Annotated in this window: 97 protein-coding genes and 1 riboswitch; of the genes, 54 read left to right on the forward strand and 43 right to left on the reverse strand. The window is 59.9% G+C overall.

From position 1 onward, the window contains the following. Window positions 1-395: 395 nt before the first annotated feature. On the reverse strand, window positions 396-800 hold the full coding sequence (locus tag HNR46_RS14185) for a hypothetical protein (RefSeq protein WP_184019930.1): 405 nt from the start codon (window positions 798-800) through the stop codon (window positions 396-398). Window positions 801-972: 172 nt separating this feature from the next. Between HNR46_RS14185 and HNR46_RS14190 the strand changes: the two genes are divergently transcribed. Continuing rightward, complete coding sequence (locus tag HNR46_RS14190; protein ID WP_184020103.1) at window positions 973-1,944, forward strand: IS30 family transposase; 972 nt, start codon at window positions 973-975, stop codon at window positions 1,942-1,944. Window positions 1,945-1,946: 2 nt separating this feature from the next. On the opposite strand, the gene HNR46_RS14195 is transcribed toward HNR46_RS14190, so the two are convergent. The 6 genes from HNR46_RS14195 to HNR46_RS20965 form a co-directional block, all read right to left on the reverse strand. After that, window positions 1,947-2,414 (reverse strand): hypothetical protein, encoded by a 468-nt coding sequence (locus HNR46_RS14195; RefSeq protein ID WP_184019932.1) that lies wholly within the window; start codon window positions 2,412-2,414, stop codon window positions 1,947-1,949. A 148-nt stretch (window positions 2,415-2,562) separates the two neighbouring features. After that, a complete protein-coding gene (locus HNR46_RS14200; RefSeq protein WP_221285178.1) occupies window positions 2,563-3,561 on the reverse strand; it encodes a reverse transcriptase domain-containing protein in 999 nt (332 codons plus the stop codon). Between the two features lie 704 nt (window positions 3,562-4,265). Further along, complete coding sequence (locus HNR46_RS14205; RefSeq protein ID WP_184019936.1) at window positions 4,266-5,240, reverse strand: hypothetical protein; 975 nt, start codon at window positions 5,238-5,240, stop codon at window positions 4,266-4,268. 132 nt (window positions 5,241-5,372) lie between these two features. Then, window positions 5,373-6,893 (reverse strand): PhoH family protein, encoded by a 1,521-nt coding sequence (locus tag HNR46_RS14210; RefSeq protein ID WP_184019937.1) that lies wholly within the window; start codon window positions 6,891-6,893, stop codon window positions 5,373-5,375. Window positions 6,894-7,180: 287 nt separating this feature from the next. Then, window positions 7,181-8,257 carry an AMP-binding protein gene (locus HNR46_RS14215; protein ID WP_184019939.1) on the reverse strand — a complete coding sequence of 359 codons (1,077 nt, stop codon included), beginning with the start codon at window positions 8,255-8,257 and terminating at the stop codon, window positions 7,181-7,183. Continuing rightward, the gene (locus HNR46_RS20965; protein WP_184019941.1) at window positions 8,239-9,198 is read right to left on the reverse strand and encodes an enolase C-terminal domain-like protein; all 960 of its coding nucleotides are present in this window, start codon (window positions 9,196-9,198) and stop codon (window positions 8,239-8,241) included. Before HNR46_RS20965 ends, HNR46_RS14215 begins: the two co-directional genes overlap by 19 nt. Window positions 9,199-9,432: 234 nt before the next feature. On the opposite strand from HNR46_RS20965, the gene HNR46_RS14225 reads away from it, so the two are divergent. Further along, complete coding sequence (locus tag HNR46_RS14225; protein WP_184019942.1) at window positions 9,433-10,389, forward strand: LamG domain-containing protein; 957 nt, start codon at window positions 9,433-9,435, stop codon at window positions 10,387-10,389. Window positions 10,390-10,466: 77 nt separating this feature from the next. On the opposite strand, the gene menA is transcribed toward HNR46_RS14225, so the two are convergent. The 7 genes from menA to HNR46_RS14260 are packed head-to-tail and all read right to left on the reverse strand — an operon-like array spanning window position 10,467 to window position 18,287. Beyond that, window positions 10,467-11,345, reverse strand: a complete 879-nt coding sequence (gene menA / locus HNR46_RS14230) for a 1,4-dihydroxy-2-naphthoate octaprenyltransferase (RefSeq protein ID WP_184019944.1) — start codon at window positions 11,343-11,345, stop codon at window positions 10,467-10,469. 13 nt (window positions 11,346-11,358) lie between these two features. Then, window positions 11,359-12,174 carry a 1,4-dihydroxy-2-naphthoyl-CoA synthase gene (menB, locus tag HNR46_RS14235; RefSeq protein ID WP_184019946.1) on the reverse strand — a complete coding sequence of 272 codons (816 nt, stop codon included), beginning with the start codon at window positions 12,172-12,174 and terminating at the stop codon, window positions 11,359-11,361. 17 nt (window positions 12,175-12,191) lie between these two features. Next, window positions 12,192-12,914, reverse strand: coding sequence for an alpha/beta fold hydrolase (locus HNR46_RS14240; protein WP_184019948.1), 723 nt, complete (start codon window positions 12,912-12,914; stop codon window positions 12,192-12,194). A 56-nt stretch (window positions 12,915-12,970) separates the two neighbouring features. After that, entirely contained in the window at window positions 12,971-15,460 is a 2,490-nt protein-coding gene (locus tag HNR46_RS14245; protein ID WP_184019950.1) for a hybrid sensor histidine kinase/response regulator, read from the reverse strand. Then, the gene (locus HNR46_RS14250) at window positions 15,457-16,530 is read right to left on the reverse strand and encodes a hypothetical protein (RefSeq protein WP_184019952.1); all 1,074 of its coding nucleotides are present in this window, start codon (window positions 16,528-16,530) and stop codon (window positions 15,457-15,459) included. The genes HNR46_RS14245 and HNR46_RS14250 overlap by 4 nt, the downstream gene beginning before the upstream one ends. Next, window positions 16,527-16,889 (reverse strand): Hpt domain-containing protein, encoded by a 363-nt coding sequence (locus HNR46_RS14255; protein ID WP_184019954.1) that lies wholly within the window; start codon window positions 16,887-16,889, stop codon window positions 16,527-16,529. The genes HNR46_RS14250 and HNR46_RS14255 overlap by 4 nt, the downstream gene beginning before the upstream one ends. A 12-nt stretch (window positions 16,890-16,901) precedes the next feature. After that, complete coding sequence (locus HNR46_RS14260) at window positions 16,902-18,287, reverse strand: sigma-54-dependent transcriptional regulator (RefSeq protein ID WP_184019956.1); 1,386 nt, start codon at window positions 18,285-18,287, stop codon at window positions 16,902-16,904. 702 nt (window positions 18,288-18,989) lie between these two features. Between HNR46_RS14260 and HNR46_RS14265 the strand changes: the two genes are divergently transcribed. The 6 genes from HNR46_RS14265 to HNR46_RS14290 all read left to right on the forward strand — a co-directional run bounded on the left by HNR46_RS14265 (window position 18,990) and on the right by HNR46_RS14290 (window position 25,278). After that, window positions 18,990-19,622 carry a PEP-CTERM sorting domain-containing protein gene (locus tag HNR46_RS14265; protein ID WP_184019958.1) on the forward strand — a complete coding sequence of 211 codons (633 nt, stop codon included), beginning with the start codon at window positions 18,990-18,992 and terminating at the stop codon, window positions 19,620-19,622. A gap of 25 nt (window positions 19,623-19,647) precedes the next feature. Further along, complete coding sequence (locus HNR46_RS14270; RefSeq protein ID WP_184019960.1) at window positions 19,648-20,577, forward strand: DUF6607 family protein; 930 nt, start codon at window positions 19,648-19,650, stop codon at window positions 20,575-20,577. Next, on the forward strand, window positions 20,574-22,868 hold the full coding sequence (locus HNR46_RS14275) for a TonB-dependent hemoglobin/transferrin/lactoferrin family receptor (protein ID WP_184019962.1): 2,295 nt from the start codon (window positions 20,574-20,576) through the stop codon (window positions 22,866-22,868). Before HNR46_RS14270 ends, HNR46_RS14275 begins: the two co-directional genes overlap by 4 nt. Window positions 22,869-22,870: 2 nt before the next feature. Further along, the gene (locus tag HNR46_RS14280) at window positions 22,871-23,659 is read left to right on the forward strand and encodes a DNRLRE domain-containing protein (protein ID WP_184019964.1); all 789 of its coding nucleotides are present in this window, start codon (window positions 22,871-22,873) and stop codon (window positions 23,657-23,659) included. Between the two features lie 153 nt (window positions 23,660-23,812). Beyond that, the gene (locus HNR46_RS14285; RefSeq protein ID WP_184019966.1) at window positions 23,813-24,739 is read left to right on the forward strand and encodes a sirohydrochlorin chelatase; all 927 of its coding nucleotides are present in this window, start codon (window positions 23,813-23,815) and stop codon (window positions 24,737-24,739) included. After that, the gene (locus tag HNR46_RS14290; protein WP_184019968.1) at window positions 24,736-25,278 is read left to right on the forward strand and encodes a PepSY-associated TM helix domain-containing protein; all 543 of its coding nucleotides are present in this window, start codon (window positions 24,736-24,738) and stop codon (window positions 25,276-25,278) included. Before HNR46_RS14285 ends, HNR46_RS14290 begins: the two co-directional genes overlap by 4 nt. A 14-nt stretch (window positions 25,279-25,292) precedes the next feature. Here the strand turns inward: HNR46_RS14290 and HNR46_RS14295 are convergent, their stop codons facing one another. From HNR46_RS14295 to HNR46_RS14330, 8 genes are all read right to left on the reverse strand, one after another. Continuing rightward, window positions 25,293-28,982 carry a hypothetical protein gene (locus tag HNR46_RS14295; RefSeq protein ID WP_184019970.1) on the reverse strand — a complete coding sequence of 1,230 codons (3,690 nt, stop codon included), beginning with the start codon at window positions 28,980-28,982 and terminating at the stop codon, window positions 25,293-25,295. A gap of 102 nt (window positions 28,983-29,084) precedes the next feature. After that, window positions 29,085-29,786 (reverse strand): YfgM family protein, encoded by a 702-nt coding sequence (locus tag HNR46_RS14300; protein ID WP_184019972.1) that lies wholly within the window; start codon window positions 29,784-29,786, stop codon window positions 29,085-29,087. A 12-nt stretch (window positions 29,787-29,798) separates the two neighbouring features. Next, a complete protein-coding gene (locus HNR46_RS14305) occupies window positions 29,799-30,818 on the reverse strand; it encodes a vWA domain-containing protein (RefSeq protein ID WP_221285179.1) in 1,020 nt (339 codons plus the stop codon). Between the two features lie 22 nt (window positions 30,819-30,840). Continuing rightward, window positions 30,841-31,755 carry a vWA domain-containing protein gene (locus tag HNR46_RS14310; protein WP_184019974.1) on the reverse strand — a complete coding sequence of 305 codons (915 nt, stop codon included), beginning with the start codon at window positions 31,753-31,755 and terminating at the stop codon, window positions 30,841-30,843. Further along, the gene (locus HNR46_RS14315; protein WP_184019976.1) at window positions 31,752-32,513 is read right to left on the reverse strand and encodes a hypothetical protein; all 762 of its coding nucleotides are present in this window, start codon (window positions 32,511-32,513) and stop codon (window positions 31,752-31,754) included. The genes HNR46_RS14310 and HNR46_RS14315 overlap by 4 nt, the downstream gene beginning before the upstream one ends. Beyond that, on the reverse strand, window positions 32,510-33,376 hold the full coding sequence (locus HNR46_RS14320; RefSeq protein ID WP_221285180.1) for a DUF58 domain-containing protein: 867 nt from the start codon (window positions 33,374-33,376) through the stop codon (window positions 32,510-32,512). The genes HNR46_RS14315 and HNR46_RS14320 overlap by 4 nt, the downstream gene beginning before the upstream one ends. A 6-nt stretch (window positions 33,377-33,382) precedes the next feature. Then, window positions 33,383-34,369 (reverse strand): AAA family ATPase, encoded by a 987-nt coding sequence (locus HNR46_RS14325; protein WP_221285181.1) that lies wholly within the window; start codon window positions 34,367-34,369, stop codon window positions 33,383-33,385. A gap of 134 nt (window positions 34,370-34,503) precedes the next feature. Next, on the reverse strand, window positions 34,504-35,361 hold the full coding sequence (locus HNR46_RS14330) for a helix-turn-helix domain-containing protein (RefSeq protein WP_184019980.1): 858 nt from the start codon (window positions 35,359-35,361) through the stop codon (window positions 34,504-34,506). 82 nt (window positions 35,362-35,443) lie between these two features. On the opposite strand from HNR46_RS14330, the gene HNR46_RS14335 reads away from it, so the two are divergent. The 5 genes from HNR46_RS14335 (at window position 35,444) to HNR46_RS14355 (ending at window position 38,698) form a co-directional block, all read left to right on the forward strand. Next, window positions 35,444-35,824 (forward strand): hypothetical protein, encoded by a 381-nt coding sequence (locus HNR46_RS14335; protein ID WP_184019982.1) that lies wholly within the window; start codon window positions 35,444-35,446, stop codon window positions 35,822-35,824. A 114-nt stretch (window positions 35,825-35,938) separates the two neighbouring features. Beyond that, complete coding sequence (locus HNR46_RS14340; protein ID WP_184019985.1) at window positions 35,939-36,763, forward strand: PEP-CTERM sorting domain-containing protein; 825 nt, start codon at window positions 35,939-35,941, stop codon at window positions 36,761-36,763. 80 nt (window positions 36,764-36,843) lie between these two features. Further along, window positions 36,844-37,038, forward strand: coding sequence for a hypothetical protein (locus HNR46_RS14345; protein WP_184019987.1), 195 nt, complete (start codon window positions 36,844-36,846; stop codon window positions 37,036-37,038). Between the two features lie 158 nt (window positions 37,039-37,196). Next, the gene (locus HNR46_RS14350; RefSeq protein WP_184019989.1) at window positions 37,197-37,880 is read left to right on the forward strand and encodes a hypothetical protein; all 684 of its coding nucleotides are present in this window, start codon (window positions 37,197-37,199) and stop codon (window positions 37,878-37,880) included. Further along, the gene (locus HNR46_RS14355; protein ID WP_184019991.1) at window positions 37,877-38,698 is read left to right on the forward strand and encodes a hypothetical protein; all 822 of its coding nucleotides are present in this window, start codon (window positions 37,877-37,879) and stop codon (window positions 38,696-38,698) included. The genes HNR46_RS14350 and HNR46_RS14355 overlap by 4 nt, the downstream gene beginning before the upstream one ends. Before the next feature lie 10 nt (window positions 38,699-38,708). Here the strand turns inward: HNR46_RS14355 and HNR46_RS14360 are convergent, their stop codons facing one another. Beyond that, on the reverse strand, window positions 38,709-39,935 hold the full coding sequence (locus HNR46_RS14360; RefSeq protein WP_184019993.1) for a hypothetical protein: 1,227 nt from the start codon (window positions 39,933-39,935) through the stop codon (window positions 38,709-38,711). Between the two features lie 176 nt (window positions 39,936-40,111). Beyond that, a riboswitch (cobalamin riboswitch) is annotated at window positions 40,112-40,234 on the forward strand. 148 nt (window positions 40,235-40,382) lie between these two features. On the opposite strand from HNR46_RS14360, the gene HNR46_RS14365 reads away from it, so the two are divergent. The 3 genes from HNR46_RS14365 to HNR46_RS14375 are packed head-to-tail and all read left to right on the forward strand — an operon-like array spanning window position 40,383 to window position 44,053. Further along, window positions 40,383-41,153, forward strand: a complete 771-nt coding sequence (locus HNR46_RS14365) for a DUF4465 domain-containing protein (RefSeq protein ID WP_184019995.1) — start codon at window positions 40,383-40,385, stop codon at window positions 41,151-41,153. A 21-nt stretch (window positions 41,154-41,174) separates the two neighbouring features. Next, window positions 41,175-43,145, forward strand: a complete 1,971-nt coding sequence (locus HNR46_RS14370) for a TonB-dependent receptor domain-containing protein (RefSeq protein ID WP_184019997.1) — start codon at window positions 41,175-41,177, stop codon at window positions 43,143-43,145. After that, a complete protein-coding gene (locus HNR46_RS14375) occupies window positions 43,142-44,053 on the forward strand; it encodes a PEP-CTERM sorting domain-containing protein (protein WP_184019999.1) in 912 nt (303 codons plus the stop codon). Before HNR46_RS14370 ends, HNR46_RS14375 begins: the two co-directional genes overlap by 4 nt. On the opposite strand, the gene metE is transcribed toward HNR46_RS14375, so the two are convergent. Next, window positions 44,043-46,331, reverse strand: a complete 2,289-nt coding sequence (gene metE / locus HNR46_RS14380) for a 5-methyltetrahydropteroyltriglutamate--homocysteine S-methyltransferase (protein WP_184020000.1) — start codon at window positions 46,329-46,331, stop codon at window positions 44,043-44,045. The genes HNR46_RS14375 and metE overlap by 11 nt on opposite strands. A 102-nt stretch (window positions 46,332-46,433) precedes the next feature. Here metE and HNR46_RS20975 point away from each other — a divergent pair, with 102 nt between their 5' ends. From HNR46_RS20975 to HNR46_RS14405, 5 genes are all read left to right on the forward strand, one after another. Beyond that, window positions 46,434-47,348 carry a LysR family transcriptional regulator gene (locus HNR46_RS20975; protein ID WP_425491699.1) on the forward strand — a complete coding sequence of 305 codons (915 nt, stop codon included), beginning with the start codon at window positions 46,434-46,436 and terminating at the stop codon, window positions 47,346-47,348. A 169-nt stretch (window positions 47,349-47,517) separates the two neighbouring features. Then, window positions 47,518-48,168 (forward strand): PepSY-associated TM helix domain-containing protein, encoded by a 651-nt coding sequence (locus HNR46_RS14390; RefSeq protein WP_184020004.1) that lies wholly within the window; start codon window positions 47,518-47,520, stop codon window positions 48,166-48,168. Window positions 48,169-48,175: 7 nt separating this feature from the next. Continuing rightward, on the forward strand, window positions 48,176-48,673 hold the full coding sequence (locus HNR46_RS14395) for a DUF2271 domain-containing protein (RefSeq protein ID WP_184020006.1): 498 nt from the start codon (window positions 48,176-48,178) through the stop codon (window positions 48,671-48,673). Between the two features lie 8 nt (window positions 48,674-48,681). Next, window positions 48,682-49,476: a DUF4198 domain-containing protein gene (locus HNR46_RS14400; RefSeq protein ID WP_184020008.1), complete on the forward strand. Its 795-nt coding sequence runs from the start codon at window positions 48,682-48,684 to the stop codon at window positions 49,474-49,476. After that, window positions 49,473-50,489 (forward strand): FAD:protein FMN transferase, encoded by a 1,017-nt coding sequence (locus HNR46_RS14405; RefSeq protein WP_184020010.1) that lies wholly within the window; start codon window positions 49,473-49,475, stop codon window positions 50,487-50,489. Before HNR46_RS14400 ends, HNR46_RS14405 begins: the two co-directional genes overlap by 4 nt. A gap of 155 nt (window positions 50,490-50,644) precedes the next feature. Here HNR46_RS14405 and HNR46_RS14410 read toward each other — a convergent pair whose 3' ends face one another. Next, window positions 50,645-53,488: a discoidin domain-containing protein gene (locus HNR46_RS14410; protein ID WP_221285182.1), complete on the reverse strand. Its 2,844-nt coding sequence runs from the start codon at window positions 53,486-53,488 to the stop codon at window positions 50,645-50,647. Window positions 53,489-53,737: 249 nt separating this feature from the next. On the opposite strand from HNR46_RS14410, the gene trmB reads away from it, so the two are divergent. Beyond that, window positions 53,738-54,349, forward strand: a complete 612-nt coding sequence (gene trmB / locus HNR46_RS14415; protein ID WP_184020014.1) for a tRNA (guanosine(46)-N7)-methyltransferase TrmB — start codon at window positions 53,738-53,740, stop codon at window positions 54,347-54,349. 1 nt (window position 54,350) lies between these two features. Here trmB and HNR46_RS14420 read toward each other — a convergent pair whose 3' ends face one another. Genes HNR46_RS14420 through HNR46_RS14430 form a run of 3 tightly spaced genes read right to left on the reverse strand, consistent with a single transcriptional unit; the run spans window position 54,351 to window position 57,707 of the window. Next, window positions 54,351-56,576 (reverse strand): ComEC/Rec2 family competence protein, encoded by a 2,226-nt coding sequence (locus tag HNR46_RS14420; RefSeq protein WP_184020016.1) that lies wholly within the window; start codon window positions 56,574-56,576, stop codon window positions 54,351-54,353. 20 nt (window positions 56,577-56,596) lie between these two features. Next, entirely contained in the window at window positions 56,597-57,289 is a 693-nt protein-coding gene (locus HNR46_RS14425) for a tetratricopeptide repeat protein (RefSeq protein WP_184020018.1), read from the reverse strand. A gap of 55 nt (window positions 57,290-57,344) precedes the next feature. Then, entirely contained in the window at window positions 57,345-57,707 is a 363-nt protein-coding gene (locus HNR46_RS14430) for a type II toxin-antitoxin system RelE/ParE family toxin (protein WP_184020024.1), read from the reverse strand. A 338-nt stretch (window positions 57,708-58,045) separates the two neighbouring features. On the opposite strand from HNR46_RS14430, the gene HNR46_RS14435 reads away from it, so the two are divergent. The 15 genes from HNR46_RS14435 to HNR46_RS14505 all read left to right on the forward strand — a co-directional run bounded on the left by HNR46_RS14435 (window position 58,046) and on the right by HNR46_RS14505 (window position 71,057). Then, window positions 58,046-58,792, forward strand: coding sequence for a hypothetical protein (locus tag HNR46_RS14435; RefSeq protein WP_221285183.1), 747 nt, complete (start codon window positions 58,046-58,048; stop codon window positions 58,790-58,792). A gap of 125 nt (window positions 58,793-58,917) precedes the next feature. Further along, window positions 58,918-60,174, forward strand: a complete 1,257-nt coding sequence (gene urtA, locus HNR46_RS14440; RefSeq protein WP_184020028.1) for an urea ABC transporter substrate-binding protein — start codon at window positions 58,918-58,920, stop codon at window positions 60,172-60,174. Between the two features lie 147 nt (window positions 60,175-60,321). Beyond that, entirely contained in the window at window positions 60,322-61,971 is a 1,650-nt protein-coding gene (gene urtB, locus HNR46_RS14445; RefSeq protein WP_184020030.1) for an urea ABC transporter permease subunit UrtB, read from the forward strand. Window positions 61,972-61,997: 26 nt separating this feature from the next. After that, the gene (gene urtC / locus HNR46_RS14450; protein ID WP_184020032.1) at window positions 61,998-63,113 is read left to right on the forward strand and encodes an urea ABC transporter permease subunit UrtC; all 1,116 of its coding nucleotides are present in this window, start codon (window positions 61,998-62,000) and stop codon (window positions 63,111-63,113) included. Between the two features lie 11 nt (window positions 63,114-63,124). After that, the gene (gene urtD, locus HNR46_RS14455; RefSeq protein ID WP_184020034.1) at window positions 63,125-63,919 is read left to right on the forward strand and encodes an urea ABC transporter ATP-binding protein UrtD; all 795 of its coding nucleotides are present in this window, start codon (window positions 63,125-63,127) and stop codon (window positions 63,917-63,919) included. 7 nt (window positions 63,920-63,926) lie between these two features. Continuing rightward, window positions 63,927-64,646 carry an urea ABC transporter ATP-binding subunit UrtE gene (urtE, locus tag HNR46_RS14460; RefSeq protein ID WP_221285184.1) on the forward strand — a complete coding sequence of 240 codons (720 nt, stop codon included), beginning with the start codon at window positions 63,927-63,929 and terminating at the stop codon, window positions 64,644-64,646. A gap of 51 nt (window positions 64,647-64,697) precedes the next feature. Continuing rightward, window positions 64,698-65,000 carry an urease subunit gamma gene (locus tag HNR46_RS14465; protein WP_184020036.1) on the forward strand — a complete coding sequence of 101 codons (303 nt, stop codon included), beginning with the start codon at window positions 64,698-64,700 and terminating at the stop codon, window positions 64,998-65,000. Then, window positions 64,997-65,308: an urease subunit beta gene (locus HNR46_RS14470; RefSeq protein WP_184020038.1), complete on the forward strand. Its 312-nt coding sequence runs from the start codon at window positions 64,997-64,999 to the stop codon at window positions 65,306-65,308. Before HNR46_RS14465 ends, HNR46_RS14470 begins: the two co-directional genes overlap by 4 nt. A gap of 53 nt (window positions 65,309-65,361) precedes the next feature. Next, a complete protein-coding gene (gene ureC, locus HNR46_RS14475; RefSeq protein WP_184020040.1) occupies window positions 65,362-67,125 on the forward strand; it encodes an urease subunit alpha in 1,764 nt (587 codons plus the stop codon). 33 nt (window positions 67,126-67,158) lie between these two features. Beyond that, entirely contained in the window at window positions 67,159-67,599 is a 441-nt protein-coding gene (locus tag HNR46_RS14480) for an urease accessory protein UreE (RefSeq protein ID WP_184020041.1), read from the forward strand. A 30-nt stretch (window positions 67,600-67,629) separates the two neighbouring features. Further along, window positions 67,630-68,322: an urease accessory protein UreF gene (locus HNR46_RS14485; RefSeq protein ID WP_184020042.1), complete on the forward strand. Its 693-nt coding sequence runs from the start codon at window positions 67,630-67,632 to the stop codon at window positions 68,320-68,322. A gap of 56 nt (window positions 68,323-68,378) precedes the next feature. After that, window positions 68,379-68,990, forward strand: coding sequence for an urease accessory protein UreG (gene ureG / locus HNR46_RS14490; RefSeq protein WP_184020043.1), 612 nt, complete (start codon window positions 68,379-68,381; stop codon window positions 68,988-68,990). Between the two features lie 66 nt (window positions 68,991-69,056). Beyond that, window positions 69,057-69,884, forward strand: a complete 828-nt coding sequence (locus HNR46_RS14495; protein ID WP_184020044.1) for an urease accessory protein UreD — start codon at window positions 69,057-69,059, stop codon at window positions 69,882-69,884. Between the two features lie 39 nt (window positions 69,885-69,923). Beyond that, window positions 69,924-70,136 carry a hypothetical protein gene (locus HNR46_RS14500; protein WP_184020045.1) on the forward strand — a complete coding sequence of 71 codons (213 nt, stop codon included), beginning with the start codon at window positions 69,924-69,926 and terminating at the stop codon, window positions 70,134-70,136. Between the two features lie 84 nt (window positions 70,137-70,220). Then, window positions 70,221-71,057, forward strand: coding sequence for an SDR family oxidoreductase (locus HNR46_RS14505; protein WP_184020046.1), 837 nt, complete (start codon window positions 70,221-70,223; stop codon window positions 71,055-71,057). A 35-nt stretch (window positions 71,058-71,092) separates the two neighbouring features. On the opposite strand, the gene HNR46_RS14510 is transcribed toward HNR46_RS14505, so the two are convergent. Together HNR46_RS14510 and HNR46_RS14515 are read right to left on the reverse strand one after the other, a co-directional pair. Then, window positions 71,093-71,797 (reverse strand): glycosyltransferase family 32 protein, encoded by a 705-nt coding sequence (locus tag HNR46_RS14510; RefSeq protein WP_184020047.1) that lies wholly within the window; start codon window positions 71,795-71,797, stop codon window positions 71,093-71,095. Between the two features lie 83 nt (window positions 71,798-71,880). Further along, on the reverse strand, window positions 71,881-72,402 hold the full coding sequence (locus HNR46_RS14515; protein WP_343076048.1) for a phospholipase D-like domain-containing protein: 522 nt from the start codon (window positions 72,400-72,402) through the stop codon (window positions 71,881-71,883). 267 nt (window positions 72,403-72,669) lie between these two features. Here HNR46_RS14515 and leuA point away from each other — a divergent pair, with 267 nt between their 5' ends. Both leuA and HNR46_RS14525 read left to right on the forward strand, forming a co-directional pair. Continuing rightward, window positions 72,670-74,352, forward strand: coding sequence for a 2-isopropylmalate synthase (leuA, locus tag HNR46_RS14520; protein WP_184020051.1), 1,683 nt, complete (start codon window positions 72,670-72,672; stop codon window positions 74,350-74,352). A 212-nt stretch (window positions 74,353-74,564) separates the two neighbouring features. Beyond that, window positions 74,565-76,412: a monovalent cation:proton antiporter-2 (CPA2) family protein gene (locus HNR46_RS14525; RefSeq protein WP_184020053.1), complete on the forward strand. Its 1,848-nt coding sequence runs from the start codon at window positions 74,565-74,567 to the stop codon at window positions 76,410-76,412. Between the two features lie 38 nt (window positions 76,413-76,450). On the opposite strand, the gene HNR46_RS14530 is transcribed toward HNR46_RS14525, so the two are convergent. From HNR46_RS14530 to HNR46_RS14545, 4 genes are read right to left on the reverse strand one after another with little or no spacing between them, the layout of a single operon-like run. Further along, a complete protein-coding gene (locus HNR46_RS14530; RefSeq protein WP_343076049.1) occupies window positions 76,451-77,167 on the reverse strand; it encodes a uracil-DNA glycosylase family protein in 717 nt (238 codons plus the stop codon). A gap of 44 nt (window positions 77,168-77,211) precedes the next feature. After that, window positions 77,212-77,880, reverse strand: coding sequence for a thermonuclease family protein (locus HNR46_RS14535; protein WP_184020055.1), 669 nt, complete (start codon window positions 77,878-77,880; stop codon window positions 77,212-77,214). Between the two features lie 3 nt (window positions 77,881-77,883). After that, window positions 77,884-78,546, reverse strand: a complete 663-nt coding sequence (locus HNR46_RS14540) for a murein hydrolase activator EnvC family protein (protein ID WP_184020056.1) — start codon at window positions 78,544-78,546, stop codon at window positions 77,884-77,886. A gap of 43 nt (window positions 78,547-78,589) precedes the next feature. Then, a complete protein-coding gene (locus tag HNR46_RS14545) occupies window positions 78,590-79,477 on the reverse strand; it encodes an undecaprenyl-diphosphate phosphatase (protein WP_184020058.1) in 888 nt (295 codons plus the stop codon). Between the two features lie 84 nt (window positions 79,478-79,561). Between HNR46_RS14545 and HNR46_RS14550 the strand changes: the two genes are divergently transcribed. Further along, window positions 79,562-80,137, forward strand: a complete 576-nt coding sequence (locus tag HNR46_RS14550) for a DUF2062 domain-containing protein (RefSeq protein WP_221285185.1) — start codon at window positions 79,562-79,564, stop codon at window positions 80,135-80,137. Here the strand turns inward: HNR46_RS14550 and HNR46_RS14555 are convergent. The 5 genes from HNR46_RS14555 to HNR46_RS14575 all read right to left on the reverse strand — a co-directional run bounded on the left by HNR46_RS14555 (window position 80,100) and on the right by HNR46_RS14575 (window position 85,656). After that, window positions 80,100-80,876, reverse strand: coding sequence for a TPM domain-containing protein (locus HNR46_RS14555; RefSeq protein ID WP_184020062.1), 777 nt, complete (start codon window positions 80,874-80,876; stop codon window positions 80,100-80,102). The genes HNR46_RS14550 and HNR46_RS14555 overlap by 38 nt on opposite strands. Before the next feature lie 43 nt (window positions 80,877-80,919). After that, window positions 80,920-81,567 carry a signal peptidase II gene (locus HNR46_RS14560; protein WP_184020064.1) on the reverse strand — a complete coding sequence of 216 codons (648 nt, stop codon included), beginning with the start codon at window positions 81,565-81,567 and terminating at the stop codon, window positions 80,920-80,922. A gap of 31 nt (window positions 81,568-81,598) precedes the next feature. Beyond that, window positions 81,599-84,325: an isoleucine--tRNA ligase gene (gene ileS / locus HNR46_RS14565; RefSeq protein ID WP_184020066.1), complete on the reverse strand. Its 2,727-nt coding sequence runs from the start codon at window positions 84,323-84,325 to the stop codon at window positions 81,599-81,601. A gap of 117 nt (window positions 84,326-84,442) precedes the next feature. Beyond that, window positions 84,443-85,198 carry an SDR family NAD(P)-dependent oxidoreductase gene (locus tag HNR46_RS14570; RefSeq protein ID WP_184020068.1) on the reverse strand — a complete coding sequence of 252 codons (756 nt, stop codon included), beginning with the start codon at window positions 85,196-85,198 and terminating at the stop codon, window positions 84,443-84,445. Between the two features lie 38 nt (window positions 85,199-85,236). Continuing rightward, entirely contained in the window at window positions 85,237-85,656 is a 420-nt protein-coding gene (locus HNR46_RS14575; RefSeq protein WP_184020070.1) for an Rrf2 family transcriptional regulator, read from the reverse strand. 249 nt (window positions 85,657-85,905) lie between these two features. Between HNR46_RS14575 and HNR46_RS14580 the strand changes: the two genes are divergently transcribed. The 6 genes from HNR46_RS14580 to HNR46_RS14605 all read left to right on the forward strand — a co-directional run bounded on the left by HNR46_RS14580 (window position 85,906) and on the right by HNR46_RS14605 (window position 93,270). Beyond that, window positions 85,906-86,775, forward strand: coding sequence for a c-type cytochrome (locus HNR46_RS14580; protein ID WP_184020072.1), 870 nt, complete (start codon window positions 85,906-85,908; stop codon window positions 86,773-86,775). Further along, window positions 86,772-88,262, forward strand: a complete 1,491-nt coding sequence (locus HNR46_RS14585) for a DUF7133 domain-containing protein (protein ID WP_184020074.1) — start codon at window positions 86,772-86,774, stop codon at window positions 88,260-88,262. The genes HNR46_RS14580 and HNR46_RS14585 overlap by 4 nt, the downstream gene beginning before the upstream one ends. An 84-nt stretch (window positions 88,263-88,346) precedes the next feature. Continuing rightward, window positions 88,347-89,084: an alpha/beta hydrolase gene (locus HNR46_RS14590; protein ID WP_221285186.1), complete on the forward strand. Its 738-nt coding sequence runs from the start codon at window positions 88,347-88,349 to the stop codon at window positions 89,082-89,084. 178 nt (window positions 89,085-89,262) lie between these two features. Then, window positions 89,263-90,357, forward strand: coding sequence for an alanine racemase (gene alr / locus HNR46_RS14595; RefSeq protein ID WP_184020076.1), 1,095 nt, complete (start codon window positions 89,263-89,265; stop codon window positions 90,355-90,357). 7 nt (window positions 90,358-90,364) lie between these two features. Further along, window positions 90,365-91,132, forward strand: coding sequence for a formate dehydrogenase accessory sulfurtransferase FdhD (fdhD, locus tag HNR46_RS14600; protein WP_184020078.1), 768 nt, complete (start codon window positions 90,365-90,367; stop codon window positions 91,130-91,132). A 68-nt stretch (window positions 91,133-91,200) separates the two neighbouring features. Then, complete coding sequence (locus tag HNR46_RS14605) at window positions 91,201-93,270, forward strand: prolyl oligopeptidase family serine peptidase (protein WP_184020080.1); 2,070 nt, start codon at window positions 91,201-91,203, stop codon at window positions 93,268-93,270. 15 nt (window positions 93,271-93,285) lie between these two features. Here HNR46_RS14605 and HNR46_RS14610 read toward each other — a convergent pair whose 3' ends face one another. After that, the gene (locus tag HNR46_RS14610; protein WP_184020082.1) at window positions 93,286-95,499 is read right to left on the reverse strand and encodes an FdhF/YdeP family oxidoreductase; all 2,214 of its coding nucleotides are present in this window, start codon (window positions 95,497-95,499) and stop codon (window positions 93,286-93,288) included. A 111-nt stretch (window positions 95,500-95,610) separates the two neighbouring features. On the opposite strand from HNR46_RS14610, the gene purN reads away from it, so the two are divergent. From purN to argF, 5 genes are all read left to right on the forward strand, one after another. After that, the gene (gene purN / locus HNR46_RS14615; protein WP_184020084.1) at window positions 95,611-96,189 is read left to right on the forward strand and encodes a phosphoribosylglycinamide formyltransferase; all 579 of its coding nucleotides are present in this window, start codon (window positions 95,611-95,613) and stop codon (window positions 96,187-96,189) included. A 7-nt stretch (window positions 96,190-96,196) separates the two neighbouring features. Beyond that, window positions 96,197-97,102: an AAA family ATPase gene (locus HNR46_RS14620; RefSeq protein ID WP_184020086.1), complete on the forward strand. Its 906-nt coding sequence runs from the start codon at window positions 96,197-96,199 to the stop codon at window positions 97,100-97,102. A 222-nt stretch (window positions 97,103-97,324) separates the two neighbouring features. Continuing rightward, entirely contained in the window at window positions 97,325-98,221 is an 897-nt protein-coding gene (locus tag HNR46_RS14625; protein WP_184020088.1) for a DMT family transporter, read from the forward strand. Between the two features lie 37 nt (window positions 98,222-98,258). After that, window positions 98,259-99,491 carry an acetylornithine transaminase gene (locus tag HNR46_RS14630; protein WP_184020090.1) on the forward strand — a complete coding sequence of 411 codons (1,233 nt, stop codon included), beginning with the start codon at window positions 98,259-98,261 and terminating at the stop codon, window positions 99,489-99,491. Window positions 99,492-99,502: 11 nt separating this feature from the next. After that, on the forward strand, window positions 99,503-100,399 hold the full coding sequence (gene argF, locus HNR46_RS14635; protein ID WP_184020092.1) for an ornithine carbamoyltransferase: 897 nt from the start codon (window positions 99,503-99,505) through the stop codon (window positions 100,397-100,399). A gap of 66 nt (window positions 100,400-100,465) precedes the next feature. On the opposite strand, the gene HNR46_RS14640 is transcribed toward argF, so the two are convergent. Both HNR46_RS14640 and tilS read right to left on the reverse strand, forming a co-directional pair. Further along, window positions 100,466-101,365, reverse strand: coding sequence for an alpha/beta hydrolase (locus HNR46_RS14640; RefSeq protein WP_184020094.1), 900 nt, complete (start codon window positions 101,363-101,365; stop codon window positions 100,466-100,468). 21 nt (window positions 101,366-101,386) lie between these two features. Further along, a complete protein-coding gene (gene tilS / locus HNR46_RS14645) occupies window positions 101,387-102,412 on the reverse strand; it encodes a tRNA lysidine(34) synthetase TilS (protein ID WP_184020096.1) in 1,026 nt (341 codons plus the stop codon). A gap of 2 nt (window positions 102,413-102,414) precedes the next feature. On the opposite strand from tilS, the gene HNR46_RS14650 reads away from it, so the two are divergent. The 3 genes from HNR46_RS14650 (at window position 102,415) to HNR46_RS14660 (ending at window position 104,346) form a co-directional block, all read left to right on the forward strand. After that, window positions 102,415-102,681 (forward strand): GlsB/YeaQ/YmgE family stress response membrane protein, encoded by a 267-nt coding sequence (locus HNR46_RS14650; protein ID WP_184020098.1) that lies wholly within the window; start codon window positions 102,415-102,417, stop codon window positions 102,679-102,681. 137 nt (window positions 102,682-102,818) lie between these two features. Beyond that, a complete protein-coding gene (locus tag HNR46_RS14655; protein WP_184020100.1) occupies window positions 102,819-103,571 on the forward strand; it encodes a type II secretion system protein in 753 nt (250 codons plus the stop codon). Between the two features lie 343 nt (window positions 103,572-103,914). After that, complete coding sequence (locus HNR46_RS14660; protein ID WP_184020101.1) at window positions 103,915-104,346, forward strand: hotdog domain-containing protein; 432 nt, start codon at window positions 103,915-103,917, stop codon at window positions 104,344-104,346. 129 nt (window positions 104,347-104,475) lie between these two features. On the opposite strand, the gene HNR46_RS14665 is transcribed toward HNR46_RS14660, so the two are convergent. Then, on the reverse strand, window positions 104,476-104,682 hold the full coding sequence (locus HNR46_RS14665) for a hypothetical protein (protein WP_184020102.1): 207 nt from the start codon (window positions 104,680-104,682) through the stop codon (window positions 104,476-104,478). Window positions 104,683-104,943 lie beyond the last annotated feature (261 nt).

Raw genomic sequence — 104,943 nt, forward strand, 5'->3', positions numbered from 1 at the left:
CTGGGTGATCCCGGCCACGCCGGGAGAGCACCCGTAGCTAGACTGAACCAAGGGAGCCACAAACGTGAACAAAGAACCTGTTGGACAGGTCCCGCGCAAGCGGGGCAGCCCACGAATAGCAGCATACAAAGCCGTAGGCGAACTGCTGATTCACACTGGATCAAAACGCCCTGTCTCATCCCGGTCCCCGACGCGTTGAGCCGGACGCCAGCACCTCATCACCTACGATGTAAATAGGAGAACTTTGCCCGTTGACAAAGAGGCAGCCATAGCAACGTCAGAGGAATGGCTCACCGACCCTCATGGCGGCGCTCCGATTTCCATTGCCGGATGGAACCACCATGACAGCCCTGTGCCAAGGCCGCTGTGAGGGGTCGCCATCTCCGACTTATTCGTCATTCTGTTCTTGCGGGTTGCATTCTCTCGCCTCGCGGCACGAACCGCAGAAGGCCTGGCTCGATCACAAGCTTGGCATCAACAGCATCCGCAATAGCCCCCATCACCTCGATCCAAGGAACATCCTTGAGGTGCAAATCCAACTTTCGGTCGAAGCGCTCTTGAATCTTCGAAGCATCGATCTTCAGGTAGTATCCCGGCAAAGTCATCGACGAGCCAAGGAGTTCAATCGCACAATCTACCCGAGTTCCCGTGAAATCAACTGTTGGCAGCCTGCGATTCGCTTGCTTAACGGTCCACGCCAGTGTCTTGGGCGCAGGTGGTGCAGGGGCATCCAGTGCCGCAACCCTGCTTCCACCGAATGCAACGCCCACGAAAAGAACTATGGCTATACGCAAAAACATAATTTTTAAGACGAACGACGAAGGCCTGGCACCCGCTACCGGGAACTCCCCTCCGATTCAGGTTGGGGTTTGTCGCTACCCTCCGAATCCGACTCGGACTGGGTAGCGGGTTGTCCAGCGCCGCCTTGTTCGGCTTCTTGGATTCAAGAGCGAAGTGCGACAGTTAGGTGGTGTGGAATACGTTCAAATATGCAAAGAGGAGCGTTATGCGATCGCCGCGATGCGCGGAGCTTACGTGAAGGTCGAAGAGATCGCAAGGCGGCTGGGCAGGCACCGGAGCACGATCTACTGGGAGCTGAAACGCAACGCGTCGGCGCATGACGGTGGCTACCGTGCGATCCACGCGTGCTGGAAGGCGAGCGGCCGGCAGAAGCGATCAAGGCGCAACATGAGGTATGGACCCGGGGACTTCGAGCCGGTGGAGGAATTGCTGAGAGAGGATCTGAGCCCGGAGCAGGTGGTCGGCCGCATGCGCTTGGAGCGGCGAGGCACGATGAGCCATGAAACGATCTACAAGTGGATCTGGCTGGACCGTCGGCATGGCGGGACGCTGTGGCGGCACCTGCGTGGAGCGCGCAAACAGCGGCGGAAGAGGTATGGCCGCAACGACAGCCGCGTGAGGCTGGCGGGAAAGCGGATGATCGGCAAGCCTCCTGCAGTCGTGGAGAGGAGGTCGCGGATCGGGGACTGGGAGATCGACACGGTTCACGGGAAGGGCAAGGCGGGCGTGGTGACCATCGTCGAGCGTCGCAGCGGCCTGGTGCGGATCGGCAAGCTGGAGAGGATCTCGATGGCCCAGACCGGATCGCGGACCGTGAAGCTTCTGAGCGGAGAGCAGAACCCGGTGCGGACGATCACGGCGGACAACGGATGCGAGTTCCACAACGACAAGCGGGTGGAGAAGTCGCTGGGGACGACGATCGACTTCGCGACTCCCCACCACTCCTGGGAACGGGGCACGAACGAGAACACCAACGGCCTGATCCGGCAGTATCTCCCGAAGGGCGAAGACCTGGCGGGGCTAACGCAGCGGGAGTGCACAAAGATCGCCGAGAAGATGAACAAACGGCCGCGAAAGCGACTGAAATTCAGGACTCCGAACGAAATCTATGATGGCCTATCTCCTGTCGCGCTTCAAACTTGAAACTATTCCTTCTGTATTTCTGCGAGGATGGTCCGGATACGTTTGAGCTCGTCAACAAGAGGCTCGGAACCCGTCTCTCCCTCCTTGTTGACCTTGCCTCCCTCCACTCTCAGGCAATCCAACGAAGATTGAACCGTCACGAGTCTGCCCCTCTTGTCCTTCGTCAAATAAATAAGATAACACTTTCCGACTTCAAGGTAGGGATCTCGTCCAGAGATACGGCTCTCGGAACCGTCAGCTTCTTGGTGCCAATCGTCCCATACTTCAATCTTCTCACCAGCTTTCGTGCCCCGGACCTCTTCTATCACGGTTGCTTCACTCCGGCCCTTCTCATAGTCCACTTGCTTGACCTCGATCACAGCAATCACGGTCGATTTGGCGATTCTCTGCTTGGTTGTCAAAGGCAGAAAGAAGCCCATGGCTGTTTGGCACAGCGTGAATAATACCAAGATGGCGGTTGCGATGCGCATGGGAATTTTTTGCAGATTGAGGTAGGGACGCCGGTCGCCCGGCGCCCCCCCCTCGCAGATCCCGGCGTGCGGAATTACCGCACCGGGCTCCTCGGATGAACGCGCAGCCGGTGCAGCGCTGGTCCTTGGTTTTGGTTTCTGATTTCCATCATGCATTCATTGCAGTTCGCGGCAAGGCGGGAGTCGGCGGCACCTCCACCACTCGCGGTGGGGGCAGCTCCCAGCCGGGGAGACGACGACCAAACTGCTTCCAGGTCATCGAGCGCCGCTGGCTGCGGCGGTTCAACCATTTGTAGAGCAGTCGATTGACCTCACGCTGGTCCTTCGCGGTCATCGACGAGTTGCCGATCACCCCGTAGTAGTTCCAGTAGCCGCGCAGTTTCCTGCGCAGTACCGTTAGGAAGTCGGCCAGCTTGCCGCAACGCACCTTGCGGAGCCATGCGTTCATCGCCCGCAGGCTGGAACGGAATTTCTCCTTGTTGGTGCGCCGCTTGATGAAGACCCACCGCGGATCACGCCCCGACCTCGCCCAGTAGAAGTCGAAGCCGAGGAAGGTGAACTTCCCGCTCTGGTCCGGCTCTTTCCGGTCGAAGCGCACCAGCGCACTCTTTTCCGCGGCGAGGCTGAGGCCGAATTTCTCCAGCCGCTTTGGCAACACGCGCAGGTAGGCCCGCGCGTCGTCTTCCCGCTCGAAGCACACCACGCTGTCGTCCGCATAGCGCCGGAAGAGCACACGGCCCTTGCAGTGCTTTGCCACCACTTTCTTGATCCATGGGTCCATGACATGGTGGAGATCGATGTTGGCGAGGATCGGGGAGATGACTCCCCCTTGAGGCGTCCCCGTCGCGGGGTGCTCCACTCGTCCTTCATCCATCACACCGGCCTTGAGCCATTTCACGATGAGGCGGATCAGCGGACGATCCGCGATGCGCTCTTCGAGCATCCGCACCAGCCAGCCGTGGTCAACGTGATCGAAGAAGCTCCGGATGTCGGCCTCCACGACCCAGCGGTAGCTGCCGCCCTGCAGGGCCTCGCGCAGCTCATACGAGCCTTGGCGGGCACCTTTCCCGGGACGGTAGCCGATGCTTTCCTCGTGGAAATCCTCCTCCCAGATCGCTTCCAGGATCCGCCGCACGGCGTGCTGCACGATCTTGTCTTGCAAGCGCTGATCTGACAAGGACTTCCCGGGACCCATGCCCGCCTATTCCACTCTTTCCGAATGGGTTGGCGGAGCCGAACTGCGACGGCTGTATCATCGCGGAGTGACAGCAAATCGGGTTGATTTGACGGGATTCAGACAAGTCGGGCTCCACTGAGGCTCGGAGGCTCAAATGTTCCATGGGTTCAAATGCCCTGTTCTGAGATAGCCGGAAATGATTCCAAGGAAGTAGGGCTCGGGATGATCTGGGATAAAGCGGATTGGTGTTGGAGAAAGGACTAGGCGGAATCCCACGGGTAACACCGCAGACGACTCCGTTCAGGCTCTCGCCTATGGCATCCACGACTACTGCCGCGGGGAGGATCGGATCGAGCTCGACGTCCATCTCGTCACCCGTCGCCGTGTTGCCTGCCGCCTCGTCGCCTTTCGTCTCAACAAGCTGACGCCCACAAACACCGCCGTTTGCGGAAACGTGGAGCGCCCAAACCATGGGCAATCCACCGCTCACAACTTGCATGAATGCGCTGAGGCCAGGCGTGATGAGCGAGGTCTTGGTCGCTCGGCCACCCATCGGGTCGGAACTCCGATCAAGTCGCTGTCCATGTCCTGATCACTGCCTTCACTGACAATCGTCCAGCGAGAGCACCATGAACTCAGTCGCCCAACGGCAAACCCCATCATCCACAACGATCCTACGACTCCGCGGGCATGCTATCCGCCGGAATTTCTTCCGCCTTCTGCACGGTCAGGAGGGAACGCAACTGCTCTGCCCATCCTTCGACCTTTGGATGGGACATGTATTTTTCGATGTGCTGGAACATCCTCAGGGCGGCGGCGCGTTCGTCACCTGCCTGGAAAACGTCCACCTCCATCTGCCACAACAAATCGGGATAGACCTCCGCGATGAACTTCTCCATTTCCGGGGTCCGCAGAGCCTCCTTCGTCCCCACTCGCTTGTCATCTTCTTCGCGATCCCGACGCTGCCGCGTCCAAATCTCCTGAGCATCACTCTCCTGTTGGATGCGCTTCATCCACGCCGCCCTCAAGTCATCCACCCGTTCCAGTTTCCGGTAGGGAGGAAGAATCACCTCGTCATACACCTGCTTGAGGTCGACAGGAGACATGGGCCAGTTTTTCACCGAGACGTTCGTCAACTTGTAAGCTTGAGCAAAAACCGTCCCCATCACCGACTGTTTGAGGGTCTGTTGCTGATCTTTGAGGTTTTTCAGATCGCCGAAAACCTCGTTCACCAGTTGAGAGGCTTCCCCCTCAAAGGAAACATCGGGTGATTCATTGGAGGCCACCTTCAATGTCAAAATCAGCCAGCGTAGCTGATGCCGAAGAGCCCGCTTGAAGCTCATGCTCTTGAGCTTTTCCGCCTCGTTGCGGCGCCATTCTCGAAAGTCCTGGCTTTTGCGGTACTGATCATCGAACTGCACCTTCTCGATGCACTTCAAATACAAGGAGACCGCCGCTTCTTCACTCGCCGCTGCCTCCCGAAAGGCGGCGACGGCGACGGCAAAACGGCCTGCAACCCGCGCGTCCGCTGCATCTTGTAGCTTGTCGAGCTGACCCAGCAGAGTCTCCCGGTCGGAGGCCGTCAGGGGATCGGCCCACAGGCAGGGTGATACGGTAAGGGCGAGCAGAAGAATAGGGAGCTTGCGCATGGGAGGAATCGAGGAGAGAACGATTTCTCCCTCAACGCACCCCCTTACGTAAAGCTTTCATGTCGGGCTGGATTCCCCGAAATCGCGGGATGGGCCCGGGAAAGATCTCCCTTTCCCGGGGTGACCCGCTCCCTACATCAGAGTTGCACCCGCTTCCGCAAGCTCTGATCTCTCTCCGCGGCTCAATGGAACATGAGCGACAAAGGGCTGCCCCTTCAGGCGGTTTCGAGTGTAGACCAGACCATTGCTGCGGCTGTCGACATACGGATTATCGATCTGCGCTGGATCCCCCACCATCACCAGCTTCGACCCTCGTGACATCCGGGTGACCACCGTTTTCGCCTCTTGAGGCGTCAACTGCTGCGCTTCATCCAGGACGAAGAACCGATTGGGGATGGACCGGCCTCGAATATAGGCGAGGGCTTCGATTTCGATCACTCCTTGCTCCAATAAGAGCTCATAGGGCTTCTTCGCGCCATCGACCTGCTGCTTCTGCTTGCGCCGGGGCCCCGCCGGAGTCGGTGGGCACATCAAAAGCTCCAGAGCATCGTGGATCGGCTGCAACCATGGGCGCATCTTTTCCTCAAGGGTCCCGGGAAGGAACCCCAATTGCTCACCCATCGCGACCACCGGGCGACTCACGGTGAGTCCGTTGTATTTCCGATTGAACATCTCATGAAGACCCGCCGCGACGGCAACGAGAGTTTTCCCAGTTCCGGCGTGACCATAGCAGGTCACCAACGAAATATCAGGACTCAACAAGGCATCAATAAGGCACCGTTGGCCCAAATTCATCGGTTTGAGTGCGATGCCATCCGGAATCTTTAGGGAGTCCGGAACTTGAAGCCGAACCAATCGTCCTTCACTCGCCAATCGGGCGGGCATTGTTTGTTTCTCTCCTGCGATGAGCAGCACATATTGATTGAGCACGACCTCCGGACGCCGTTCGTGGGGCAAAATCAACTCTCCCGAACTCGCGAAACGTTGCAGTTCGCTGGGATCCACCTCAATCCTACGGATATCGTAAGTCGCCACCTCCCGCGGGTCGACCTTATCATTGAGGTAGTCCTCACAGGCGATGCCCATCGCTCGCGCCTTGAGTTGCAGATTGATATCCTTGGTCACCAGTACGACAGGTGCCGTATTGTGCTGCATCAAAAGCAAAGTTGCCGCCATGATGCGGTGGTCAACTCGCTCGCGGTCCGGAAACACTCGATGGAACCGATTCAGCATCTCCGAATTCTTCGGACAACTAAGCGGATCGTAGATCACCATCCGCAATGTGCCGCCACCTTCCGTCGGCACTCCGGTGGTGATCGCATCAGAACTCGTAAACAGCTCAGTGAGGCGCCGATGAACTCGGCGGGCATTCGCGCCACGCTCGGATTGCTCGGACTTGAACCGATCGAGTTCGGCAAGGACATCTACCGGGATGCACAGATGGTGCTCTTTGAATCGGCTCAGGCAGCCTGGATCGTGGATGAGGACATTGGTATCGAGCACAAAGTTCTTCACCACCTGAGACGGCGCCTGGAGACCAAACTCTCGGGCTTCTTCCTGCTTAAAACCTCCCTTTCGCCGTTTGCCGCCTCCCGTTTTGCCATTCGGTTCTTCGAACAAGTGAGTTTGGGAGTCTTCGATCGGCTGGATCATCGGGAGCGATGGATTTGGGGATTCAACGGGTGGCGATTCGGTGAAGACGATCGCCCGGACCACCCGCGGGCTCCGTCGATCCGCATCGAGGCGGAAGATGATGGCTCAAACTAATCAAGCTGTATGAAATATGAATAGGTCTGTGCGAGACGCAACCAAAAACAAGGGTCGGAATCGTACTTCAACCCTGTTTTGAGCAGGCGGAATGCCAGACTCACGGGGTAAGCAAATTCCTTCCAGGTCGGATGCTATTCCGACAGGCACCGTAGCAAGCTGACCACCATGGATCAGCTCAGATTTTCAATCATCCGCCGGGCTTCTCGACGATCGAGCTTCCCCAAGGGAGTCCGCGGCAAGCGGGCCACTTTCATCCAGCGCTGAATGCGCCACGGACCCGCCACCCGTGCATTGTGCGACTCCACTCGCTGAGCGACGTTTTCGTCGATCGCCAGGAGAACCAGCTCCTGGCCTTTCCGTGCATCGGGCAATCCGACCACAAGCACGTCCGGCCCCAAAATTCGCTCCAAGTCGTCGAGATCCACCAGTTCGCCGAGGACCTTCACTTGGCGATCGGCCCGACCCAGCACCGAGATCCCCCGCTCTTCAACGAGCACGCGGTCGGAAGTCAAAAAACTCGATCCCTTCCGTGGCTCATACTTTAAGCAACCTTCGACACGACGAATCATGCCGGAAAACAACGCGGGACCGGAAATCTCCAATCGTCCGTCGGGAGTGGGCATCACCCGCCAGTGAGCCATGACGGGAATCGGAAATGCTTGGTAATCGGTTTCCAGTTGATCGATTTTTTGAGTCGCGATCTGAGATCCCGCTTCCGTCATGCCGTAGCTGGCAAGAACAGGCCACCCAAGATTCCGAGCAGCCCGGCCCAGGGCATCCGGTAAACTTCCACCTCCCACGACGACGGTCCGCAACGCCCTAGGTGCGCGTAATTTCGCCGCGACGAGATCGTGGATCTGTGTGGGCACCATCGGGCAATGATGCACCTGTTCTTTCTCCATCCATGCGGACGCGGCTCGTGGATCCCACTTGCCGTGAAAACGACGAAACTCGCTACCCGCTTCAAATGCCCGGGCAAGAACTCCAAAGCCACCGACGTGATGAAGCGGAAGCAGCGCGCCCCAAACGTCGCTCGCAGTCACTCCAAGATGCCGATTCACCGCGGCTGCCGAGCAGAGCAGAGCTTCCCGATGCAATCCGATCCATTTCGGCTCTCCAGTCGACCCCGAGGTCCGAAAGAAAATCAAACCCGGCACCTCTCCTTCCACCACTGGCATTTCCGCTCCCGGTGCCCACGGAAGGTCCGAGAGCCAAAACCCGGGATCTCTTAGCTGAGTTTCTTCCATGGCAATCGCTCCAACAAATCGTCGAATCCCAATCCTGTTCCGCCCGGCGATTGGAATTCAGGGGACCATCGCCCAAGGCGCTCCGAAAAAGGGCAAGGCGTGAACAGATGGTGAGTTTGCAACCCGCAAACTCCCACCAATCCGGGAAACTGAACATTCAATTTGGCCGCCTCCCACGCCGCAGCACATTGCCCCAGCGGATGCTCCATCGAACTGGTGACGATGACCTGTTGTCCCATCGACACCGCCGCTTCCGCCAACAACCAGGGCTCATCCGAAGCCGGTTTAACGACCATCACCTGAGCCGCCGAACTCACGGGAGCCGCCTCGCGGTCAACTGCTAGAGGAACCCCGCAGCGACTTTTGAGCGCCGACCAAGTCGACTCCGCATACGGGCACGGGTCCTCCACGAAATCGATCTTCCAGCGAAACTCCTCGGGCAGTCCCAAGAGAAATGATTCCGCCTCGGCCGGCTCAAAAGTCTCGTTCGCATCCAGACGCCAACGCAGGTTGGGAAACTTCGCAGCAGCCTCGATCAAGTAACGTTGCTCCGCGGCTCGATCCCGACCCACCTTCATCTTGATCCGGTCGAAACCTTTGCTCACTGCGCTTTCGAGAATCCGATCATCCTGCCACGGAAGCGTGGCGTGACTCTTCGGCACATCGATCTCCTCCAGCAAGGGATCCCCGATGAAACGGGCATCCGCATCTTCCTTGGCACTTCGCACCGTGCGCCTCACCAAAGACCATCGCCGCGGCCCCGCCAGATCTTCCAGACACTTCTCCAAGCTTGGATCCCCCAGCTCCGGCCACGGATGAAGGCATCCAAATCCCTCGTCGATGCGGACCAGAGCCCCTACGAACTCACGGCGCTGACTTTTCGCATTCACCGGCTGGCGCGCCGTCAGTTTGTATTTCCAATACCAAAGATCCTCGGCCACGCCGGGAAACTGGGCCGGATCCCCAGGATTTCCAAACGGATATTCCCTGAATCCTGATTCCCCTCTTCATGCGCCCGATTCGAAGGCACCTCGTTCAAGAACCGTTTCCCCATGACGCCTTACCCCTCCATCGTGGGGGCTTTCCCCTTGTCGCCCCTTCGCAAAGCCGGTCACCTAGTCGGCCACCCGGTATCAACCCCCGGGTGCCCCAACTCAACCCCATATCAACCCAAGATGAAAACCCATCCCTGGATGTGGTCGCTCGCATGCGGCTGCATCGCTGGTTCCTTGCAGGCCAGCACCGTCGCCTACTGGCGTTTCGAAGAAGGCTCCGCCGGGTCAAACGTCGATCGCAATGGTCAAGCCGACGGAACCTACTACGGTGCGATCACCGACGTTTCCGGTAACGGCTACAACCTGTCCACATGGTCCGATGGTGGAAATGCAGGCTACGCCTACAATTCGAATGTTGGAGGTGCCTACGTCAATGGCGTGGCGAACAACCTGAGCGTCCGCAACACGGGTGGAGGCCCCGCCATGTGGACGGAGACGGGAAGCGCACTGCAAACCATGACTTTTGCGACCTTCACCATTGAGGTGAGCTTCAAACTCGAGAACGGCGGCTGGCGCACCATCATCGGTCGGGATTCCCAAGGCGCCGCCACCATCAACGGCGACTTGGCGGCCCTCTATCTGCAGGCGACTCCTGACAACGCTCTGGCCATCAAATTTGCGGACGTCACCGGCGTCTGGCACGATGCGACCTCCGCCACCAACATTTTCACCAGCTTCGACTTCGCATCTGACAATGCCGGAGACACGGCTCCGTGGTACAGCGCTTCCGCCGTGAGTGATGGATCGACGCTTTCCCTCTACCTCCGCGATGTCGACGCGGGGGGCGGTTGGAGCCTCATCGCATCCACTGATATGACCCTGAGTGGCAGCACCGACACCACCATGACTGCCGGCACCGGCGACGGTGGCGACTGGGATGCGGGGAACTTCTCCATTGGCCGCGGCCTCTATGGAGGTGGCCATGGCGACCGCGCCTATGGATTCATCGACGAAGTTCGCATTTCGGATGAGGCTCTGACCCCCTCGGGCTTCCTCACTCTTTCATCCGTTCCTGAGCCGAGCCTGACTCTCCTCAGTGCACTGGGAGGGCTGGCTCTCCTGCGCCGTCGGCGCTAAGCCCTGATCCGGTTCGATTGGCTTCATGACCCGGGGTGGAACGATCCGCCCCGGGTATTTTTTTGGGGATTGAGGATCTATGGCCCGAACACTGCCGCCAAATGGAAAGCCCCGGCGAACGCCACCAACTGGAGCCCTCCCATGGCAAGTAGCCGATTCATGCCCGGGCCTTCGTCCATTGAGAGCGCTCCCCAGCTGATTCGCATTCCCAATGTCAGCACGGGAAGCACCGCCAATAGCAACCAAGGCAACCCTATTACCAACCACAAGATTGCCAAGAGCACGGGGATTTTCACTTCTGCCCAGATCAACAACCGCGCGACCTTCGGCCCCCATCGCACCGCCAGCGTGTGCTTGCCCGTCGTCGCGTCCTCAATTCGATCCCGCAAGTTGTTGATGGAAATCAGCACAGCGGAAAGGAAGCCTACCTGAAGGCCTAGCAAAAGGGCTTCCCAACGCCATTCCCGCAGTTGGATGAAAACGGTGCCCATGACCGCCACGATCCCAAAAAAGAGGATCACAAACACTTCTCCCATCCCCCGGTAGGCCAGGGGAAAAGGTCCGCCCGTGTATCCATACGCAAGGTAAATCGAAATCGCACCCATCGCCAGAATCGGCCACCCCGCCGCCTGATAGAGAGGCACTCCGAAGGCCACGGTGAGCAGCAGAAAAACCCCGCCGCCCATCATCACCGTACGCGGGGTCATCAGGCCACTGGCGGTCACTCGCTGCGGACCGACCCGACGTTCCGTATCGGCACCCTTGGCCGAATCGATCGCGTCGTTGAAGAAGTTCGTGGCAATTTGAATGCACAGAGCCCCGAGCACGGTGCACACCCCGAGCAGCGGGCTCCAAGCACCACTCAATTTCCAAGCCAACACGCAGCCCGCCCACACCGGGACCACCGCAGCGGGCAAGGTTTTCGGGCGGGTCGCCAAAAGGATCGCCTTGATCATCGCCAGTTGCTGCTCAGGGGACCCGCGGGAACTTCGAGAAGTCCGGCTTCCGCTTCTCCACAAATGCGTTTTTCCCCTCCTTGGCTTCCTCACTCATGTAGTAGAGCAGGGTGGCATTTCCGGCGAGATCGAGCAGCCCCATCTGACCATCACAGTCGGCGTTCAAGCACGCCTTCAAGCAGCGCAGCGCGAGGGGCGAGTGAGCCAACATTTCGCGGCACCATTGGAGCGTTTCTGCTTCCAAGCTTTCCAGGGGAACCACCGTGTTCACGAGGCCCATTTCGAGCGCTTGCTGCGCATCGTACTGGCGGCACAAATACCAAATCTCACGCGCCTTCTTTTGGCCCACGATGCGCGCCAAATAGCTCGATCCTAAGCCTCCATCAAAAGAGCCCACCTTGGGGCCGGTTTGGCCAAAACGGGCATTCTCGGCAGCAATCGTCAAATCGCACACCACATGCAACACGTGCCCACCACCAATCGCATAGCCGGCAACCATCGCCACCACCGGCTTGGGCATCTGCCGGATCTTCTTTTGCACATCGAGGATATTCAGCCGGGGGACGCCATCATCTCCGACATAGCCCGCATGTCCGCGCACCTTTTGATCTCCCCCGGAACAGAAAGCCAAATCTCCTTCGCCCGTCAGGATGACCACCCCGACCTGAGGGTCTTCGTGCGCCATCTCAAAGGCAATGAGCATCTCCTTCACCGTCTGCGGACGGAAGGCATTGCGCACTTCCGGGCGGTTGATGGTGATCTTGGCGATCTGGCCCTCATCCGTCGTTTCGTAACGAATGTCCTCAAATTCACGCACTGCGGTCCACATGACGCCGCGAGTGTGACCTAGGAAACCGACCGCTCAAGGAATTCTCCCACCCGGGACGGAAACTGCGAAGATTCCCACGGCACCCGATGCCCGGATCCCGGAGCCAACCAGCCATCAAATCCCCCACAGGCCACGGCGCGTTCGGCCAGAGCACGGAACTTTCCATCCTCCTCACCCGCCACCCATAACAACGGAACTCGAATCCCCAGCAAGCTCCCCCAAAGCGGATCTTGGGCCCCCAACGACCAGTCGACAAAGCTGCGTGCCACCGAGGCACGCCGAAGTTCCAGCTTCGATCGATCCCCCCAGCGCAATTCCGTGGCACTGGAACCTCGATCGAGCACCGCCTGCCGATTCCATGCCTCCAAGAATTCGGACCACGGACTCTTCAATGCACGGGCGGCCCACTCGGCATCCCGGGCCCGTCGAGTCGCTCTCTCTGTCAGGTCTTCAAGCCCTGGATGCGCGGAAATGACTACGGCGGCATCCCAACTTCCTCCCCCCATCAGGGCATGCAATGCCAGACGACCTCCCATCGAATAGCCCATCAAGACCTTCCGCCCCGAGCGCGCCGCGGCCTCGTCGTTCAGCGCCCTGCCAAACTCCCTAAGCGACATTGGGCAGCAGTCGAGAAATCGCCACAGATCGACCCTTTTCACCGCCCATCCCGGGACCGAAAACCCCCGCCAATCTTCCGCCATCCCCACGCCTCCGTGGAGGCACCAGAGGGTTCCTTCCATGGCCCGACCCTCCGACTTCCCAAGTCATCTGGCAAGCTTGCCGAGGCACTCACCCGTCAAACCTTTGCATCCCCGGCTCCACCCCAATGCAAGCGCACGACCCGATCCAATTCCGCCGGAGTGATCGGCTTCGCCAAATAATCGTCCATCCCCGCCGCCAGGGCCACCTCCCGGTCCTCGCTGAAGGCGTGTGCCGAGAGACCGATGATCACCGCGCGATGGCGTCCTTGATGTTCCTCTTCCGCCCGAATCCGTCGAGTGACCTCCAACCCATCCATCCCCGGCATCTCCACATCCATGAAAATCAACCGACAAGAGATCTCCGCGGACCGATGAAGAGCTTCCAAGCCTCCCCCTGCCTCCACCACTTGAAGCCCCTGCCGTTTCAGCAACGCACCCAACAAAGAACGGTTCACCTCGTTGTCATCGACGATCATCACCTCCCCTGAGCTCTCTGCTGGAGGATCGGCAGGTGGGGCCGCGGGAGATCCCTCCGTGGACGCCCCCTCCATGGCTTTGATCAACCAAGCAGCAGGATCCTTTTCAAATCGATCATCCGCGCCCGGACGAGGCCACCAGACACACGGGACGGGTGGGCTCTGCGACCTCGCCGCTGTGGCGACAGCCTCATCCCATGGGCCCTCGCCCATGCTCACCACCAAGGTCGGACGAGTAGAACGCATTTCATGCACCGCATCCGCAGAGTCCGTCACCATCCGCAACGTGGCCCCCAGTTCATCGACCGCATGCAGCAACCTCGCATCCGGCTCGCCACCGATCCAAAGGATTCTCCCCCCGGGTTTGACCGGTGCCGTGCCCTCTGGAACCTCAGGCAATCGAATCTCAAAGAAAAAGCCGCTGCCCTTTCCCGGCTCACTGGTGAAATCGATCATTCCACCCATCTGGTCGACGATCCGCTTACAGATCGCCAATCCCAATCCACTCCCTTCGTAGGACCGGCTGCTCGACCGATCAATCTGGCTGAACGGCGAAAACAACAACTCACGCTGCTCAGGATCGACGCCAATTCCCGTGTCCACCACCTCAAAGCGCAAGGTCTGCCGTTCCCCTCGTTGGACCCGGATCGAAACTCCCCCCTGCTGGGTGAATTTGATCGCATTCCCGACCAAATTGAACAGCACCTGCCGCACTCGAGGGCCATCCCCTCGAACCTGCGCGGGCACTCCCGGGTCCATTCGCTCCTCAAAAGTCAAACCCTTCCCTTGCGCAGCAGAGGACAAGAGCTCCACCACTTCAGCCACCATCGCCGCAGGTGAGAACTCGTCATGCCGCAGCTTCAGAGCCCCCGCCTCCAGCCGCGAAAAATCCAGAATATCATTGAGCAAGGTCAACAGATGATCCCCGCACTTCAGCACGATATCAATGTGCCGTTGCTGCTCCCCATCCAGACCCGATTGTTTCAGCAATCCCGCGTAGCCCAGCACCCCGTGCAAGGGAGTGCGGATTTCATGGCTCATGGCCGCAACGAAATCGCTCTTCACCCGTGTCGCCAATTCTGCCTCCCGCCGCGCCGTCACTTCCGCCTCCTCTGACTTGCGGATCCTTGCATACGTGATCCCAAACCACGTCCCCATCAACACCACTGCCCCCAAAAATACTGCCAGCAAAAACCCGGACAAACGGTGCAGACTGGCCAAATGCCGTTCCTCTTCCGTCGAAAAGACCAAACCCATCGGCACCCCGGCGAGACTCACCGGATTGAATACCGAAATCACCTTCCGCGGCTCCGGAAAAAACACCTCATGAGCTCGGATACCTTCCAACCCGTCATCCAGCAACTGCCGGAAATAATCCATGCTGTCCTCCGTGACGCGAAAAGTCGATGACCGTTCAGGAGACAAGGGATGGCGAATCAAATCCGGTTTGAAATCCGGTCGGATCGACCAGATCCACAAATCCGATTGCCCCATCAAGTAACTTTCCAATCCGGATCGCAGAAACTCCCGGTGGCGCACGACCAAATGCCCGGCCGCCACCGGAGAATCCATTCCTTTGGGCAGCCATTCCGACAGCACCAGGAACTCCCCCTCGTGCCGCACGCGTGGTGTCCTCAGCCCGGACCATTGGGAGGGAATCGGACGAACCTGAGAAACACTCAAATAATTCCCAGGAAGAATCCGAATATCAAAAGACCCGCCATCCCGCAGATCCACCGTGATCCGGTCCACCCACTCCTGATGCCGGGCAAAGAAGCGCCGCACCAAGGCTTGGTTGCGACGGCTCTCCTCCGACGTGTCCCCCTTGCTCTGATAGCTGTGAAAAGCATCCAATGACACCAGCAGCCGAAAATCGTCATGCAGCCCCTCAAACTGACTCTCCAAATGCCGTGAAGCACCCGCCGTGAAGGCCTTCAAGCGAGTCGTTGCTGCCGTCGTCTCCGCCCGCATGATTCGGCTCGAAAAGAACAACGCCACCGTCAAAAACAGCAACGAGAAGGCCAGCACATACCACAGGTTCAATGATCGCGAGAACCGAGCCACGCGACCCAGGGGCACCTCTCCACCCGATGGAGCTTTCTCCTTCATTCCATCACGCTGAAGGCCAGCATCTTCCAGCGCAGGTGACGAATGTCGCGGACATGCACCGCCCACCGCCGATCATCCAAATTCAGCTCAGCCTGCGAACATCCGGGAGCCAAGACCTCCCGGCCCATTGACCGAATCTCTGCCGAGCTGTTCTTGAGCAAATTGTAGTGCCCTGATCGAAAAATATCCGAACGCACCGTGTCCACATATCGATGGTTCTTGAGCGGGGGCAACCGCAGTACCTGAATCATCGCCTCCCCCGTTGCCACCACCGTCCCATCCTCCGCCAAGAGGAGGAAAAACCGATTCTCCTTCTCCAAATCCAGCTCCCTCACCAGAGCCTCAATGGTGATGTCCAAGCCACAAACCCCTTCGAGTTGATCGCCTACATACACCGGTGCCACACACGACACCATCCATCCCCGTCCTGCCGGATCCACGTAAGGCTCGTTCACCCACACGGCCGTGCGATCCGGGTTATGTCGCGCATCCGCTAGATAGTAAAAATTGTAGTCGGGAATGATCATTCCCGCCGGATACTGAATCAACACATCGAAAGGCGGGTAGATGCGGTTGAAGCTATGCCGATCATTGTAGTAGGCCTGAACGACCGGAAGGTGCTCTTCCACCACGGATTTCAACCCCGGGTCGACGGCCTCCGTCGCCAGCACCACCGCCTCAATCTCCGGGGACATCGGGACCGCTCCAGAAACAAAAACCGCAGGCTCTCCCGACGCGATCGCATCCGGGCGATAAACAACTCCCTCCGCCGAAACCGCGTATTCCGACAAGTCGCGCCCCTCCGATAACTCCTGCAACCTGCCATAGGCATCGGCCACCTTCGCCACCAACTCCAGGCACTGAGCTTCCGTCTCCATCACCGAGGCCTCCAATCGGGCCGCCAACTCATCGAGCAAGGGCGGACGAGCGGCCATCGCCACCTTGCGCCGACATCCGACCCAGATCGGAATCATGCACCCCCCGAGCCCGATGATCCAGACACGGCGGCTCAGCTTGCCCGGGGAACCATCGGGCTTCGAAGCAAAACGTCGTACCAATGGATCCTTCATGCAGGGTGACTCGCAAGGTTCTTCAGGAACAACTCCGCTTCGTCAAGAGAGGCCTCCATGGCCTGTCGCACCCAAGGATCTTCCTTCCCGCCCTGCGCGATGCCGGCTTCCAACCGGGCAAATTCCGCAGCCAAACTCTTCAGGCCCACCGCCGCCACCGATCCCTTCAGCCGGTGCGCCAAGCTTCGTCGCGCATCCGCCTCCAGCACTTCTCCTCCGTCTCCACGCCACTGTCTCCACCCCTCGTTCGCCTGCCGGAGCGCACGCTCCGCCAAGGACAGGAACTCATCCACCCCCAGCGCCTCGATCAAGGCTCCAATCAAATCTCCGTCGAGACCCTTTGCAGGAGAAATCTTCATCTCACACCCTCCTCAAAATTTCATCTCCCGCAATTCGTGGCGGTCCAACATGTTGTAAACCGTCCGCAGACTCACCCCTAAGGCCTTCGCGGCCCGCCGCCGATTTCCCTTCACCGCCCGCAGCGCCTGAATCAGCGCTTCCTTCTCCAGATCACGCAGTCGGTCGCTGGTCTGGCCCAATCCCGGGTCACCCAAGCGATGCCGCCAATGGGGCAGTTGCTCCTCGAAGTGAGCAGCCGTGATTTCCCCATCGAGAGCCGCAGCCAACACCGCTTTCACCGAGGCACGCACTTCAAACAAATTCGCCGGCCATCGATAGTCTGCGATCCAATTCTTGGCCGCGCGATCCAGCATCGGGCGTTTCACCTTCTGGGCCACGCATTCTCTCGCCAAACAGTATTCCCAATAGGCGACCAAATCCTGCACCCGCTCCCGCAGCGGCGGGAGCGCCAAGTGCAACACCGAGAGTCGATAGACCAGATCCTCATCGAGTTCCGCCAATCCCAACAACTGTCTCAGTGATCGATCACTGACCGCCACCAATCGGCAACCCGGTGGCAATGCCGCCAACTTCAACCGCTCCAACAGGGCCTCCTGAACTTCAGGATCCAAATGCTCAAAACGTCGCAAAACCACCGTCGCGGGGTGAGGCGACTCCAGCACGCCCACCCTCCGCATGTGCCCTTCCAAAGCCCCCGCCCGTTCCACCTCCCCGCCAAACAACCGACTGAACAGCTCGTCAGACGTCCCCGATCCACAATCAATCTCCACCCATTTGGCTTCCTCCGCCGTGGTCAAATCATGCACCCGCCGCGCCAACCGCACCTTGTCCAGCCCCGGCTCCCCTTCGATCAACAGCGGCCGATCGCTCACCACCGCCTGCCGAAACAACTCCCGAACCCGCAGCATGGAGGGTGACCGCCAAACAAATCCTTCATCGAATCCGATCTCGGCCGGTCTGCGCAACTCCCCTTGATCGACGATGCCTCGAATCCGCTCGAAAAACACCGCCGGCACGATGGGCTTCACCACGTAATCCACCGCCCCCGCCTTCAGGGCCCGCACCGCATCCTCCGCCCGGTCCCTTGCCGTCAGCATCACACACGGCAGTCGCGGGTATCGCCCCTGAATCTTCTGCATCAGGCCGATCCCGTCACCATCCGGAAGCCCAAGATCGAGGATCATCAAATGCCACGGACACGTCTCCCCGGCATCGCCAAGGCGATCTTCAACCTCCTCGCACGAACCAAACACATCGACCTCAAACCCAGCTTTTCCCGCCAACTTCGCCACCAGTTCCGCCGAGACACAATCGTCCTCCACCACCATCAACCGGGATCGCAACGCTCCCCCCGGTCCCGTAGGCGTTCGACAGCTTGTCTTGGGAAAATCACTCATGAATCCACTGCGACCCTCCGTCTCAAGGCCCTCCGGGGGTCGATCCTCCCTCGAAAGCCGCGGAACCTCAAATCGAAATGAGATATCGACCGAGATTGCACCCTCATCCGCCGATGCTCGGAGTGCAAAACCTGCATGGATTCCCCCCTGCAATCCTTGGACCCTCAGGCACCTTCCCCCTCATACTCCCTCCCGCCGTCTGGGGGGACGGCCACCAACTCGCTCCGGTCCCTCGGGACGAGAGGGCCCATCAAAAAGGCCCACCGATCGGAGTGGTCGGGCGGAATCAGAGTGTGGACACCCTTGGCTGTCCACTCCTGGGGGAGCCGCCCGACCACCGGTCAACCACTGCCTTCCGAGGCTTCGAGCCAACAAACGTGCAACACTTGCACATCACGAGACCGCCCGCCGGTTCTCGCCCCGCCCTTCACCCGCCAACATGGCACCGGGAAATGACGTCACCACGCTGAGAGGAAGTTTCCCTGACTTCACTGTAGAGAGGTTATCGTAAGCCCCGGGAGGAGCCCGCCCAGAAGAGCTTCCTTCCCGGGGCTTCTCGATTCGGTGGTCACGCCCCTCTCCTTTTGGGCAATCTACCGTCGATCGTTGGCAACCCACCGTTAGCCCGATCCCAGCACGTCGGAGCATCTTCCCGCCCCCTCCCCCACATCTCATCATCCGGGGGGGCGAACTCCGACTAACATGAAATACCTCATCGCCCTAGCCTCCGTCCTCGGACTGTCCCACGGCGCCGTCCTGCTCGATACCATCGACCTCTCCAGCAGTGAGCAGTCGACCACCGTTTGGACCGACCTTACTTCCTCCAACACCGGCCTTGCTGCGGATTCCGGAAGCGGCTCCCTCAGCGTCGTTTCCCCAGGCTTTCAAGCCTCCTCGGGCCTCTACAGCTTCATGGCCGACTACGGAACCTCCGTCACCCAGACCACGAGCTTCGATATCCAATCGGTGGTGTTCCAAATCGAGCTCTCTCCCAACGGAGAATTCCCTTACTCCGGGGGTCCCCTCCTGACTCTTACCACCACCTCTGGAACGCTCCAATTGGCCGCCACGGCCTTTGCTGCAGGTGCTACTGAATGGCGCACCACCGGAATGGGAGAAACCGCCTACTCCTCCTACGCCTGGCAATGGGACCTCTCCGCATACGGAGACACCATCACCTCCGTCACCGTCGATACGCCACTCGCCGTTCACAGCTCGGTGACCGGAGCCCGCATTGATGTTGGCGACTCCTTCCAGGCGGTCGTCGTGCCCGAGCCCTCCGCGCTCCTCCTCTCACTCGCAGGGGCCGGCTTCCTGTTCCGCCGCCGTCGCTGAATTCCAACACCTCCATCGCACCGCCATGAACCCTTCCCATTCGGCTCTCGCCGGACTCCTCGTCGTTATCGCCCCCCTGACCGCAGCGGAACCGACTTCCTTTGAAAAAGATCGCGCCGCCATCCTCGCAATGGCGGGCGAATTCCAGGTCTCATTCCACTTCCAGGAAACCGTTCCTCTTCAAAAGGACTACACCCCGACGGAAAAGCCCTACGACGAGTCCGCCTTCGAAACCGTCAAGCTCGTCGAAGACGAGGGCACCCGCATCACCCTCCAGCACCTCCTTCAGGTCGGCCCCACCGTCGTCAAACATTGGGCGCAAACTTGGACCTACGAAGACTCCAGTATCCTCGAATTCGAAGGACACCACCACTGGACCGTCCGGCAACTTGATCCCGAGACCGTCCGCGGAACCTGGACTCAAAAGGTCACCCAGATCGACGATGCTCCCCGCTACGAAGGCTTCGCCGCCTGGGTTCATCAAGGAGACTCCAGCACCTGGACAGCCACTGCCCACCGTCCGAAACCACGACGTGAAAAAGATCGTGACGACTACGACATTCTCTTCGTCACCAACCGTCACACCGTCACCACCAACGGCTGGTTCCACGAACAAGATAATGCCAAATGGCGGGTCCGCGATGGTCGCCAGGCCCCCCTCTGCCGTGAGGCGGGACTCAACACCTATCGCCGCATCGAAGGACACGACTTCGCCAAGGCGAATACCTACTGGCAGAAAACCGAGAATTTCTGGAAGCAAGTTCGCGACACCTGGGATCAACTGGTTCCCCCCAGCGGCACCATCGAAGTCAGCCCCTCGTCCGATCTAGGACGTCGCTTTGACGTGATCGGCAGCCTCTCCGAAGAAGCCGAGGACGGTGAAATGCCCGCTGCCGAGGAAATCCGCAAGTCGGTCGCCTCCTTCCTCAAGATCACCTCAGAACCCTCTCCGTGAACGTCCCGCGCATCACGTTCACGATGGCGGTGCTCGCGCTTCCCACCGCGGCGGAGGAATCCTCCGCCGCGGTGCCGGAAGGCAGCATCCTGACTGGAGAGATCGATCCTCTCGTGATCACTGTGGCAACTCGCCAACAGACGGCATGGATCGATTCACCCGGGTCCGTACTCCAGGCCTCCGCCGAAGATCTCATCCGCCAAGGCACTTTCGACCTCGCTGGATTCGCCAAGTACGATCCCACCGTCAGCTTGCCCTTTGATTTCACCAGCGGCGATGGAGCCTTCGCCTACGGCCAGAGTGGCTACGGGTCCATCAACATCCGCGGGGTGGAGGGAAATCGCATCGCCGTCGAACTCGACGGCGTGCGCCAACCTCCGCAATACGTCTCCACCTCCTTCGACCTCGGGGCCTCCGATGGAGCGGGCGGCATTGGACGCGACTATTTCGATCCCGCCATGTTCGAAATGATCGAAGTTCTCAAAGGGGGAGGCAGCGCCCTCTACGGCAGCGACGCTCTCGGCGGAGTGGTTGCCTTCCGCACCCCCGACCCAGAGACCTTCCTCAAAGGGCAATCCTCCGGAGGACTTCTCCGCACCCAGTATTTTTCGACGAATCAAAGCTTTGCCACGCAGGTTGGCGGAGCCCTTCGGCAGGGTGATTCCGCCGTCATGCTTCTCTATGGTGGTCGCTGGGGAGAGGAAACCGCCAACCATGGCGAAGTTTCGCCCAATCCCTCTGACTTCCATTCGCTTTCAGCCCTGCTCAAGGCCGAGCACCGCTGGAACGATCACACCTTCCGCCTCGCCATCGAACTCTTCGATCGGGAGACCTTCACCGACGCGCGCAGCGCGGTGACCTCGGCATTTCCTGTATTCACCGATTTCGTTTACAACAAGCAGTACCTCGATCGCCAACGCGTCAGCCTGCGCTGGGAGTTCGAACCCGCCTCTCCCTGGCTCGACCGCCTCGACACTCACCTTTACTGGCAGCACGCAGGTTCCCTCAGTGAAAATCAGGCTGCCTCACTTCCCCTGGTGATTCTCGGCACCCCCATTCCCGGAACCGAACGCTTCCGACGGCAACGCATCACCTTCGATACTGACATCGCTGGCTTCACCACGACCACCCGTCACCAATTCGAAGATCCCCTCGGTGGTGAGCATCGACTCACCAGTGGCATCGATCTCTCACTGGAGTCCGGGGAAAACTCCTTCGTTCGGTTCGACTCTGGCGCGACAACCGATGTCAACCGCACCGCGTTCGCGCCCACCGACACCCTCCGTGCCGGCTTTTTCACCCAGGATGAAATCCAAATCGGCGACCGCTGGACTCTCACCCCCGGCCTCCGTCTCGATTGGCAATCCATCGACCCTCAACCCAACGCGGCCTACTTGGCCCGACTCAATGAACTCGGTCGCTTCAGCCAGGAACCACCGACCGATTTCCAAAATCTGGCCCTCTCACCCCGGCTCTCTCTCACCTGGCGTCCCGTCGAACCGATCAGCGCCTATTTCAACTATGCCCACGGCGTCCGGAACCCCTCAGCGGAAGAACTCTCCATGGTGTTTGACCATCCTCCGTCAGGTGGCAGTCCGGCCGGATCCATGACGGTCCCCAATCCCGATCTGGAAGAAGAAACCAGCGACGCATTCGAAATCGGAATCAAGTCCGAAGGCGCCATCGGCCGCATCCAAGCCGCCGCCTTCTACACCCATTATCGGAATTTCATTGAAAACGGAATCCCCACAGGCGCCACCACCACCGACGGCCGGGACATCCTCACCACGATGAACCGCAGCGAGGCGGAGATCTACGGGCTCGAACTTGCAGGACAACTCGAACTCGGATCCCTGCACAGCGCTGCCGATGGCTGGCAACTCGGCCTCGCCGCCGCTTCGACCCGTGGCACCAACCTGACCGATCACCTTCCTCTCAACTCGATCGAGCCAGTTCAGGCCATCGCCCACATCGGCTACGAGAACCCCAGTGGAACCTTCGGAACCCGGCTCACCGGCACCTGGACGGCAGCCGTCGATCGTGTCGACAACACCACCAACCAGGGAAACTACTTCCTCCCGCCATCCTGGTTCACGCTCGACTTGGGCATGTGGTGGCAGCCGGTCGAGGACTTCCAGGTCCACCTTGGCCTGAACAACCTGCTCGACGAAAAATATTGGTCCTGGGGGAGCGTCCGCCGCGGCAATGGCCACCTCGGGGGCAATACCATCGACGACCGCACGACCGCTCCAGGCCGCAACTTCAGTCTCTCCGTTACCAAGACTTTCTAACCGTGAAATCCCTCGCCATCCTGGCCCTCGCCACCTCTTTCCAGGCCCAGACTCTGACACCGCTTCAGGACAGCGACGTCTACGCCTACCTTGATCGCCCGACCAGTTCCATCGCCACCCTCGGCGTCAACGCCAGTGGCACTGGTGCCCCTCACTCGCAACGGTCGCTCATCCAATTCGATCTCAGCTCCCTTCCCCTCGGTCCAGAGCAGCTTGGCTCTGCAAAACTCCGGCTCTTCGTCATCAAACCTGATCCCACTTACGGTAACCTTGGTACAGGGGACGTCGAAATATTCCGACAAGGAGGGACATGGGCAGTAGCCACACTTCGCTGGAGCCAACTGCAACCCGCGGAATCGCACGGCCTGTTCGCCATCACCGACGACTCCGCCGACCAGTGGATCGAAATCGACGTCACCACCCTGGTTCGCGAGTGGCTCGACGGAACCTATCCCAACTATGGGTTTCTCCTGCAAGCCGCGGTGGAGGACCCCGCCTCCCTCAATGTCACCTTTGCCTCGATGGAAGTCCCCGGCTATCGCCCACAACTCGTTCTCACCGAAGCCGAGGTTCAGCCAACCCTTTTCATCGATCGGCAGGACCACCAGACCGTCCTCCGCTGGCCAGCGAGCACCTCCTGGACTCTAGAACAAAGTCCATCGCTTGCTCCCGGATCCTGGTCCCCCGTCGAAGCGTCCCCGACCATCCTCGACGGAGAAGCCGTCCTCGAACTGGATCCCCCATCATCGAAGTCGTTTTTCCGGCTCAACTCTGATCCCAGCGCCGATTGACTGGCAGGGCTCCCCTGTCAGGATGGATCCTCCCGCGTTGCCTGATTGTCCATGGACGTCGGCACGCAAAGCAAAATATGCGCAATCCACCATCCACCTCTCGCAAGCATCCGTTAGCCGACCTCCCCACGCCCTCCTAAAAACGGGGCCGACATGAAAGCTTCCACGCTCGTCGGCCTTCTAGCCGGCACTCTTTTTCTCTCGGCCTGTCGCAAACCCATCTCCGAAACCACCCCTCCCTCCTCCCATACGGAAAAAACTGCCGTGCTCATCGTCAGCCACGGCTCCCATTCCGAAAGCTGGCGGTCGATGCTCCTCGACATCGAAAGCCAGGCTGAGCCCGACCTCCTGGCCAGCCCCCACATCGACGATGTCCGCTCGGCTTTCATGGAATACACAGAACCCTCCATCGCCACTCGCCTGAAGGAGTTCGACTCCGAAGGCTTCACCCATGTCATCCTCGTCCCCGTGCTCCTCACGGTGAGCGACCATTCATTCGACGACATTCCTGTCATCGCTGGGATGCGCGAGGATCCCTCCACACAGTCCAGATTGCAGCTCGAGGGCATCGAAACCTACCAGGCAAATGCCGCCGTAACCCTCACCCCACTTCTCGATTTTCCGGACCTCCTCCACGAAAACATCGCACGCCGAGCTGCGGCGATGAGTTCCGACCCCACTCAAGAAGGGCTCGTTCTGGTCGCCTACGGAAGTGAGCCCTACAACGCAGAGTGGACTCAACTGGTCACCGAGCTCGGACAAAGCACCTGCCAGAAACTCGGCTTCCCCGAGTTCTCATTCGCTTGGTGCGGCCACATCGCCCACTACCAGTCCGAACCGACTCAGCAAGCCATCGAACAGATCCTCACCCATCAAAAAAGAGCTCTGGTCGTCCCGCTCCTTGTCGCCATTGATGAGAACTTTCAGGGGCGGATCATTGGCGGAGCTGTCGATGCGGTCGCACAGCCGGACCGAGTTGCCTATCGCCACGATGCTGTTCTTCCGGACGCGCGGATCCCGAAATGGGTAGTGGAAACCAGCCTACAACACGCTGCCCAACGGTCATCCGGTCAGCCATGAAACGCGGAAGTCGCTACTGGTTGCTCACGGTTCATCGCGATGGTGGATACTTCTTCGCGGGCATGGTCCTCATCTTTGCCCTTTCCGGCATCGCTCTGAATCATCGAGACGATTGGGATCCGAATTTCGTCATCGAACGCCAGGAAATCCATCGTGCTCCCGCGGCCTACGACCGCGAAACCCTCCAAGCTTGGCTCGTCCAGGCTGGCATCTCCGATCCCTATCGCGCGCACGACTTCCCCTCTCCGCGGAAAATCAAAGTCTTCACCCGTTCCGGTTCCCTGCTCTTCGACCTCGAAGCAGGAGACGGCGACTATGAAGCGATTCGACGGCGCCCTCTCTTCTACCAGCTCAACTCTCTCCACCGACGATCCGGGACCGCGTGGAAACTGTATTCGGACTGCTTCTCGATGGCCCTCATTGCCATTTCTCTGAGCGGCCTTTTCCTGGCCCGCGGTCGCTATGGATTTCGCTGGCGGGGAGCCGCCCTCACCGCTCTCGGACTGCTGGCTCCCTTGGCGTTCCTTTGGGCTGGCTGATGGCTGGCTACGCCTCAGGCGAGCTGCCATCGACGTGCGATCGCTTCCAGAACTTCTCGATCAGATGGGGATTCTTCCCGGCCAAAGTGGGTCGCTTCCAAGCTGGTGATCTCCTCTTCAATCTCTGCTTTCGCCGTCGCAGAGAGATGGCCCCGCTCTTGGATCCTGCGCAGGTATCCAATCACGCTCACGGCATGAATCCTCGACGGCAATGGGAGCTGATCCACCACCTCGACCTCGGGCCGCCTGCGACGTTTGGCCATCGCCGTTCCACCCAAGGCAACCACTGCGAGCAGACCGCCTCCAATCCAGGCCCAGACCGGTTGCCGTTCCGAGACACCTAACATCACCTCCTCGCCCACCGGCTGGAGATCCACATCCACATAGCGTTGTCGCAACAGCCCGTCCTCCTTCGCCACCTCCGCCTTCACCGCAGGAAAGTGAAAGCTTGCAGGCAAGACTCCGTCTTGAGGCTTCAACTCAATCCGCCATTCATGTTCCGACAGGGGCGCCAGATCTTCCTCCGCAGCATCAAGCTCCACCACTCGTAGACCGCGATCCTCAATGGCCCCTTTTTCAAAACCCTCCATCGCTCCGAGTAGCCCCTCCAAATCCGGCACCAACCCATGAGCGCTTGCCTTCACTTCCAAATACAAACTTCCTTTCTCTGCATGGCTACGCTCATCCAGGGTCTGCACCACCTTGAGATCTCGGAAGGGTCGGGGTTCCGCTTCACCCGCATCGATCGGAACCTCAGATGAAGCGATAGGAAGCACCACGTACCCCGACGTATCATTGAAATCGAGGTCGATCTTCAACGGCGGGACCCGGTCCACCTGCGGACCCTTTGGCTTCAGAAGAAAATAGGCGTAAGGCGTACGCCTCCATCCGAACTCGGCATCCGTGTGTGACTCGATCTTCTCACTGTGAAAGGTCAACGAGACGACCTCAAAGTGTTCCTCCAACACCGCCCGCGCTGCTTTCTCAAACTTATCTCGATAGTCCTCAGTCGGGCGACCGAAGTTCCAGGCGTAGGGCGAGTTGTTTTGATTCTGAAGATACCGCTGAAATCCACCCGCCTCTCTCTCAATCTCCTGAGTGTGCCGTAGATCCACCCGAAGTCCAAACGGATCATCCGTGCCGACACGATCGGAGCCGTCAATCTCCGCGCGCAGCTCAATCTCGGTGATGAGATCCCGATAGTAGGCCAGCACCTCATCCGCATCGCGCAGGGCCTCATGCCCCCCCGCAATTTCTGACGCCGCCTCCAGATATCGGAGTTTGAGATCCGGCGCGACGTTGGCGAGGCGGTTGTTGAGCGTGGTGGCAAAAGCTTTGCGATGCCGCTCGCCCAACTCACCAGGAAGAGCATCCAGCGCCGATTTGATCTTTGGAAACTCAGCCGGCGTGGCCACGTGATGGCTTTTCAATGCTTCCAGAGTCGGTGAACCGAGGGCGGCAAAGAACCAAGTTTCGAAAGGCTCACTGGATTCCTGAGTCAGGTCCTCGACCGGCAGGGTCTTCACATAGCTCGCAGCGGCAGCACCGAGGTGATCGAGCGCGGCCCGCTTCTCAGCGGCATGCTGGTTCTCCGGCCCCAGGCTGCTACGGTAATTGCTGTGTTCAAACTGCAAGGCCGCTAGCTGTTCCTCCAATCGCCAGGCCCCCTCTGGGTCATGAGTCAGAGCCTTCTCCAAGACAGCTTCGGCAGCGACATACCCCTCAAGGATTTGCTCTTGCAGCTCCTTATCCTTACGCTTGGTCTGATAGGCCTGTTGCAACTTGGGATTGGGCCAGAGACCTGCGAGATTCAGGCGCATTTTCCCAACGAGTGCCGCTAAAGTCTTCGAGTCCAAGGTCTCCGTGTTGCCAAATACCGAATCGACGGCTTCCACCCGCCACACCTCCGCCTGACTGTGACAGGAAATGAAGGCGTTCGCCAATTCCGCGTAGAAGCTCTCCCCCAGATCGAGGGCCGCAATCCCTTTCACCAGCCCTGCCAATTCGACCAAATTCCTTTCCTGCTTCGATCGCGTCAGCGGGATCGAACCCGACTGGTTGTTGAACCCATAGAAATACATGTAGCGCGAACGGTAGTCCTGTTCCTCGTTCGGATTGTGGTTCTGTGTCCAGACGCGGATCAACTCGCGCACCAATTCTTTCGCCTGCTTTGGATCGGTGGCGGCAATGGACTTGATCCAAGGAAGGGCCGCATTTTCCTCCTTCACCTTCAGCAGCAGATGGGCCGTTGCCAGCATGCAAGCATCCCGCGTGGAAGCATCAACCGCCTTCAGCCACCTTTCATCCGGGCGGTAATCGAGAAGTTGACCCGCCGGGATCGGTCGAGCTCCCGATCCTTGATAGCCCGTATCCGGCCGTTCAAAGAATAAATTACCCCAATCATCGTATCTCGGAACCATTCTCCGAGAATTACTCTGATCTTTCAATTGAGTCACCTCTGCCTCGTGCTCCCACTGTTGGGCAAACAAAGCAAAGATCCCCGACCACTCAGAAGCGTCGAATTGCTCTCCGGCGAGCAGAGTGGTCACAGCGGCATGCTGCAGCTTCAGTTGCTCGAGCCGGACCGCTTCATTAGGATTCTCCTGACTTTGCGCGGTCAGACTCCCCAAAGACGCCAGGAGCTCCACGCCTTCTCCTTGAGCATCGGCAAAGGTTCTTTCCAGCCACTTGCGACCCGTTTCATCTCCGAGTTCTGGAATGATCGACAAAGCTCGAAACAATGCCTCGGCTTTGGCATCGGTGGGAGCTTTTGAATCCGAAAGGAAGGAAGTGGAAATTTCCCAAGCCAAGGGCATCGCATCCTTACCAGCAGCAGAAGGATCGGTGCGAAACCACTCCACCCAGTACCGGGCAATCAAATTCAGAGCAGCATAGTCGTTCTTCTCCCTGGAAGCCTCCAACGAGGGCAAAAACTTTCCAGCTTCCACCACAAAACCGGAATCGAGAAGAAACTCGGCAGCGCGATTCCGATCAGCGAGATCTTTCCCCCCAAATTGAGAAATCCCAGAATCCAAGGTGTCGAAAAACGCCTGAGGTGGCCGAGGATGAGTCGGCAGCAACTTGACCACCTTTGCCATCGCCTCCTTATCGGGTGGCTTCGGTGCAGCAGCGATCAATCCCAAGACATCATCCGGAGACATCACGGCCGACTGTTGGTACGGTTTCGCCCCTTGCAGTGCCAGGGCCGGGGCCGGCTGCACTTGCAAGACTGACGATAATTTTTCAAGCAGCGATTGATAGGCCTCCATCGCCATCGACTCCGGCAACTCGCCGAGGAAGACCTTCACCTGATCCCACCTCCCGAGCGCGACGTCGCGACGATAGGCATTCGCCCGGTTCCCGAAATCGGCCAGCGCGCGATCGTCCTCAGAGGATTCGGCGGGTTCCACCTTCGCTTCACCCTCCTCTGCAGTCGCGCCACTTTTCTCCCCCTCTTCCGCAGCCTCATTCCCTTGAGCTTCTTCCAACCTCACCGCCAAGATTCCCTGCGGAGTGCGGTCGATCTTCAACTCGTTCAGCACCGCCATCTGGCGTTGTTCGGGAGTGACCTTCGGCTTCTTGCGGCTCTGCTCAATGAGCTGGCGCAGTTGGTTAAAATCCAGCCCCTGCTCCGCCACCCCTTCTTGGGCCATCAAGGGCATGGTGATCAGAGCGAGAGAAAGCGTGGCCAATCGGGCATTCATAGCATCAGAGATCAGGAAACAGAGGTGGAAAATGGGAGTCAAAGACGTGGCTCTCCCGCCCGGGGTCTCGGCGGGACGCCAACAATGAAATTCAGAGCGAGATTAGGATCCGCTTCCATCCACAGGAGGACCGGCACTCGCACCCCGAGCATCTTCGGTCTTCTTCTTGCCGACTTTGTTGTTCGGCTTGCACTTGCCCGACTTGCAATTGCAGGGCTTCGGGATCGCTTTGCCGTAGAGCTCTTCCGGCTCGGTCCGGGCCAGCCGGATCGCCGACTCCAAATCGTCCGAATGGCGTGCCACCGCTTGGGCATCACCGGCAGCCTCAGCCCGCTCGACCAACAGCTTGCGCTCCTGCCGGGCTGCTTCAATTTCCGGTTCCCAGTCCGTATCGGGCAACCCCTCAAGTTTCATGAGGTAGGTCATGTAGTACCGGGAGGTCGCGAGCGTCGCGAGTGCCTCATCTCGCACCAGCGGATCGGCATCGGGATCTTTCTCCATTTCTTCCGCAAGCACCACCAACTCTTCGCGGGCTTTGGGCAATTCGGAGGACTCCATGCGGGCTTTTGCCAGCTCGAGACGGATCCTCCGCGCCTCGGCAACACGGTCCTTCGGGAGTTTGGCAAGGCTGGCTTCAAATGCAGCCACTGCCGCTTTCGGATCCCCGGACTGAGTCGAGGCTTGAGCTTGGTCCAGCAACGCATCGGCCGCGTCAAGACGCAGACCTTCGCGACCTGGACCATAGTGATAGGCCAGCAGGCCCAACGGGCAGAGACACCATAAGGTAAGAATGAGAATCTTCATGGCAGGTTTCGATCATGGAACAGTTTGACGGAGACTCCCTGAGAACGGAAGTCGGGAGTTGCCGGATTGTCTTCTCCGGTTCGGCCCGGGATCCCAGGCCGAACCGAAGAAGTCCAGCAGCAGTGGAAGGCCGGCCAGCAGACCGGCACCGAGGCAGGAAAGAAGAAGGGCAAGCTCTCGCCGCCCAGGAAGACGGGAATCGCCATCCATCGCAACGGTTCCCAAACGGTGCAACACGGCCGTCGGCACCAACTTGGCATTGCCGTCGAAATACTCGCCTCCCAATCGGGTCGCGATCTGGCGCAAGGTGGTGCCGTCCTGGCGGGAGTTCCGTCCGTCGATGAAGCTCCCTTTCAAGGGGTCACCCACACCGGCAACCAGGACACCGCCGATCGAGGGCGGCATTTTAGGCATCCCTGTTGCAGGCACAGTGTCGCCATCGCTGATCAACATCAAAGTCGCCGAACCCGCCGGCCATTTCGCGGCAATCCGAGCCGCTTCCGCCAAGCCGTCGAAAATCCGCGTTTGCCCGGAAGGAAACGCCTGATGCATCGGCAAATCATTCATGAGGTTTTCGACCACTTCCAGATCGCGGGTTTCCTCCACCACCGGTTTGGCTCCATTGTATACCGCCACCACCGTCGTGTGGAGTTTGTCATGGGCGGTGCGGGCGATCACCGATTCCAGCACGGCCCGTGCCCGCGCCATGCGACTTTCCTTACCCGTCGCGCCCGCATCTTGCAGCCTCATGCTCGGAGACACGTCCAATACCAAGAGCAAATGCTGGCGCTCCTTTGGATCCACCACCCCTTCGCGATTCGACCGGTGCGCCGCAGGCGGCAAAGTCCACAAAGTCGCCAACCCCCACACCAGAGCGGCCATCCCGATCACCCTCAGCAACGGCGAACCCCTCCCCAGCCACGACGGCTTCCCGCCAGGGCCAAAAGCCAGCATCGACACCTGGCGCACCCGCCGAAAATGCAAGGCCTCCGCTCCGGTGACGAGCACCAAAGTGGCCAGAGTCAGCAGCATGGGGAGTGGCATCGTCATTCCATCACCAAGGGGTATGTCGCCAACCAAACAAGGTTCCGAGATAAAGGGTCCCGATCCCCAAGCCCGCGAGCGCAAACGGCTGGAAGAAATCCACGGGATCGGGAACGACCCGCTTTAGAGGTGCCTTCTCCATCTCATCAATGTGCGCAAAAATCGCCTTCAACGCAGCGGGATCGCCTGCAGAAAAGACCTCTCCTCCCGTCACCGAAGCAATCACTCCCACCTCATCCGGTGCCCCTCCTTCAGCGACGTGAATGCCGTAAAGCTTGATTCCATTCTCTTTCAGGCTTTGAGCGATCACGAGGTCCTGCCCGTTCATCAGGTCATAACTCATGCCATCCGTGAACAACACGATCATCCGGTCACCGGACTCGCCGGCGAGGAGGGTTTTTTCCGCCGAGCGCAGTGCCATGCCGATGCTCGTTCCTCCAAACCAGGGCGGCAGGGTACTGGGATTGAGAAACGGAGGAGCACACCGAAATGCCGAAACATCCGTGGTGAGGGGTACCCAATTCAACACCGCACTGCCGAATACCGTCAGCCCAAAGGCATCTCCTTTGCGGAACGAAATGAAATCGTTCACCGCCTCCATCGCGGCATCGTAGCGAGTCCCCGAGCCAAACGTCGCCGTCATCGAACCCGACACGTCGAGACAGAAAAGAATGTTGGTCATTTCCCGTTCCGATCGCGGCTGCTCGAACCTCCGAGGACCTGCGAGGATCACCACGACCAGCGACAGCAAGATGGCCGGCAACATGTCAGCAGACTTCAGCAGAAAGCCCATCCAGCGAACCCTCCGGAATGGTTGATGATCGAATGGCAGCGGAATCCGTCGACCTCCCCGTTTCCAGAGAATCACCGCCAACGCCGCCGGCACAACGAGCAACACCAACATCCATGGATGGGCGAAAGTCATGCGCGATAAGGGGCCAACAAAGATTCGATCTCCACCGCTGAGGTCTCCTGAGTGGGCGCGTGCAGCCACCTCTCCAGGGCCAGCAAAAGGGGTGCAGCTTCCGCATCGCGACGCAAAGCCGGCAGCAATTCGGCCGGAGGCAACTGGGCCCACTCAGGGCGGCGCTCCCGCCAATGAGCAAGGATGAGTCGCTCCAGTTGGGCTCGATCCTCCGCCGAGCCATCTCCCTTGGCCGCCCGGTCCAATATCGGGCGAAGCCGCTCTGCCAAGCTTGCCGGTACCTGGGCTGCTTCCACCACTTCACCCGCGCGCCGCCTCTTCCACAAAAGAATCGCCACCAAACCCACCAACCATAGAGCCGCGAGGAGAGCCATGCGCGTGCGGTATCCCCCCACCTCGGGCATCTCAATGACCCGACCTTCATGGGGAGGCTTCAGTCCCGGGGGCATCCCGCTGGTCACCCGAAAGGGAATCGCTTCGATCGCCACAGACGTCTCCAGAAAATCGGCGAGATGGTAGTCACCCGGCTCGAATCCCTGAATCTCGAAATCATAGCGGAAACCCTCTTTCGCCGGTCGCACATCCAAAATCCGAATCGAGACCGGCTGCTCGCGATCTCTGCGCGGCAGGGGCTTCACCTCGCCGCCGGGAAGATACACTTCTCGAAGAACCAAGGGCAATCCTACGCGCTGGCTTGGCAGCTCCGCCCAAGCGGAGAGCCCGAACGCCAGCATGGCGATGACAAGGCGAAGGATCACGATCGGCTGCGGCGGGTGAGCCCCCCGCGAGCGCGGAGGAAGTGACGAAGGGACCCGAGGAACGGCTCCCCCGGGCGAATCAGAAAATGGTCCAAGGAAGCCTGTTTCATCGCTGTCGTCAGATCGGCGGTGGTCGAGAGCAGCTTCGTCCCATGCGAAAGCACCTCCCGTCCCGACTCCACCTCCCGTCCACGAAACCAACCGGCTCCTTCCAATTGATCCTCTGCCCGATCACGAAAAATCAGACAGAGGCAGTCATGGCGAGAGCCCACCAGCTTCATCGCCGCCAATGCATCCGGATCGTGGAAATCACTCAGCACGATCAGTAACGATCGCTGCGTCAACGACGGTTCCAGACCCAGCAATCGCTGCCCCAGCGTGGTCGGTTCATCAAATCGGTAGTGCCGCAAGGCGTGCAGCCACTGCAGCAATACATCGCGCGACAGACTGGGCTGCACCACCAGATCGCGGCCGCCCACTCCTAGCACACCCACGGGGTTGATCTGATCCAAACAGGCCATCGCAAGCCCCCCCGCCACCTGAACGGCCAACCCGTATTTCCCGGGTGGGGTCGAAGCCAGGGCCATCGATGCTGAGGTATCGACCACCAGCCAAACCGGCATCTGCTTGGGAGTCTCGAACTGCTTGACGTGATGTTTTCCCGTCCGTGCGGTGACTCTCCAGTCGATGGCCTTCACTGGATCTCCCGCTTCATAACGCCGTGATTGCACATACTCGATCCCCTGCCCGAGGAACGGGCTCCGGTCCGTCCCGTAACTCAGGCTGTCCGCGAGCCGTTTCACCGCCACCAAAAACTGGCGATGGTCCAGCGGATCTGAAGAAGTGAGCGTCGCATCCATCATGCCCAATCAGGATACAGAGGCTTCCAAGATCTCCCGCAGAACTCCTGCGGCCGTCTTCCCCTCAGCCAACGCCTCATACGTCAGCCGGATCCGATGCAGCATCACATCCTCTGCCAAGGCGAAGAGATCCTCCGGAACCACATAGTCACGACCATGCAGCAATGCCCGCGCCCGTGACGCCTTCAGCAACGAAATCCCCGCACGCGGAGAACATCCCAATTCCAGATCCGGGTGATGGCGTGTGCGCTCAATGACGTCGACCACATGCTTCAAAAAGACATCGCTGACATGAATGCCATTGGCCGCCTCCATGGCATCCACCAAATCGGCCTCCGTCCCGATCGCCTCCTCACGGATCATGTCAAACTCGGTCCTCGCTACCGCGCCAGCTCCGTCACGCTTGACGCCCAGCTTCAGGTTGCGGCGGAGGATCTCCTCTTCATCCTCCGGGGTCGGATATCCGAGCCGATGGCAGAGCATGAACCGGTCGAGCTGAGCCTCCGGCAACTCGAATGTTCCGCTCTGCTCAATCGGATTCTGGGTGGCAATCACCAGAAATGGAACGGGCAGCGCATACGATTGATTGCCGATGGTCACCCGGCGCTCCTGCATCGCCTCCAACAACGCGCCCTGCACCTTGGGCGCGGCGCGATTGATCTCATCCGCCAGCAAAAGATTGGTGAACACCGGGCCGTGATGCGTTCGAAACTGGCCACTTCGTTCATCCAAAATCTCCGATCCCAGAATGTCCGACGGCAGCAAATCGATGGTGAACTGAATCCGCCGAAACGCCAAATGCATCGCTCGTGCCAGCGTGTTCACCAACAAGGTTTTCGCCAATCCCGGCATCCCTTCCAACAGCAAGTGACCACTGGTTAGCAACGCAATCAGCATCCGCTCCACCACCACATCCTGACCCACCACAATCGTTCCCACCCGTTCCCGGATTTCTTGCAGATACGTCGTTGGATCCAAAACCGGGGAGGGGGCCATGCTCATGAATATTCCAAGGTTGCCCTATGTCATTGCCGCATTCGTGGGGATTTGTCTGTAAAAAGCTGCGTAAAATCCTCCACCGAGACCGATATTTTCTAACATCCGCCCCAGATGATAAAAGGAAGCGATCCCTAACTCATTTTCGCCCATTCCCCTGGCGACTTGCCCGTCTCCTCACGGAACGCCTTCGCAAAGTGACTGAGGCTCTGATAGCCCACCTCGAGAGCCACCTCCGTGACCGTCGACCCGCTCGCAGAAAGCAACTCACAAGCATGCGCAATGCGGATCTTTCTCAGGTGTTCCCGTAAATTCAGACCGGTTCGCTGTTTCACCATCCGGCTGAGATGGGTCGGCGACACTCCGCATTCTTTTCCCAAACGCTGCAAATCCATCGGCTCGGAAAGCCTCGCTTCAAGGACTCCCAAGGCCCTCGCCACCGGATCACTGCGCTTGCGGATGGCGTGACAAAATCCCGCACCCGCATCCGATCGCCCCGTGCGAAACAATCGCACCGCCGCCCATTCCAAGACCCGCGCCTCCACCCGCAAGCTCTCGCCGGGATCGCGGCCCGTCATCCCCTGCAGACCTTCCAACAGCTCCCTCTCCGGGCCACTCATCAAGCCCGCAAATGCCATCTTTCCTCCCCCCTGCAACCACTCAGCAAAGCGCGGGTGCACCAGCCGACTGCTCTCGCCAAGCTTGCGTGCCATCCATGCCCGAGAAATCACCACCACCTCCGCCACATGATCGCCCGGAAGTCGCGTCCACCGCCACTTCTCCTCCGAATCCTCCCCAAAGATCGCATACATCCCCGGCCGCAAAAACATCCGATCCTCCGCACCCCAAATCACTCCTTCACCCGAGTGATTCAACCACAACCACACCTCCCCCGACACTCGGGTTTGCCACGTGCTCCCCGCATGCACAGACCTCCCACCAAGGCGCCAACACGACACCCCGCCAAGGTCCATCCATCGATCCAATCGCATCCCGCCCGCTTCATTCCATACTCCGCGAACCCACGCAAAAGTTTTTATTGAGATTCATTCGCATTTAAATCAGATTTCCTGGGTGACCTCCATAGAACTGCAGAATCTGCTGTCGAGGGTGACCCCGACCACCGCTGAAGGTGCCGACTTGCTGTTGGATCTGCGCGAGCTGCTCCTTTCCCACGGGCATCCCGGGAAATGCGTGCGATGCTTCTTTGATCTGCTGGGTGACCTCGACCAGCCAGGCGTCCTGCAACCTTTGCGGCATTGGCTGGAACAGCACTTGGAGGTCGAGGTGACCGCTGCCGGCACCCACTTGGAGCGCCTTCCGGTCAAGCTTCATGGAACCGGATCTCTCGAAGACCTCTGCCTTCGTGCCATCGGCACTCTTCGCGAAGATCGGGCTTATGCCCACCCTGACATCCGCCTGCGTTTTTGCTATAAAGACGCGGTAGGAGTCTGAGAGGGAAAGCTTCGCAAACCATCGCCGTGTTGCAGCAAGGCATCGTTAGCGGCACCGCGGCAAAGTCGGGAATCCTCAGGCAACCTCCACCGGAGGAACCTGAATATGAAACCAATGATTCCCATCATCCTTGCGCCTCGTCGACCGAAACCCCTGGCCGTCATTTCGACCTTCGCCTGCATCTCTTTCATCAGCCTGCTGGCAGGGCCGCGGGCGGAAGCAGTCACGACCCTCACCGCACCTGGCACCACAGGCGATCCCTTCCTCGATCCGGCAGTCACCGGGAGCTCAGTGTCCAGCTCGGTTTGGAACGAACTCAGTCAATCCACACTCAGTGGCTACGGCACCTACCCTGGCGCCACCGCCTGGCCGGCACCCATCTCACCCCAGTCAGGCGATGCCACACCTGAATTCGACAAGGTCTCGGGAAATGCCTATCCCGCGAGTTCTTCCATCTACCTTGGCGGGTTCTCCAGCACCCCAAACGCAGACGGCGCCTCCTTCGCGATTTCCGAGAGCAGCCCGGTCAGTGGGCTCCAAACCCTCGTCTTCCAAATCCAGATCGGAGAAGCCTTCGGATACGATTTCAAGGACGGCATCGAGCCCGTGCTGAGCTACACCACAGCTTCCGGCACCGTGACAGGATTGGCCGCCGATTTCTCGGTGGTTTACGATGCATTCCAGAATGGGGAAATGTCCGGTGAGCCGGTCTACGTCAACACCTACGCGCTGCAATGGGATCTCTCCGGAGTCTCCGAGGCCATCAGCGGATTCAGCATCACCTTCGATGGCGTTCAACATGCCACCCTCTACGGCATGCGCTTGGATCAGGGCAGCGACGCCGCCAACAGCCTCCTCCCCGTTACGGTCCCTGAGCCCGCCGCAGCCCTGCTCTCCGGCTTGGGCATGCTCGCCTGGCTGAGAAGGCGCCGTATCTGAACGATGACAACTTTTCGTCGCCTCGCGCTCAAGGAAGTGTTATGAGTATTCTGTTCGTCCAACATCATCTTGATCGATCCATGAAGACTCTTACTTCCACCAAAGCCTGTGCCGATTGCATCCACTGGAACTCAAGCGATGAGGGGGAAGGCGAATGCCGCCGTCATGCCCCTCAAATGATTGCGTTTGAAGTTGATGACGAAGTCGTCCTCGAATCCCGGTTCCCGATGACGGCGGCAGAAGATTGGTGCGGGGACTTTGAACCTGGCACGTGAGTTCCTTCCTCATCGGGCACTCACTTCCCTGAATGATCCACCTCTGCCGCGGACTTCGGCGGCAGAGGTTTTTTGTGGCCGCGAAACTCAAGCTGCCATCGCAAGCCCGCAATCCAACGCGCGTCAATATCTCCAGATTGCAGGCACATTGCTGCACCATGCGAAGCTTCCCGCGCAGCAAACCGCTCCAACCCCTCGCCACGGTCTACCGCACCGATCTCCCGATGGGCGAGTTATGCCGACACCTCCCCGGCGTCACCCGGATGATTCTGCGGTCCGATGGACTCACCGTGGCCAAAATCACTCGGATCTCCGCCCTCGGCACGGCCACGCGCGATCCAGAAAGTGGGCTCCACCTTCACCATCCTGAACAGCTCACTCCCCATCTCGTGCGCTGCCCGGCAGATGCCACCCTGACCTGCGTCCTCCGCTCCAGTACCGGAGAAACGCCCCTCTCCCTGCATTTCCCTAGCACCCCATGGGAATCGCGGTCCACTCGCCGCCTCCTTGACGAAACCCACGCCCACCCGGTCGAAGTCCCCGGAATCTGGTCAGAAGGCGCCGGGGCCTGGCTCGATGAGGGACTCCACCAATCCCTCCGCTTTCAGGCCGAGATGCTCCATCTCCTCTCGCTCCTCGACGAATTTCGCACCGTGACCCTGCACGTCCAACACGCCTCTTGCTCCCTAGAAACCACTCTGCGCCCCACCTTCATCGATCTCGATGGCGATCTGCTTCGGTTGTCCGATCGCCATGGTCACCACGCCGTTCACCTCCACCCGCACCGCGTCCGCGCCGCCATGGACCACCGACATCTTCACCTCCATTCCCTCACCGCATGAATCCACCTGCCCTCGAAAAGCCCGTGCGACTCGATCCTCGGTCCCCCGAATTCTGGACCGGCCTCTCTTGCTTGGGCCCCCTGAACCTGCAAACCCGCACTCGCAGTCTCGAACTCATCCAATCCGCCGATCCCTCTGATACGGTCTTTGTCGATTCGGAGCACGCCTGGTTCCCCTCCTTGGGATGGAAAATCCGGCGCGATTCCGTGGTCGCCGCCCACGCCTGTCCGCTCCCTTCGCTACCCGAACACGTTGGCATCATCGAAATCGACATCGATCAGGGCCACGAACGGGTCGGCCTCGCCCCGTTTTCTCGATCATCCACCAGCGGAACCTTCCATCAATTGATCGGAAACTTCGGCATCCATGAACTTGAGCCCACAGAACTCGCCCGATGGCGAAAGTCCCAGCAAGCCCCGCTTGAGATGTGCCCCTGTTGCCAATCAGCAGCAGTCGAACGACGGGCCTTCCCCGACCTCCATCCCTTGTGCAGCATCCTCGCCGAAGTCGCTCTGAATAAGCTCGAAATTCTCATCGAAACCGCTTCACCTTCCCTTTCCGTTTCTCAGTTTTTGCGCCCGGATCAGATCGATACCTGCGATGGCATCATCGCCCGCTCCCTTCTTCCTCCCTCTCTTTTCCGGGTCGATCCCCTGCTCCTTCATGCTCTCTGGATTTTCCCTCAAGCCGTCGATGGAGAACGGCGGACGGTCCTTCACGCCTATGACCCCCTCGGTCAGCGCATCCTGGCGATTTCCTGCCCCAACCCCGATCAACTGGCGACCTGGCAAGGACTCGCCAAAGCCTACTATGGTTGATGCCCATGGCTCATCGGCCATCGAGACGTGCCTGCCATAAAGCGGCCGCCTCTGGATCGGCGGATTCCAAATATCGAACCATCCCGGCGATGGCAGATCGGGTCACCTCGGAATCGGGTGCCGTCGCCAACCATGCCGATGTCGCCGCCGGGTCTTGGGCACTCCATTCCTCGAATCGATCGCGGATTCCGTCGGAGGACCAGTGCGTGCCCAGCACTTCCAAGAACCCGGCTTGCCCCGTCGTCGCCGTCCGCGACGCGCCCGCAACGTCGCAGAATTTCGTGAAATCATCGAACTGGATCCACCGTTCGCCTGCCACCTGAGACCAAACCCCTGCCGCCGTTTCGTAGGGCAATTCCGTCAACGGCCACTGGCTGGATCTCCAGGCAAACGCTGCCATCGAATCGTCCTCGTCTGGCAACCCGGCAATCCACTCGACCGCATTCTGCACATCGACATTCGGACCCTCGATTTGCTCCAAAAAAGCCGCCCTCGTGCCTTGGAAGAGTTCGTTTCCAGTAAGGCCCAAGGAAGAGTTCGACAACCATTCTCGTGCTGCCACCGGATCCTGCCGGATCCAACCTTCGATGACAGCGGTGCGCCCCCCCAATGAGGCCAACTCTGGATGTTCGTCGAACCACTGCATCGCGCCTTCCGGATCGACCGTTCCCCACCCTCGAGCCACCGACTGCAGGTCCTGGGGAGGCAATCGAGGAGGATCTTGATTCGATAAATACGCCAAGGCTCCCTGAGGATCGATCTCCCCCCACCGCGTCGCAAAATCCCCATACTCGTGAAAAGTCCGGCCCAATTGATGGATCTCCAAGAACATTTCGTGCAATGCCGGACCATCCTCCGCGCGCATCAATTCAATGAGCAGTCCGTAATTCCGGGTCCTGCGTCGGAAGTTGGGATCGTTCATCACCGTGCGGCAGGCAGAAAGCAGTTTCTCATTCACCTGCCCTGGCACTGCCGCCGCCTCAATTTCGACCAATTGGTTAAGCAATCGCGCCGTTTCGGCATCCGGCATGGCTGCCGCGGGGGAGGCATCCCGGATCTCTCCACCGCGCTGAGTCCACTTGTTCGACCTCTCCGCCCCGTCACCCTCGCCCCTCTCTCCCGCCTTCACCACCTCTTGATGTTGATTCCAACCGTAGATCCATCCCCCGGCGGCAAGCAGGCCTAGCAACCAGGTGCTCCAAGATTTCGACCGACCAGAGGATGGATTTTCATTCATGATGGAAGAGCTGACATAAGTCATGAAAGGCCAACCCATCACAAGCAAAAGCCAATCAATTTCCCGAACCTCGGAGAATCATGCCCGCGAATCGATGCCGGAAAATTGAGCGATCGTGCCTTGCCGGACCCAGCATGCTCCGCTTTTCTCGGTCCGACGCTGACGCCGGGATGCATGGAATCCGGTGAAAATCCGGAACAGACGCGCTGCGGTAACTGGTCACGAATTCCCAAATTGCCAATCTTTGCTCGAGCGGAGGTGAAGGCGGGAAGGAGGTTTGGCACCAGGAGTCCGAAAACTTCGTCCCGCAGGTCGCCGTTCGTTTCCGTGGAATCCGAGCCACGGAAATTGACCCACTCCTTCGCGACCCAAGGAGTGACGGGAAGCCGTCGTCGGGGCCTTGGCTCCCGACGCGTTCTCGCTCGGCCATCAACGAGAACTCCAATCATGATTCCACGTATTGTCGCCGCAGCTGCCCTCTTGGCCAGCCTGCCTGCCCTCGCCGTTACCGTCACTTTCGAAGACCTGACTCCGTCCACCGCCTACGCTGGCGGAGGAGCCTACGAAAATGGAAGTGCCCTTGCCGGTTCCTTCACCTCCGGCCCTCTCACCCTCACCAACAACTACAACTCCAGTTGGGGTTCCTGGTCCGGCTGGGCATTTTCCACCACCACCGACATCACCACTCCCGGTTACGACAACCAATTCAGCGCTTTCGCCGGGTCCGGAGCTGCGGGCAGTGCCACTTATGCCATTGCTTACAACGACAGCACCATCGCCATTCCCAGCGGCTATCAGATTGCCTCGCTGAATCTCACCAATACTACCTACGCCGCTCTCTCCATGCGAGATGGTGATGCCTTCGCCAAACAATTCGGCGGCACTTCGGGCGACGACCCCGACCTCTTCCAAGTCGTTTTCACCGGTTACCTGAGCGGATCCAGCATTGGCACCGTTACCTTCGACCTCGCCAACTACACCTTCAGCGACCCCTCGCTCGACTACCTCGTCGCCGACTGGATGGAAGTCGACCTCTCCTCTCTGGCGGCCGCCGATGAAATCAGCATCACCTTCACCTCCACCGACGTCGGGGCCTGGGGCATCAACACCCCCACCTATCTCGCCGTCGACAACATCGTGCTCAACGCCGTGCCCGAACCCAGCATCCTCCTCCTCGGTGCGCTGGCTCCCGTGGCGTTGCTTCGCCGCCGTCGCTGACGTCGACCCGTCGTCACTCTCGTGAACGCGAAATGGGCCTGCTTGTTGCTCCTCGCCCCCCTCTTCGGGGCTGAGGAAGAACAGGACGTGTTGCCGACCTTGGTCGTCGATGCCGATCAGCCCAACTCAGTGCTGCCAGCCCATTTCGCGGGCAACGCCACGGTGATCGACGCCGAAACCATCGCCCTCTCCGGATCGCGCTCCGTCGCCGACCTGCTCGCGGCAGAAGGTGGTGTCCGTTTCACCAGCACCTCAGGCAATGCCGCCGATGGCACCGCCCACCTGCGGGGGTTTGGGGAAAACGCCGCTTCACGAGTTCTGATCCTCGTCGATGGCCGTCCCATCAATCGCGCCGACATGGCTTCCGCCTCATGGCTGGAAGTCCCCATCGCCCGGTTGGAGCGTGTTGAAATCCTCCGCGGCAGTCAGACCGCACGTTTTGGAGATCATGCCGTCGGCGGCGTCATCCATCTCATAACCAAACAACCCGGCTCCCCCCATACCTCCATCGAAGCCGCCGCCGGCAACGATGGCACCTCGATCCAACGCCTCTCCCACCAACAACCCATCGGCCAACACGGACTCACCTTCGACTTCGAGCGCAACCTCACCGACGGCTGGAGAGAAAACGCTGGCCATGAACTCGAATCCGCCTCTCTCCGGTGGACCACTCCCCTTCTCCCCGCTCTCGAAGCCGACTTCGGCCTCCAATGGGCGGATGAACGAGGGGGGTTCCCCGGGCCTTTGACCAAGGACCGCCTTCTCGCAGACCCTCGACAATCGATCTACGCCCTCTATGGCCAGGCCGATCAGTATTTCACCGAACAAACTCGCTGGAGTGGTGATGCGACTTTCACCGCCCGACGGGATGCCTGGACATTGGAGCTGCCAATCTCCCTCCACCAGCGCGACCTCGCCTGGAATTTCGGCCCCGGCTTCCACACCGACAACCTCCTCGCAACCTACCGGCTTGCTCCGCACCTCGCGTGGGACACCGAGCGAATCTCCCTCCACGCAGGAATCGAAGCCCAGCAGGACACGCTCGATCTCGCCCAGTTCGCAGAAATCGAGAGGATTCACCGCACCTCCACCTCCTCCCTCGAACGACAGGTATTCTCGCTTCATGCGGGTGGCGAGGCGGAGCCCTGGGATGGGCTCCACCTGACGGGCGATTTTCGTTGGACGCGGGCCACCACCGACGCCCGCTCAAAGAGCCTCATTGCCCCCAAGGATGCTTCCCTGAACTTTCAACGAGGCAATCAAGAGTCGAACACCGCCATGCAGCTCGGCCTCCGCTGGGAACCGACCTCCAACACGGCCACTTGGCTTCGCTACGATCGTCTCTACCGGCTCCCTTCCACAGATGAGATTGCCTCTTACCAAGGCTTCCCTCTCACCCAACCGTTCAACGATCAACTCCGCGCCGAAACGGGTCGCCAATTCGAAATCGGAGCCGAATGGCAACCCGGTGCATGGACTTTCCGAACCAACGGATTTGTCCAATGGTTAGAAGGAGAAATCCTCTACGACTACCATCAAAACCTGAACGTCAATCTCGCGGACACTCGCCGCGCCGGATGGGAAACCTTCATCGGCTACCAATCCCGCCACTGGGACGCATCCATTCAAGGCACCACCCTCAAGGCTGAATTCGAAAATGGCCCCTACTCGGGCAAGGAAATCTACTTGGTGCCCCGGCATGAGCTCACCGCCACACTCACCTGCCGCCCCATCGACACTTTTACTCTGCAGGGAGAATTCCAGCACGTCAGCTCTTCCTACGAAGGCAATGATTTCCTCAACACCCAAGAGAAACTCCCTGGATACAACATCTTCAACCTTCTCATCAGCTACCAAGCGCGACCCGGATTATCTCTCTACTGCCGGATCAACAACCTCCTCGACGAACGCTACTCCACTCTCAAATACAGCGGACTTTGGTATCCTGCCGCCGGCCGCCAATTTCTCCTCGGATTCCGCCTTGAACGATGAATGCCCTCGCCTGTCTCTTCCTCGCCACCGCGCCCATCATTGCACTCGCTGGTCCCTATTCGGGAGCCGCAGGCACCACGGGCAGTGAAGCCATTGCCATGGGCGACAGCCGCTTTCTTGGCTGGGCATCCGGCCACAGCGCGCTCACCTACGGCAGCGATGTCGACAGCACCTGGCGCACTCCGGCAAAAGCCACAGGACCAGCCACCGGCGATTCTTTCGACATCGTATGTCTCGGTAATGGGGGCCGCATCACCCTGATCTTCCCCCTTCCCGTCTGTGATGGCGATGGACCTGACTTCGCCGTCTTCGAAAATGCTTTCAGCAATACCTTCCTCGAACTCGCCTTCGTCGAGGTCTCCAGCGATGGAGAGAATTTCCACCGCTTCCCGACCGCCTCCCTCACCGCTTCCCTCGTAGGGGCCTTTGGCACCGTTGATCCCACCCAGATCGATGGTTTTGCCGGCAAGCATCGACTCGGGTACGGCACCCCCTTCGACCTCGCCGACCTCCCTGACGATCCGACCTTAGACAAGCAGTCCATCCGCTTCATCCGCATCGTTGACATCATCGGTGACGGCAAAACCAAAGACAGCAGCAACCGCCCCATCTACGATCCGACTCCCACTGTGGGCAGCGGGGGCTTCGACCTGGAAGCCGTTGGCATCCTCCACGCCAATGACGGCCCGATTGCGACCCTCGATCTCGCCAAGATCGAGGATGGCATCCGGCTCCATTGGGAAAGCAACCCCGGTAGCACCTATCAGGTCGAGACCAGCTCGACCCTCGTCGATTGGGAAATCGCTGAAACGATTGCCGGCAGCCCGACGGGAAGCCTCACTGAATGGATCTCACCGCCGACCACCGAAACTCACCGCTACTGGCGCATCGTACGTCTTACCCAGTAGTCAGTAGTTCCCGCTCTTTCACTTCGGCCGCCACCCGCTCAGCGGCCTCCACAAGGTGCGCCAGGGCCGCACGAGTTTCCTCCCACCCACGCGTCTTGAGGCCACAGTCAGGATTGACCCACAATCTCTCTGCTGGCAGCACCTTTAGACCCTGCCGCAGCGCTTCCGCCATTTCCTCGACCGAGGGCACACGAGGCGAGTGGATGTCCCAAACCCCCGGGCCCACCGCGGACCCCAGACCGGCTTCAACCAATCCACCCCACCCGCTGGAGCCACTTCTTGCAGCTTCCAGCGTGATGACATCCGCATCCAGCGCCGCGATTTCTGCCGCCACGTCCTCGAACTCAGCGTAGCACATGTGCGTGTGAATCTGAGTCGTCCCCGCCACCCCTGAAGTGGCAAGGCGGAACGCTCTCACAGCCCCATCAAGATAAGCCCGGCGTTCCTTCGGCGCCAAGGGCAGCCCCTCCCGCAATCCGGGCTCATCCACCTGGATGATTTTCAGCCCTGCTCGCTCCAAATCCACCACCTCGGCGCGGATCGCCCACGCCAACTGCAGGGCCACCTGGGACCGCGACAGGTCATCCCTCACAAAGCTCCACTGCAAGATCGTCACCGGGCCCGTCAGCATCCCCTTGAGCGGCTTGCTCGTCTTCGCCTGCGCACGCCGCAACCGATCGACGGTCATTGCTTGAGACCGGAAAATATCTCCCCAGATCACCGGAGGCTTCACACAACGGGACCCATAGCTCTGCACCCACCCCTGTGCCGTGACCACCATTCCCTCCAGCAGCTCCCCAAAAAACTCCACCATGTCGGTGCGTTCGAACTCACCATGGACGAGAACGTCCAAACCCAAATCCTCCTGAATGCGGATCGCCTCAGCCGTCGCTACGTCCAATCCCGCTTCGTAAGCAGCATCTCCAAACAAGCCCCTTCGGTACCGGGATCGCAGCGTGCGGATATCGTCGGTTTGAGGAAACGAGCCGATCGTCGTCGTCGGGAAAAGCGGCAATCCGAGGGCTTCCGACTGAAGCGCCCGGCGTCTCTCGACGGGCTCCGATCGCGAGAAACTTTCTGCGGAAAGATTCGCCAACTCTGTTCGCAATCCGGAATCTTCCACCCCGGCATGTTGCCGCCTCCTCCTCGCCGCCTCCGCAGCGGCGGTGCAGGCATCCACCGGCCGCTCAGCAGCTGCTACCGCTCCGATTTCGGCCACCTTCTCTCGCGCAAACGCCATCCAACTCCGCAACTCCGGATCGAGGGTTTTCTCCCTATCCACCGAGTGTGGCACATGCAGTAGCGAGCACGACGACCCGATCCACAAGTGATTCCCCCGATCCCGAAACCCTGCCACCCGATTCCTCAACGCATCGAGGTCTGCTCGCCAAATTTGCCGACCATCGATCACGCCCAGAGACAACACCTTGTGCCGTGGCCACTCCTTCCGCAAAGCGTCCACCTCCGCCCCTGCACGGGTCACATCGACATGAACTCCATCGACTGCCGATGTGGCCAAAATGGACCGCGCGGGTCCCAAGCCTCCGAACGGCACGGCCAATAGAATCTTTGGCCCATCGGTCAGCGCCTCGCTCCAACAAGTCTTCAACGCCCCCAACAGGACTCCATCCTGACGCTCTGCCAAAATCGGCTCACTCACCTCCACCCACTCCGCTCCTGCCCGTCGCAAATCTCTCAACAGCTCACGATAGACCGGCAACAGCCGACCCAATGCCTCCAGGGGATCGCCCCCATCACGGCGCTTCGACAGGGCCAAAAACGTCAACGGACCGACCATCACGGGCTTCGCACGAAATCCCGCTGCGATCGCTTCACGAGTTTCTCGAATCGGCTTGTCCCAACCGCGTTGAAACTCCGTGTCTTTCTCAAGCTCAGGCACGAGATAATGATAGTTCGTGTCGAACCATTTCGTCATCTCAAGTGCCGGCACATCCGGGGCACCGCCCACCCGAGATCGCCCTCGAGCCATCCGGAAATATCGCTCCAATGTCAATGGCACCCCCGATGGGCCAAAACGCTCGGGAACCACCCCCAAGACGCAGGCGAGATCGAGCATCGAATCATACAGGCTGAAATCATTGACCGCGACAAAGTCGAGCTCCGCCTGCTCCTGCCAGTGCCGATGTCGCAATTCCGTCGCCACCCTGTCCAACTCTGCAGCACCATGCTGCCCGCGCCAGAATGCCTCCAGTGCCTTCTTCAACTCCCGGTCCTCCCCGATCCGGGGATACCCCGATACATGCGTGGTCAAATTCATCTCGACCATCCTTCACCGACACCCCACATGAACCAAACGCAGGTTCCTCATCATGATCCACCATTGCATTCATGATCCCTTTTCCACAGGGTGGTCTCCTCCGTGATCGAAATTCGCCACCTCCAATCGCTCATCGCCCTCGCAGAAACCGGCAACCTTACCCGCGCCGGTGAACGCCTCCACCTCAGCCAAAGCGCCCTCTCTCACCAGGTCCGTGCCCTCGAGGAGCACTACAGTCTCGAACTCTTCGAACGCAAAACCAGCCCCCTCCGCTGGACCCGAGCAGGCGAGCGTCTCGTCGCCCTCGCCTACGATACCCGTCGTCTCCTCCAAGACGCCGAACGCGACCTTGCTCGCATCCACGAAGGTACAGCCGGCAGCTTGCGCATCGCGGTCGAATGCCACTCGTGCTTCGACTGGCTCATGCCCGCCATGGATCAACTCCGTGACGGCTGGCCGGACGTCGAAATGGACCTCGTCTCTGGATTCCATCCCGATCCTCTCGGCCTCCTTGAGGAAAACCGTGCCGATTTGGTCATCGTTTCCTCAGGTTCCCCGCGGAAGGGCCTGCTTCACCATCCCTTGTTCGAATACGACATGCCCCTACTGCTCGCCGCCGACCACCCGCTCACCCGCAAATCCCACGTCACGGCCCGCGACTTCGAACGCGAAACGCTCATCACCTATCCCATTCCCGATGCGCGCATGGACCTCTTTCGAAAAGTTCTCGATCCAGCCGGTATCCAACCCGGGGAACGCAGGACGACCGAACTCACCGTCGCCATTCTTCAACTCGTGAAAAGCCGTCGCGGCGTCGCCGCCCTTCCCCGTTGGGCGGTCCAACCCTACCTCGATCGCGGCTACGTCGCCGAACGCCCCATCACCACCAACGGCCTCCGCGCTTCCCTATGGGCTGCCACCACCCGCAGCGCCGCCCACCAAACCTTCATGCGTGAGTTCCTCGAAACCCTCCGCCTCACCGCCGCCCGCGAATTCCACAGCATCTCGCTGCTCTGAGTTTTCCCAAAAATCCGATTGCCAAAGCCCGACTCATCGCCTTTTCTTCCTGCGACCGCGTCTCAATAACATCGCAGGAGGATCGAGGCGCTTCGGATTTCACACTTTTTGATCGGATGCTGTGTTCCCCTGTGGGGCTTTCGGGCCCTGCAGGGGGCAATTCGCCGCCATGAAGCCCGCCCCCACTGCCGAGGAAAGAAAGCAAAAGAACCGGCGCAAGGCGTTTTGGACGAAACAGTTCTACGCTTGGCACTGGATCAGTAGTGCCCTCAGCCTAGCTGGCATTCTTTTATTCGCGGTAACCGGCATCACGCTCAACCACGCCGGCCAGATCCCAGCCACCCCACAGATTCAAGAGCACTCCCTCGTGCTTCCGGAAACCTGGATGGGAACCCTCGCCTACTCCGAAACAGAACCCGCGGAAGCCCCGCTCCCACGCGATCTCGCCCGCTGGCTTCACCGTGAGCTCGACGCTCCCATCCAATCCCAGACCGCCGAATGGTCCGAAGACGAAATCTATCTCGGCCTTCCACGCCCCGGAGGTGACGCATGGTTGGCCATCGACCGGGCCAGCGGTGAGGTGACCTACGAACGAACGGATCGCGGCGCCATTTCCTTTCTCAACGACCTCCACAAAGGCCGCCACACCGGCCCGCTATGGTCGCTCTTCATCGACGTCTTCTCCGTCGCCACTGTCCTTTTCTCCCTCACCGGTCTCGCGCTGCTTTGGGTCCACAGTCGGCGCCGACCTTCCACTTGGCCCTTGGTCGCCGCCGGCGTCCTGATGCCCATCGTTCTCATCATTTTCTTCATCCATTGATTTTCCCATGAAACGCCTGCTTCTCCTTCTACCTGCCGCCGCAGGTGCCGCCGACCTCGAGATCTCCATCGAGATTCCCCGGCTACAGGTGGCCGAATACCACCGCCCCTACGTCGCCGCTTGGATCGAAAAGCCAGACCGCTCTGTCGCTGCCAATCTCACCGTATGGTACGACACTGGCATGAAGGATCAGGAGGGCGAAAAATGGCTCAAAGACCTTCGCCAATGGTGGCGCAAAAGCGGTCGCAAACTCGACCTCCCTATCGATGGCTTGAGCAGCCCCACCCGGCCTGCTGGCAAGCATCCTGTCCCACTCGACACTCTGGAACTCCCCGCCTTGTCCGAGGGGCAATACACCCTGGTGGTCGAAGCATCGCGCGAAGTGGGCGGCCGCGAGATGGTTCGCATCCCCTTCGCCTGGGACGGTGCCCAAGCCGTCGAACAAAAATCCACCGGGAAATCGGAACTCGGTGAGGTGACCTTCGCCCTCCGCCCCACACCTTGATCCCTCTCATGAAAGTCCACACCATCCTCCTCGCCGCCGCCCTCGCGCTGCCCACCGCTTCTGCCCACCGCTTTTGGATCGTGCCCTCCAGCACCGTCCTATCGGGGGAAGAACCATGGGTCTGCTTCGACGCTGCCGTCTCCAACAACTTGTTTTTCCCCAACCACCACGCTCCTGAGCTGGAGGCCTTCTCCGCGACGGGCCCCGATGGGAAAATCGTCGAACTTCAAAACGGTCAGGTCGGAAAATACCGCACCACCTTTGACCTGCCATTGGCCACCCCCGGCACCTACCGCGTTGGCACCGTTCGGGCTCTGCTCTTTGCCCGCTGGGAAGAAAATGGCGAACGTCAAAGCTGGAGAGGCCCCGCAGACCGCCTCGACGAAGTCAAAGACAAGCCCGGCGTGACTCTCATGGACAACTCCTCACGAGTCGAAACCTTCGTGACCGCCGGGGAACCCACGACTCCCGCAGTTCTCGGCAAGGGGCTCGAGATCGATTTTACCGAAACCCATCCCAACGATCTTTTCGCAGGCGAAACCGCCTCCTTCACTCTTCTCCAGGACGGCAAGCCCGCCTCAGGTGTCGAAGTGACCGTCATCCGCGGCGATGATCGCTACCGCAATGAAGTCGGGGAAATCCAAGTCACCACCGACGAAACCGGCAGCTTCCAAATCACCTGGCCTGAAGCCGGTCGCTATTGGCTCAATACTTCCGTCGAAGGTGGCACCCGCGAAATCTCCGGCATCCCTGCCAGCGTTCGCTCGGCCTACACCGCCACCTTCGAGGTGCTCCCCGAGTGATCCGGGAGCGACAAGTTTTCATTTCACCCGCAGCCGTCCCGCGCGAGGCGCTCCACGGAGCCGAATCCGGTTTCGCGGTGCGCCAGGCGGAGGGGGAGGCGATGGGAACCAACTGGAAGTTACGCTTCCAGGCGGAAGCCCGCGTCTCCCTCTCTGCCGTTCGGACGACCGTGGAAGCCGCGATCCATCAGGTCGTGGAAACCATGAGCCACTGGGACCCCGATTCGGCGTTGAGTCGCTTCAACCGAGCTCCAGCTGCCACCTGGCATGCCCTACCCGAAGGCTTCTTCCACGTACTTCAGCGAGCTGTCGAAATCGCCGACCTGAGCGACGGTGCTTTTGACCCCACTCTGGGACGACTCGTGGATCTCCATGGCTTCGGTCCGTCTGGTCCCGTAGAGACCCTTCCCCATCCCACGCACCACGCCCGCGCCAAGGCTGAAGCCGGATACCAACGCCTCTTCCTGGATCCACCTTCCCGCTCCGTCCTCCAACCCGGTGGCTGCCAGCTCGACCTCTCTTCGATTGCCAAAGGATACGCCGTCGACCTCGCCTCCCAGGCACTCCTCCACTCAGGGATCCATGACTTTGCCTTAGAAATCGGTGGGGAACTCCGCGGCCACGGCTGCAAACCCGACGGTCAACCTTGGTGGATCGGCCTCGAGGCTCCCGACGAACTGCCTTCGTCCCTCTTCGCGCTCTGTGGACTTTCCATCGCTACCTCCGGTGACACCTACTTGAGACGACCTCTCCACCGTGAGAAGGATGCCACCGTCTGTCACCTCATCGATCCTGGCACTGGGAAACCCACCTGCCACCCCATCCTCAGCGTCACCGTGGCCGCTTCCCTGTGCATGGAGGCGGACGCCTGGGCGACCGCCCTCTATGTCGCAGGCCCTAAGAACGGGCCAGCATTGGCAGAAAAGCACCAATTGGCCGCTCTCTTTTTCCTGCGCTCGGAACATGGCTACCGCCAATGGCTCTCTCCTCAAATGAAGGACTTTCTCTCCTGAGGAGCACGAGACTCCCCACCACGAGGCCATCCCTGCATACCCCGCCTCGCGAACATTCAGGCGTGGCTCCCATGGCTCACCTCGACCTCTTTCCATCCATGAAAAGGCCCGCCCTGGAACCCATACCAGAACGGGCCTCACCCAGGACCCGAGGGTCACGGAGTGGTTTCTACCACGGTCACCCTCAAGAAACCTGTCGCGGGTGCCTCAGCAAAGCCGAAGCTTCTCAGCTCCCACGCCGCATCTGGATCCGCCATGTCAGTCGTCACCGCAGGCGTCCGCTCGATCACTTCAAGGGACCAATCGGAGAGATTCATCGAACCCTCGATGCGATAGGTGATGCCATCGATCGCCGATATCAGCGCTCCCCCATCTGCGCTGAACACCGCGCCCTTTCGAATGGCCGCCGTCAACACCGTTCCCCCTCCGTTCGCGTCCGATAGAAGGCGCAGAATTCCCCGCGAACTCGTCGCTGCAGGATTCCCGTTCAACCCGAACTCGACGATATTGGCAACGCCATCGCCGTCAGGATCCCCTTCGGCGCTGCCACTTCCCATGCCGAACGATTCGGCCCATACCGTAAACGGGTTGCTGGAGCCATCACCCACGACGAAGGTCGTCGTATTTGTCGTCGAATCGTAGTTCGCCTCGGTTCCAGAAATCGCCTCGAACCAAGACTCCGACAACAGGGAGGTGCGATCTCCATCCAGCACCATCACCCCACCTTGAAACTGGAATACTCCGAGCTCGGTACTGGTAAGGTCAGCGGCTTGCAAGTGACCGCCGGTCATCGTGAAGACCCCTTGGCTGCTCCCCACACCGAGGGCAATGGTTTGGTCCGTCGTCAGCTCTCCACTTTCCAAAAGGACCGAACCCTCTGCACCGCCCCCGACCTGCAACGCAGTCCCGGGAAGATGGAGTTCACCTCCAGCGACGTGCAGGAAGTTCCCCCCCGTGCCATCGTAGCCAACGATGAAAGTCGTGTAATCCGTGAAGGTAGCCGATCCCCCAGATACCTCGACAAGCACACCCTTAGAAAGGCGCACATGATTGTCTGCAGTGCTGGTGAAAGTGGCCGTGCCCCCTGAGACTTCGAACGAATCCCCCTCGCCCCCTCGGCCGAGATGGACATTGTAGAGAGCATTGGAGCTGCCATTTCCGGTGGAAGTGACCTCCAGCACTGCCGTGCCCGACATCAGGTAGCGCGATCCACCATCGGATGAACCATCCGAAAGAAACCAACCGCGGTCATGCGTCGAATGCACAGTGCCTCCGGTATGCACGAAGGTGCCAACACCGCTGCTCCCCACCAGGAAGTAGTTCCCGGACTGATACAGTTCTCCGCCAGACATCACGAACAACCCACGATTGATCAGGCGACCGTTCACAGACAGCACCCCGGTATCGTGCACCATGGTCCTGGCAGAGCGTGTCAAGTTGCCACTGGTACTGGCCTCCCCAGCACCAATCTCAACGGCATCGTATTCTCCAGGAACGGATCCGGTGCTCCAATTCACTGCCGTTCCATACTCACCGAGCTCGGTTCCGGTCCACACCACGGCAGGCACCGCATCCACACTCGGCTTCAAAGAAGCCCCCGGCAGGGGAAACTCTTGCGTGTCGGCATCCCGGTCTTCCGTCGTCGGATAATCGAAGGCCGTCACGTTATCGACCAGAGTCCACTCACTCCCATCGACGCTTCCTTCCAAAACCCAACGCACTGGGTCCGTGTTCGTATTTCCATCGGTCGTCGCGAATTGATACCCGTCAATCGTCACCGCACTCTCGAACGCAAAAACAACGGCGCCCCCACTCGCATCCATGAATCGGCTGGTCGTCACCCCGTCGCCGGTTGGCTTGTCGTTGGTGAAACCATCCACCAATCGCACCGCTCCCAGGGTTTCGTTAGGCTCGAATGTCCCTCCCGGATTCGTCACCACCACCGAGATCAAATCGATATCAGACCCGTTGCTTCCCGTCTCTTGCGCCGGAACAGCATTGGAGGCGGAAAGATTCAGTGCGCTTCCTTCATGGAAAAATCGGAACTCGGACAGCTCCATTCGGCTCCCTCCAGAGCGCGTAGCCATCGGAGTGAAACGGAAATACGGATAGCTCGCCGATCCACCCGCTACCGACCGCACCGTCAAGGTCTTCGAGGTGCTCCCTCCCGAATTGCTCGCGGTCAGCGTGTACACCGTGTCCTCACCTGCCGGAGGAACGATCTCAAAATCGGACTCATACGGCTCCAGAGTGCCGGAGGACACCGCAGGTTCGATTTCCACCAAATCCGGATCACCTAGGTCTTCATCATAAGTATCCCAGAATAGGCGCACTTTCTCCCCATCGCGCACGATCATCGCCTGATCCGTCTCCAACTCGAAGGCCCAGATGGATGGAGGGAAGGTTCCACTCGCCGTGAAACCTGCTTCAAAGGTCGAATTCTCCGTCGTGGTCGGATAGTCAATCCGACGATCCAAGATGGTCCACTCACTGGCGTCGTTGCTACCTTCGAGCTTCCAACTCACTGGATTTCGATTCGGGTACGTCAAGGTATCGCCACCGGTCGCGAAATTGTAGCCATCGATCTCAATCGGAGTACCAAAGTCGAAGTAAAGATACCGCGCATCACCGTCGTTCGCCGTGATGCTGGTCAGCCATTTCGTGCTCACCAATCCATCCACGATCTTAACGGCGCCTTCATTGCTAGTCGCCGAGTTCTGTCCGCCCGTCACAGTGACAGGAACCAAATCCACATCACTACCATCTTGCCCGTAGGTGGGCTTCGGTGACAGGTCGACGTTATCGGCGATGAGGTTGAGAGCTTGACCATCACGAACAAATTGGAACTCGGAGAGCTGGATCGTCGTGCCAGCAAGGTTGAGCTCCATCGGCTCGAAACGGTAGTATCGATAGCTGGTTTGAGCCTGCGCCGAGGCCATCCCAAGCAAGGGAGCGATTACGGGAACCGCTCGTCGGGTCATGCAAATGATTCGTTTCATAATGGGCTGATCGAGCCCCGATATGCCTCCTCCTCCCCCCGTCCCGACAACCCGTCCAGCGACACAATATTGGCACCCAATCGCGCTAAACCCTGCGGGAATTTCGGGAGTGTTTCAGAGGCTTCGAACGCGCATTCCACGGAGGATTCCGCAACCGAAAACCCCCGCCCGAACGCCCCGATCACTCACCACGCAGCCGGATGTTTCTGCTTGTCAGCAGCGGCCATCCGCGCTGGCTAGGTCCCGCCCATGGATCCAGCGCCCCGACGCCCCGAACCTCACGAGTATCTCCCCGCCGATTACTTCCGCCGCGCGGAGCGATCCGAGATCTTTTCCCACCAAGCCCCCCTCGAAGTGGACCTTGGATGTGGTGATGGCTCTTTCCTCCTCGGCATGGCCCGCGAATTTCCCGAGCGCAACTTCCTCGGCGTCGAACGGCTTCTCGGCCGCGTCCGTAAAGTTTGCAAACGCGCTTCGAACGCCGGATTGGAGAACGTGCGCCTCCTTCGGCTTGAGAGCCGATATACGATCGAGTGGCTGCTTCCGGAAGCTTCCGTCAGCCGGCTTCATTTGCTCTGCCCTGATCCGTGGCCAAAGGTTCGACACCATCGGCGACGCCTGTTTCAGCCCCCATTTCTGGACGCCGTGCGCAAAGTCCTCGTTCCCGGAGGTGAATTTCTCTTCATGACCGACCACCCCGAATACTTTGAGTGGGCGGAAGAGATCATGACCCACTACACCGGCTTGCAGAAGCTACCCTGGCAGGATGGAGATTTCTTTTATCCGAAAACCGACTTTCAAGTTCAGTGGGAATCCGAGGGCAAATCCATGCACCGCATGCGCCTCGCTCAGCCACTCTGAGTCATCGCTCCAGAGTTTCCACCCGACCTCCAAGCCACGCCTTGGCGGTGAGCCTTTGCTCCGTCGCCGTCACGATGACCGCTCCGCAAGCTCCCTGATGGAACACCGCGATCCCGCGGCCTTCACAAGCACGCCGCCAATCGTCCGGAATCCTTTCCGACTTGGGAAACTCTTCGTGGCCGGCGATGATGATCTTTGCCCCTGTCGCAGCGAGGAAATCATCGCCCAAGGAATTATCGTGGAGATGCCGCCCAGCCACGATCACATCAGCCTTCAGATCCACTCCTGCCGCCATCAGTTCCTGCTCTCCGGACCAGCCTTGGTCCGCCACAAAAAGAATCTTCCAACCCCTCCAAATCAATCTCACCGGCATCACCCTTTCATCCGCGAGGCGATGCCAATCCCGTGGATCCGGCACTCGCAGTACTTCCAATTCCGCACCTTCTCCCACCGGATAGCGAACGCCGATTTGGCCGATCACGCGCCTCACCCCCCGGTCCTCGGTCACCTTAAGCCAATCCCGGTAAGTCGATCCCAGCGCCCGAGAAACCGGCAACAACGCCTGCTGGACCGGGAAGGCATCCACGGCCTCGATCAATCCGCCAATGTGCCGCCCATCCGGATGGGTCGCCACCACCCCATTCGGCCGCATCCCCATCCGTCTCATGGCAGGCAGCACCTGGCTCTCAAATCGATACCCGGAGGCTCCGTCGATCATCACTCCCCCCGACTTTCCGGACCAACACGCCGCACCATCGCGTCCCAAGTCAAAGACGCATAAGAACTCGTCCGCCGGCCGATCTCGAGGGATTTCAAAATAAGCGCCCGGTAGTGCGGCAGCTCCCTCTGCCACCCGGAGACCGACTTTCGCCAGCCAGCCGCTGCCCTGATTGAGGCGCTCGCTCCATCCGGGAATCCATCCACCAGCCGCTGACAACAGCGCCAGCCCCAATAACGGGAGAACCACCAAAGACAGGCCCAAGCTGGCCACCACGGAGATGGGCGTCACGATCCCGAAATACCCTGCCGTCAAGGGCGCCGAACCGAGCCACGCCGAACTCGAAACCGCCAGCCCATCCGCCAGCCACCGCCGCCATTGCAGCCACCGCTCGCGAAGCGGGCCATACAGAGATCTCGGCAAATACGGCTCCTCCCGTCGGATCCACGCCCAGCACCTCGCCATCGCCCGGTGCAAAACCAGAATGGCCAGCACCACTCCAAACGAAAGCTGCACCCCCACGGAGAACACGCGATCGGCATTCCCCAGCAACACCAGCAAAGCCGCGAGGCCCAAGGCATTGCCAGCATCCGGACGCCGCCGAAACGCAAAGGCGCCCATCACCACCGCCGCCATCCAGGCAGCGCGAACCGCAGGTGGCTTCATTCCCGTCACCCACGCATAGCCAAACACCAGCACGAGGATGGGAATCAACGCCGCCCGATGGGGCACCCCAAGAAATCGCAGAAGCCCCCACCCCAAAAGCCCCACCATCGCCACATGCAGACCACTCACCGCAAACACGTGCAAAGTCCCTGTCAGCCGAAAGGGCTCAATCAGAATCTCGTCGCGCGGCAACTCACCCAAGACCACCGCACGAATCACCATCGCCTCCCGTGAAGTCGGTTCCAATCCTCGCGTCACCGCCTGCCGAAACCCCGCTTTGATGCGTTGCCCCAGTCGCGACTCTGAGGGGGCCGCCGCCACCACCACCACCGGCCCCGTATAGCGGAAAACCAGTGCCATGTCTTGCCGGAACAGCCACTCAGCCCGGTCGAATCCCCCTGGATTTTCAGGCGGGCGAGGCCGCCGAAACTCTCCCCGCCCCTGCACCACCGCACCCTTTTCCGGGGATCTTCCCACCCCCTCCAACCAAACCTTCACGCCATTCCCACAGTCGCGCCCCGGGCTCGACCACCCTGACATCCCTCGCCGATTCGGCACTTCCAGCACCTCCATCTCCCGCATTCCGGATACCCCGATCCATTCAAGCGCCCGCTCCCGCTCCCGCAATGAACGGTCATGCAAAACTCCCGCGGCCAAAGCCACCACCAGCGAGGCAACCAGCACCTGCCCCACCCGCGCGATCGTCAACGCGCCCACCAAACCGAACGCCAAAATGCCTCCCACCAGCTCGTTCCCATCCACCACCAGCACCGCCGCCAAGGCGGTGCCTGCCATCCAGAGGAGCGGACGCCGCTCCACCCATCGGCGGAGCCTGGAGTTCATAGGGGGGAGGAAAAAAGAGATCAGGCCACACCCCACTCGTGGAGTTTGTGGCGGGCATTCGCCGAGTGGCGGGACTCTGGAAATTGCTCAATCACCTGCTGCATCAATCCGACAGCCGCCATCCGTTCCGCCAAATCTTCATCATACACCTCGGCCAATCGGAACATCAGGAAGGCCGCGTCATTCTCTTGCCATTCCTGACCCTCAATGGCTTCCCGCAGAGTTTCCACAGCTGCATGAGGCTGTTTGAGCTGCTCGCGTTGAACCTTCGCGATTTCCACGTAAGGCAGCCGATTCATCGGATCCATCGCCGCCGCATCTCGGAAGGCAGCAATCGCCCCATCAAAGTCTCCTTGCGCCAACTTCGCATGCGCATCGTGCATCGGATCCTCCTCCACTTCCTCGCCGCTGTCATACACCGCATGGGTGAACTTGTGCGCCAGCAGAGGCAGCAAATCCACCACGACCACCACCCCCACCAAACCCGCCGTCACAAAGGCTAACAAGATGCCCGTCAGGGTCTTGCTCGATTTGATATTCTCGATCTTATCCTTCAGCGTCGGAATCTGCTCCAGCTCCTCCACGCTGCCCGTCTCGTAGTAGCGGGAAATCGTCTCTTCAATCTGGTGGATTTCTCCTTTCCCACTCGTCATGAACGAAATCCATCCGATCACCACAGCCAACCCCAAGACGATGTAGATACCGAGCTTCATCTTGCCCTCACTCTACCCACGCCCCCTCACCCTTCGGAAAGGAAAAAGCTTGGAATCAAACTCTTCGCGCAGCCCGACCTTCGTCGATCAACTTCCAAAAGTGCTTCGATTTCGCCAGTTCCTCATCCTCGGCCAACGGAATCTTCGAGCGGAAAACGAAATCAGAAAACGTCCCGCGATGCAGCACCCGGTGCACCACCACCGCTCCATCCTTCACCTCAAAGTAGATCCGCCAATCCTTCGTCCTAAAACGATAGAGCACCTTAGCATCCCGCTCGATCTTGCCAAATCGCTCGCCGTCCAGCTGCTCGAGGTCCTCACGAGAAACCTTGAACTCATCGAGCAAGTCCAACTGCTCAAGAGTATCGAGCTGGGAAATCTCCGCCGCACTGATTTCATTGAAAACGATTTGGAACACAGCCCGGATTTAAATGCAGCCGTCCGCACCTTCCAAGCGCCAAGTCACCCGGTTCTCGCTCCCCAATTGCCGGCATTTTCATGCCCATGCTTCATACATGGGAGCTCTTTGAGTGAGTTCTTTTCATCGCTGATAATCCCGCGCAATTTCCTTTTGGCTCAGTTCATGCGGTCTTGATCGGTTAGCCCCCTTTGTCGTTAGACGGCAAAGTTTTGGGGCGATGCCAACCAACTGACAACGCTACACCAATGAATAGCCAACCCACCCAGATCCGAACCCTACTCCTCCAAACTGCTCTTATTTGCGGTTGCGGTTCCTTCGCCTTCGCTGGAGAGCCGATGATGCCCCCCGCACCCGCTCCAGTCGCCGCTCCAGAGGAGTCGGTCGTCTCGGGCACCCTGTCCCTCGATTACAATACCCACTTCATTTCTTACGGCTTTGATGTGTGGGGCTCCGGCGAAAACTTCGGCGGCAGCTCGACTTTCAACCCTTCGCTCGACCTTTCTTGGCAGCTCACCGACGCCTTTTCCGTCAACGCCGGCACCTGGTGGGACGTGAATGACAACGTCACTTCCGCCATCGGCGGCGACCTCCAAGAAGTCGATGTCTGGTTCGGAATGACTTACGACACCGGCCTGGTTTCCATCAGCGGCACCTACCAAGCCTGGATCTACGGCTCCGATACCGAGCACGTCTTCGATCTTGGCCTCGGATTCGACACCATGCTCAGCCCGTCGCTGACCATCCACCACCGCTTCGATGAAGGTGCCTCCGGCGGCAACACCGGCACCGTCATCGTGCTCGGCATCGAGCAAGGATTCGAGCTCGGTCCCGTTTCCTTCGGCATCCCCGTCAACGTCGGCTACTTCGTCGAAGACGACTTCCACCCGACTTCCACCGACGAAGGCTTCGGCTTTGGCTCGATCGGCCTCACCGCCTCCGTGCCCCTCCCCGTGGCCGAGAAATTCGGCTCCTGGGACGTCCACGCCGGACTGACCTACTACCTCACCGACAGTGGTGTGATTGGCAACGCCAAGGACGACGACTTCCTGACCGGAAACATCGGTATCGGTTGCTCGTTCTAATTCACGGCCAGGTTCCAGCCTAATTCGTGCCGCTCCACCCTCCCCAGCATTGGGTGGGGCGGCCATTCCCTGGCCCATTCCGGGCGGATCCCCTTCCGCCTCCATTCCCAGACCTACTCGCATTCATGAATCGCAAACAATTTCTTACCAGTACCCTTGCCGCCACTTCGCTCGCCCTCGTCTCCGCCGCCCACGCGGCCGACGACACCGTCAAGGTCGGCGTGCTCCACTCGCTGAGCGGCACCATGGCCATCTCCGAGACTTCGCTCCGCGACATCCTTCTCTTCACCTTCGATGAGATCAACGCGGCCGGAGGCGTGATGGGCAAAAAGATCGAACCTGTCGTGGTCGACGGAGCGTCTGACTGGCCACTGTTCGCAGAAAAAGCCGAACAACTCCTCGTTCAGGACAAAGTCGCCGTCACCTTCGGCTGCTGGACCTCGGTGAGCCGCAAATCAGTCCTCCCCGTGTTCGAGAAATACAACGGCATGCTCTTCTACCCCGTTCAATATGAGGGTGAGGAAATGTCGAAGAACATCTTCTACACCGCCGAGGCCGTGAACCAACAGGCCATCCCTGCGGTCGACTACATGCTCGAGGAGGGCATCAAGAAATTCTACCTCGTTGGAACCGACTACGTTTATCCCCAGACTACCAACCTCATCCTCTTCGAATATCTCCAATCCAAGGGAGTTCCGGTCGAAAACATCGGCGGTGGTCTCCGCAAGGATAGCGATGGCAATGTGATTTCCGCAGGGAAATATGTCCCGTTCAGCCACACCGACTTCCAGCAGATTGTCTCAGAGATCAAGAGCTTCGCTGCATCCGGTGATGCCTGCGTGATCAACACCATCAACGGAGACTCCAACGTGCCCTTCTTCAAGGAATTCGCCGCTGCCGGCCTCACCTCCGAAGACTGCCCGGTCGTCTCCTTCTCCATCTCAGAAGATGAGTTCCGCAGCCTTCCAGCCAAGGATTTGGTCGGCCACCTCGGTTGCTGGAACTACTTCATGTCCATCGACTCACCGGCGAACAAGAAGTTCATCGGCGACTTCATGGCCTGGCTCAAAACCACCGACGTGCCCGGCATCGTGAAGGAAAATCGTGTCACCTGCTCCCCAATGGTTCTTTCCTATGACGGCGTCTACCTCTGGAAGGCCGCCGTCGAAAAGGCCGGCTCATTCGATGTGGATAAGGTGCGCGAAGCTCTCGAAAGCGGCATCACCTTCGAAGGCCCGAATGGCAAGATCACCTCGATGAAGAATCACCACTTCATTAAGAACGTCTACATTGGCGAAACCCTCGAAGACGGTCAGTTCCAAATCATCAAGACCTTCGATCAGGTTCCCGCCGAACCGTTCCTCAAGGGCACCTTCGAATAAGGTTCCCCGCTCCCTCTCCTCGGTTGCTCAGAGGTCCTTGCCGGCACACCGCCTTCCCTCCATGGGATGGAGTGTGCCGGCATCCTGCCGCCGGCCTTTTGCCGCGACGGCCCGTGCCCGCATCCTTCGCCCAAGGCCTCATTCTGCATGATCGCCCTACGTACCCTTCTGCTCACCTTCCTGGTCGTCCTCGTTTCTGGCTCCAGAAGCTTCGCCCAAGCCACGGAAGCTCCAACCGACGACGTCCGCTCGGTGCTTACCGATCTCATCACCGGCAACGGAACTGAGGAAGACAACCTCGCCCGACTTTCCGAGTTCGGAGACCCCGTCATCAAAGACATCGTCGAAGCTTGGCGCGTCGGAAAAGTCTTCGTTTCCCCGGGAACGGAGCCCGATACTCAGGTCGCCCTCCTCAAAACCGACGACGGCTTCGTCAACATCGCCAACGGTCAAGCCTGGCAAGGCGATCCATCCGTGGCCTCCGTCAATCGAGCCTCACGCGGCCTGAGAAAGCAACTCAGTCGCCTCGTCGATGTCCTCGATCTCGCCTCGCCCGACCTCTCCAAACGCGCCGACTCCGCCATGAAACTAGGCAGTGGCCAGTCCCCCGATTTCCTCGCAGAGCTTCAGACGCGCCTCCCGAAACAAACCGATCGCAAAACGCGCCGCGCCTTTGAAGAAGCCATCGCCATCTCCCAACTCGCCAATGGCTCCACGGCGGAAAAGATCGCCAGCCTCGAACTCCTCGGTGAGCGCCACCTGATCGCCGCACGCGACTTCATCAAGCGCATGCGCGAGGGTTACACCACCGACGAAACCCCCGATGGACAGCTCATCCTCGTGAAAGCGGATGCCGCCCTCGCTTCCATCGCCTCTTTCGAAAAGAAGGTCGAGTTCTACGGCACTCTCTTCCGCGGCCTCAGCCTCGGATCCGTCCTCCTCATCGTCGCCTACGGCCTCGCCATCACCTTCGGGCTCATGGGGGTCATCAACATGGCCCATGGCGAATTCATCGCCATCGGAGCTTATACGGTCTACGTCGTACAGAACTTCTTCGCGGCCCACTTCGGAGAGGCCTCCTCCGGCTACGAAAGCTACTTTTTGGTCTCCCTCCCACTCGCCTTCCTGGTTGCTGCCTTCTTCGGAGCCGTTCTCGAGCGCACCGTGATCCGCTTTCTCTACAAACGCCCCTTGGAGTCTCTCCTCGCCACCTGGGGCATCTCGATGATCATCCAACAGGCTCTGCGACTCAAATTCGGGGCCGCCAACGTTTCCGTCGCCTCCCCGCAGTGGCTCTCCGGAAGCTTTGATGCCAATGGCGTGACGATGACCTACAACCGCATCTTCGTCATCATCTTCGCTCTCGTCGTCGTCCTCTTCACTTGGCTTCTGCTGCGCCGCACCCGTATCGGCCTCCACATGCGGGCGACGATGCAGAACCGAGCCATGGCTTCCGGCCTCGGCATTCCCGCCAATCGCATCAATGTCTTTACCTTTGCCTTTGGGTCCGGGCTGGCCGGACTCGCCGGCGCCTTCCTTTCGCAAATCGGAAACGTCGGCCCGTCCATGGGGCAGGCCTACATCGTCGATAGCTTCATGGTCGTCGTCATCGGCGGAGTCGGCAACCTCTTCGGAGCCGCCGTGTCCTCGCTTGGGATCGGCATGATCGATCAAAGCCTGCAACCCATCCTCGGGCCGGTCATGGGCAAAATCACCGTGCTCATCGGCATCATCCTCTTCCTTCAGTGGCGTCCCGGCGGGTTGTTCCCATCGCGCTCCCGCAGCCTCGACGATTGATCGAACGCCCCTAACACCCCTTTGCCATGCCACCTCGCAAAAATCTCGTCGAAACGATCCTGTTTGCGATCGCGACCCTCGTCTTCCTCGTTGTCATGCCAGCACTCAACCTGCTGCCTGAGGACTCCACCTTTCACCTCTCCAGCTTCACTCTCGGAGTATGGGGAAAATACCTGTGCTTCGCCGTCCTCGCCATGAGCCTCAACTTCCTTTGGGGCTACACCGGGTTGCTCTGCCTCGGCCAGAACCTCTTCTTCGCCCTCGGAGGCTATGCCCTTGGGATGTATCTCATGCTCATGATCGGCCCCGACCCGGTCTACAAAAGTGCTCTTCCAGACTTCATGGATTTCCTCGGCTACAAGGAACTTCCTCCCCACTGGAAACCCTTCCATTCGTTCCCCTTCGCGGTTGCTGCCGTCATGTGGGTTCCCGGCTTACTCGCATTCATCTTTGGCATCCTCGCCTTCCGATCGCGCATCAAGGGCGTCTATTTCTCCATCCTCACCCAAGCCCTCACCTACGCCGCTTCGCTGCTCTTCTTCCGCAACGACTTTACCTTCGGCGGCAACAACGGCTTCACCGACTTCAAAACCATCCTTGGCCATGACCTGCGCGATCCCGCCACCCTGCGCGGCATTTTCATCGCCAGCGGAGTCCTCCTCCTCCTGACCTGGATGCTCATCAGCTGGCTGCTCTCAACGAAGTTCGGAAAAGTCCAACAGGCCATCCGGGACAGCGAGAATCGAGTTCGCTTCTCCGGTTACTCCACCACCTCATTCAAACTGTTTGTCTTCACCCTCTCGGGAGTCCTCGCAGGTCTCGCAGGCGCCCTCTACGTCCCTCAGGCCGGGATCATCAACCCCTCAGAAATGGTCGCCGCCAAGGGCCTCGACGTCGTCGTCTGGGTCGCCGTCGGTGGCCGAGGAACCAAGATCGGCCCCATCATCGGAGCGATCGTCGTCAACCTCCTGAAAAGCTGGGCAACACGCGAATTCGCCGAAAGTTGGCCACTGATCCTCGGCGGACTCTTTGTCTTCGTCGTGGTTTTCATGCCTCAAGGCATCGTCGGGCTTCCCGCCCAACTGCGCGACATCAAGACCAAGCTCGCCACTCGCAAAGCCGCTACCACCCAACCCGCCTGATTGACCCCGCCATGAGCCAAGCCCCACTTCACCGCGGCACCGACCTCGTCCTCTCCGTCGAAGGCGTCAACAAAACCTTCGACGGCTTCAAGGCCATCTCCGATCTCAACTTCTACCTAGCCGAGGGCGAACTCCGCACCATCATCGGTCCCAACGGTGCCGGCAAGTCCACCTTCATGGACATGATCACCGGCCGCACTCGACCCGATACCGGATCGCTGACCCTGCACAAGCCCGACGGCCACGACATCGACCTCACCAAGCAAGCAGAATACAAAATCACCCGCCTCGGCATCGCGCGCAAATTCCAGACGCCCAGCGTCTACACTCAGCACACGGTCTACGATAACCTGCTGCTCTCGTTGCCGCGAGCCCGTGGGCTGTTTTCCTCGCTCTTCTACCGGGAATCCAAGGAGGACCGCGAACGCATCGATGAAGTGCTCGAGACCATCCGCCTCACCGAACTTCGCCACAGCATCGCCGGCGCCCTTTCCCACGGCCAGAAACAATGGCTCGAGATCGGCATGCTGCTCTCCCAACAGCCCGCGGTCCTCCTGGTCGACGAACCTGCTGCCGGCATGTCTGACGACGAGACCCATCGTACCGGCGAGCTCCTCATCTCCCTCGCAGGAAAACACAGCCTCATCGTCATCGAGCACGACATGACCTTCGTGAAGCAAATCGCCCGCGATGGCAAAGTCACCGTGCTCCATCAGGGAACCGTCCTCTGCGAGGGCAAGTTCGACGAAGTCCAATCCAACCCGAAAGTCCGCGAAGTCTACCTCGGCCGCGGAAAAGCAGCCTGATCCCGCCATGTCCGCGCTTCCCATCCTCGAACTTGATTCCATCGAAGCCGATATCGCCGGCTCTCGCATCCTTCGCGGTGTTTCCCTCACCGTCGAACCTGGCGAAGTCGTCGCCCTCATGGGCCGCAATGGCGTCGGGAAAACCACTACCCTGCGCACCATCACCGGCCTGCTCGCCCACCGCAGCGGGGACATCCGCTTTGAGAATCAACCTATCAACCGCGTCCCGATCGACCGCCGTGCCCGCCAGGGCATCGCGCACGTCCCCCAAGGACGCGACATCTTTCCTCACCTAACCGTGGGAGAAAACCTCCAGGCCGGACTCACCGTCAAACGCCGCACTCGCTCCGAAGCCAAAGAGGCTCTCGATCGGGTCTACGACCTCTTTCCCGTCCTGCGTGAAATGCTCAAACGCAAAGGCGGGGTGCTCTCCGGAGGCCAGCAACAACAACTGGCCATCGGCCGCGCCCTCCTCACCGGCCCCAAACTCTTGATCCTCGATGAGCCCACCGAAGGCATTCAGCCGTCCATCATCGACCTCATTGGAGACACCCTCAAACGCCTCAAACAAGAAGGCGGCCTCGCCATGCTCCTCGTCGAACAGTACGTCGACTTCTGCCGCGAAACCGCCGACCGCTTCTACACCATGGACCGGGGCGCGGTCTCTGCATCCGGCACCATTGCCGAACTCACCGACGAAGTCGTTCGCGAGCACCTCGAAGTTTGAAAAAAGGGGCGCACCGCCGTCCCACTTGTGTTTCAACTGGTTTGTCACTCCATGCATCTCACTCCCCGCGAACAGGAAAAGCTGATGGTGGTCGTCGCCGCCGACCTCGCTCGCCGCCGCCAGGCCCGCGGCCTGAAGCTCAACTACCCCGAGGCCGTCGCCATCATCACCTACGAAATCACAGAAGGCGCCCGCGATGGGAAATCCGTGGCCACCCTCATGGACGAAGGCACTCGACTCCTCACGCGCGAGGACGTCCTCCCCGGCATCCCGGAAATGATCCACGAAGTTCAGGTGGAGGCCACCTTTCCGGATGGCACGAAGCTCGTCACCGTTCACCACCCGATCCCATGATTCCCGGCGAAATCCTCACCCCTCCCGGCGCACCCGACCTCGAAGCCAATGCCGGTCTCGCCACCCTCGAACTCGCCGTCGCAAACACCGGTGACCGTCCGGTCCAAGTAGGGTCCCACTTTCACTTCGCCGAAGTGAATTCCGCCCTCGAATTCGACCGCCACGCAGCTCGCGGCTATCGGCTCGACATTCCCGCGGGCACCGCGATCCGCTTCGAACCCGGTGATCAACGTTGGGTGCCACTCGTCGCCCTCGCCGGAAAACGCGTCGTCCACGGACTCAACAACCTCATCAACGGACCCCTCTGACGGCTTGAGATCGCCGACCTCTGCCACTCCTTACCCACGATCCTCGATCTCCCATGCACCGCATTCCCCGCCGTCAATATGCCGAAACCTACGGCCCCACCATCGGCGATCAGGTCCGCCTCGCCGATACCGATCTTCTGATTGAAGTCGAACGCGACCTCATCGCCGAAAACGGCGGGTATGGGAACGAGATCAAGTTCGGTGGCGGCAAGGTGATCCGCGATGGCATGGGGCAATCGCCCACGGCCAGCTGCGAGGAGTCGCTCGATCTCGTCATCACCAACGCTCTCATCGCCGATCCCGAACTTGGCATCATCAAAGCCGACATCGGCATCCGCCAAGGTCGCATCGTCGGCATCGGCCACGCCGGCAACCCGGGAATTCAAGATGGCATCGGCTCGGTTTTTGCCGATCCCGGAACCGGAAAGAAGGATCCCATGATCGTCGGTGCCGGCACCGACGTCATCGCAGGTGAAGGGGCCATCGTCACCGCGGGAGGCATCGACTCCCATATTCATTTCATCTGCCCACAGCAGATCGAGCACGCCCTCGCCTCCGGCATTACCACCATGCTCGGCGGCGGCACCGGACCCTCCACCGGCACCAACGCCACCACCTGCACTCCCGGGAAATGGTACCTCCACCGCATGCTCGAGGCCGCCGATGCCTACCCCATGAATCTGGGATTCCTCGGCAAAGGCAATGCTTCCACTGCCACTCCCCTGGAGGAACAGATCCTCGCCGGCGCCATCGGACTCAAGCTTCACGAAGACTGGGGCACCACTCCCGCCGCCATCGACACCTGCCTCTCAGTCGCCGACCAATTCGACGTTCAAGTCGCCATTCACACCGATACCCTCAATGAAGCCGGCTTCGTTGAAGATACGCTCAAAGCCATCGGTGGCCGAACCATTCACACCTATCACTCGGAAGGCGCCGGCGGGGGACATGCTCCCGATATCCTCCGGGTCTGCTCCCATCCCAACGTTCTCCCCTCCTCAACCAATCCCACCCGACCTTTCACCGTCAACACTCTCGATGAGCACCTCGACATGCTCATGGTCTGTCACCATCTTGACTCGAAGATCCCCGAGGACGTCGCCTTCGCGGAAAGCCGCATCCGCCCCCAGACCATCGCTGCAGAGGATATTCTCCACGACTTAGGGGCCATCGCCATGATCTCCTCGGACTCCCAGGCCATGGGCCGAGTCGGCGAAGTGATCACCCGCACTTGGCAGACCGCCCACAAAATGAAGATGCAGTTTGGAGCTCTTTCCCACGCCGACCATCCGAAGGCCGACAATTTTCGCGCGCTCCGTTATCTGGCAAAATACACCATCAATCCAGCCCTCGCTCACGGCATTGCGCACGAAGTCGGCTCCCTCCAAATCGGCAAACTCGCCGACCTCGTCGTTTGGAAGCCGGCATTCTTCGGCGTCAAACCAGAGCTCATCCTGAAAGGAGGCATGCTTGCCTGTGCCAACATGGGAGATCCCAATGCCTCGATTCCAACTCCTCAACCCACCTTTTACCGCCCGCAATTCGGATCCTCAGCAGGCGCTCGCCTCGCCACTTCCCTCACTTTCGTCTCCCAAGCATCTCTCGATGCGGGCCTCGCCTCTCAAGTCCGCTGTGGAAAGTCTCTTGTCCCAGTCAAAGCCTGTCGCTCGATCACCAAGGCTGGCCTGCTTCACAATGACGCCATGCCCAACATCGAGGTCGATCCCGAAACCTACACGGTGAAGGCCGACGGACAGATCCTCACCTGCGAGCCGCTCGCCGAACTACCCATGGCTCAGCGTTATTTCCTGTTTTAACAGTACTTCTATTACAGTATTTCCTCAAAACCCATGCTCATCACCCAGCTTCCGGAAGCTCCGGACCCTTCTCTCTTCGCCATCCCTGTCGAGCTCGACCGCCACACATTGCAAAAGCGCCGGTGGCGGGCCACTGCGGCTGATGGTCGAGAGCTTGCCATCGACCTCACCGATCCGGTTTCTCACGGCACGACCCTCGCTGTCACGGAAACCAGCCGTTACGAAGTCCGGCAATCTCCCGAGGCCGTGCTCATCCTCCCGCTCCCACAAGATCCTGCGGAAGCTGCCAGGCTTGGTTGGTTCCTCGGAAACCAACACCTCCCCGTCGAAGTCCGCAGCGATGCCATTTGGGTCGAGGATGCCCCCACTCTCGCCGACGCTCTCCACCGTCACCACATCCACCACCATCACGGCACCGGAGTTTTCCTCGCCGATCCCCATTCGCGCGCGGCAGGACATCACCACCATCACTGAACTTCGACTGCGCCCACCTTGTCGCCCGTCATGGACTCCCACGATGCCTCCTGGCTTCCGGCCTTGCTTCAGTTGGCGGATTCGACTCTCCCGATTGGCGCTTACGCTCATTCCTTCGGGCTGGAAGGTCTGGTCCAAGCTGGCGCCGTACAGGACGCCACAGATCTGGAGTCCTTTTTGCAGCGTGAGATGCTCAGCTCCCTCACCGAGATCGAGCTCCCTCTCATTCGGTTTGCTCGCGTCGCCCTTGATGAGGACGACTTGGCCACCCTTTCCCACCTCGACCACCTTGCTCTGGCCACCCGGCCCACCGCAGAACTGCGCTCTGCTTCGGCCCGCATGGGGCGCCAGCTTCTCACCCTGGCTCCCCAGTTGGTTCCCGAGCAGGCACTCGAACTCCAACGCCTGACCGCTCAGCTGCCCCACCGCCAATCCTCACTGGCCACCGCCCTCCTTCATCACCTGCGGAGGATTCCGGTAGTGCCGGCCCTGCATGCCACCGCCTGGCAAACACTCACAGGGATCGCCCAAGCTGGCCTCAAGCTCCTTCACCTCGGCCCCTCCTCCATTCAGGGAATTCTCTCCCGCTGCACCACCGCCCTCGCCCCAGCCGTCGAAAGGTCCCTCCGCGTCGACGAGAACTCTATCGGCTCCTACACCCCGCTCTGGGACATCGCCTCCGCCCAACACGAACGAGCCCCGGCACGCTTGTTTATCTCGTGATTCTCTCTCCCGTTCATCCCAATCTTTCATCACTTCCCACGTCACTCCACGCATTCATGGCTCTTATCCGAATCGGTATCGGCGGCCCCGTCGGCTGCGGTAAAACCACCCTCTGTCGCCACCTCTGCGAACTTTTCCGCGACGAATGCGACATGGCCGTCATCACCAATGACATCTACACCCGCGAGGATGCCAAGATGCTGGTCGCCGCCTCCGCTCTGCCTCCAGAGCGCATCCTCGGAGTCGAAACCGGTGGCTGTCCCCATACCGCCATTCGAGACGACATCTCCATGAATCTGGAGGCCATCGAGGAAATGAAGAACCGCTTCCCTGAACTGCAGGTCATCCTCGTGGAATCCGGCGGCGACAATCTCACTGCCACTTTCTCGCCGGAACTGGTCGACGTTTTCATCTACGTCATCGATGTGACCGAAGGCGATGACATCCCCCGCAAAGGAGGACCTGCCATCGCCCACAGCGATCTCCTGCTCATCAACAAAGTCCAGCTCGCCCCGTATGTCGGAGCGGATGTCGATTCGATGCGCCGCGACACCCTCGCCAAGCGAGGAGACCGACCCTTTCTCTTCACCGACTTGCGTGGCGGCATCGGCATCGAGGAATTGAAAGCCTGGTTCCACAAACACGTCCTTTTCACCGACCTCCGCTGATTCGTTTGCTCCCATCCATCGCCGTCTCGTGTCTTTCGACATCTCGCTTCCCACTCCCCTTTCCACTTGGCACTGACCTCGACTTCTCTCGACTCTGACCTCCGCCTCCGCTTTGAGGCGGGCCCCGAGGGTGTCACCCGACTCACCCACCGCCAGGCCGGTGGACTCTGCCATATTGGCAAACCCTATTGGGACGGAAAGGTGCTCCTCACCCAACTGATCAATCCCACCGCCGGATTCTTCGCGGGCGACCGCCTCGTGGCCGAAATCGAACTCGGTGCTGGAGCCTCTGTGCTGCTCAGTTCCCCCAGCGCCACCCGCCTCCACACCATGCATCACGGGGCTTCCGAGCTTCGCCAAACATTTCGCCTCTCAGAGCATTCCTGGCTCGAAGTTCTCCCCGATCTTCTCATCCCCCAGAAGGCCTCCGAAGCCACTCTGCACACCCGCATCGAGTTGCACCCCTCCGCCTCGCTGGTTTACCTCGACCTGCTCGCTCCCGGACGTCGGGCGCACGGCGAAGCCTTGGCCTTTCGACGCCTTGCCACCGCCCTCGATCTCGTCACGCACGAGGGAATTCCCCTGGCTAGAGAACGCGCACGCCTCGATCCCACCACAGACGCCTGGCGACTGCAAACCGCCTCGGGTGAACCTGCCTTCGTCGGAACCTTCTGGCTACACCTTCCCGGATGGTCGGCATTTTCCTCCCTTTTTCCCCACCTCGAAACATTGCCGGGCAAGCTCCAAGTCGGAGCCAGCCAGTTATCTCCCGACCTCTTCGTCATCCGCCTCCTGACCCCCGACAGTCTAGCCCTACGTCGCGCCTGCCTGATCGTGCGCGAATCCCTCGCCTGCCACTTTCCCCGGCTGCTCACCCGCACCGGCAAGCTCTAGTTCGTGGCATGCCGCTTGCTCGAAAACTCCCTGATTGCCATGAAACTCCCGCTCCACTTCACCCTGACCACTGCCCTACTCGGCACGATCTCCACCGCCATGGCCCACCCCGGGCACGACCATAGCCACATGAGCACTTTCGAGTTTGCCTGGCACCATTGGTTGACCGGTGGATCCATCGTCGGACTGCTCGGCTTCGGGGCTTTCCTGCTCCATCGGCGGGCCAAGTCCAAGGATCGCCATCGCGATTGAGCACCCGGATACCCGTTCGGGGGAGAGGACTTGCTCTCGACCTTCGGAGGTTCACCGATTGCAATGGCGCAAATCTCCTTCGTCATGTCCCTGCCATCTCCTGCCTCGCTCTTCGATATCTCCGGAAAAGTCATCATCGTCACCGGAGCCTCCGGAGCGCTCACCGGATGTGCCGCCGACTACTTGGCCACTCAAGGAGCCCGTGTCGTCTACCTCGGCCGCTCTCAGGAAAAACTCGACGCCTGCCTTGAGCGCATCCGCCAACAACACCCCGGCGCCGAGGTGATGGCCACAGCCGCCGATATCGCTGACCGCGCGGCCCTCGAAGCGGCTCGCGACGCCATCCTCGCACGCTGGGGCCGCATCGATGCCCTGCTCAACGGAGCCGGTGGCAACCAGGCCGGAGCCACCATCACTCCCGACAAAACATTCGCTGACCTCGACTTCGAAGCCTTCCAACAAGTCGTCGATCTCAACCTTCATGGCACTGTGCTGCCCTCCTTGGTCTTCACACCCGCTCTCCTCGAATCGGGTTCCGCCAGCATCGTCAACTACTCGTCCGCCTCCTCCGCCCAAGCCATCACTCGCGTGGTTGGATATTCCGCCGCGAAAGCCGCGGTCGACAATTTCACCCGCTGGTTAGCCGTTGATCTCGGCCGCCGCACCCGCGGAACCGTGCGAGTCAATGCCCTCGTCCCCGGCTTCTTCCTCGCCGAGCAGAATCGTAAATTGCTGACCCAGGAAGACGGAACTTTTACCGAGCGAGGCCGCACCATTTGCGAACAAACTCCCTTCGGCCGCTTCGGCGAACCCGAAGAACTCAACGGAGCCCTACACTACCTGGTCTCGGAAGCCTCTCGATTCGTCACCGGCACCACCCTCGTCGTCGATGGTGGCTTCGCTGCATTCTCAGGTGTCTGAGGTCGAATCGAACCTCAAACGAGATCCCTCACCGTTCAGCCCCTGCGGAACCAGGCCTTGGCATGCTGCCAAAGCTGTCGGTGCCAGGCTCGGTCGCGCCAACTGCCAAGACAATGGTGCAGAGCGACCGTGCGCTCTTTGGAGAATTCACCCGTCGCATGGGTGAAGACCACTGGATCGTAGAGCTTCACCCCCTCCGCCAGCTCCTGTCCTTTCGCCACCGGGCGGAATCCCAAGCCCTCGGCTGCCGCCGCAATGATCGAGCTCACAATCTGCTCATCAGGACGCCCTTCGGCGTCCAGAAAAGAACGGCCCCGATAGTGCTCCAAACACGCCGCCATCCACGGGTGTCTCTTTTCCGCACCCAAAATCGCACCTTCAATCGCGATCGAAGGCACCTCTGGCCAGTACTCGATCCCCGAAAAGGCCCGATGATGAAGGAATGGCTCTAGGGACCCAAAAAGCTCCACATCACTGTCGAGATAGATTCCCCCCTCCTCATGCAGCGCATGCAGTCGGAGATAATCCGCTGCGAAGGCCCACTTCCGGCAGGCCACCGCCTCTTTCACAAAAGGAACCTCCTCAACCGCAAACCGCTCGCAGTCCCACCGCACCAACTCAAATCCCGGCAAATGCCGACGCCAACTCTCCAGGCATCGCCGCTGCAATGCCGGCAAGGGCTCCCCACTGAGCCAACAATAATGAACCTTTTTGGGGATTCTCGCAGGGAGATCAGACATGCTTGCATCACGGCATCCGTGCCGAGGCGGGGGAGCTGGCCAGAATCCCTCCCTCAACGCCAGTCTCCATTCTCCCAAGTTCCTCAGTCGAGTGGATCCGGGCAGCGTTCACGCAGGCGGCACTTTCCACAATATCCACCCATGAACAACTCATCAGCCCAGTCCATAAGCCGATGAATGTCTTCGCGCTCATCACTCACGAAACCCGCCTCAAAGTTCCGCCGGTCTGGATGCTTGGCGCCCATTCCCGCTCCTGTGAGATTCGGCGAACCAACAAAGACCTCTTTGCCATCCACCACCACGGCCTTCGTGTGAACCCGTGGACACAACGCCCGCTCAAAAAGATCACTCTCCACCAGCACAGGGAATCGATCGAAGTCCTCACGAAATCGAGGCCCCGGCTCCTTCGCGTGGATCAACCGCACCGCCACCCCCTTTTCCACCTGCTCCGCCAACACCTCCAACAATGGAATCGAGCGCCTCCCCCTCACCACGTGCAAATCCTTCACGTCAGCCGTAATGATCCACACGAACCGCTTCGCGGCAGGAATCATCCCCTCAATCACCCGCTCATGAATTTCCTCGTTCAGCAGCAATTCTCGCACGACCGCCTTTACCATCCACTTCCCCCTGCGGCCAGTCGCCACGCTCTTTCCTCCTTTTCCCCCTCGACAAAGCGGAATTCCTCCTCCATCCCTCCTTCGCGATGACCTTCATCCTCTGCGGACGACTTGAACTTGCCGCCCTCCTGCTAGGGCTGGCCACCCGCTGAGTATTCCTTTTTCCTACCCGCCGTCTTTCCGGCCCCGCATCGATTGCGGACCCTCTCGGGATTTTTCCCATTCTTTGTTTTTTCGTCTCAAATCACTTTCATGAACCCTGCCTCGATCGCCAAATACCGGCCGTTCCCGCCGGTCACCCTGCCCGACCGCACCTGGCCTGACCAGGTCATCGACCACGCCCCCATCTGGTGCTCCGTCGACCTCCGCGACGGCAACCAGGCGCTCCCTCAACCCATGTCCATTGAGGAAAAACTCGAGTTTTTCGACCTGCTGTGCCGCGTCGGCTTCAAACAAATCGAAATCGGGTTTCCTTCCGCAGCCGACACCGAATTCAATTTCTGTCGCCGCCTTATCGAAGAAAATCGCATTCCCGAGGACGTCACCATTCAGATCCTCGTCCAAACCCGCGAACACCTGATCCGTCGCTCCTTCGACGCCATTGCCGGGGCCAAACGGGCCATCGTTCACATCTACAATTCCACGTCACCTCTGCAGCGTCGCGTGACCTTCAATCACGCTTCCCGCGAACAAATTCGCGACCTCGCGATTGCCGGGGCCGAACTGGTCAAAGAACTGGCACCCACCATTCCCCAAACGGAAGTCGTGCTCCAGTACTCACCAGAATCCTTCTCCGATACCGAGTTGGATTTCGCCCTCGAATGCTGCAACTCCGTCATCGATATCTGGCAGCCCACGCCGGAGAACCCGATGATCATCAACCTGCCTGATACCGTGCAGTGGACGACACCCAACATTCACGCCGACATGATCGAGTGGATGGGCCGCCACCTGAAATCTCGTGACGCGCTCATCATCTCCCTGCACACTCACAACGATCGTGGCACCGGCACGGCGGCCACGGAGTTGGGCCTGATGGCAGGTGCCGACCGCGTGGAAGGCACCTTGTTTGGCAACGGCGAACGCACCGGAAATCTCGACATCGTCAACGTCGCCCTGAACATGAATGGCCACGGCATCGATACAGGCTTGGATTTCTCCGACCTGCCTTCCATCCGTGCCGTCTACGAGCGCGTCACTCGCATGACAGTGGGCGAACGCCATCCCTACGCGGGAGAATTGGTCTTCACCGCCTTCTCCGGATCCCACCAGGATGCCATCAAAAAGGGCCTCGACCTCCGCGAACGGGAAATCGGCACCACTCACAACCTGGCCTGGGCCGTTCCCTATCTCACCATCGATCCTCAGGACATTGGCCGTTCCTACGAAGCCATCATTCGCATCAACTCCCAGTCCGGAAAAGGCGGCGTCGCCTACATCCTCGACCGCGAGCACGGACTCGATCTGCCCAAAACGATGCATCCGCAGGTCGGCAAGACCATCTATGACCTCGCCGACCAACGTGGCCGCGAACTCACCCCTGATGAAATCCGGGATGCCTTCGCCGAGCTGTTCACCAACGTCGAAACTCACCTGTCCGTGAAGGACTACGAACTCGTCCATTCCGTCACTGAAAAAGGCCGAGTCGATTGCACCGCCACCATCGAACTCGATGGCCGTGAGCTTTCCATCGGAGGTGTCGGCAACGGTCCCATCAATGCCTTTGTCCACGCTTTGGCGAGCGCAGGCCTGAAGGACGTCAAGGTCACGGACTATCGCTCCCACGCCATCCGAGGCGGTTCTGACGCCAGCGCGGCCGCCTATGTTCAAGTGCAGCACGACGACGGTCGCATCCTCTGGGGTTGCGGCATCGATCCCTCCATCGAAATGGCCGGGGTCAAAGCCTTCGTCACGGCTTGGAATCTGTTGCGCTAGGCCCTCTCCCTCACAACCGGACCGCGTCTCAGCGCGGTCCGGTTTTTTGCTTTCTCAGGATCCTCCCTGCTCCTGACCCGTCCCGGAGGGCGCCTCCATCGTAGCCCATGGAAAGGGCCCGGCATGGAAGCCTGCCTGCCTTTCCTTCTTCCCTCGAACCGAGAATTGCCGGCAAGCTTGGCATTGCCCGCGCAAGCTCGGGATCCTGATCCATGGCCTTCGAAGAAGTTTTTCACCGCGCCTTCATTTACCTCGCTGCTGCCCTTGCCGCGATCCTGCTCGGAAAGCGCCTCGGACTCGGGGCCGTTTTGGGGTATCTGGTGGTCGGGGCCGCCATCGGCCCCTGGGGTTTTCACTTCATCGGAAGCGAGGGCGAACAGGTCACCCACTTCGCCGAATTCGGCGTCGTGGTGATGCTTTTTCTCATCGGCCTCGAGCTGCACCCTCCCATGCTCTGGCGGATGCGACGCCAAGTCCTCGGCCTCGGCACCGCTCAGGTGCTGGTCACCTTGGCGGGCATCGCAGCCATCGCCATGCTCTGCGGAGTCGATGGAAAATCCTCGCTGACCCTCGGCATGGTGTTGGCCCTTTCGAGCACGGCCATCGTTCTCCAAACTCTTGCCGAAAAAGGCCTCCTGCGCACGGAAGCCGGACAGAACTCTTTCTCGGTGCTGCTATTTCAAGATGTCGCCGTGATTCCCATGCTGGCGCTGCTGCCCCTATTGGGCACCGGAGATGTCGCCCATGACGCGGCCCATGGGGGAGGATCAGGAATTGATCTCCTTCCGGGTTGGGCCCAACCCCTGGCCACCTTGGCTGCGGTGGTCCTGGTGGTGGTGATTGCGCGGGTAGGCACGCGACCTCTATTTCATCTCATCGCCCGGACTCGACAGCGGGAGGCCTTCACCGGCGCAGCGCTGCTTCTCGTGATCGGCGTGGCGTTGCTCATGACCAAAGTGGGCCTGTCGCCAGCTCTCGGCGCCTTTGTCGCCGGCATGGTACTCGCCAACAACGAATACCGGCATGAAATCGAAAGTGACCTTGAGCCCTTCAAGGGACTCCTTCTCGCTCTGTTCTTCCTCGGTGTCGGTGCAGGGATCGACTTCGGCTACATTCGTGAACACTGGATTTTAGTGATCGGCGGAGCGCTCGGTCTGGTGGCCGTAAAGGGTGGAATTCTCTACGGTTTGTCACGGCTCCAAGGGAGTTCCTGCCGTCCATCCTTACTCTTTGCTGCCTCGCTCGCCGCGGGGGGAGAGTTTGCCTTTGTTCTCCTCGCCGCCGCCCAATCGGCCGGTGCCCTGACCGCAGAGATCGCGCGCCCGATCATTGCCATGGTCGCCCTTTCCATGGCCACCACTCCATTGTTGATCCTGGCTGCGGAACGCTTCATCGCCCGAGGATTTCAGGCATCGCCCGAAGAACGCGAGCCCGACGTCGAAGACGAAGGTCACCCCGTGATCATCTGCGGATTCGGTCGCTTCGGCCATGCCGTTGGCCGTCTGGTCCGCAACCGAGGCATCGGCTGCACCGTGTTGGACTACGACAGCGATCAAGTCGAACTGCTGCGCAAGCTCGGCATCTCCGTTTTTTATGGCGATGCCAGCCGCGGCGATCTGTTAGAGAAAGCCGGAGCCGCCCGCGCACGCATCCTGATCATCGCTCTCCGCGAGGTGGATGCGACCCTCCGCATTCTAGAAATCGTTCACCGTGAATTCCCCCACCTCAAAGTGTTCGTGCGCGCCCACAGTCGATCTGAAGCTTACGAGTACCTCGAAGCCGGTGAGGAGCGCATCTATCGCGACACACTGGATACCTCGCTGCAAATGGGCATCGATGTGCTTCAGGAACTGGGATTTTCCGCGGAAGAGGCAGGGCATGTCGCTCAGGCCTACCGCAAACGGGATGAACAAATGGTCCGCCACATGGCACGCCACCGCCACGACGAGAAAGCCTATCTGAATGCGGCCAAAGAGGCCGTCCAATCGCTCGATGCCCTCATGAAAAGCGATCTCGAAACCTTTGGGTCCGGAGCGAAATCCCCAGAGCCCCAAGAATGATCCGAATCACTGGGCAAAGATGTCCGAAATTTCGACGCTCAAAGCACACCCAGAGCCTGCAACTGCTTCGCGGCCGCCTCGGCCCAACCTCGATTCGCAGCGGGAGATGCAGGTGACGGGTGAAGTACCTTCCCGACCTTGGCCTTGGAACCCATTCGGCCAGCCGCTGTCTTGAGTTTGCCTTCGGCGTAAGCTCCAACGCCGATGAGGAATTCCGGCTGCATCACTCGAAGTGTCTCCACCAAATGGTCCATGCAGGCCTCCTCTACAGGCTCCATTTCAGCAGTAGGGAGTTTGTCCGGTGTCAGATTCGCTCCCGTGTCGGTCATCCACACCAAAGGGCAGTAATTCGCGACCCAATGATCGGCGAAGAAATCGTCAGCTTGCGGAAAAATCTCGGCAAAGTAACCCCAAAGACGTCGGCCACTCACTTCGGATCGGGTACAGGCAAATCCTTCAATGGGGCGCTTGGGGTGCTCCGGGTCCGGTTTGCCAACCTCTGCCTCAATGCCCATCCAATCGCGCACAGCGGGAATTTCTCCAAACGGAACTCCCGTCTGGGCCATCCCCCACGGTCCTGGATTCATGCCAAGGAAGACGACGCGCTTTTCTCCTGATCCATACTTTGAAAGGTAAAGCTCGTGAGGCTTTCGAGCGTAGTCCGTCGGTAAATAAACGTGGCTCGCCTTGGAAAAACGGAGCGGTTTCAACTCCGCGGTCAACTTCCTTGCTGCGTCGATCAATGGCTGGCTCACGGCGCGACTCAAGCGCTCCACCCTCCTCGTGGCAACTCCGACCCTCAATGAGTCGTGCGCGCAGCTTTCTCCAAAGCCTTCAGATGACGCTTTTGCTTGGCCACCGGGGTGCCATCGGGAAGTGGGGCACCTTCGGTGTGAACTCGGGCCAAACCGTGTCGAATGAGCCATTCATGCAACCAGCCATCCCCTCCTGGCACCGCCACAAAGGCCCGGTAGCGGTGGTCCTTGAAGGGGTCCGTCCACTCGGTAAACAGCGTGATCTTGCGATCCTTCAAAAGCGCCTCGACCTTCTTTTTCGCTTCCTGACCGATTTCCACTGCACGCGCATCGGTCACTCCGAAATCCACCGCCTGCTCGTGGATCCGCTGATGGTTGGTGGCACCCTGACGGTAGGTGCGAAAAGCACTTTCCGGAGCATCGGCGAAGTAGAGTCGGAACTGCTCCACCCGCCCGTCCGGAAGCCGGAGCCGGAAACTGTCGCCATCATTCTGCCGATGCTCCACCCATTCGCATCCCTCATAGCGCTGGTATCCACCGACCATCGCCGGCTCACCGGAAACCTCCGTCGCAGGCGGCGAATCTTGCGCCGCAGGTTGATCACGCCATTCCCGCAACAACCCCGGATTCCATCTCTCGGCGGCCCAAAGGGCGATGGCCGCCACCAACAGGCCAATCACCTGCCAACTCTGGCTTTTCGCCCGAATGGCCATGGATCAAAGTCCTTTGAAACCGTGGTATTCCTGAAAAGTCCCCACAGGAACCGCCTGCTTCCCCCACTCCTTGTTAAGGTGGCGGTAGCGATTGATGAATGTCGTCGGATCGGCCCAATTCACCAAATTCCGCTCCACACTTTCCCGCTGCATCCCAATCCGCAGGTTGTGCCGAATCTCAAAGTGAAGGTGCGCGGGATACATCCCCCGATTCGATCCCAAACGGCCGATCTGCTGACCGCGCTTCACGGTGTCTCCCACCTTCACCGAAAAATCGAGCATGTGCCCATACAGCGAATCGCAATACTGCACCTTGCCATTGGCAGGGTCACGATAGGCATGACGAATGATCACGACATTCCCCCAGCCGACCCGGACATCGTAAGCGAAGACCACCACGCCATTGGCCACGGCGTAAATCGGGTCGCCCAAATCACTATCGCCGCCCCCCCGACCATTCCAATCCTCTCCGAAGTGGATGGGCGGACGCAAACGCATGCCGCGAGCCTTGTAATAGTTCTCGGCATTCGGTTTCCCCACCGGAAAATCAAACCCATCGGCGATCGGAACCCGCACGGTCCGCTGGGCCCACGCCGTCCCCCACAGAGCGAAAACAATCGCCAGCAGGGACAGAAATTTTGCGAAAGGAGGGTTCCGTCTCGGCATTGGGCCCATGTTCAGGGTCGCTCCCCCCGGGGAGCAAGTGAAATTAGGCCCCCTTGAAGTCGTGGAAGTTGAAGGCCATCAACACCACCATGACCAGAGCCAGCGCAATCCGGTAATAGCCGAACACACCCAATCCCCGACGATTGAGATAGCCCACCATCCATTTGACGGCCAAGGCAGCTGCCACCGTCGCCGCAAGCACTCCCACAGCCAGGGGCATGAACCCATAATCATCCCACATCAGCAAGGTTCCGCCCAGCAAACCATCGTAACGGTCCCCAAATCCCTCAATCGGCCACACCGCCTTCTTCGCAGTGGCCGCGGTCAAGGTCACCACTCCCAGCAAGAAGGAAAACTCCACGGCCGCACTCAACCGCAAACCCACCAGAATTCCCCCGAGAATCGTCATCAAGCTACGGCTCGTTCCCGGCCACATTGCAATGCACTGCGCAAATCCGATCACCAAGGCCATCTTCAAAGTGATTTCCCCCAGCTCCACACCTTTGCTACCGCCCCCCTTTTTCATCCACCGGTCGACCCACAAAATCGCCACTCCTCCGACAAACAAGGCCGCCACGATGGGCTTCATGCCGAATAGCAGCGCTTCAATTTTATCGTCCGCCAACACTCCAATCACCGCCGCAGGAAGAAAACCCGCCACAATCGCCAAAAACAGTTTCAGGCCCTCCGCATCCTTACCCAGCAATCCACGAAACATCTGCATCACCCGTGGCCAATAAATCCCCAAAACCGCCAAAATCGCTCCGGCCTGAATGCAGATGGCAAAACAATCCGCCGCCGCCTTGTCTCGACCTTCCAAACCAATGCCCATGAACCGCTGGGCAAGGATGAGGTGACCGGTCGAACTGACAGGGAGATACTCCGTCAAACCTTCAATGATGCCGAGGATCAGCGCTTGGATTCCGTTCATGACGCGGCGGGAGCATGGAGAAAGCCAAATCTCGAACAAGGGATTTACGATTGAATCGCACTCATGCCGCGCCATGGTCGGGACATGGAGCCGCGCGTATGGAAGATCCGCTACCTCCGCCTCGTCCGGCGGGTGTACCGGATCGTCGGCCACCGCCGCCTCCGCCACCGTGAATGGTGGAAGCCCATTCGCACTGCCCTCCTAGACAGACGGTTATGGCACCCCTGCCGAGACACCGTCGCCAACGGTTTGTCGATTGGGCTGTTCTTTGCGATGATGCCCATCCCTGGCCAATCGCTCGCAGCGGCCACCATTGCCGCCCGCTCCCGCGCCAATATTCCATTCGCCGTTGGTGCCACCTTCGTCACCAATCCTCTCACTTCCCCAATTGTTCGGCCACTTCAGCACCAATTCGGCGGCTGGCTCCGCGAACATCTCCACGTTCCGATGCCTCAACTGGGTGAAGTCGACCTGCAATTCCGCAGCACCGTCGTCGCACTCAATGTCTCCGATTTCATCCTCGGATTCTTGGTCAGTGGCATTCTTGTCTCCCTGCTCGCCTATCCGATGGTCCACCTCTTCTCGGCGCTGATGCCTCAACATCTGCCAATTCGGCCCATCGTCATTCGGAAGAAGAAGCCCCGAAGCTCATCTCCCTGACCCGGCCACCCGAGTAGCGCCCCCCCAATCGCCGCCGCACCTTGACCTGCGGAAATCGGAACTTCTCCTTCGTCCGACGCTCCACGGAGCGAGCCCGCTTCACCAACAGAAGCCCGGCCAAAAGCAACATGGCCATTCCCGCCAGAGTGATCACCAGAATCGCCCCCGTTGATGCCGAGCTGCCTTTCGAGCCCGGGCCCATCGAACGTTCGATCCCCTTCAAAAGCACCTCCACCATCCGCTCGGCATGATCCATCGACCCCGTCGGCATCCGACCGAGATCTTCAATTTGCTGATCGATCAATAATTGCTCCTGCGGAGGCATCGCGCCCTTGTGCACCACTGGGACCGCCGCTTGACCCTCCACTTGCACAGGCTGGCCATCCGCCCAATTCAGCCAGTACTGACCATTTCCCGTCTCAATGGCCAACAACACCCCCGTGCCATCGCCCAGCCAGGCATCCCGGAGAAGCTGAACTTCGTCCCCCATCCGACGCCCGATCAAACTGTCAAAAAACACCACGTAGATCGGCATTCCTGAACTCGCCGACACCCTCTGGATGCGTTCTTCCATCGCTCGAAGCCGCCCTGGCGACGTCGTGAACAGCCGTGCGTCGTCCAACACCCCTCCCGCCGGCGCCGGTGGCACCGAATTCACACGCCCCACCTGCGCCGCCAAGGGGAGAATCCATACCCATGGCAGCAGTCGCAGCAACAAGCCCTTCAACCAGCGCTTCACCCGAACAGCCTGAGCCGGAGCCCACCGCAGAGCAAGGCAGCGCTTAGCTTTTCGTCGGATTTTCGGCCGCCTTGCGGGCCATCTGATCCGCCTTGAGGCCCGACAGGAACAACAACACCGCAGCCACGCAAATACAGGAATCGGCCACGTTGAAAGACGGCCAGTGATACTGGATCACCGGAATCCTGAAATCGAGGAAATCGACCACATAGCCTTCTTTCAGCCGCTCCCAGAGTGGCGCTCCTTGCATCCGCTCCAATCGCGAACCCTGAATCAGACGATCCGTCAAGTTCCCCAGAATGCCCGTCGCCAGCAGACTCACTGCCAGCATCCCGACCTTCCCAACGAAGAAATTCTTCTTCAGCCCTACGGTGATCAAAATGAATGCCGCCAACGAGATGAAAGGAAACACCAAGGGGGCCCAATCCGAGCCATTCCCCATGCCCCAAGCCACCCCCTGATTGTGCACCCGGACGAGGTTGAAGAATCCGTCGATCACCACGATCGGCGGATCCGCACTTGAGTTGTATTTGACCACTCCCGTCACGTCGAATGGCGGATCACTGAAATGATCCACCACCCAGAACTTGGTCACCTGGTCGAGGATGTAGAGCGGCACCGTGACCGCCAAAAGCCATGGCCACACTCTCGGCTTGGACACAGACGCTGTGGAGGTCGCGGTTTCACTCATCGGAATCTCGGAATCGAAGTCAACCGGAAGATCAGGCCTGCGCTACCACACTGGAGCAACGGCCGCACAAATCACCCGTCAGGATTTCATACCGTCGGCAACGCGGACACATCGGATGCTCCGACTTCGTCGCCTTGACCGAAAAGTCGGAACCCGCCGAAACATCAAACTCCGCCACAATGAAGAACTCCTTGGCAAAATCTTCGTCGCTGAGCAGCGCATACACCGGCTCGCCTTCTTTCACGACCAACTTCACCGCCGCTTCGTTGTTCTTCTTGAAGGCTTTGGCTTTCACCTGCTCCTCGATCGCCTGCTGGACGTCGTGACGAATCTCCAACAACCGTGCCACCTTCGCGGTCGCTTCCCCTAGGGCGAAGCTGGCATCGGCTTCCGGAAAATCCTGCTCATGCACGCTCCCGGTCGTGAATGGGGCATGTTCCCAGGCCTCATCCGCCGTGTAGGCCAGAATCGGCGCCAACAGTCGGGTCAACGCACTGAACACATCGTGCATCGCCGTTTGGCTAGCGCGCCGACGGACCGACTTCGGTGCGTCGCAGTACATCCGATCCTTGGTTGCGTCGATGTAGACCGCCGAAAGATCCGTGGCACAAAACTGGTTCAATTCATTGAAGACCTTGCGGAATTCATATCGCTCATATGCCTTTCGGCATTCCGAAACCACCGAGTGCAAACGCTCCAGAATCCACTGGTCGAGCACCGGCATGTGGCTCGGAGCCACCCGGTCACTGGCTGGATCAAAGCCATCGAGATTGCCCAAAAGAATCCGCAGAGTATTGCGCAAACGTCGATACGGTTCCGCGACCTGCTTGAAGAGCTCTTCTCCAAACGGCACTTCATTCTGCCAATCCACCGAGGAGACCCAAAGGCGCACGATGTCCGCCCCATACTTGTTGTAGAAGTGGGCTGCATCGATCGGTTTGCCCGCCTTCTCGGCCTCGGACTTCGAAAGCTTCTTCTTGTCCTTATCGACCACGAATCCGTGAGTGAGCACTGCCTTGTAAGGAGCCACTCCACGGTACGCCACCGACATCATCAGTGAGCTTTGGAACCACCCGCGGTGCTGATCGGTCGCTTCAAGATAAAGATCCGCAGGAACGTGCAGCTCCGGGTGTTTTTCCAGCACCGCGACGTGCGAGCACCCAGAGTCAATCCACACATCCAGCGTGTCCCGGCACTTCGTCAGCCCCGGCTTCAGCCCTAGGCGGGCGACGAGTTCGGCATCGGAAAGCTCGAACCACACATTCGTTCCCTCCTTTTCCACGAGATCCGCCACCTTGCGCGCCGTCTCAGCACACAGCACCGCCTTTCCGTCCTCAAAGAAGACAGGCAAAGGCACTCCCCAGGTCCGCTGGCGGGAAATGCACCAGTCCGGGCGAGCTTCCACCGTTCCAAAGATCCGGTTCCGCCCCCAGGCCGGGAGCCACTCGGTCTTGTCGATCTCATCAAGAGCCGTCTGCCGGAGCGTATCCAAAGAGATGAAGAATTGCTCCACCGCTCGGAAAATGATCGGCGTCTTCGATCGCCAGCAGTGCGGATAACTGTGCGCGTAGTCCTCACGAGCCAACAGCACGCCCTTGGCTTCCAGCAGCTCGATGACGGGCTCATTGCATTGGAAAACATGCTTCCCCACCAACTCAGGCAAGCCGCACTCCTCCGTGTAAAGACCGTCGTCATCCACCGGCGAAAGCACACCCAATCCATATTGCTGGCCGACCACATAGTCGTCCGCCCCGTGGCCCGGAGCGATGTGAACCGCGCCCGTGCCCGTGTCCGTGGTCACGAACTGACCCAGGATGATCTTCGACTCCCGATCCAAGAACGGATGCCGCGCAGATAGGTTCTCCAAATCGCGGCCCTTCACTTCCTTCAGAGTCTGCACCAAGCGCATGCCGGTTTTCTCCGTCAGCGACTCCACGAGCTCCTTCACCACGATCAGGATCTCCCGACGACCATTGCCGTCGAACTGACCCACCACATAGTCAAAATCCGGGTGCACCGCCACGCCAAGATTGGCCGGCAGCGTCCAGGGGGTGGTCGTCCAGATCGCGATCGATGCATTGCCGATCCCCAGCTTCGCGGCCGCACTAGGCGTCAGCGCAAACTTCACGTAGATCGATGGACTGACCTTATCCTGATACTCCACCTCGGCTTCAGCCAAAGCGGTGTGGGCACCATATGACCACTGCACCGGTTTCTTGGACTGATACACCACCCCATTCTCCACCATCTTCGCGAACACGCGGACGATCTCGGCTTCGTAGCCGGGATTCATCGTCAGATAGGGATGCGCCCAATCGCCGAACACACCAAGGCGCTTGAACGACCCGCGTTGGATATCGATGAACTTCTCCGCAAACTCCGTGCAGCGACGGCGGATCTCAGCCGGCTCCAGCCCTTGAGTCTGTTTCACCACCTTGAACTCGATCGGCAGACCGTGGCAGTCCCAACCCGGCACGAAAGGGGCTTCAAAGCCTGCCATCGTCTTCGATTTGACCACCAAATCTTTGAGAACCTTGTTCAAAGCCGTTCCCATGTGGACATCGCCATTGGCAAACGGAGGTCCGTCATGAAGCACGAACTTGGGTGCCTGCGCCGCCTTGCGGCGGGCCATAATGCGAGCGTAGAGACCTTCGGACTCCCAGCGGGCGAGGCGTTCCGGCTCGCGGGTGACCAGATCCCCCTTCATCGGGAAATCGGTCTTCGGCAGCAGGACCGTGTCTTTGTAGTCAGCGCTCATGTTTCGGGAAAAGGGCGCGGAAGCTAGCAACGCCGACCCGCCGGGTCAACCACCGGGGAAAGCCTTGAGCCGGACCCGTCATCGGGCCTGATTCCGAGTCCGGCTTCTCGTTCGCGATCAGCGATAGCCACCAGATAGGTAGATGGCTTCACCAGACATCCACGAAGCGTCTTCCGAAGCCAAAAAGACCGCCGCCGCAGCAATGTCCGCAGGAGTGCCAATCCGCCCGAGCGGCGTCTGCGCCACCACTTGCGCTCCAAAGTCGCTCTTCACAAACTCTGCCGCACCTTCCGTTTCCACCATCCCAGGAGCGATCTCATTCACCCGAATCCCCCGCGGCCCCAACTCCTTGGCAAGCACCTTGGTGATCAAGTCCACGGACGCCTTGGTCGCCCCATACACCGAACACCCCGGCAAAGCCGTCGAACCCGCAATCGAGCTGATGTTGATCACGCTACCGCCGGATTCAGGGAAATGCTTCACCCCCTCCCGCGTGGTCAACAGCAACCCGAGCACATTCAGACCGAACTGGCGGTGGAAGCTCTCTTCCGTGATCTCCTCCAGTGCCGCCCACTCATAAATGCCCGCATTGTTCACCAGAATGTCGACCTGCCCAAACGCCGCCACAGCCTCCGCGAACAAACGCTCAATATCGGCCGCCTTCGAAACGTCCGCTTGGACCGCCTTCGCTGCACCTCCTGCAGCCAGGATCTCTTCGACCACCTTGTCGGCGCCTTCCCGACTCGAGGCGTAGTTGACCACCACAGAAGCCCCGGCCTTCGCCAGATCCTTCGCGATGCCCGCTCCGATCCCCTTGGAAGCTCCGGTGACCACCGCCACTTTTCCTGTCAGTTTCTCATTCTTTGCACTCATATTGTTACTTTCGCGTTAACATTATTGGGAAAATTTTTTCAGGTGTGACTCACATTTTTCACCAGGTCCTCGATGGAAATCTTCTCCAGACACCCCGCGAGAGCCGTTTGCGATTCTCCCAGCACCATCTCCAGAGTCTGCTTGATCTGGCAGCTCACCTGACACGGCTCACTCACTTCATATTGGTGAATCGCAAATGCCTTGGGAGCATCGACAGCTTGGTAAACATCCCACAACGAGATCAGGGAGGCATCCCGCGCCAAGCGACTGTGGCCATGCTTCCCTTTCGTCGTCTCGATCAATCCTGCCTTGGAGAGCTTCGCCAGCACCCGGCGAACAAAACTCGGACTCGTATTCACACTGCTGGCAATCATCTCCGAGGTCGTCTCCAACTCACACCGATAGCGCAAACCCACCAGGGCATGCACCGCGATCGAAAATTGGAGGTTGGCCGCCATTTGTTACCAACATGGATACATTTAGACCCGGTGCAAGCGCGAAAATTTCTGCCGAGCTTGGCAGGTCCATCAGGCGGGCTCTCCAACCCAAAATTGCCTGTCGGCATCTCACCCGAAATATCGCATTTCATGGCACCGACTCTTTGGCAAGGGGGCTTCCGGAACCTGCCCTCCTGTATGATAGATTCGCGCCCTTCGGCTCGTTTCCGGGGCTCACGGCTCCGGCACCGCTCCTCCGATACCCTGTCCATGAAGCTTTCCGCGACCTTCCTTCCACTTTTGGCTCTTGCCGCCACCGCGGAGGATCTGACACCCGCTCAGGTCTTCCAAATGAACTGCTCTGCCTGCCATGCAGTGGATCATATGGTGGTGGGACCCTCTCTCGTTGAAATCTCCGGCATCTACCGCGGGCGACCCGACGACTTCGTCAAGTGGTGTCTCCACCCTGAGCAAAAACGCCCCGGAGCGATCGAGATGCCATCCATGGCCCACCTCGGAGAAGACACCCTCCGCACCCTGCTCCCCTACATTTTATCGGAAGCCGAAGGCAAAGCAGAGGTAAAGACAGGGGAGGGCGACCCCTTCGCCATCCCGCCCGCCATGGTGCGCCGCCCGCAAGTTCAGCGCATCTTTCTACCCGATACCTCTCCCGCCGCCATCGCGGTCGCCCTGCCCGGCACCTTATCCTACGCCTTCGATGCCTCCGAGTGCCGCCTGCGTTACATCTGGCAGGGAGGATTCCTTGATGGCTATCCCTACTGGAAAGGCAATGGCAGCTCCCTCGCCCAACTCGGCGGGCCGGTCCTCTACCGAGAGGAAGCCTTTCCCTTGAAAACCGCCTCCCTTGGCGGCCAGGAAGCTTCGAAATTCCTCGGCTACGAGATGGGCGATGATGGCCTCCCGACCTTCCACTATCGCCGCGGCAGCCACCAATTCTCCGAAACCATCCACCCGCTGGCCGATGGCTCCGGTATCGAACGCCACTTCGAAATCCATCCCGGCATCGCCTGCACGGTGGAAGCCAGCGATGGAGTGGAAGTCACCAGTTCCTCCGGCAGCCTGCGCATCGACGCAGCCGCCGCTTCCTCGTTCACCCTCACTTTCCGTTGGAAGAAATGATCCGATTCTTCTCCACCTGCCTCCTGGTCGCCACAGCGGCCGCAGCCCAGCCGTTTTCTTTCAAAGCAATGCCCAATCCCTCTGGGGTCGATCCTCAGGTCGGGGGCGTCGATGTTCGACCCGATGGCAAGGTGGCCGTCGCATTCCACCGCGGAGAACTGATGATCTTCGATCCCGCTACGGAAACCTGGTCGGCCTTCGCCGAAGGCTTGCAGGAGCCTTTGGGCTTGCTTGCAGAGAGCACGGATAGCCTGCTCGTCATGCAGCGGGCCGAACTCACCCGACTCCGGGATCGCAATCGCGACGGCAAAGCCGAAACCTACCAAACCGTATTCGACGGATTCGGCCTCACCGGCAACTACCACGAATTCGCCTTCGGGCCCGCCAAAGCCCCCGATGGCTCCCTCTTCATCGCCCTGAATCTCGCCTCCAATGGCGCAGGCATCCGACCCGAAATCCGCGGCGAATGGTCCGACATCGGACAACTCGATTTTCGTCAGATGCAGCACGATGGAAAATGGCGCGACCGCTCGGTAAAAGCTGGCCGCATGTATTCCCGTGTACCGTATCGCGGCTGGATCCTCAAACTCTCACCCGACGGCAAGCAAGTGGAACCCTGGGCCTGCGGATTTCGCTCGCCGGATGGCATCGGTTTCGACGCCGAAGGGCGGCTGCTGGTCGATGACAACCAGGGCGATTGGCGGGGCACCTCCCCCCTCTACGTCGTCGAAAAAGGAGGCTTCTATGGCCACCCCGCCTCGCTCGTCTGGCAAGACGACTGGAAGGGAGGAGATCCCATGAAAATGGCCGTCGGTCGCCTCGACCGCCTGCGCACCAAGGAAACGGCACGCTTCCCTCAAGGAGACCTCGCCAACTCCCCGACTCAACCCGTCGTCATTCCCGAATCATGGGGGCCCTACGCCCGCCAGACTCTGATTGGTGAAATGAACCAGCCGCGATTGGTCCGTTTCCTCGCCGACGAAGTCGATGGCTTCACTCAGGGCACTTTGATCCCCATGTTCGACGGAACTCCGCTCGGCGCTGGCAACCACCGCTTGGCCTTCGGACCCGACGGAACGCTGTGGGTCGGCAAAACCCACCTCTCATGGGCGGGAGCGGAGGGCCTATTCCGCATCCAGCCCGAGAACCTCGACCAAGTTCTCACAGTGACTTCGGTCAAGCTGGAGAAATCCGGCAGCCGCCAGCAATTCCGCATCACATTCAGCCAACCCGTGGCGGAACCCGGAACTCCGAAAATCCATGCCTTCGACTATCACTACCACGTCGACTACGGCTCTCCGAAAACCCGCGAAGCCGATCTGCCGGTTGAAAAAGCCCAGCTCGATTCCCGCCACCACGACTTGATCATCGAAACCAAAGTGCAGGAAGGTTGCGTTCATCGCATCGACCTCCCCGGCATCGTGTCCGACAACGGGACCGCCCTCGACGCCACGACCCTCTACTATCAGGTCACCCGCTTGCCCTGATTCACGTACACTCCCCTGTCGCAACGACACCGGATTTCAAAAATCCGGTTGGGAGCGCCATCGATTCAAGCTAGCTTGGGCCCGATGAAGCCCGCTCTTATTGCCATGGGAATGCTGCCGCTGCTGACCCATGCTGCGGAAAAGCCAGAAGGGGTCATTCTCCTCCATGGTCTGTGTCGCCGGGCCGCGAGCATGGAAAAAATGGCCCGCGCCCTGAATCAGGCCGCATACCTCGTCCTCAATCAGGAATATCCTTCACGGAAGGACACCATCGAGAACCTCAGCGAATCCATCCTGCCTCTGGCACTGGATCATCCGAAACTCGCCGACTGCGAGAAGATCCACTTTGTCACCCACTCCATGGGGGGCCTTTTGGTCCGCAGCTACTTCCATCGCCACACCGATGCTCGTGTGGGGCGAGTGGTCATGCTTGGCCCACCGAATCGCGGTAGCGAAGTCATCGACGCCATCGGCCATTGGTGGATCGTTCAAAAACTCAATGGACCCGCCGGCTCCGAACTCGGAACCAGTCCCGAATCCACCGCCCATCAACTGGGAGAGCTTCCCTTCGAAGTCGGTGTCATCGCCGGCGATCGCAGCATCAATTGGATCAATAGCCTGATGATTCACGGCCCCGACGATGGGAAAGTCTCCGTCGCCAATACCCGCCTCGAAAGCCTCCAGGACCACGTCATCGTGCATGTCTCCCACCCCTACTTGATGAAGCGACCCCAAGTCATCGAGCTCACCCAGCGATTCCTCCGGTCAGGAAGCTTCGCGGAATCACCAGCGCCCGATTCCACCGCGACTTCAGCCCGTTGACGTCTTCGCGCGAGCCTTGCCGCCTCTCCCTTCGGCAACCCACCAGGGGCTTCCTGATTCCAATATCCGCCAATCACCTGAGCCCCCCCTGACTCTTCCATTTTGCAACCGACTGTACTCCTCCCTCCGGGCCAAACACTTGCGAACAAGAGCGATCAGCGCTCCACTTCCCTCGCCCATGGCCCTCCCTTCACCACCTCGCGCGTGGGCGGAAATCGATCTTTCCGCTCTTCAACACAATCTCCAAGTCGCCCGCGAATGCTCCGGATGCGCCGTTATGGCTGTCGTCAAAGCAGGCGCCTACGGCCATGGACTCGAGGAAATCGCCCGTCGCCTCGCCACCGATGAAGTCGCCTTTTTTGGCGTCGCCAACGTCGGCGAAGCCCGTCGCATCGCCGATGCCGGCGTGACCACCCGCATCTACCTTCTCGGTGCTACCTGGGAAGCGGAACGCGCAGAAATCGTCCATCGTGATTGGACCCCCTGCCTTTCCACTCTGTCCGAAGCTCAGCATTTTTCGGATTTGGCGACCGCTGCCGGCAAAACCCTCCGATGCCATCTATCGGTCGATACCGGCATGGGGCGCGGGGGCTTCTTGCCAGATGCTCTCCCCACCCTTCTTCCCAAATTGGAAGCCCTTCCAGGGATCGACATCGAAGGCATCGGCTCCCACCTCCCGAGCGCCGATGAAGACGAAGTTTTCACCCGCCAACAGGTGGCACTCTTTGCCGACACCGTGACTCGGCTCGGCGGATCGTCCCGCTTTCGTTGGATTCATCTCAACAATAGCGCAGGGCTTCTGGGGTACGACCGAGGCCCCTGCAACCTCGCCCGCCCTGGGCTGATGACCTACGGAATCTCTCCGCTTCCCGGATTTGGCGAGCGCCTCCGAAACGTCATGACTCTCAAATCCCGAGTCACCTTGGTCCGCACCCTACCGGCGGGCCACGGAGTGTCGTATGGCCGCTCATTCGTCACCACACGGCCCACCGAAGTCGCCACCGTGGGCATCGGCTATGGCGATGGCTACCCGCGCCACCTCTCCGGCCAAGGCGCCGAAGTGGTGATCCACAGCCAACGATTTCCCGTGCTGGGCCGGGTGACCATGGATCAAATCATGGTCGATGTGACCGGTTCGGGCATCGTGGCTGGAGCGGAAGTGGAACTCTTCGGCCCCCACCTGCGGGTGGATGAACTCGCCACCAAAGCCGGAACCATCGCTTGGGAAATTCTCACCGGCATCACTCCCCGCGTTCTACGCCTCCACCACTGACCCACCCATGGACCGTTCGTTTTCCGCTCGCGCCGCCGATGGCTCGCCCAAGAACGAACGGGTGGCTGTCGAAGAACCTCTCCAAATCACTCTCGACGGCTGCCCCATTGCTGTCGTCATGCGCACTCCCGGCCACGATCTTGACTTGGTCCGCGGTTTCCTCGTCACCGAAGGCATCTTGCCCTCGCTCACGGGCATTCGCCGCATCGACGACGAAGCCGTGCCCAACCATCTTCGAGTCTTTCTTTCCGACGAAGCCGCCTTCGATCCCACCCGGTTGCAGCGGCATCTTTTCAGCGCGTCCTCGTGCGGCATCTGTGGAAAGGCGAGCATCGATCGCATCGTGGCCGATTTTCCCCCGATCCCCCATCCGCCCCGTTTTCCCCCATCTGCTTTGCTGCAAGCCCCCGATCGCCTGCGCGCCGCTCAAACCACCTTCGCCACGACCGGAGGCCTTCACGGGGTCGGCCTCTTTGAGGCCTCCGGCAGCCTGCTCGCCTGTCGCGAGGACATCGGCCGCCATAACGCAGTCGATAAACTGATCGGACACGCCCTCGCTCATGAGCTGCCCCTCGCAGAGTCCTTCTTGCTGGTCTCAGGGCGGGTATCCTTCGAAATCATGCAGAAGGCGCTTGGTGCCCGCATTCCTCTGGTCGCGGCCATTTCCGCGCCTTCCTCCCTGGCGATCGAATTTGCCCAAGCCTCCGGCCAGAGCTTGGTCGGATTCCTGCGCCCGCCCCGCTTCAACGTCTACGCGGGCGAACTTCGGGACTGAATGAGGCTTTTCCGACAAGATCCCGGCGATCTGGCCGTTACCCTGCTTGTCGAACGCATCTTCAACCCATGCTTGTGCCCCTTCTTGCCCTCTCTGCCGCCCTCCACTACCCCGAAACCTCATCCACCGACCTCGTAGAAACGCTTCATGGCGTGAAAGTCGCGGACCCTTACCGCTGGCTCGAGGACGACCAATCCGCCGAAACTCGGGCCTGGGTGAAAGCCGAAAACCAGGTCACCTTCGGATATCTGGAGAAACTTCCCGAACGCGAGCCGATCGCCCATCGCCTCTCCCAACTTTGGAACTTTGAACGCTTCGGCATGCCCGAAGAACATGGCGGCAGTTGGTTTTTCACCCATAACACCGGCCTTCAAAACCAAAGCGTGCTGATGACCGCCTCGGCTCTCGATGCGGAGCCGAGAGTCCTGATGGACCCCAACTCCCTCTCCGAGGATGGCACCGTTTCGCTTTCCCGCTGGCAGCCGAGCCGCGACGGAAAACTCCTCGCTTGGTCGATTTCCCGCGGCGGCAGCGACTGGCATGAAATTCACGTCCGTGACGTCGCCACCGGCAAAGATCGTGACGACCTCCTCAAGTGGGTGAAGTTTAGCGGCCTCTCCTGGGCTCCTGATGGAAGCGGCTTCTACTACAGCCGCTATCCTCAACCCGAGGGCGATGCCGCTCTCACCGAGCGCAACCGCAACCACAAGGTCTACTTCCACACTCTCGGCCAGTCCCAGGAAGAAGACCGACTCATCTATCAACGCGAAGACCAACCCGACTGGAACCTCTCCGCCTTCGTCACCGATGACGGCGGCTACCTCCTCATCAACATCTACGACGGCACCTCTACGGACAACCGCGTCGTCTATCAGAAACTCTCCGGCAGCGAGCCCGTCGAGCTCCTCCCTGAAGGAGATGCCGCCTATCATTTCGTCGGTAACCTCGGTGGAACCTTTTATTTCCTCACCAACCTCGACGCCCCGCGCTATCGCATCGTCTCCATCGATACCGAGAATCCGGCCCGCGAAAACTGGAAGGAAATCATCCCGCAAACCGACAACCTCCTAGAAGAAGCTTCCATGATCGGAGGCAAGCTGATCTGCAGCTACCTTGTCGATGCCCACACCGAAATCGCCCTCCACGGTCTCGATGGCTCGGCAGCGGGCAAAGTCGACCTTCCCGGCATCGGCACGGCAGGCGGATTCCACGGCCGCCAGGAGGACACTTCCACCTACTATGGGTTTAGCAGTTTCACCGACCCTGGAGCGATCTATCACTACGACATCTCCACCGGAAAAAGCGAGCTTTGGAAAAGCCCTGAGATCGACTTCCAAGGGGCGGACTATGAAACCCACGAAGTCTTCGTCCCTAGCAAGGACGGCACCAAGGTTCCCGTCTTCCTCGTTCACAAAAAGGGCATCCAGCTCGATGGCTCCCATCGCACCCTCCTCTACGGCTACGGCGGCTTCAACATCCCCATGACGCCAGGCTTCTCCGTCAGCCGCGCCGTCTGGTTGGAACGCGGAGGAGTCCTCGCCGTCGCCTGCATCCGCGGGGGAGGAGAATACGGCAAAGACTGGCACGAATCCGCCATCCGGCTGAAAAAGCAGACCAGCTACGACGACTTCCAAGCCGTCGCTGAGTGGCTGATCGCGCAGAAATACTGCACCTCCTCCACATTAGGCATCCAAGGCGGCAGCAATGGCGGCCTGCTGGTGGGAGCCTGCATGACCCAGCGCCCCGACCTCTTTGGGGCCTGTTTGCCAGCCGTCGGAGTGATGGACCTCCTGCGCTTCCACAAGTTCACCATCGGCTGGGCTTGGAAGCGCGACTACGGTGACCCTGAAGATCCGGCAGAATTCGCCAACCTCCTCAAGATTTCTCCCTACCATAACCTCAAGCCGGGCACCCGCTACCCGGCGACCCTCGTCACCACGGCTGACCACGACGATCGAGTCGTTCCTGCCCACAGCTTCAAATTTGCCGCCCGCCTCCAGGCGTGCCAGGCCGAAGACGGCCCCCCTGTCCTCATCCGCATCGAAACCAGCGCTGGCCACGGAGCTGGAACCGCTCTCGACAAGGTGATCCAGATCGCGGCCGATCAGTGGGCATTCATCGAGGCCAACCTCCACTGATTTCTCCAGCGAATCTCACATCCCTTCGATTTCCACCGCCACGGCCTTGCTGGTGGGCGTGTTGCTCTCGCGAGCCACGCTGCCCACCGGCACCAACTCATTGGCCTCTGGAAAATAGGCCGCCGCCATCCCGCGCGGCATCTCATAGGGCACCGCCAAAAACCCCTCCAGACAGCGTCTCCGCCCTCCCTCATCGTTGGTGACCCGCACCGGCTGCATCGGACGAATCCCACGCACCTTCAAATCGTCTGGATTCACCAACACCATCCGTCGCCCATGAGAAATGCCCCGATAGCGGTCATCCATCCCATACACGGTGGTATTGAACTGATCATGGCTGCGTAACGTCTGTAGGATCAGCCGACCCTCTCCTGGATCAAAAGCATCCAATTCCGCCGCCGCAAACTCCGCCTTCCCGGATGCGGTATCCCACACCCGTTGTTTGGCTGCATTCGGCAGGTAGAATCCACCCGGCACAACCACCCGTTGATTGTAACTCTCGAACCCTGGCACCACGGCTTCGATCCCATCACGGATCCGATCGTAGTCCTCTGCCAACCACCGCCAGCGAATCCGTCCCACATCGCCGACCACCGCCTCCGCCGCGCGCGCAACGATCTCAGGCTCCGACAACATGGATTTCGACATCGGTGGCAGCTTCCCTTGCGACATCTGCACGACTCCCATCGAGTTTTCGCAACTCACCCAACGCCCCCCATCGTCATCGCTCCGTCCCAAGCACGGTAGAATCAGAGCACGACGCCCGTGAACCAAATGACTTCGATTTAGCTTAGTCGAAACATGGCAGGTGAGCCGACACCTTCGTAGCGCCTCCGCCGTGAATGCTCGATCCGGCGTCGCTTGGGCGAAGTTCCCACCCAGACCGAAAAACACCTTCGCCTCACCCCGGTGCATCGCCAAAATCGAATCCACCGTGTCATGCCCTTGCTTTCGCGGGCTCACCAGGCCCGACCATTGGTCCAGCGCCGACAAAAAACCCTCCGGCATTCTCTCCCAAATACCCACCGTCCGGTCTCCCTGCACGTTGCTGTGCCCACGAACCGGACAGAGCCCAGCCCCGGGACGGCCGATCGCTCCCAGCATCAAGTGCACATTCACCACCTCCCGGATCGTCGCCACCGCATTCCGGTGCTGCGTCAATCCCATCGCCCAACAGGTGATGACCTTGCGCTCCCCGGAAGCCAGCAACTCGGCAAACTCATGGATCTCCCTCCGCGAGATGCCCGACAACGCCTCAATCCGCGGCCACGGCGTCGCGTCCACCACCGCACGATACGCTTCATACCCCTGAGTATGGGCGGCCACGAAACTCTCCTCCGCGGCCAAACACTTCGCCACCCCTCGGAACAAGGCCATGTCCCCGTTCACTCGAACCTGCAGGTAGGTCGAAGCCAAGCGCGTCGCCCACCCCATCATACCTGCCACCGTCTGCGGGTGGGCAAATCCTTGCAGACCTGCTTCCTTCAACGGATTCACGGCCACGAGGCGCGTCCCCTTCTTCACCGCCTCCTGCAAAGTCCCGAGCATCCGCGGATGATTAGTGCCCGGATTCTGGCCGACACACACCACCACCTCCGCTTCCAAGAAATCATCCAAGGTCACCGTGCCCTTGCCCACTCCGATCGCCTGCTTGAGCGCCGTCCCGCTCGACTCATGACACATGTTCGAGCAATCCGGGAGGTTGTTCGTCCCAAAGGCTCGCGCAAACAATTGATACAGAAAAGCCGCCTCATTGCTGGCCCGTCCTGAAGTGTAAAAAATCGCCTCATCCGGTGACTCCAATCTCTTCAACTCCTCCGCGAGGACGTCAAAGGCCTCCTCCCAACTCACCGGAACATAATGCGTCGCGCCCTCCTCCAAAATCATCGGCTCCGCCAAACGGCCTTGTCGGTCGTGCCACGCATCCTCCTGCTCCGCCAGCTCGGCCACGGAATGCTGTGCGAAAAACTCCCGCCCGATTGTTTGCCGCATCGCCTCCGAGGCCAGCGCCTTGGCCCCATTTTCACAAAACTCCGCCGCCGCTCGCCCCCCATCCGGATCCGGCCACGCGCAACTCGGGCAGTCAAATCCTCCCATTTGATTCATTGCCAACAAGCCACGCGCTCCTCGCACCATACCATCACGCCCCACCACCTGCTTCATCGAAACCGCCACTGCCGGCAATCCCGCCGCCCATTGCTTGGGCTCCTTCACGCTGATCTCCTCCATTCCCAGCAGCTTAGGGAGGAATCCTCCGCCATCCACCTCGAACTTGCCGCCTTCTTCCTCAGCGAATTTTTGAACTTCGCCCGAGCCGAGTCCACCGCCTAGCTTCCCGCCATGCGCATTGGAATCCTTGGCTCCGGCTCTGGCTCGAACCTGCAGGCCATCATCGACGCGATCGAGGCCGGCACCCTCGATGCCACCTTGGCTCTCGTCCTGTCCGACGTCCCGGACGCTTTCATCCTCGAGCGAGCCCGCCGCCATGGCATTCCCACCGGAGTGATCGATTGCCACGGGTTCAAAACCAAATTTCCGCTCGAATCCCAGTTTCAAACCGCAGCCGATCTCAAATCAGCCGATTGCGATCTCATCTGCCTCGCCGGGTTCATGCGCCTCGTCAAAGACCCCTTGTTGAAGGCTTTTCCCCAATCGATCCTCAATATCCACCCCTCCCTCCTTCCCGCCTTTCCCGGAATCGCAGCATGGCGCCAGGCACTCGATGCCGGAGTCTCCGAAACCGGCTGCACCGTTCACCACGTCGATGCCGGGATGGATACCGGCCCGATTCTCCTCCAAGCCAAAGTTCCCATCCTGGCCGACGACACCGCCGAGTCCCTCCACGCCCGCATTCAGGTCGAAGAGCATCGCCTCTATCCCGAAGCCATCCGCCTCCTCCTCAAACAGCGCGTCCACTAAACCCGGCATGGATCGACTCCGCCCGCTCCACGATCGACTCGTTTCCACCGTCCTCGGGTCGGAAGACGCTGCCGACCAGTTGCTCATCGCACTTCTGGCTCGCGGACACGTCCTGATCGAAGGCCCACCAGGGATCGGCAAAACCTCCCTTGCCCACACCCTCGCCAGCTCCATCGGAGGCAGCTTCAAACGCGTCCAGTTCACACCCGACCTGCTTCCCGCCGACCTCCTCGGCCATTCACTTTACCGCATGGACCGCGGCCAATTCGAATTCATCCCCGGTCCCGTCTTCACCCACTGCCTCCTGGCGGACGAAATCAACCGCACCTCGCCTCGCGTCCAAAGCGCCTTGCTCGAGTGCATGAACGAACACCGGGTCACCCTGGATGGAGTCACCCGCCCCCTGCCCGATCCGTTCTTCGTCATCGCCACCCGCAATGATGCCGATCGCCACGGCACCTTCCCCATGCCCGAGCCCCAACTCGATCGGTTCTTGCTGTCGATTCGGATGGAGCTCCCCAGTGAAGCCACCCAGAAAAAAATCCTTCTCGAACACGCTTCCGGGACCCTCACCTCGCCCTTGGATCCCTTACTCACCCCCGAGGAAATCCTCGGCATTCAGCGTGCCGCCGCCCAAGTGCCACTCTCCGAGAACGTCGCGGGCTACATCGTCGGCCTTTGTGAAAGCCTCCGGCGATTGGCGGGTGGCGATGCCGCCGTCTCCGTGCGCGCATCACTCGCCCTGATGCAAGCGGCCCGAGCTGCTGCATGCCTCAGCCAATCTGCAGCCGTGCATCCCGATCACGTGCAGCAAGTTTTCCCAGCAGTACTGCGCCATCGACTCCTGCCAGCAGATGGCTCCGATTCCCAACCTCTCGTCCTTTCCGCTCTGGAAACCACCCCGGTTCCATAAATCGATCGGACTCTGCACTTGCCATCGCCTCCATCCGCCCGTAGGGATCAGCCCTCTTGACCGCAAAACGTCATCTCCGTCGAATCGCAGCCCGCGCCCTCTGGCTCGGGCCTGCCGGCGTGTGATGAAGTTGCGAAACGAACGAACCTTCACCCCTCCCCGGCACCCTATGGCTGCCGGGTTTTTGTTTTCCCGACCGGCCATCGCGGTGCCACCGCTGCCATGACCACCAGTCCGTCCGAGAAAACCGGCATCACCCTGATGCTAGGTTCCGTCGTCGCCTTCGCCGTGAATACCCTGATGATTCGCGGTCTGTCGCTTGCCGTACCTGCTGCCGATGGCTGGGTCGCCTCCTTGTTTCGCGGTGTCGTTGGCATGCTCATCGTCACCGCCTTTTTCATCGGCAAAGGTTTCCAGCCCAAAAACCTCTTCACCCGGCCCCTGCTCATCGCCCGCGGTCTCATTGGCGGCTTCGGAATCCTCGCCTTCTATATCACCGTCGTCCACCTCGGTGCCGGCCGGGCCGTGATCATCAACCTCAGCTACCCGATCTTTGGCTGTCTGTTTGCCTCACTGTGGCTGAAGGAAACCCTGCCACTCCGATCGTGGGCCTGGATGGGTGCCGGCTTCGTGGGACTGCTCGTCTTTCTCGGCTTCGGTCTCGAACACCCCGTCGGCCGCTATGACCTCCTTGCCCTCGCTGGTGCCGTTGCGGCAGGCATCGTCATCACCCTGATCCGGCAACTCCGCCATACCGAACACACCGCCACCATCTACGCATCGCAGTGCCTCGCCAGCGCCCTCTTCGCCGCCCTCCCCGCGGCCCAACCCGCTTCCACCCTACCACCGACTGCTCTGCTCATCATGACCGTGGCCGCCGTCCTTGTCGGCCTCGCCCAGCTCTCGATGACCCACGCCTATCGCAGCCTCTCGGTAGCGAGAGGTTCCTCCATTCAGATGATTCTCCCCCTGGTCACCGCCCTCGGCGGTTGGGCCTTCTTTGACGAAACTTTCACTCTCCTCGAAATCGCCGGTGGGGCGTTGACTCTCCTCGCCACTTGGCGGGTGGTCGCCACACCCAAACTCATCATTCCACAGCCCCTCAAGGCAGCGGCTTGAAATATCCGCACGAACCGCATACACCCCGCCCTTTCCCATGTCCTCGATTCTTTCTACCTACGGCCGCTTCCCGCTCACCCTTGTCCAAGGACAGGGAACTCGCGTGCAAGACGACCAAGGTCGGAGCTACCTCGACTTCTGCTCCGGCATCGCAGTTTGCTCCCTCGGACATTCGCCTAAAGTGCTCGTCGATGCCATTTCCCAGCAAGCCGCCACCCTCATTCATTGCTGCAACCTCTATCACATTCCGCAGCAGGAAGAACTCGCCCGCTGCATCGTCGAGGAACACGTCAAGCTCCCCGGAAAAGTCTTCTTTTCCAACTCCGGAGCCGAATCCAATGACGGTCTCATCAAATCCGCGCGGCGCTTCGGGCATGCCCGGCCTCAAGCCGACGGCACTCCCCGCTATGAGGTGGTAAGCTTCCTCAAATCCTTTCACGGCCGAACCCTCGGCGGCATCAATGCCACCGGACAGGACAAGGTCAAAGAAGGCTTCGATCCGATGCTTCCAGGATTTCGGCACGTCCCTTTCAATGACCTCGAGGCTCTTGAGGCGGCCATTCAATCGTCCACCGCAGCCATCCTTCTTGAACCCATTCAAGGCGAGGGCGGCGTCCATGTCGCAACCCCGGAATTCCTCCGCGGAGTCAAGGCACTGTGTGAAAAACACGACCTGCTCCTGCTCCTCGACGAGGTCCAAACCGGTTTCGGCCGCTGCGGCGACCCGATGGCTTGGCGCGAGATCGTCCCCGAGCTTGCGCCCGATGGCATCAGTTGGGCCAAAGGCCTCGGCGGGGGCTTCCCCATCGGAGCTTTCTGGCTCTCCGACCGGCTCATTGATGGCGACCAACCCCTCTCGTCCCTGATGGGGCCGGGCTCCCATGGCACCACCTACGGGGGCAGCCCGCTCGCCTGCGCAGCCGCTCTCGCGGTGTTGCGGGAAATCCAGACCCTCAACCTCATCGAAAACGTGCGTGCTCGGGAGGCTCAGATTCGCGAAACCGTCGCCTCCTGGAACCACCCGTTGATCACAGACGTTCGCGGCGTCGGCCTCCTGCTCGGGATCGGCCTCGACACCACCAAAATGCAGGTACCCGAAGGCAAACTGCCCGCCATTTATCTCTCTGCTGAGTTGATCTCCCACGGATTGCTCGCCCCTCCTGCCGGCCCCGAAACCCTGCGCCTCCTCCCACCCCTCAACGTCTCCGAAGACGAAGTGGCCGAGGCTCTGGAAATCGTCCGGACCACTCTCGACTCCCTGAAGAACTGACTCCCGCACCCATGAAGCATCTCCTCACCATCGAAGAACTCTCCGAGAAAGAGATCCTCCACCTGCTCGAAAGCGCCGAGCTGATCAAACGGCAGCGCGGTCGGGAAGGACAGCCGCTCAAAGGTCAAACTTGGGCGATGATCTTCACCAAGTCGTCGACTCGCACCCGGGTTTCCTTCGAAGTCGGCATCCGCGAACTCGGGGGTTCGCCGATGTTCCTTTCCAAAAACGACATCCAGCTGGGTCGCGGCGAACCCATCATCGACACCGCGCGCGTCCTCGGCCGCATGGTGCACGGCGCCGTCATCCGGACCTTCGCCCAGCAAGACGTCGTCGACTTTGCCGAATATTCAGGCATCCCCACCATCAACGCCCTCACCGACGATGAGCATCCCTGCCAAATCCTCGCCGACCTCCTCACCGTGCGCGAAAAGCTCGGCGGTTGGGATGGCAAGAAAGTGGCTTGGGTCGGCGACGGTTTCTCCAACATGACCATCTCCTGGATGTGGGCCGCCAAAAAGCTCGGCTTCGAATTTGTCGTCGCTTGCCCGGAATCCTATGCCCCGCCTGCTGAGTTTCTCGACAAGCTCAGTGCCCCCAACGTTCGGGTCACCGGAGATCCGGCTGAGGCCGTCGAGAGCGCCCACGTCATCAATACCGATGTCTGGCTCTCCATGGGACAAGAAGGCCAGGCGGAGAAAGAGGCCGCCTTCGGCCCCTATCAGGTCAACGACTCGCTTTTGGCCAGCGCTGCCAGCGGTCACATCGTCCTGCACTGCCTTCCCGCATACCGCGGAAAGGAAATCACGGAAGAAGTTCTGGAAGCCCACGCCGGAACCATCTTCCAACAGGCCGAAAACCGCCTCCATGCCCAAAAGGCCGTGTTGGCAGCCATCGCCAAGAGCTAAGGCCCATCCGTCCGGATCGTTTTCCATGCGGTGGCGGACTCTCCGCCACCGCATGCATAGCGCTCCTCAGAGATGCTTTTCGCTCTGCCGCTTCAGCCACGCTTCCAAAAGCCCCGGCCATTGCTGAAGCTCTCCTTTCCCCTTCAGCCCATACCCATGGCCCCCTTCTTCAAAAAGGTGTAGGCTCGCAGGGACTCCCGCAGCCTTGCAGGCCTCAGCAAAGCGCAGGCTGTTGCGGCAATCGACCATATCGTCTGAGGTCGTCAGCAAAAAACACGGCGGAGTCGCTCCCGACACCTGACGCTCCGTCGACAGCGCCTCCATTTTCTCTTCCGTTGGGTTCTCCCCCAGCAGGCGACGCTTCGATCCCACATGAGTCTCCGGACCCATCGTGATCACCGGATAAATCAACACCGCGAAATCCGGGCGGCAATTCTGAGCATCGATCGCATCGCTCGTCTCCTGATCAAAAGTATCGGCGAAACGCGTGGCACACGTGCTCGCCAGATGTCCGCCAGCCGACGAACCCATCACGCCCACGGATTTGACCCCCAGCGTGCCCGCCAACGAACGCATCGTTCGAATGGCCCGGCGCGCATCCAAAAATGGCACAGGATAGCCATATCCGAGGGCGTCATTTCCCGTCACTCGATACTTCACCACCATCGCGCTGATCCCCCTCTCATTCAGCCATTGCGCCAACTGGTGGCCTTCATGGTCCATCGCCAGCACCGTGTAGCCGCCCCCAGGGAAAATCACCACACCCTGCCCCGTCCGCTTCTCCTTTGGGGCCGGATAAAGGAAATACTCAGGTTGCTCAATGTCCGTCCAATGCCCTCCGTCCTGCCTCTCGGTTCCCGCAGCCGGACGTGCCGCACCCGGGGCGTCGCCGGGCCAAAGAGGTTGCCAGTCGCCCCATGCCGCCGACACCACCATCAACATCAATCCGAATATCAGTCGCATCATGCCCAACATCCAAACAGCCTCTCACTCGACCCACAACCTTCCTTCTTTGCGGCGCATCATTCGCCCCCCTGGCAGAGGAACTCTTGAGGCCCCCTTCTCCTCCAGCATCCCCACCACACGGCCCACCACCGCGCGGTCCACCCCAGAAAGCCCCCGGGCCACCAAATAGCGATACACGCATGCTCCCCGCAACGCTGGCGGCAAACAGCGCAGCCGCCCCGCATGCAAACGCCCCTGCGGATCGACCGCCCCTGCCTGCTCGACCGCCCAGGCTTCAATCTCTCTCAACTCTTCATCGCCCCGCAGGGCTCGGCACAACGCCTCCACCGGATCTCGCCGAATGATCGACTCTGCCAACGGCAATAGCTCGTTCCTCAACCGATTGCGCACCGCAATCGGCTCCCCATTCGTTCCATCTTCCCGCCAAATCAGCCCTCTCGAACGAAGCCAGGCTCGCAATTCTGCCCTTCGGCATCCCAGCAACGGCCGAATCCATTCCAGCGTCCCTCCTCCCACCTCCCAAATCTGGACCTCCTTCATCGCCGAAACTCCCCGACTCCCCCGCAACAGATGCCACAAGGCCGTTTCCGCCTGATCATCGGCGTGATGCCCCAAAATCACCCGGGGCGCCTCCCATCGAATCGCGCACTCCTCAAAGAATTGCCTGCGCGCCTCCCGGGCCACCGTTTCCATCGACCCCTCCCGCCCCTTCCACTTCGCTCCATCCCATCTCCCCTCTTCGAACGCACAACCCAACGCATGGGCGAGCGCCTCCACAAACTCACGATCCCCCACCGATTCCTGACCTCGGAGACCGTGATCCAAATGGCACACCACCAAATCTTCAAAACCAGCCTCCTTCAGACCATGAAGCAATGCCACCGAGTCCGCCCCACCCGACACTCCGACCAAATACCGGAGATCCTTTCGAGCCTTCTTGAACCAAGATGAGCCGACCAGCATCCACTCAACCTCACTCAGCTCCCTCTCCCACGACAAGCCTGCATCTTCCTCCTCGACTCCCAGACCCGCTCGCCCCATATCCATTCATGGATCGTTGGATGGGGTGGATCATCCTCTGCATCATCTCCGGGCTTGCCGCCCGTATGGTGGTGCCAGGAAACGAAAAAGGAGGTTGGGGAAAAACCCTCATCCTGGGCCTCCTCGGCACTCTCGTTGGCGGCTGGATCGCTCACGGCAAGCACCTTATCCTCTTCCCCTCATTTGGCCATTGGTACCCAAGCCTCCCCGCCCTCGCTTCTTCGATCCTCGGGGCGATCGTCGTCCTCCTATTTTGGAAACTCGTCCGAAGGTAAGGCACTCACCGTGGATCTTTCTCCTTGCGCGCATCTCCCCCTGGCATAGCGTTCTCTGACTCGGTTTCGTCAGAATCTGAGTCGCATAATAACCGGGGCCTTTCCGCCCCAAATCATAACCATAAATCGATAAAACCATGAAAATGAACAAGTCGCACCGCCGCGGCTTCACACTTGTGGAGCTTCTGGTGGTCATCGTGATCATTGCGGCCCTCGCGGGCCTTTCCGCACCGATGGTGCTCCGCCAGCGCAAAGCCGCTGACCGCACCCAAGCGATCAACAATGCCAAGCAAGTCGGCATGTACCTCATCGAGTTCGACCAAGAATTCGGTTCGTTCCCGGACAACAACACGGCTCAGGATGTCAAGGACTCCACCGGCAGCAGCCTCGACTTCTCCGGCAACAAGTCCAACGACTACTTCCGCCAACTCATCGCCTACGGCGCCGACAACGAAGACATCTTCTACACCAAGACGCCTTACACCCGGAAGCCCGACAAAAACCTCGAGCCCGGCAAAGCCCTTTCACAGGGTGAGGTTGGCTTTGGTTACGTCATGCTCGATGCCACCACAGGTCAAAACAGCACCGGTAACTCGAACCGTCCGGTTCTTGCCACCCCACTTCTGGATGCCCAAACCAACTGGACCTTCGACATGGGCCCATACGGGGGTAAGGCCGTGATCCTCCGCCTCGACAACAGCGTCGAAGCTCCGATCATCCGCGAAACCGACAACAACGTCACCGTGGGTGGTGGTAAGACCCTCCAGAAAAACGGCAAAGGCACCGTCTGGGGTAGCGTCCAACCCGTCATCAAAGGCCCCGATGCTGGTGGCGTGGGCAGTGGCACCACCACCACGACGACCGACAGCGCAGACGACCTCGAGCTCTGATTCCAGAGCGTTCAGGATTCGATCATTCAACCGGAAGGCATCCGCCTTCCGGTTTTTTTGTGCCCTTCAACGATCGCTCCCTCACGGTTTTCCGCTTCCCTAATTGGCAGCGACATCCTATCACCAGCGGCCATGACTCGCCCGCAGATCGAACTGAGCATCAAACTCTTCATCGTGCTCCTGATCACCGCCTTCATCGGAGCCTCCATTCACGTGCTTCGCATGCTCGGATTCGCCTGATTTTCAGGCCCCATCCCGACCTTCTTCCCTGCCCCGTTCAAACACGGAAATTTTCGACTCCGGCCCCGTCCCGGAGTCTTTCCATTGGAGCCCTGAAGCCCTCGTGAACACTCCCGCTATCGAGATCCAACATCTCGTCGAGTTTCACGAAACCGACATGGCGGGAATCGTCCATTTCTCCAACTTCTTTCGCTACATGGAGAAATGCGAGCACGCCCTCGCTCGTCAGCTTGACCCCACCGGTACCCATTTTTCACCGGAATCGGAATCCCTCTGGCCCCGAGTTCACGCCAGCTGTGACTTTCATTCCCCAGCCCGGTTCGGTGACATCCTGATCATTCGCCAATTCGTCACTCGAATCGGCGACCGATCCATCACCTATCGCTTCGAAATACAAGAGAAGGCTCATCTGTGCATGGTCGCTACAGGTCAACTTGTGCTCGCCCATGCCAAAAAAGTTCACGGCGTTCTCCAGCCTCAACCACTCCCCGATGCCATTCGGTCCCTGCTGGAGCCCTTAAGAATCGATCATTGATGCCGCTCTCTGACGCGTCCACGCTCGAAGGCCACGCTCCACGGAAAAGGCCCAAAGCCCCCCTCCCCTGACACTCAACGCTTTCCTATTAAGCAGGAGTGAATAGAGACGACAGGGGTCTCGCAGCTCTCATCTGCGCTCTCCTCCCCATCGACTAGGTCGGGCGAGCTTGGTGCGGATTCCCTCTCTCTCCACCAGATGGCTTCTCTCGTCGCTGTCTTGCCGGTCTTCATCCTTCACCCCGGCCAGACTCACTCCCATGAGCCCGAGGCTCACCCAGGCTGGGATCTTCAACGAATCTCCGGCCTGCAAAGGTTCCTCGATCTTGCCGCGCATCACAGATCTCAAATCCTTATCTTCTTGTCCTTTCCTGTCATTCTTCGGTGAGGGAGCAGGATCGCAGAGGGTTCATTTCCTTGATTCCTTGGGGAAGAACTTCATTTCAATGGGTTACGACAGCTTTCCTGGTTGACCGGATTTCTGATTCGAGATAAGTGTCTAATAGACCGATTGCCAAAAGTTCTTTCCGCTATGGGGAGTGGGTGCGGCAGACCGAACGCATGAGATCCGGGCGCTTGAGCAGATCCCGGATGGACT

The organism is Haloferula luteola (assembly GCF_014201715.1).
Taxonomy (GTDB): Bacteria; Verrucomicrobiota; Verrucomicrobiia; order Verrucomicrobiales; family Akkermansiaceae; genus Haloferula; species Haloferula luteola.

Coding starts and splice junctions, on each gene's coding strand:
- HNR46_RS14185 (WP_184019930.1), bottom strand. CDS start 800: ATGTTTTTGCGTATAGCCATAGTTCTTTTCGTGGGCGTTGCATTCGGT.
- HNR46_RS14195 (WP_184019932.1), bottom strand. CDS start 2,414: ATGCGCATCGCAACCGCCATCTTGGTATTATTCACGCTGTGCCAAACA.
- HNR46_RS14205 (WP_184019936.1), bottom strand. CDS start 5,240: ATGCGCAAGCTCCCTATTCTTCTGCTCGCCCTTACCGTATCACCCTGC.
- HNR46_RS14210 (WP_184019937.1), bottom strand. CDS start 6,893: ATGATCCAGCCGATCGAAGACTCCCAAACTCACTTGTTCGAAGAACCG.
- HNR46_RS14215 (WP_184019939.1), bottom strand. CDS start 8,257: ATGGAAGAAACTCAGCTAAGAGATCCCGGGTTTTGGCTCTCGGACCTT.
- HNR46_RS14225 (WP_184019942.1), top strand. CDS start 9,433: ATGAAAACCCATCCCTGGATGTGGTCGCTCGCATGCGGCTGCATCGCT.
- menA (WP_184019944.1), bottom strand. CDS start 11,345: ATGATCAAGGCGATCCTTTTGGCGACCCGCCCGAAAACCTTGCCCGCT.
- menB (WP_184019946.1), bottom strand. CDS start 12,174: ATGTGGACCGCAGTGCGTGAATTTGAGGACATTCGTTACGAAACGACG.
- HNR46_RS14240 (WP_184019948.1), bottom strand. CDS start 12,914: ATGGAAGGAACCCTCTGGTGCCTCCACGGAGGCGTGGGGATGGCGGAA.
- HNR46_RS14245 (WP_184019950.1), bottom strand. CDS start 15,460: ATGAAGGAGAAAGCTCCATCGGGTGGAGAGGTGCCCCTGGGTCGCGTG.
- HNR46_RS14250 (WP_184019952.1), bottom strand. CDS start 16,530: ATGAAGGATCCATTGGTACGACGTTTTGCTTCGAAGCCCGATGGTTCC.
- HNR46_RS14255 (WP_184019954.1), bottom strand. CDS start 16,889: ATGAAGATTTCTCCTGCAAAGGGTCTCGACGGAGATTTGATTGGAGCC.
- HNR46_RS14260 (WP_184019956.1), bottom strand. CDS start 18,287: ATGAGTGATTTTCCCAAGACAAGCTGTCGAACGCCTACGGGACCGGGG.
- HNR46_RS14265 (WP_184019958.1), top strand. CDS start 18,990: ATGAAATACCTCATCGCCCTAGCCTCCGTCCTCGGACTGTCCCACGGC.
- HNR46_RS14270 (WP_184019960.1), top strand. CDS start 19,648: ATGAACCCTTCCCATTCGGCTCTCGCCGGACTCCTCGTCGTTATCGCC.
- HNR46_RS14285 (WP_184019966.1), top strand. CDS start 23,813: ATGAAAGCTTCCACGCTCGTCGGCCTTCTAGCCGGCACTCTTTTTCTC.
- HNR46_RS14290 (WP_184019968.1), top strand. CDS start 24,736: ATGAAACGCGGAAGTCGCTACTGGTTGCTCACGGTTCATCGCGATGGT.
- HNR46_RS14295 (WP_184019970.1), bottom strand. CDS start 28,982: ATGAATGCCCGATTGGCCACGCTTTCTCTCGCTCTGATCACCATGCCC.
- HNR46_RS14300 (WP_184019972.1), bottom strand. CDS start 29,786: ATGAAGATTCTCATTCTTACCTTATGGTGTCTCTGCCCGTTGGGCCTG.
- HNR46_RS14305 (WP_221285179.1), bottom strand. CDS start 30,818: ATGCTGCTGACTCTGGCCACTTTGGTGCTCGTCACCGGAGCGGAGGCC.
- HNR46_RS14310 (WP_184019974.1), bottom strand. CDS start 31,755: ATGACTTTCGCCCATCCATGGATGTTGGTGTTGCTCGTTGTGCCGGCG.
- HNR46_RS14320 (WP_221285180.1), bottom strand. CDS start 33,376: ATGATGGATGCGACGCTCACTTCTTCAGATCCGCTGGACCATCGCCAG.
- HNR46_RS14325 (WP_221285181.1), bottom strand. CDS start 34,369: ATGGCCCCCTCCCCGGTTTTGGATCCAACGACGTATCTGCAAGAAATC.
- HNR46_RS14330 (WP_184019980.1), bottom strand. CDS start 35,361: ATGCGATTGGATCGATGGATGGACCTTGGCGGGGTGTCGTGTTGGCGC.
- HNR46_RS14340 (WP_184019985.1), top strand. CDS start 35,939: ATGATTCCCATCATCCTTGCGCCTCGTCGACCGAAACCCCTGGCCGTC.
- HNR46_RS14345 (WP_184019987.1), top strand. CDS start 36,844: ATGAAGACTCTTACTTCCACCAAAGCCTGTGCCGATTGCATCCACTGG.
- HNR46_RS14350 (WP_184019989.1), top strand. CDS start 37,197: ATGCGAAGCTTCCCGCGCAGCAAACCGCTCCAACCCCTCGCCACGGTC.
- HNR46_RS14355 (WP_184019991.1), top strand. CDS start 37,877: ATGAATCCACCTGCCCTCGAAAAGCCCGTGCGACTCGATCCTCGGTCC.
- HNR46_RS14360 (WP_184019993.1), bottom strand. CDS start 39,935: ATGAATGAAAATCCATCCTCTGGTCGGTCGAAATCTTGGAGCACCTGG.
- HNR46_RS14365 (WP_184019995.1), top strand. CDS start 40,383: ATGATTCCACGTATTGTCGCCGCAGCTGCCCTCTTGGCCAGCCTGCCT.
- HNR46_RS14375 (WP_184019999.1), top strand. CDS start 43,142: ATGAATGCCCTCGCCTGTCTCTTCCTCGCCACCGCGCCCATCATTGCA.
- metE (WP_184020000.1), bottom strand. CDS start 46,331: ATGAATTTGACCACGCATGTATCGGGGTATCCCCGGATCGGGGAGGAC.
- HNR46_RS14390 (WP_184020004.1), top strand. CDS start 47,518: ATGAAGCCCGCCCCCACTGCCGAGGAAAGAAAGCAAAAGAACCGGCGC.
- HNR46_RS14395 (WP_184020006.1), top strand. CDS start 48,176: ATGAAACGCCTGCTTCTCCTTCTACCTGCCGCCGCAGGTGCCGCCGAC.
- HNR46_RS14400 (WP_184020008.1), top strand. CDS start 48,682: ATGAAAGTCCACACCATCCTCCTCGCCGCCGCCCTCGCGCTGCCCACC.
- HNR46_RS14410 (WP_221285182.1), bottom strand. CDS start 53,488: ATGAAACGAATCATTTGCATGACCCGACGAGCGGTTCCCGTAATCGCT.
- trmB (WP_184020014.1), top strand. CDS start 53,738: ATGGATCCAGCGCCCCGACGCCCCGAACCTCACGAGTATCTCCCCGCC.
- HNR46_RS14420 (WP_184020016.1), bottom strand. CDS start 56,576: ATGAACTCCAGGCTCCGCCGATGGGTGGAGCGGCGTCCGCTCCTCTGG.
- HNR46_RS14425 (WP_184020018.1), bottom strand. CDS start 57,289: ATGAAGCTCGGTATCTACATCGTCTTGGGGTTGGCTGTGGTGATCGGA.
- HNR46_RS14435 (WP_221285183.1), top strand. CDS start 58,046: ATGATGCCCCCCGCACCCGCTCCAGTCGCCGCTCCAGAGGAGTCGGTC.
- urtA (WP_184020028.1), top strand. CDS start 58,918: ATGAATCGCAAACAATTTCTTACCAGTACCCTTGCCGCCACTTCGCTC.
- urtB (WP_184020030.1), top strand. CDS start 60,322: ATGATCGCCCTACGTACCCTTCTGCTCACCTTCCTGGTCGTCCTCGTT.
- urtC (WP_184020032.1), top strand. CDS start 61,998: ATGCCACCTCGCAAAAATCTCGTCGAAACGATCCTGTTTGCGATCGCG.
- urtD (WP_184020034.1), top strand. CDS start 63,125: ATGAGCCAAGCCCCACTTCACCGCGGCACCGACCTCGTCCTCTCCGTC.
- urtE (WP_221285184.1), top strand. CDS start 63,927: ATGTCCGCGCTTCCCATCCTCGAACTTGATTCCATCGAAGCCGATATC.
- HNR46_RS14465 (WP_184020036.1), top strand. CDS start 64,698: ATGCATCTCACTCCCCGCGAACAGGAAAAGCTGATGGTGGTCGTCGCC.
- HNR46_RS14470 (WP_184020038.1), top strand. CDS start 64,997: ATGATTCCCGGCGAAATCCTCACCCCTCCCGGCGCACCCGACCTCGAA.
- ureC (WP_184020040.1), top strand. CDS start 65,362: ATGCACCGCATTCCCCGCCGTCAATATGCCGAAACCTACGGCCCCACC.
- HNR46_RS14480 (WP_184020041.1), top strand. CDS start 67,159: ATGCTCATCACCCAGCTTCCGGAAGCTCCGGACCCTTCTCTCTTCGCC.
- HNR46_RS14485 (WP_184020042.1), top strand. CDS start 67,630: ATGGACTCCCACGATGCCTCCTGGCTTCCGGCCTTGCTTCAGTTGGCG.
- ureG (WP_184020043.1), top strand. CDS start 68,379: ATGGCTCTTATCCGAATCGGTATCGGCGGCCCCGTCGGCTGCGGTAAA.
- HNR46_RS14500 (WP_184020045.1), top strand. CDS start 69,924: ATGAAACTCCCGCTCCACTTCACCCTGACCACTGCCCTACTCGGCACG.
- HNR46_RS14505 (WP_184020046.1), top strand. CDS start 70,221: ATGTCCCTGCCATCTCCTGCCTCGCTCTTCGATATCTCCGGAAAAGTC.
- HNR46_RS14510 (WP_184020047.1), bottom strand. CDS start 71,797: ATGTCTGATCTCCCTGCGAGAATCCCCAAAAAGGTTCATTATTGTTGG.
- leuA (WP_184020051.1), top strand. CDS start 72,670: ATGAACCCTGCCTCGATCGCCAAATACCGGCCGTTCCCGCCGGTCACC.
- HNR46_RS14525 (WP_184020053.1), top strand. CDS start 74,565: ATGGCCTTCGAAGAAGTTTTTCACCGCGCCTTCATTTACCTCGCTGCT.
- HNR46_RS14535 (WP_184020055.1), bottom strand. CDS start 77,880: ATGGCCATTCGGGCGAAAAGCCAGAGTTGGCAGGTGATTGGCCTGTTG.
- HNR46_RS14540 (WP_184020056.1), bottom strand. CDS start 78,546: ATGCCGAGACGGAACCCTCCTTTCGCAAAATTTCTGTCCCTGCTGGCG.
- HNR46_RS14545 (WP_184020058.1), bottom strand. CDS start 79,477: ATGAACGGAATCCAAGCGCTGATCCTCGGCATCATTGAAGGTTTGACG.
- HNR46_RS14550 (WP_221285185.1), top strand. CDS start 79,562: ATGGAGCCGCGCGTATGGAAGATCCGCTACCTCCGCCTCGTCCGGCGG.
- HNR46_RS14560 (WP_184020064.1), bottom strand. CDS start 81,567: ATGAGTGAAACCGCGACCTCCACAGCGTCTGTGTCCAAGCCGAGAGTG.
- ileS (WP_184020066.1), bottom strand. CDS start 84,325: ATGAGCGCTGACTACAAAGACACGGTCCTGCTGCCGAAGACCGATTTC.
- HNR46_RS14570 (WP_184020068.1), bottom strand. CDS start 85,198: ATGAGTGCAAAGAATGAGAAACTGACAGGAAAAGTGGCGGTGGTCACC.
- HNR46_RS14575 (WP_184020070.1), bottom strand. CDS start 85,656: ATGGCGGCCAACCTCCAATTTTCGATCGCGGTGCATGCCCTGGTGGGT.
- HNR46_RS14580 (WP_184020072.1), top strand. CDS start 85,906: ATGAAGCTTTCCGCGACCTTCCTTCCACTTTTGGCTCTTGCCGCCACC.
- HNR46_RS14585 (WP_184020074.1), top strand. CDS start 86,772: ATGATCCGATTCTTCTCCACCTGCCTCCTGGTCGCCACAGCGGCCGCA.
- HNR46_RS14590 (WP_221285186.1), top strand. CDS start 88,347: ATGAAGCCCGCTCTTATTGCCATGGGAATGCTGCCGCTGCTGACCCAT.
- alr (WP_184020076.1), top strand. CDS start 89,263: ATGGCCCTCCCTTCACCACCTCGCGCGTGGGCGGAAATCGATCTTTCC.
- fdhD (WP_184020078.1), top strand. CDS start 90,365: ATGGACCGTTCGTTTTCCGCTCGCGCCGCCGATGGCTCGCCCAAGAAC.
- HNR46_RS14605 (WP_184020080.1), top strand. CDS start 91,201: ATGCTTGTGCCCCTTCTTGCCCTCTCTGCCGCCCTCCACTACCCCGAA.
- HNR46_RS14610 (WP_184020082.1), bottom strand. CDS start 95,499: ATGGAGGAGATCAGCGTGAAGGAGCCCAAGCAATGGGCGGCGGGATTG.
- purN (WP_184020084.1), top strand. CDS start 95,611: ATGCGCATTGGAATCCTTGGCTCCGGCTCTGGCTCGAACCTGCAGGCC.
- HNR46_RS14620 (WP_184020086.1), top strand. CDS start 96,197: ATGGATCGACTCCGCCCGCTCCACGATCGACTCGTTTCCACCGTCCTC.
- HNR46_RS14625 (WP_184020088.1), top strand. CDS start 97,325: ATGACCACCAGTCCGTCCGAGAAAACCGGCATCACCCTGATGCTAGGT.
- HNR46_RS14630 (WP_184020090.1), top strand. CDS start 98,259: ATGTCCTCGATTCTTTCTACCTACGGCCGCTTCCCGCTCACCCTTGTC.
- argF (WP_184020092.1), top strand. CDS start 99,503: ATGAAGCATCTCCTCACCATCGAAGAACTCTCCGAGAAAGAGATCCTC.
- HNR46_RS14640 (WP_184020094.1), bottom strand. CDS start 101,365: ATGATGCGACTGATATTCGGATTGATGTTGATGGTGGTGTCGGCGGCA.
- tilS (WP_184020096.1), bottom strand. CDS start 102,412: ATGGATATGGGGCGAGCGGGTCTGGGAGTCGAGGAGGAAGATGCAGGC.
- HNR46_RS14650 (WP_184020098.1), top strand. CDS start 102,415: ATGGATCGTTGGATGGGGTGGATCATCCTCTGCATCATCTCCGGGCTT.
- HNR46_RS14655 (WP_184020100.1), top strand. CDS start 102,819: ATGAAAATGAACAAGTCGCACCGCCGCGGCTTCACACTTGTGGAGCTT.
- HNR46_RS14665 (WP_184020102.1), bottom strand. CDS start 104,682: ATGCGCGGCAAGATCGAGGAACCTTTGCAGGCCGGAGATTCGTTGAAG.